Source organism: Amycolatopsis dendrobii (assembly GCF_014145675.1).
GTDB classification, from domain to species: Bacteria; Actinomycetota; Actinomycetes; order Mycobacteriales; family Pseudonocardiaceae; genus Amycolatopsis; species Amycolatopsis dendrobii.
This window is the reverse complement of sequence record NZ_JACGZW010000015.1, coordinates 57,672-173,014: the sequence shown is the minus strand read 5'-3', so window position 1 is coordinate 173,014 and position 115,343 is coordinate 57,672. Positions and strand designations below refer to the sequence as shown.

General features: G+C 70.0%; 103 protein-coding genes and 1 riboswitch (1 of these 104 only partly in view). Of the genes, 61 read left to right on the top strand and 42 right to left on the bottom strand.

Going from position 1 to position 115,343, the window contains the following annotated elements:
• Positions 1-1,615, top strand: partial view of a flavin monoamine oxidase family protein gene (locus tag H4281_RS37070; protein ID WP_182895521.1) — the 3' portion only. It extends 80 nt beyond the left edge of the window; 1,615 of the gene's 1,695 nt are visible here — the last part of the coding sequence; the start codon falls outside the window, past its left edge; the stop codon is at positions 1,613-1,615.
• A 106-nt stretch (positions 1,616-1,721) separates the two neighbouring features.
• On the top strand, positions 1,722-2,351 hold the full coding sequence (locus H4281_RS37065) for a TetR/AcrR family transcriptional regulator (protein ID WP_182895520.1): 630 nt from the start codon (positions 1,722-1,724) through the stop codon (positions 2,349-2,351).
• 204 nt (positions 2,352-2,555) lie between these two features.
• Here H4281_RS37065 and H4281_RS37060 read toward each other — a convergent pair whose 3' ends face one another.
• The gene (locus H4281_RS37060; protein WP_182895519.1) at positions 2,556-3,266 is read right to left on the bottom strand and encodes a TetR/AcrR family transcriptional regulator; all 711 of its coding nucleotides are present in this window, start codon (positions 3,264-3,266) and stop codon (positions 2,556-2,558) included.
• Positions 3,267-3,335: 69 nt separating this feature from the next.
• Here H4281_RS37060 and H4281_RS37055 point away from each other — a divergent pair, with 69 nt between their 5' ends.
• The 3 genes from H4281_RS37055 (at position 3,336) to H4281_RS37045 (ending at position 4,968) form a co-directional block, all read left to right on the top strand.
• Positions 3,336-4,202, top strand: a complete 867-nt coding sequence (locus tag H4281_RS37055) for an alpha/beta fold hydrolase (protein ID WP_182895518.1) — start codon at positions 3,336-3,338, stop codon at positions 4,200-4,202.
• Between the two features lie 92 nt (positions 4,203-4,294).
• A complete protein-coding gene (locus H4281_RS37050; protein ID WP_182895517.1) occupies positions 4,295-4,711 on the top strand; it encodes a hypothetical protein in 417 nt (138 codons plus the stop codon).
• A gap of 71 nt (positions 4,712-4,782) precedes the next feature.
• Positions 4,783-4,968: a DUF5302 domain-containing protein gene (locus H4281_RS37045; RefSeq protein ID WP_093576226.1), complete on the top strand. Its 186-nt coding sequence runs from the start codon at positions 4,783-4,785 to the stop codon at positions 4,966-4,968.
• A gap of 295 nt (positions 4,969-5,263) precedes the next feature.
• On the opposite strand, the gene H4281_RS37040 is transcribed toward H4281_RS37045, so the two are convergent.
• The 4 genes from H4281_RS37040 to H4281_RS37025 form a co-directional block, all read right to left on the bottom strand.
• Positions 5,264-6,337 carry a Glu/Leu/Phe/Val dehydrogenase dimerization domain-containing protein gene (locus H4281_RS37040; RefSeq protein ID WP_182895516.1) on the bottom strand — a complete coding sequence of 358 codons (1,074 nt, stop codon included), beginning with the start codon at positions 6,335-6,337 and terminating at the stop codon, positions 5,264-5,266.
• Positions 6,338-6,484: 147 nt separating this feature from the next.
• A complete protein-coding gene (locus H4281_RS37035) occupies positions 6,485-7,684 on the bottom strand; it encodes a kynureninase (RefSeq protein ID WP_182895515.1) in 1,200 nt (399 codons plus the stop codon).
• Positions 7,681-8,472, bottom strand: coding sequence for a tryptophan 2,3-dioxygenase (locus H4281_RS37030; RefSeq protein ID WP_182895514.1), 792 nt, complete (start codon positions 8,470-8,472; stop codon positions 7,681-7,683). Before H4281_RS37030 ends, H4281_RS37035 begins: the two co-directional genes overlap by 4 nt.
• Before the next feature lie 8 nt (positions 8,473-8,480).
• Positions 8,481-9,254: a PaaX family transcriptional regulator gene (locus tag H4281_RS37025; protein ID WP_182895555.1), complete on the bottom strand. Its 774-nt coding sequence runs from the start codon at positions 9,252-9,254 to the stop codon at positions 8,481-8,483.
• Between the two features lie 88 nt (positions 9,255-9,342).
• Here H4281_RS37025 and H4281_RS37020 point away from each other — a divergent pair, with 88 nt between their 5' ends.
• A complete protein-coding gene (locus H4281_RS37020; RefSeq protein WP_182895513.1) occupies positions 9,343-10,047 on the top strand; it encodes an SDR family NAD(P)-dependent oxidoreductase in 705 nt (234 codons plus the stop codon).
• Positions 10,044-10,871, top strand: coding sequence for an enoyl-CoA hydratase family protein (locus tag H4281_RS37015; protein ID WP_182895512.1), 828 nt, complete (start codon positions 10,044-10,046; stop codon positions 10,869-10,871). The genes H4281_RS37020 and H4281_RS37015 overlap by 4 nt, the downstream gene beginning before the upstream one ends.
• Here the strand turns inward: H4281_RS37015 and H4281_RS37010 are convergent, their stop codons facing one another.
• The 4 genes from H4281_RS37010 to H4281_RS36995 are packed head-to-tail and all read right to left on the bottom strand — an operon-like array spanning position 10,872 to position 14,099.
• Positions 10,872-11,693 (bottom strand): MerR family transcriptional regulator, encoded by an 822-nt coding sequence (locus tag H4281_RS37010; protein WP_182895511.1) that lies wholly within the window; start codon positions 11,691-11,693, stop codon positions 10,872-10,874.
• A 50-nt stretch (positions 11,694-11,743) separates the two neighbouring features.
• A complete protein-coding gene (locus H4281_RS37005) occupies positions 11,744-12,664 on the bottom strand; it encodes an SMP-30/gluconolactonase/LRE family protein (protein WP_182895510.1) in 921 nt (306 codons plus the stop codon).
• Between the two features lie 9 nt (positions 12,665-12,673).
• Complete coding sequence (locus tag H4281_RS37000) at positions 12,674-13,330, bottom strand: histidine phosphatase family protein (protein ID WP_182895509.1); 657 nt, start codon at positions 13,328-13,330, stop codon at positions 12,674-12,676.
• A 13-nt stretch (positions 13,331-13,343) separates the two neighbouring features.
• Positions 13,344-14,099 (bottom strand): SDR family oxidoreductase, encoded by a 756-nt coding sequence (locus tag H4281_RS36995; protein ID WP_182895508.1) that lies wholly within the window; start codon positions 14,097-14,099, stop codon positions 13,344-13,346.
• Positions 14,100-14,546: 447 nt separating this feature from the next.
• On the opposite strand from H4281_RS36995, the gene H4281_RS36990 reads away from it, so the two are divergent.
• Entirely contained in the window at positions 14,547-15,485 is a 939-nt protein-coding gene (locus H4281_RS36990) for a hypothetical protein (protein ID WP_182895507.1), read from the top strand.
• A 150-nt stretch (positions 15,486-15,635) separates the two neighbouring features.
• On the opposite strand, the gene H4281_RS36985 is transcribed toward H4281_RS36990, so the two are convergent.
• Entirely contained in the window at positions 15,636-17,270 is a 1,635-nt protein-coding gene (locus H4281_RS36985) for an acyl-CoA synthetase (protein WP_182895506.1), read from the bottom strand.
• Between the two features lie 252 nt (positions 17,271-17,522).
• Between H4281_RS36985 and H4281_RS36980 the strand changes: the two genes are divergently transcribed.
• Entirely contained in the window at positions 17,523-19,217 is a 1,695-nt protein-coding gene (locus tag H4281_RS36980; RefSeq protein ID WP_182895505.1) for a bifunctional 3'-5' exonuclease/DNA polymerase, read from the top strand.
• 152 nt (positions 19,218-19,369) lie between these two features.
• A complete protein-coding gene (locus tag H4281_RS36975) occupies positions 19,370-19,768 on the top strand; it encodes a hypothetical protein (RefSeq protein WP_182895504.1) in 399 nt (132 codons plus the stop codon).
• 3 nt (positions 19,769-19,771) lie between these two features.
• Here the strand turns inward: H4281_RS36975 and hrpA are convergent, their stop codons facing one another.
• The 3 genes from hrpA to H4281_RS36960 all read right to left on the bottom strand — a co-directional run bounded on the left by hrpA (position 19,772) and on the right by H4281_RS36960 (position 25,276).
• Positions 19,772-23,596, bottom strand: coding sequence for an ATP-dependent RNA helicase HrpA (gene hrpA / locus H4281_RS36970; RefSeq protein ID WP_446680397.1), 3,825 nt, complete (start codon positions 23,594-23,596; stop codon positions 19,772-19,774).
• Positions 23,597-23,723: 127 nt separating this feature from the next.
• Positions 23,724-24,917: a cation:proton antiporter gene (locus H4281_RS36965; RefSeq protein ID WP_182895502.1), complete on the bottom strand. Its 1,194-nt coding sequence runs from the start codon at positions 24,915-24,917 to the stop codon at positions 23,724-23,726.
• A gap of 41 nt (positions 24,918-24,958) precedes the next feature.
• Positions 24,959-25,276, bottom strand: a complete 318-nt coding sequence (locus tag H4281_RS36960; protein WP_182895501.1) for a hypothetical protein — start codon at positions 25,274-25,276, stop codon at positions 24,959-24,961.
• Between the two features lie 290 nt (positions 25,277-25,566).
• Here H4281_RS36960 and H4281_RS36955 point away from each other — a divergent pair, with 290 nt between their 5' ends.
• Both H4281_RS36955 and H4281_RS36950 read left to right on the top strand, forming a co-directional pair.
• Positions 25,567-26,415: a chitosanase gene (locus H4281_RS36955; RefSeq protein ID WP_182895500.1), complete on the top strand. Its 849-nt coding sequence runs from the start codon at positions 25,567-25,569 to the stop codon at positions 26,413-26,415.
• Complete coding sequence (locus tag H4281_RS36950; RefSeq protein WP_182895499.1) at positions 26,379-26,963, top strand: L,D-transpeptidase family protein; 585 nt, start codon at positions 26,379-26,381, stop codon at positions 26,961-26,963. Before H4281_RS36955 ends, H4281_RS36950 begins: the two co-directional genes overlap by 37 nt.
• On the opposite strand, the gene H4281_RS36945 is transcribed toward H4281_RS36950, so the two are convergent.
• Genes H4281_RS36945 through H4281_RS36935 form a run of 3 tightly spaced genes read right to left on the bottom strand, consistent with a single transcriptional unit; the run spans position 26,929 to position 29,092 of the window.
• Positions 26,929-27,912 (bottom strand): PHP domain-containing protein, encoded by a 984-nt coding sequence (locus H4281_RS36945; protein WP_182895498.1) that lies wholly within the window; start codon positions 27,910-27,912, stop codon positions 26,929-26,931. The genes H4281_RS36950 and H4281_RS36945 overlap by 35 nt on opposite strands.
• Before the next feature lie 18 nt (positions 27,913-27,930).
• Positions 27,931-28,434: a metallophosphoesterase family protein gene (locus H4281_RS36940; RefSeq protein WP_182895497.1), complete on the bottom strand. Its 504-nt coding sequence runs from the start codon at positions 28,432-28,434 to the stop codon at positions 27,931-27,933.
• Between the two features lie 4 nt (positions 28,435-28,438).
• Positions 28,439-29,092: a GntR family transcriptional regulator gene (locus H4281_RS36935; protein ID WP_182895496.1), complete on the bottom strand. Its 654-nt coding sequence runs from the start codon at positions 29,090-29,092 to the stop codon at positions 28,439-28,441.
• Between the two features lie 118 nt (positions 29,093-29,210).
• Between H4281_RS36935 and araD the strand changes: the two genes are divergently transcribed.
• Both araD and H4281_RS36925 read left to right on the top strand, forming a co-directional pair.
• Positions 29,211-30,929, top strand: a complete 1,719-nt coding sequence (gene araD, locus H4281_RS36930) for an L-arabinonate dehydratase (protein WP_182895495.1) — start codon at positions 29,211-29,213, stop codon at positions 30,927-30,929.
• A gap of 91 nt (positions 30,930-31,020) precedes the next feature.
• Positions 31,021-32,796, top strand: a complete 1,776-nt coding sequence (locus tag H4281_RS36925; protein ID WP_182895494.1) for a VanW family protein — start codon at positions 31,021-31,023, stop codon at positions 32,794-32,796.
• Here the strand turns inward: H4281_RS36925 and H4281_RS36920 are convergent.
• Positions 32,780-33,457 carry a TetR/AcrR family transcriptional regulator C-terminal domain-containing protein gene (locus H4281_RS36920; protein WP_182895493.1) on the bottom strand — a complete coding sequence of 226 codons (678 nt, stop codon included), beginning with the start codon at positions 33,455-33,457 and terminating at the stop codon, positions 32,780-32,782. The genes H4281_RS36925 and H4281_RS36920 overlap by 17 nt on opposite strands.
• A gap of 80 nt (positions 33,458-33,537) precedes the next feature.
• Here H4281_RS36920 and H4281_RS36915 point away from each other — a divergent pair, with 80 nt between their 5' ends.
• The 5 genes from H4281_RS36915 to H4281_RS36895 all read left to right on the top strand — a co-directional run bounded on the left by H4281_RS36915 (position 33,538) and on the right by H4281_RS36895 (position 38,102).
• Positions 33,538-34,095, top strand: coding sequence for an ester cyclase (locus H4281_RS36915; protein ID WP_182895492.1), 558 nt, complete (start codon positions 33,538-33,540; stop codon positions 34,093-34,095).
• A 42-nt stretch (positions 34,096-34,137) separates the two neighbouring features.
• The gene (locus tag H4281_RS36910; RefSeq protein ID WP_067582806.1) at positions 34,138-34,908 is read left to right on the top strand and encodes an ABC transporter ATP-binding protein; all 771 of its coding nucleotides are present in this window, start codon (positions 34,138-34,140) and stop codon (positions 34,906-34,908) included.
• Entirely contained in the window at positions 34,884-36,473 is a 1,590-nt protein-coding gene (locus tag H4281_RS36905; RefSeq protein WP_182895491.1) for a hypothetical protein, read from the top strand. The genes H4281_RS36910 and H4281_RS36905 overlap by 25 nt, the downstream gene beginning before the upstream one ends.
• Before the next feature lie 79 nt (positions 36,474-36,552).
• Complete coding sequence (locus H4281_RS36900) at positions 36,553-36,912, top strand: YciI family protein (RefSeq protein ID WP_182895490.1); 360 nt, start codon at positions 36,553-36,555, stop codon at positions 36,910-36,912.
• Positions 36,909-38,102 (top strand): RNA polymerase sigma factor, encoded by a 1,194-nt coding sequence (locus tag H4281_RS36895; RefSeq protein ID WP_182895489.1) that lies wholly within the window; start codon positions 36,909-36,911, stop codon positions 38,100-38,102. Before H4281_RS36900 ends, H4281_RS36895 begins: the two co-directional genes overlap by 4 nt.
• 624 nt (positions 38,103-38,726) lie before the next feature.
• Here the strand turns inward: H4281_RS36895 and H4281_RS36890 are convergent.
• The gene (locus H4281_RS36890; protein ID WP_182895488.1) at positions 38,727-40,079 is read right to left on the bottom strand and encodes a TrpB-like pyridoxal phosphate-dependent enzyme; all 1,353 of its coding nucleotides are present in this window, start codon (positions 40,077-40,079) and stop codon (positions 38,727-38,729) included.
• Between the two features lie 208 nt (positions 40,080-40,287).
• Here H4281_RS36890 and H4281_RS36885 point away from each other — a divergent pair, with 208 nt between their 5' ends.
• Positions 40,288-41,067 carry a PIG-L family deacetylase gene (locus tag H4281_RS36885; protein ID WP_182895487.1) on the top strand — a complete coding sequence of 260 codons (780 nt, stop codon included), beginning with the start codon at positions 40,288-40,290 and terminating at the stop codon, positions 41,065-41,067.
• Positions 41,068-41,261: 194 nt separating this feature from the next.
• Positions 41,262-41,405: a hypothetical protein gene (locus H4281_RS36880; protein ID WP_182895486.1), complete on the top strand. Its 144-nt coding sequence runs from the start codon at positions 41,262-41,264 to the stop codon at positions 41,403-41,405.
• A gap of 528 nt (positions 41,406-41,933) precedes the next feature.
• Here H4281_RS36880 and H4281_RS36875 read toward each other — a convergent pair.
• From H4281_RS36875 to pucD, 3 genes are all read right to left on the bottom strand, one after another.
• Positions 41,934-42,416, bottom strand: coding sequence for a (2Fe-2S)-binding protein (locus H4281_RS36875; RefSeq protein ID WP_182895485.1), 483 nt, complete (start codon positions 42,414-42,416; stop codon positions 41,934-41,936).
• Entirely contained in the window at positions 42,407-43,285 is an 879-nt protein-coding gene (locus tag H4281_RS36870; protein ID WP_182895484.1) for an FAD binding domain-containing protein, read from the bottom strand. Before H4281_RS36870 ends, H4281_RS36875 begins: the two co-directional genes overlap by 10 nt.
• A 172-nt stretch (positions 43,286-43,457) precedes the next feature.
• Positions 43,458-45,758, bottom strand: coding sequence for a xanthine dehydrogenase subunit D (gene pucD, locus H4281_RS36865; protein ID WP_312872250.1), 2,301 nt, complete (start codon positions 45,756-45,758; stop codon positions 43,458-43,460).
• 82 nt (positions 45,759-45,840) lie between these two features.
• On the opposite strand from pucD, the gene H4281_RS36860 reads away from it, so the two are divergent.
• The gene (locus tag H4281_RS36860; RefSeq protein ID WP_182895483.1) at positions 45,841-46,836 is read left to right on the top strand and encodes a LacI family DNA-binding transcriptional regulator; all 996 of its coding nucleotides are present in this window, start codon (positions 45,841-45,843) and stop codon (positions 46,834-46,836) included.
• A gap of 25 nt (positions 46,837-46,861) precedes the next feature.
• Here the strand turns inward: H4281_RS36860 and H4281_RS36855 are convergent, their stop codons facing one another.
• Complete coding sequence (locus H4281_RS36855) at positions 46,862-47,845, bottom strand: amidohydrolase family protein (RefSeq protein WP_009081542.1); 984 nt, start codon at positions 47,843-47,845, stop codon at positions 46,862-46,864.
• Between the two features lie 340 nt (positions 47,846-48,185).
• Here H4281_RS36855 and H4281_RS36850 point away from each other — a divergent pair, with 340 nt between their 5' ends.
• From H4281_RS36850 to H4281_RS36825, 6 genes are all read left to right on the top strand, one after another.
• On the top strand, positions 48,186-49,586 hold the full coding sequence (locus H4281_RS36850; RefSeq protein WP_182895482.1) for an amidohydrolase: 1,401 nt from the start codon (positions 48,186-48,188) through the stop codon (positions 49,584-49,586).
• Between the two features lie 34 nt (positions 49,587-49,620).
• Positions 49,621-50,982 carry a nucleobase:cation symporter-2 family protein gene (locus H4281_RS36845; RefSeq protein WP_220508393.1) on the top strand — a complete coding sequence of 454 codons (1,362 nt, stop codon included), beginning with the start codon at positions 49,621-49,623 and terminating at the stop codon, positions 50,980-50,982.
• Positions 50,983-51,221: 239 nt separating this feature from the next.
• Positions 51,222-52,553 (top strand): nucleobase:cation symporter-2 family protein, encoded by a 1,332-nt coding sequence (locus tag H4281_RS36840; RefSeq protein ID WP_182895480.1) that lies wholly within the window; start codon positions 51,222-51,224, stop codon positions 52,551-52,553.
• 9 nt (positions 52,554-52,562) lie between these two features.
• Positions 52,563-53,168 (top strand): UbiX family flavin prenyltransferase, encoded by a 606-nt coding sequence (locus tag H4281_RS36835; protein ID WP_182895479.1) that lies wholly within the window; start codon positions 52,563-52,565, stop codon positions 53,166-53,168.
• Positions 53,165-54,520, top strand: coding sequence for a UbiD family decarboxylase (locus H4281_RS36830; protein ID WP_220508392.1), 1,356 nt, complete (start codon positions 53,165-53,167; stop codon positions 54,518-54,520). The genes H4281_RS36835 and H4281_RS36830 overlap by 4 nt, the downstream gene beginning before the upstream one ends.
• Positions 54,521-54,533: 13 nt before the next feature.
• Positions 54,534-55,514 carry a CobW family GTP-binding protein gene (locus H4281_RS36825; protein WP_182895478.1) on the top strand — a complete coding sequence of 327 codons (981 nt, stop codon included), beginning with the start codon at positions 54,534-54,536 and terminating at the stop codon, positions 55,512-55,514.
• Between the two features lies 1 nt (position 55,515).
• Here the strand turns inward: H4281_RS36825 and H4281_RS36820 are convergent, their stop codons facing one another.
• Entirely contained in the window at positions 55,516-55,914 is a 399-nt protein-coding gene (locus H4281_RS36820; RefSeq protein WP_182895477.1) for a RidA family protein, read from the bottom strand.
• A 60-nt stretch (positions 55,915-55,974) separates the two neighbouring features.
• Here H4281_RS36820 and mtnA point away from each other — a divergent pair, with 60 nt between their 5' ends.
• Positions 55,975-56,940: an S-methyl-5-thioribose-1-phosphate isomerase gene (gene mtnA / locus H4281_RS36815; protein WP_182895476.1), complete on the top strand. Its 966-nt coding sequence runs from the start codon at positions 55,975-55,977 to the stop codon at positions 56,938-56,940.
• A gap of 66 nt (positions 56,941-57,006) precedes the next feature.
• Here mtnA and H4281_RS36810 read toward each other — a convergent pair whose 3' ends face one another.
• Positions 57,007-57,222: a ferredoxin gene (locus H4281_RS36810; protein ID WP_182895475.1), complete on the bottom strand. Its 216-nt coding sequence runs from the start codon at positions 57,220-57,222 to the stop codon at positions 57,007-57,009.
• 2 nt (positions 57,223-57,224) lie between these two features.
• Positions 57,225-58,415 carry a cytochrome P450 gene (locus H4281_RS36805; RefSeq protein ID WP_182895474.1) on the bottom strand — a complete coding sequence of 397 codons (1,191 nt, stop codon included), beginning with the start codon at positions 58,413-58,415 and terminating at the stop codon, positions 57,225-57,227.
• 123 nt (positions 58,416-58,538) lie between these two features.
• On the opposite strand from H4281_RS36805, the gene H4281_RS36800 reads away from it, so the two are divergent.
• Together H4281_RS36800 and H4281_RS36795 are read left to right on the top strand one after the other, a co-directional pair.
• Positions 58,539-59,243 (top strand): class I SAM-dependent methyltransferase, encoded by a 705-nt coding sequence (locus tag H4281_RS36800; protein WP_312872249.1) that lies wholly within the window; start codon positions 58,539-58,541, stop codon positions 59,241-59,243.
• A gap of 74 nt (positions 59,244-59,317) precedes the next feature.
• Positions 59,318-60,070, top strand: coding sequence for a maleylpyruvate isomerase family mycothiol-dependent enzyme (locus H4281_RS36795; RefSeq protein WP_182895473.1), 753 nt, complete (start codon positions 59,318-59,320; stop codon positions 60,068-60,070).
• On the opposite strand, the gene H4281_RS36790 is transcribed toward H4281_RS36795, so the two are convergent.
• Positions 60,067-60,465 carry a hypothetical protein gene (locus H4281_RS36790; RefSeq protein WP_182895472.1) on the bottom strand — a complete coding sequence of 133 codons (399 nt, stop codon included), beginning with the start codon at positions 60,463-60,465 and terminating at the stop codon, positions 60,067-60,069. The two genes, H4281_RS36795 and H4281_RS36790, sit on opposite strands and share 4 nt — an antisense overlap.
• Positions 60,462-60,998 carry a MarR family winged helix-turn-helix transcriptional regulator gene (locus tag H4281_RS36785; RefSeq protein ID WP_220508391.1) on the bottom strand — a complete coding sequence of 179 codons (537 nt, stop codon included), beginning with the start codon at positions 60,996-60,998 and terminating at the stop codon, positions 60,462-60,464. The genes H4281_RS36790 and H4281_RS36785 overlap by 4 nt, the downstream gene beginning before the upstream one ends.
• A gap of 67 nt (positions 60,999-61,065) precedes the next feature.
• Between H4281_RS36785 and H4281_RS36780 the strand changes: the two genes are divergently transcribed.
• The 6 genes from H4281_RS36780 (at position 61,066) to H4281_RS36755 (ending at position 67,285) form a co-directional block, all read left to right on the top strand.
• On the top strand, positions 61,066-62,490 hold the full coding sequence (locus H4281_RS36780; protein WP_220508390.1) for an FAD-dependent monooxygenase: 1,425 nt from the start codon (positions 61,066-61,068) through the stop codon (positions 62,488-62,490).
• Entirely contained in the window at positions 62,491-63,909 is a 1,419-nt protein-coding gene (locus tag H4281_RS36775) for an MFS transporter (RefSeq protein ID WP_182895470.1), read from the top strand.
• A gap of 128 nt (positions 63,910-64,037) precedes the next feature.
• Positions 64,038-65,294, top strand: a complete 1,257-nt coding sequence (locus tag H4281_RS36770) for a cytochrome P450 (protein WP_182895469.1) — start codon at positions 64,038-64,040, stop codon at positions 65,292-65,294.
• Between the two features lie 69 nt (positions 65,295-65,363).
• Positions 65,364-65,930: a TetR family transcriptional regulator gene (locus H4281_RS36765; RefSeq protein WP_182895468.1), complete on the top strand. Its 567-nt coding sequence runs from the start codon at positions 65,364-65,366 to the stop codon at positions 65,928-65,930.
• Positions 65,931-65,971: 41 nt separating this feature from the next.
• Positions 65,972-66,898 carry an aminoglycoside phosphotransferase family protein gene (locus H4281_RS36760; protein ID WP_182895467.1) on the top strand — a complete coding sequence of 309 codons (927 nt, stop codon included), beginning with the start codon at positions 65,972-65,974 and terminating at the stop codon, positions 66,896-66,898.
• A 132-nt stretch (positions 66,899-67,030) separates the two neighbouring features.
• The gene (locus tag H4281_RS36755; protein WP_182895466.1) at positions 67,031-67,285 is read left to right on the top strand and encodes a hypothetical protein; all 255 of its coding nucleotides are present in this window, start codon (positions 67,031-67,033) and stop codon (positions 67,283-67,285) included.
• 27 nt (positions 67,286-67,312) lie between these two features.
• Here the strand turns inward: H4281_RS36755 and H4281_RS36750 are convergent, their stop codons facing one another.
• On the bottom strand, positions 67,313-67,939 hold the full coding sequence (locus tag H4281_RS36750) for a YigZ family protein (RefSeq protein WP_182895465.1): 627 nt from the start codon (positions 67,937-67,939) through the stop codon (positions 67,313-67,315).
• A gap of 560 nt (positions 67,940-68,499) precedes the next feature.
• Between H4281_RS36750 and gltB the strand changes: the two genes are divergently transcribed.
• On the top strand, positions 68,500-73,032 hold the full coding sequence (gltB, locus tag H4281_RS36745) for a glutamate synthase large subunit (protein WP_182895464.1): 4,533 nt from the start codon (positions 68,500-68,502) through the stop codon (positions 73,030-73,032).
• Between the two features lie 65 nt (positions 73,033-73,097).
• A complete protein-coding gene (locus tag H4281_RS36740) occupies positions 73,098-74,549 on the top strand; it encodes a glutamate synthase subunit beta (protein ID WP_182895463.1) in 1,452 nt (483 codons plus the stop codon).
• 221 nt (positions 74,550-74,770) lie between these two features.
• On the opposite strand, the gene H4281_RS36735 is transcribed toward H4281_RS36740, so the two are convergent.
• Positions 74,771-76,417 carry an amidohydrolase gene (locus tag H4281_RS36735; protein WP_182895462.1) on the bottom strand — a complete coding sequence of 549 codons (1,647 nt, stop codon included), beginning with the start codon at positions 76,415-76,417 and terminating at the stop codon, positions 74,771-74,773.
• A 5-nt stretch (positions 76,418-76,422) separates the two neighbouring features.
• On the bottom strand, positions 76,423-77,727 hold the full coding sequence (locus tag H4281_RS36730) for an MFS transporter (RefSeq protein ID WP_182895461.1): 1,305 nt from the start codon (positions 77,725-77,727) through the stop codon (positions 76,423-76,425).
• 100 nt (positions 77,728-77,827) lie between these two features.
• On the opposite strand from H4281_RS36730, the gene H4281_RS36725 reads away from it, so the two are divergent.
• The 3 genes from H4281_RS36725 to H4281_RS36715 all read left to right on the top strand — a co-directional run bounded on the left by H4281_RS36725 (position 77,828) and on the right by H4281_RS36715 (position 80,493).
• Positions 77,828-78,703, top strand: coding sequence for a LysR family transcriptional regulator (locus tag H4281_RS36725; protein WP_220508388.1), 876 nt, complete (start codon positions 77,828-77,830; stop codon positions 78,701-78,703).
• Positions 78,704-78,765: 62 nt separating this feature from the next.
• Positions 78,766-79,200 carry a hypothetical protein gene (locus H4281_RS36720; RefSeq protein ID WP_182895459.1) on the top strand — a complete coding sequence of 145 codons (435 nt, stop codon included), beginning with the start codon at positions 78,766-78,768 and terminating at the stop codon, positions 79,198-79,200.
• A gap of 54 nt (positions 79,201-79,254) precedes the next feature.
• Positions 79,255-80,493: a hypothetical protein gene (locus tag H4281_RS36715; protein ID WP_182895458.1), complete on the top strand. Its 1,239-nt coding sequence runs from the start codon at positions 79,255-79,257 to the stop codon at positions 80,491-80,493.
• Here H4281_RS36715 and H4281_RS36710 read toward each other — a convergent pair.
• Positions 80,477-80,941, bottom strand: a complete 465-nt coding sequence (locus tag H4281_RS36710; protein WP_182895457.1) for a DUF8821 family protein — start codon at positions 80,939-80,941, stop codon at positions 80,477-80,479. The two genes, H4281_RS36715 and H4281_RS36710, sit on opposite strands and share 17 nt — an antisense overlap.
• A gap of 80 nt (positions 80,942-81,021) precedes the next feature.
• On the opposite strand from H4281_RS36710, the gene H4281_RS36705 reads away from it, so the two are divergent.
• The 3 genes from H4281_RS36705 to H4281_RS36695 are packed head-to-tail and all read left to right on the top strand — an operon-like array spanning position 81,022 to position 83,399.
• On the top strand, positions 81,022-81,609 hold the full coding sequence (locus H4281_RS36705; protein ID WP_182895456.1) for an alpha/beta fold hydrolase: 588 nt from the start codon (positions 81,022-81,024) through the stop codon (positions 81,607-81,609).
• A 60-nt stretch (positions 81,610-81,669) separates the two neighbouring features.
• Positions 81,670-82,764, top strand: coding sequence for a sensor histidine kinase (locus H4281_RS46695; protein WP_182895455.1), 1,095 nt, complete (start codon positions 81,670-81,672; stop codon positions 82,762-82,764).
• Entirely contained in the window at positions 82,758-83,399 is a 642-nt protein-coding gene (locus H4281_RS36695) for a response regulator (protein ID WP_182895454.1), read from the top strand. The genes H4281_RS46695 and H4281_RS36695 overlap by 7 nt, the downstream gene beginning before the upstream one ends.
• 9 nt (positions 83,400-83,408) lie before the next feature.
• Here the strand turns inward: H4281_RS36695 and H4281_RS36690 are convergent, their stop codons facing one another.
• Both H4281_RS36690 and H4281_RS36685 read right to left on the bottom strand, forming a co-directional pair.
• Positions 83,409-84,887 (bottom strand): cobyric acid synthase, encoded by a 1,479-nt coding sequence (locus H4281_RS36690; protein ID WP_182895453.1) that lies wholly within the window; start codon positions 84,885-84,887, stop codon positions 83,409-83,411.
• 34 nt (positions 84,888-84,921) lie between these two features.
• The gene (locus H4281_RS36685) at positions 84,922-85,860 is read right to left on the bottom strand and encodes a cobalamin biosynthesis protein (protein ID WP_182895452.1); all 939 of its coding nucleotides are present in this window, start codon (positions 85,858-85,860) and stop codon (positions 84,922-84,924) included.
• Between the two features lie 36 nt (positions 85,861-85,896).
• On the opposite strand from H4281_RS36685, the gene H4281_RS36680 reads away from it, so the two are divergent.
• The 4 genes from H4281_RS36680 to H4281_RS36665 all read left to right on the top strand — a co-directional run bounded on the left by H4281_RS36680 (position 85,897) and on the right by H4281_RS36665 (position 90,298).
• A complete protein-coding gene (locus H4281_RS36680; RefSeq protein ID WP_043839015.1) occupies positions 85,897-86,502 on the top strand; it encodes a bifunctional adenosylcobinamide kinase/adenosylcobinamide-phosphate guanylyltransferase in 606 nt (201 codons plus the stop codon).
• A 10-nt stretch (positions 86,503-86,512) separates the two neighbouring features.
• Positions 86,513-87,526: a nicotinate-nucleotide--dimethylbenzimidazole phosphoribosyltransferase gene (cobT, locus tag H4281_RS36675; protein WP_182895451.1), complete on the top strand. Its 1,014-nt coding sequence runs from the start codon at positions 86,513-86,515 to the stop codon at positions 87,524-87,526.
• Positions 87,527-88,073: 547 nt separating this feature from the next.
• A complete protein-coding gene (locus H4281_RS36670) occupies positions 88,074-88,829 on the top strand; it encodes an adenosylcobinamide-GDP ribazoletransferase (protein ID WP_182895450.1) in 756 nt (251 codons plus the stop codon).
• Between the two features lie 269 nt (positions 88,830-89,098).
• Entirely contained in the window at positions 89,099-90,298 is a 1,200-nt protein-coding gene (locus tag H4281_RS36665) for a hypothetical protein (protein ID WP_237596680.1), read from the top strand.
• Here the strand turns inward: H4281_RS36665 and cobC are convergent.
• The 4 genes from cobC to H4281_RS36645 are packed head-to-tail and all read right to left on the bottom strand — an operon-like array spanning position 90,276 to position 95,227.
• On the bottom strand, positions 90,276-91,301 hold the full coding sequence (cobC, locus tag H4281_RS36660; protein WP_182895449.1) for an Rv2231c family histidinol phosphate aminotransferase CobC: 1,026 nt from the start codon (positions 91,299-91,301) through the stop codon (positions 90,276-90,278). The two genes, H4281_RS36665 and cobC, sit on opposite strands and share 23 nt — an antisense overlap.
• Positions 91,294-92,646, bottom strand: coding sequence for a cobyrinic acid a,c-diamide synthase CobB (locus tag H4281_RS36655; RefSeq protein ID WP_182895448.1), 1,353 nt, complete (start codon positions 92,644-92,646; stop codon positions 91,294-91,296). The genes cobC and H4281_RS36655 overlap by 8 nt, the downstream gene beginning before the upstream one ends.
• A complete protein-coding gene (cobO, locus tag H4281_RS36650; protein ID WP_182895447.1) occupies positions 92,640-93,254 on the bottom strand; it encodes a cob(I)yrinic acid a,c-diamide adenosyltransferase in 615 nt (204 codons plus the stop codon). Before cobO ends, H4281_RS36655 begins: the two co-directional genes overlap by 7 nt.
• Positions 93,254-95,227: a putative cobaltochelatase gene (locus H4281_RS36645; RefSeq protein WP_182895446.1), complete on the bottom strand. Its 1,974-nt coding sequence runs from the start codon at positions 95,225-95,227 to the stop codon at positions 93,254-93,256. Before H4281_RS36645 ends, cobO begins: the two co-directional genes overlap by 1 nt.
• Before the next feature lie 70 nt (positions 95,228-95,297).
• Between H4281_RS36645 and cbiE the strand changes: the two genes are divergently transcribed.
• From cbiE to H4281_RS36615, 6 genes are read left to right on the top strand one after another with little or no spacing between them, the layout of a single operon-like run.
• Positions 95,298-96,446 (top strand): precorrin-6y C5,15-methyltransferase (decarboxylating) subunit CbiE, encoded by a 1,149-nt coding sequence (cbiE, locus tag H4281_RS36640; RefSeq protein ID WP_182895445.1) that lies wholly within the window; start codon positions 95,298-95,300, stop codon positions 96,444-96,446.
• Complete coding sequence (gene cobM, locus H4281_RS36635) at positions 96,443-97,204, top strand: precorrin-4 C(11)-methyltransferase (protein ID WP_182895444.1); 762 nt, start codon at positions 96,443-96,445, stop codon at positions 97,202-97,204. Before cbiE ends, cobM begins: the two co-directional genes overlap by 4 nt.
• The gene (locus H4281_RS36630; RefSeq protein ID WP_182895443.1) at positions 97,201-98,211 is read left to right on the top strand and encodes a Gfo/Idh/MocA family protein; all 1,011 of its coding nucleotides are present in this window, start codon (positions 97,201-97,203) and stop codon (positions 98,209-98,211) included. Before cobM ends, H4281_RS36630 begins: the two co-directional genes overlap by 4 nt.
• Positions 98,208-98,936 (top strand): cobalt-precorrin-6A reductase, encoded by a 729-nt coding sequence (locus tag H4281_RS36625; protein ID WP_182895442.1) that lies wholly within the window; start codon positions 98,208-98,210, stop codon positions 98,934-98,936. The genes H4281_RS36630 and H4281_RS36625 overlap by 4 nt, the downstream gene beginning before the upstream one ends.
• The gene (gene bluB, locus H4281_RS36620; RefSeq protein ID WP_182895441.1) at positions 98,933-99,577 is read left to right on the top strand and encodes a 5,6-dimethylbenzimidazole synthase; all 645 of its coding nucleotides are present in this window, start codon (positions 98,933-98,935) and stop codon (positions 99,575-99,577) included. The genes H4281_RS36625 and bluB overlap by 4 nt, the downstream gene beginning before the upstream one ends.
• Positions 99,578-99,609: 32 nt before the next feature.
• Positions 99,610-102,699: an arabinosyltransferase domain-containing protein gene (locus tag H4281_RS36615; protein ID WP_182895440.1), complete on the top strand. Its 3,090-nt coding sequence runs from the start codon at positions 99,610-99,612 to the stop codon at positions 102,697-102,699.
• Here H4281_RS36615 and H4281_RS36610 read toward each other — a convergent pair.
• Positions 102,696-103,865 (bottom strand): MFS transporter, encoded by a 1,170-nt coding sequence (locus H4281_RS36610; RefSeq protein WP_312872248.1) that lies wholly within the window; start codon positions 103,863-103,865, stop codon positions 102,696-102,698. The genes H4281_RS36615 and H4281_RS36610 overlap by 4 nt on opposite strands.
• Before the next feature lie 54 nt (positions 103,866-103,919).
• On the opposite strand from H4281_RS36610, the gene H4281_RS36605 reads away from it, so the two are divergent.
• On the top strand, positions 103,920-104,708 hold the full coding sequence (locus H4281_RS36605) for an AraC family transcriptional regulator (protein WP_182895439.1): 789 nt from the start codon (positions 103,920-103,922) through the stop codon (positions 104,706-104,708).
• Here the strand turns inward: H4281_RS36605 and H4281_RS36600 are convergent.
• Entirely contained in the window at positions 104,608-105,111 is a 504-nt protein-coding gene (locus H4281_RS36600; RefSeq protein ID WP_182895438.1) for a hypothetical protein, read from the bottom strand. The two genes, H4281_RS36605 and H4281_RS36600, sit on opposite strands and share 101 nt — an antisense overlap.
• Positions 105,112-105,158: 47 nt before the next feature.
• Here H4281_RS36600 and H4281_RS36595 point away from each other — a divergent pair, with 47 nt between their 5' ends.
• Positions 105,159-105,587: a MarR family winged helix-turn-helix transcriptional regulator gene (locus tag H4281_RS36595; RefSeq protein WP_182895437.1), complete on the top strand. Its 429-nt coding sequence runs from the start codon at positions 105,159-105,161 to the stop codon at positions 105,585-105,587.
• On the opposite strand, the gene H4281_RS36590 is transcribed toward H4281_RS36595, so the two are convergent.
• Genes H4281_RS36590 through H4281_RS36580 form a run of 3 tightly spaced genes read right to left on the bottom strand, consistent with a single transcriptional unit; the run spans position 105,578 to position 108,836 of the window.
• A complete protein-coding gene (locus tag H4281_RS36590; RefSeq protein WP_182895436.1) occupies positions 105,578-107,095 on the bottom strand; it encodes a precorrin-2 C(20)-methyltransferase in 1,518 nt (505 codons plus the stop codon). The genes H4281_RS36595 and H4281_RS36590 overlap by 10 nt on opposite strands.
• Positions 107,092-107,715: a precorrin-8X methylmutase gene (locus tag H4281_RS36585; protein ID WP_182895435.1), complete on the bottom strand. Its 624-nt coding sequence runs from the start codon at positions 107,713-107,715 to the stop codon at positions 107,092-107,094. Before H4281_RS36585 ends, H4281_RS36590 begins: the two co-directional genes overlap by 4 nt.
• A complete protein-coding gene (locus H4281_RS36580; protein ID WP_182895434.1) occupies positions 107,712-108,836 on the bottom strand; it encodes a ferredoxin-like domain-containing protein in 1,125 nt (374 codons plus the stop codon). Before H4281_RS36580 ends, H4281_RS36585 begins: the two co-directional genes overlap by 4 nt.
• A 96-nt stretch (positions 108,837-108,932) precedes the next feature.
• Here H4281_RS36580 and H4281_RS36575 point away from each other — a divergent pair, with 96 nt between their 5' ends.
• From H4281_RS36575 to cobN, 4 genes are all read left to right on the top strand, one after another.
• Positions 108,933-109,838 (top strand): ABC transporter ATP-binding protein, encoded by a 906-nt coding sequence (locus tag H4281_RS36575; RefSeq protein ID WP_182895433.1) that lies wholly within the window; start codon positions 108,933-108,935, stop codon positions 109,836-109,838.
• Positions 109,835-110,689, top strand: a complete 855-nt coding sequence (locus tag H4281_RS36570; RefSeq protein ID WP_182895432.1) for an ABC transporter permease — start codon at positions 109,835-109,837, stop codon at positions 110,687-110,689. Before H4281_RS36575 ends, H4281_RS36570 begins: the two co-directional genes overlap by 4 nt.
• Positions 110,690-110,695: 6 nt before the next feature.
• Positions 110,696-110,935, top strand: a complete 240-nt coding sequence (locus H4281_RS36565; protein ID WP_037354504.1) for a helix-turn-helix transcriptional regulator — start codon at positions 110,696-110,698, stop codon at positions 110,933-110,935.
• A 67-nt stretch (positions 110,936-111,002) separates the two neighbouring features.
• Positions 111,003-111,078, top strand: a riboswitch (cobalamin riboswitch).
• 52 nt (positions 111,079-111,130) lie between these two features.
• Entirely contained in the window at positions 111,131-114,736 is a 3,606-nt protein-coding gene (gene cobN, locus H4281_RS36560; protein WP_182895547.1) for a cobaltochelatase subunit CobN, read from the top strand.
• Positions 114,737-115,343 lie beyond the last annotated feature (607 nt).

Genomic DNA, 115,343 nt, shown 5'->3' with positions numbered 1-115,343 from the left:
GTTCGCCTACGACGATTACCTCGCGCATCCGGCCGGGCTCGGCAGCGTGCCGGAGCAGGTGCACGGCACCGAGGTCGCGGTGATCGGCGGCGGGCTCTCCGGCATCGTGACCGCCTACGAGCTGATGAAGCTCGGGCTGCGGCCGGTCGTGTACGAGATCGACGGCATCGGCGGGCGGCTGCGGACGCACCACTTCCCCGGTCTGCCCGGCGACGTGGTCGCCGAGATGGGCGCGATGCGGTTCCCGCCGTCGTCGACGTCGCTGTTCCACTACATCGCCAAGGCCGGGCTGGAAACCACGCCGTTCCCGAACCCGCTTTCGCCCGCCACACCGAGCACGGTCGTCGATCTCAAGGGCCGCAGCCATTACGCGCGCACGCCCGAAGATCTGCCCGACGTCTACGGCGAAGTGGCGCGGGCGTGGCAGCGCACGCTCGATGAGCACGCTTCGTTCGCCGAGATGCAGACCGCGATCCGCAATCGCGACGTCGCGACGGTCAAAAAGATCTGGAACGAACTGGTGCCCCGGCTCGACAACCAGACCTTCTACGGATTCCTGTGCGATTCCCCGGCGTTTTCCTCGTTTCGGCATCGGGAGATCTTCGGTCAGGTCGGATTCGGCACGGGCGGCTGGGACACCGACTTCCCGAACTCGATTCTCGAAATCCTCCGGGTCGTCTACACCGGCGCGGACGACGAGCACCGCAGCATCGTCGGCGGCAGCGGGCAGCTCCCGAAACGGCTGTGGGAGCACGTCCCGGAGAAGCTCGCGCACTGGCCGTCCGGCACGAATCTGGCTTCCCTGCACGAAAACGGCGTGCCGCGACCGGGGGTCACGCGGCTGCACCGCACCGCGCCGAACAACATCACCGTCACCGACGCCTCCGGCCACATCCGCACGTTCGGCGCGGCGGTGTTCACCGCGCAGAGCTGGATGCTGCTGTCGAAGATCGAATGCGACGAGGCGCTGTTCCCGATCGACCACTGGACGGCCATCGAGCGCACGCACTACATGGCCTCCTCCAAGGTGTTCGTGCCGGTCGACCGCCCGTTCTGGCTCGACGCCGACCCGGTCACCGGCCGCGACACGATGAGCATGACGCTGACCGACCGGATGCCGCGCGGCACCTACCTTCTCGGCGACGACCCGGACCGGCCCGCGGTGATCTGCCTGTCCTACACGTGGGCCGACGATTCGCTGAAGTGGCTGCCGCTTCCGGTGTCCGACCGCGTCGAGGTGATGCTGCAGTCCCTGCGCGAGATCTACCCCGGCGTCGACGTGCGGCGGCACATCGTGGGCGACCCGGTGACCGTGTCGTGGGAGGCCGAACCGCATTTCATGGGCGCGTTCAAGGCGAACCTGCCTGGGCATTACCGGTACCAGCACCGGCTTTTCACGCACTTCGTGCAGGATTCACTGCCCGAGCGCTATCGCGGTTTGTTCCTCGCGGGCGACGACATTTCATGGACGGCGGGCTGGGCCGAGGGCGCGGTGCAGACCGCGCTCAACGCGGTGTGGGGCGTGCAGCGGCACTTCGGCGGCGCGAGCGATCCGGCGAATCCCGGTCCTGGCGACCGTTTCGCGGACCTCGCGCCGATCGAGCTTCCGGACTGAGCGAGGCCGTCAACCCATACCGCGCGGTAGCAGCCGAACGTGTTTCCGCCGCGACATTCCGCCCGGTTGATCCGCCTTACTGAACCGATCATGCCAAACTGATGCCATGAGCACCGATCCGGCGCCGAAGTGGCGGCGACTCGAACCGGACGAACGCAAAGAGCAGATCTACGCCTGTGCGGCGCGGCTGTTCGGCGAACGACCGTATTCGGAAGTGTCCACTTCGGACATCGCGGCCGAGGCAGGCGTGGCCCGCGGACTGATCAATCATTATTTCGGAACAAAAAGGGAGTTGTACCTCGAAATCGTTCGGCGCGCGCTTACCGTGCCGCGGATTGCGGTGCAGATTCTGCCGGAGGGCCCGCTGGAAGTACGCGCGGACGCCGCCATCGACTGGCTGCTCGACATGGTGCGCGGGCAGGAGAAGCTGTGGCTCGCCGCGATCGCGCCGGAGGGCATCGGCCGCGATCCGGAGGTGGACCGGATCGTCGCCGAGGCCGACCGCGCGTCGGCCGACCGCGTGCTCGAAGCGGTCGGGCTGTCCCGCGACAGCGCGCACGGCGAGGAGCTGAACGCCGCGGTGCGCGCGTTCGCCGGCATGGTGAAGGCGGCGGGCCGCGAATGGCTCGTGCACCGCTCGCTGGACCGGCGCCAAGTGCACACGCTGCTGACCATGTCGCTCGTGACCGTGGTCGGCCAGGTCTTCCCCGCGATCCAGCATCCGCCCCAGCACTGACGTACCGGAAGGAGAACCCCCGGCACCACGAGGGGGGAGGAAAGTGCCGGGGGCCCCTTCCGGAGGCAAGGCCCCCGGTAGCTGTCCACGCTACGCCGGGAAGGCGTCGAATCGGTGTCGGTCGGCGCAGCGACAGCCCGACTTTTCACCACGACCACGCGGACGGCCCAGCGCGGACGCCCCGGCCGGGCAATTTCGCGAATTTCAGTCGCGCAAACGGGCCAATCGGCACGTGAGCCCGTCCAGGCAGCTGCGGATCGCGAAGTCGAACAGCTGCGGATGGTAACCGGCGGCGGCTTCGGGGTCGGCGAGCAGCTCCTGCATCACGCGGCCGTGCGCGGCCATGCCGGGCAAGTCCTCGCGGTCGTGGTAGGAGGCGTACTCCTCGGTGTTGTCCAGGCGCAGCCCGAGGCTGCAGTCCCGGTCGTCCTCCAGTGCGACGTACTGGCACGCGGTGGTGGTGAGCATCGTGTAGGCCAGCGCGCTCTCGTCGCCGAACCCCGCGTCCAGCAGCATCCGCACGCCGCGGTCCAGGGTGGGCGTCGCCGCGGCCACCGACGGGCCGAACGACGCCATCCGGCGCGCCGTGCCCGGGTGCTTGCGCAACACCTCGCGCAGCCCGGTCAGCAGTTGGACGAACCACTCCTGCCACTCCAGGTTTTCGTCGGGCAGCCGCAGCTGGCCGACCACCCGGTCGAGCACCGCGCACACGACCGCGTCGCGGTCCCCGACGTGGTGGTAGACGACCGCCGGGTACGCCCCGATCGCCGCGGCCAGCTGCCGCAGCGTCCAGTTCTCCAGGCCGCGTTCGACGGTGAGCTTCACCGCCGCGTCGACCACCTTCTTCGCGGTGACCGCGGGCAGCCCGGCGGCGGAACGGGACCGGGCGCGCTGTCCGGCACGCGGAGTCGGCATGGCGTGCACCGTAACCGGCGACCGGCCGGTTCGGCCACACGCGGTTCCACGCTGCGGCATGATCGGGGCATGCCACGCGCACAGGCCAACGGCCTCGAACTCGAGTACGACACGTTCGGCGATCCGTCCGCGCCGCCGATCGTGCTGGTGATGGGACTCGGCGCCCAGATGATCACCTGGGAGGAGGGTTTCTGCGAGCTGCTCGCGAGCCGCGGCTTCCACGTCGTGCGCTTCGACAACCGCGACGCGGGCCTGTCCACCTGGTTCGACGAGCTCGGCACGCCGGACCTCGCCGGGATCATGGCGGGCACGGCCCCGGCTCCGTACCTGCTCTCGGATCTCGCGGACGACGTCGTCGGGCTGTTCGACGCGCTCGGTTTCGCGAAGGCGCACGTCGTCGGCGCTTCGATGGGCGGAATGGTCGCGCAGCAGCTCGCGATCGACCACCCGGACCGGCTGCTGAGCCTGACGTCGATCATGTCGACGACCGGCGACCAGTCGGTCGGCCAGGTCTCGCCCGCCGCGCTCGCGACGCTCACCAAGCCGGTGCCGGAAACGCGCGAGGAGCAGATCGAGCTGAGCGTCGCGAACTACCGCGTGACGGGGTCCCCGGGCTATCCCGCCACCGAGGAGTACTTGCGGCGCAAGGCAACCCGGAACTACGACCGGGGACGGCATCCGGTCGGGATGCAGCGGCAGGCCGCGGCGGTCGTCGCGTCGGGCGATCGCACTGAACGACTGCACGACGTCCGGATCCCGACCGTCGTGCTGCACGGCGACTCCGACGTGATGATCGACGTCAGCGGCGGGAAAGCCACCGCGGCGGCGATCCCGGAGGCAGAGCTGGTCATCATTCCGGGCATGGGGCACGACCTGCCGGAGCCGCTGTGGCCGGAGATCGTGGCCGCGATCGTCCGCGCGACCGCCCGCGCCTGACGGGGTCAAGAAGCCGTCAATAACGGAGGCCGGGGCGTACGGAACTCGTCCGCGCGTCCCGCGTGACGCGCCCGCGCGGGGTGCCATGGGGCATGCGTACTGAAGGACGGCTGGTCGGCGGATTCGGCTTCCCGCTCGGTTGCGTGGCGGTGGTGGCGGCTGCGCTCGCGGCGAAGCTCGCTAGTGCGTACCCCGGTTATGCCGTGGTGGCCGTCGCGATCGCGGTCGGCGCAGTGGCAGTGATCACGACTCCCCTCGCGGCGGGCGGGGCGGCGGCGGTGGGCTGGGCGGTGCTTTCCGGCTTCGTCTACAGCCGGGCCGGGGATCTGGTTTTCACCGCGGCGACCGGCTGGGTCGCGGTGATCTTGGCTGGTGCGGCGGGGTTCGGGCTCGCCGCCGGCACCGGGTGGCGCGCGGTCCGGCGGGAGCGTCCGGCGGTCGCGGAGGCTGTCGTGCCGACGCCGCGGAAGGCGGTCGAATCGGGCCACCGCCGGGTGGCGTCACTCTGAAATGGCTCGCCAAGGTGCGGGAAGGGCGCCAGGCTGACGGGGTATCACGTCGTCACCTTCGGAGGTCAGCCATGAGTGAAGCGCAACCGGCACCCAGCGACGGGGAGGGCGACGTCAAGCGGAAGTTCCGCGAGGCGCTGGAGCGGAAGCAAGCCAAGGCGCGGGACGGGGCCGCGCACGAGAACGGCGGGCAGCAGAGCCAGCACGCGCACGGGCCTGCCGCCAACAAGCGGACTTTTCGGCGGAAGAGCGGCTGATCGCCGCTCCTCGGCTCGGGCACCCCGAAGCCCGATTGTGACTACGGTTTTGGCTTCGTATCGGGGTGCGGGGGTGGTGTGGGCGCCTCGATCGTTGGGTGCACCGGCTGCGGTGTCGTAGGCGGCGGGGCTAGCGCCCCAATGTGGCATTGGGTGCATGTCACGCACCCAATGTGGCGTTCGGTGCGTAGGACGCACCCAATGCCACATTGGGGCGGCACCCGGAGCGGCGGCCGAGCGGGTCGTGAGGGGAACCCTGAAGGAATCAGAGTTCCCCTCACGGACGTTCGCGGAGCTACACCGTGAGGATCGAGCGCAGGCGGCCGACGTCGGTCATCCGGCGTTCAGCGAGGCGGTCGGCAGCGGCGGCGGGAGGTACGCCGTCGGCCTTCGCCAACTCGTACACCGCCTTCGTGGTGTCGAAGATGGCCGCTGTTTTGCGCTGAGCGCGGGCGAAGTCGAAGCCGTGGCGTTCGTCGTCCACCTGGATTACGCCGCCCGCGTTCACCAGGTAGTCGGGGGCGAACAGGATGCCGCGGTCGTCAAGGAGCTTGTCGACGCCGGGGTGCGCGAGCTGGTTGTTCGCCGCGCCGCAGACGATTCGGGCGCGCAATGCGGCTACCGTCTCGTCGGTGAGCACGCCGCCCATCGCGCAGGGGGCGAAGACGTCCAGTTCGGTCCCGATCATGGTGTCCACATCGGACACCACCTCGACCTCCGGGTACGCCGCGCGGGTGCGTTCCACCGCGCCGGGCGCGACATCGGTGATCACCACGTGCGCGCCTGCCTCGACGAGATGGCCGACGAGGATGTGGCCGACCTTGCCGACACCGGCGACGCCGACGCGGCGGCCGGTCAGTTCGGGCACGCCCCACACCTGGTCCGCCGACGCGCGCATTCCCTGGTACACACCGAAAGCAGTGAGCACCGACGAGTCGCCCGCGCCACCGTCCTCGGGGGAACGTCCGGTGACGTGCCGGGTCTCGCGGGCGACCACGTCCATGTCGCGCACGTACGTGCCCATGTCGCAGGCGGTGATGTAACGGCCGCCGAGTGATTCCACGAAGCGGCCGTACGCGCGCAGAAGCGCTTCGGACTTCAACGTGTTCGGGTCGCCGATGATGACGGCCTTGCCGCCGCCGAGATCGAGGCCGGCGAGTGCGTTCTTGTACGCCATTCCTTTGGAGAGCGCGAGAACGTCGTCGAGGGCGGCGTCCTCAGTGGCGTAGGGGTAGAACCGGGTGCCGCCGAGGGCCGGGCCCAGAGCGGTGGAGTAGATGCCGATGATGGCTTTCAGCCCGCTGGCCTCGTCGTGGCAGAACACGACTTGTTCATGGCCGCTGTGCCGGCCGAACACGCCTTCGGTCACGGTGGTGACTCCTTTGTCTCCCACGCGGCTCGTGGCCGCGCAAATGTGTGAACGGTGCGCACCGGGAGACGAGGGTTGCCCGTCCCGCAGTGCACACCGCCAACCTACTTCGCCGTTCTCCAGGCCACCACCCGCGTCCCGGGAGCTTCACCCCAGATCCGCGACAGCTTCCCGAAGTGTGGAAATCGCGGTCTCGAGTTGTTCATCCGACAGGTACGGCGCGGGCCCGAACCGAAGGTATTGGCCCCGGCTGTCGGTCCGCACGCCGCGCGCGGCCAGGCGTTCGCACAGTTGCCCGGCGACGGGGCTGCGCAGCGAGAGGAAGCCGCCGATGCCGTCGAGCGGCGTCTCGCGGTCGCGGGTGACGACGTCGTCCGGGAGGCCGAGACTGTCGAAGCAGCTGGCCAGCAAGCCGACTTGGTGCTGCGAAACCTCGCGCAGGAACTCGGCGGTGAGCCCTTGCTCGGCGAAGAATTGCTGCACTCGCACGCCGCGGTAGTGGCTCGACGGGTCGTAAGTGGCTCCGGCGAACCGGTCGCCGCCGGGTGCGTACGCGACTTCGTCCGGCCGGCGTTCGTCGGCGAGTGCGCCGAATTCCGCGTACCAGCCGGTAATCACCGGGCGCAGTTCCTGGGCGTGCGCGGGCAGGCGCAGGAAGCAGTTGCCCTCGCCGAGCTGCAGGTACTTGTAGCCGCCGCCGAGCACCCACGCGTTGGTGAGGCCGAAGTCGTGCAACGGGAACGGGACCGCGCCGACCGCGTGGTAGGCGTCGACGACCAGTTCGACCGAGCGGCTCCGGCAGGTTTCGGCCAGATGCGCGAGGCCCGGCACGATCCACGACGTCTCGAACAGCACCGCCGACGTGAGCACCGCGGCAGTGCGGTCGTCGACCTGCTCGGCGAGCCGTTCGGCCAACGTCGCGACCGGCGCGGCGGGCACGCGGACGACCTCGACGCCCTCCTCGGCCAACCGGGTGAGCTGGCGGCGCAGAGTGTGGAATTCCCCGTCCGTGGTCACCAGCCGCGGCCGCTTCCGCAGCTCGATCGCGGACAGGAACCGCAAGACGAGTTCGTGCGTGTTCTGGCCGAGCGCGTAGTCGCCGTGCGGATCGGACAGCCACTGCCGGAACCCGTTCCGCAGTTCGCCGGCCTTCGCGAACGCCCGGCCCCACTTCTCGTCCACCTCCTCCGCGGCGTCGGCGAACGCTTCGCGCAGCCCCTCTTCGGCGACGTCCGGCCAGGCCTGGTGCGAATGCGCGGACAGCAGCAGCCGGTCGGCGACGCGGAACCGCGAGTAGTGCGGGGCGAGCGCGTTTTCCTTGGCGCGCAGGGATTCCACAGTGGTCACAGCCGGCTCCGGACGGCCCACAGGTCCGGGAACATCGGGTTGAACAGCGTGGTGCGCAGGTAGGTCGCGCCGGACGAACCGCCGGTGCCGGTCTTGTCGCCGATCGTGCGTTCGACCATCTTCACGTGCCGGTAGCGCCATTCCTGAAGGCCCTCGTCGAGGTCGACCAGCGCCTCGGCGAGCACCGACGGGCCGCCGTCGTCGTGGTAGACCTTCAGCAGCACTTCCTGCAGTTCCGGCGACGGCTCCAGCGGACGGCTCACGTCGCGGTCGGTGGCGACCGGGTAGCCCTTTCCGGACAGATAGGCCAGGAACGAATCGAACACCGACGGGCGGCGCATCGCGTCGGCGATCCGCGTGCGCTGCTCGCCGCCGTCCGGGTAGTGCGCGAAGACGCGCTCGTCGCGGCGGCCGAGCACCGCCTCCAGTTCGCGGAACTGGCCGGACTGGAAGCCGCTCGAAGCGTCGAGGCGGGCGCGGAAGCTGGTGAACTGGCTGGGCGTCATCGTCTCCAGCACGTCGATCTGCGCGACCACCACCTTCAGCACGGTCAGGATGCGGCGCAGCGTGCGGATCGAATGCGCGGTGTTGCCCGCCTCCAGGTTCTCTTGCAGGAACGCGGCCTCGTGCAGGATCTGCTTGAACCACAGTTCGTAGACCTGGTGGATCACGATGAACAGCAGTTCGTCGTGTTCGTCCGAGCGCGGGCGCTGCGCGGCCAGCACCTCGTCGAGCGCCAGATAGGACGTGTAGCTGAGCGCGGCTTGCGTGTCGTCGGTTCCGGTCATCGGGTTCCTCATCTCGTGGACAGGGTTCGGTCGAAGTGGCGCTGAGCGGGTGGCGCGAGCGCCGAGTACAGGTCGTGGAACAACGCGACCGCCGCCGCCCGGATCTCGGGCTCGGGGATCAGTTCAGACGGTAGCTCCGGGTCCAGCGAAGGGAATTCCCGGTAGGTGTGCACCAGTCTGGTCCGCACGGCAAACGCTCGCGCGTCGCCGAGGTCGCGCGGGCAGTCCCCGAATTCGGCCACGAACGCGGCGTACCGGGCGGACAGTCCGTCGAGGTCCCAGGCCCGTCCGGCGAGCCGGCGCACGTCCAGCGCGGCGGACGGGGTGCCGAGCATCAACCCGGCGTGTTCGGCGACCTCGAGTTCGGTGAGCAGGGCGAGCACCTCGGCCTCGCGGTCGTGCGGGGCGAGCCAGGTGCCGTCCTGGACCGGGCCGAACCCGAGGAAGCGCAGCCGCCGCACCAATCGTTCGCGGGACTTGCGCCGGGTTTCCGGAATGTTCTGCCACAGCACGGTCCAGGTCCCGGCCGGTTCGTCCCGGCGGCCGAGGCCGAAGATCCGCCGGTCGCCGTCGTCGAGCAGGGCGACCGTGCGCGCGGTCAGCGAATAGTGCACCAGCCTGCCCTCGCGGTGCCGGGACAGCAGGCCGCGGCGCACCAGCCGGGTCAGCGCGATCCGGGCCGCTCCGTCGGAGAAGCCCAGCTCGTGCAGCAGCGCGACGAGCCCGCCGGACCACACACGCCTGCTCTCGCGCGGGCGCACGTAGCTCCCCAGCAGCGTCATCACGAGCTCCTGGGGCGTGCGGGCGGGTTCGGTGTCGGGCACGAGGCAACTCTATACACCTCAGCCCGCTGCGGTGTAGCTTTCGGGAGTGAGCAGTTTTTCCGACCGAGTCGTCGTGGTCACCGGCGGCACTCGCGGCATCGGCGCGGCCGTCGCCGAGCGGTTCCGCAGTGCGGGTGCGACCGTGCACTCCCCCGGCCGAGCCGAATGCGATGTGACCGACGAGGCCGCCGTCCGTGCGTACTTCGCCCAGCTCGGACCGGTCGACGTGCTGGTCAACAACGCGGGAGTGTCCTCGAGCGCGCCGCTGGCGAAGACGGGCCTCGACGACTGGCGCGGCCAGTTCGAGGTGAACGCGACCGGCGCGTTCCTGTGCACGCGGGGGGTGCTGGCGGGGATGCGCGAACGCGACTTCGGGCGGATCGTCACGGTCGCGTCGACCGCGGGCCTGGCCGGCGCGCGCTACACCTCGGGCTACACCGCGTCGAAGCACGCGGCGGTCGGTTTGATGCGCGCGGTGGCGGCGGAGGTGGCTGGCACCGGCGTCACGTCGAACGCGGTGTGCCCGTCGTTCGTGCGCACCGACATGACCGCGGCTTCGGTCGCCCGGATCCGCGAACGGACCGGCCGCGACGAGGCCGGCGCGGAAGCCGCGCTCGCCGCTGCCTCCCCGCTCGGACGGCTGCTCGAACCCGGCGAAATCGCGTACGCCGTGGAGTTTTTCGCCGCCCCGGAGGCGGCCGCGATCAACGGACAGACCCTCGTACTCGACGGTGGAGGAATCCAGAAATGAGCCCGTTCCGCGCCAGTGTCCCGCTCACGAAATCGTGGGAGCACTTCGAGTTCACGGTGGACGACGGGGTCGCGACGGTGACCTTCGACCGTCCGGAAAAGCTCAACGCGCTCACTTTCGACGTCTACGCCGATCTCCGCGACCTCGTCGCCGAATTGCCGCACCGGGGCGACGTGCGGGTGCTGGTGCTCACCGGAAAGGGCCGCGGTTTCTGCTCGGGCGGCGACGTCGAGGAAATCATCGGCGAACTCCAGAAAATGGACACCGCGGAACTGCTCGAATTCACCCGGATGACCGGCGCGGTGGTGAAAGCCATGCGCGAAACGCCGATCCCGATCATCGCGGCGGTCAACGGCGTCGCGGCCGGCGCCGGTTCGGTCCTCGCGCTGGCGAGCGATTTCCGGCTGCTGGCCGAATCGGCGAAGTTCGCGTTCCTGTTCACGAAGGTCGGCTTGGCCGGCGCGGACATGGGTTCGGCGTACCTGCTGCCGCGCCTGGTCGGCCTCGGGCGCGCGACGGAATTGCTGATGCTGGGCGACAAACTCCCCGCCGCGCGCGCCGAAGCCATCGGACTGGCGAACCGCGTGGTGCCGGACGCCGAACTGGCCGGCGAGGCCGCCGCGCTGGCGCGACGGCTCGCGGACGGTCCGGCGTTGGCGTACTCCACCACGAAGGTGCTGCTGACCCGCGAACTCGACAGCGACCTCGGCAGTTCGATCGAACTGGAAGCCATCACGCAGGCGCTGCTGATGACGGCCAAGGACCACAAGGAGTTCTACGCCGCCTGGGCCGCGGGCCGCAGTCCGCAGTGGACTGGTCGCTGATCAGGCCCTGGTCACCGAGACCTGGAGTTCCGTCACCCAGTCGTCGCGGTTCTCCGGGCACTCCAGGTTGACCTCGCGGGGGTAGCCGGTCGACCGGTAGCCGTTGGCGTCGATCCAGCGGGCCAAGGCCTGGGCCGCCGGGTCGACGGTCTCCATGGAACCGCGGTGCACGACGGCCGCCGCCTGATCCAGCGGCGGCAGGTCGAGGACCCGGACGTCGCCGTCCCGCAGCGGTGCGGAAACCTCGACGGCGGCGTGGACGACGACCTTGCCGTCGCCCTCCGGGACGTCCTCGTAATAGGCCACTCCGGGTCCGGTGCACGCGATTCCCGCCGCCTCCAGCCGCCGGGAAAGCTCGGCGTAGAGCGGTCCGATGACGGGACCGATGTCCTCGGGCTCGAAGCTCGCGGCGATCGCGGTCAGCTCCGCCACTCGCACGGCGGGGACGCTCTTGACGACGACGTCGTTCTCGGGCATGTGCCCCTCGCTTTCGATCGCTCGGAGCCTCGCCTCGACCCGGACCAGCCGGGCCGCCGCGGCCGCCATCGCCGTCTCCAGATCGGCCCGCCGCAGCCGCAGCATCGCACCCAGCTGCTCAGTGGTGACCTTCTCGTCGAGGATCGCCTGGACCTGCTGGAGGGTGAAGCCGAGATCCTTGAGCGCGATGACGCGGTTGAGGCGCGCCAGCTGGGCGGCGGCGTAATAACGGTAGCCGGTGGCGGGGTCGACGTGGGCGGGGCGCAGCAGTCCGGTCGCGTCGTAGTGCCGCAGCATGCGGACCGAGACGCGGCCGTGCCGGGCGAAGTCTCCGATAGTGAACATGACGTCTTAAAGCTGACCGCCTGACACGGTGTGAGAGTCAAGCACCCTGATCAGAGATCCGTGTAAGCGATCGCGTTCTCCTCCAGCGAGCCGAACCACAACCGCCCGTGATACTCCCGGATCCCCACCAGCAGGTGGAATCCCGGGATCTCGCCGCGCAGTTCCCGCGCCACCGCGCCCTCCGGGGTGACCGCGACCGCGCCCACCCGGCGTTTCGGAGCGGGCTGCAGGGAATCCGGCAACGCGCGCACCGCCGTCCGGACCGGCGCGGGCAGGCGGCGCACGACGTCGAGGGCACGGATGCGCGGGCTCGCCTCGGTGATCCAGATCAGCCCGTCCGAACCGGTCGCGATGTTGTCCGGGAAGCCCGGCAGGTCGTCGATCAGGACGTCGCGGTCGCCCGCGCGCGGTCCGGTCAGCCAGACCCGGCTGACCCGGCACGCACCGGTTTCGGCGACCGCCACATAGGACTCGTCCGGCGGCAGCGCGACGCCGTTCGCGAACTGGAGACCGTCGGCGAGCAGGTCGATGTGCCCGTCCGGCGTGCGGCGCAGCAGCCGTCCGCCCGCGGTCTGTTCGATGAGGTCGTCGCGCCAGTTGTCGATGCCGAAGCGGCGCGAGGAATCGGTGAAGTAGACCGTTCCGTCGGCGGCCACCGCGGCGTTGTTGCAGAACACGAAGTCCAGCCCGGCTCCGGACGTCGCGAGGGTCGTGGTCTCGCCGCCGGCCAGCGGCATGGTCAGCAAGCCCGCGCGGGCGTCGCAGATCAGCAGTTCGTCGTCGCCGTACAGCTCCAGCCCGAGCGGGCGGCCGCCGGTGTCGCCGATCAGGTCGATCCGCCGTCCGTCGGGCGAAACGCGCAGGATCCGGCCGTCGTCGACGCCGGTGTAGACCCGGCCCTCGGCGTCCACGACCACGTCCTCCGGACCGTGCCCGTTCACCGGCACGATCGCGACCTCACCGAACTGCACGCCGGCCTCCTACCGGTAGCTGAGCAGCCGCGCGTTCTCGCCTTCGAGATGCGGATGCTCGTTGAAGGACAACAGGTTCACGCCGCCGCGGCCGGACGTCAGCTTCGTGATGCCGGTGTTCACGGTGACGCGGTTCAGCTTCAGCAGCCCCGGTCCTGGCGTGCCCAGCAACGAGCCCGCGACCGCGCCCAGCACGCCGCCGGAGGTGAACACGAGCCCGTTCTCGCCCTTGCCGAGCGAGCCGGCGAGCTCGGCCAGCGCCGCCGTGCAGCGGCCGAGGAAAACCGGCCAGCTTTCCGTGCACGGGCCGCTGTCGCCGGAGTCGACCCACGCGGTCAGCGCGGCGTCCAGCAACCGCTGGTACTCGCGCGAATCCTGTTGCGGCGCACCGCCCGCGTGGTGCCGCGCGATGTCGACGTGGTCGTATTCGTTCCAGCGTTCGTCCTCGACCACCGGCACGTCGCAGCCGAGGGCCTTCAACGCCGTCGCCGCGGTGTCCCGCTGGCGGGCCAGCGTTCCCGAGCGCACCTGCGCGAACTCGACGCCGCGCCGTTTCAGCTCCGCGCCGACCACTGTGGACTGTTCGAAACCCAGCGGCGACAACGCGTCGTAATCCGCCGCGCCGAACGACGCCTGGCCGTGCCGGATCAGGTAGATCGCACCCATTTATGCCGTCCCGTCAGGCAAACATCCGTAGCAACCGGCCAGGAGCCAAGCGTACCGCGAGACTCAGCGGCACCCAGGGCCACGAAGGCACGTACGCGCGCTTCGGCTCCGCTTCGATCGCCTTGACCAGCGCGTGCGCTCCGGCTTCGGCCGACACCATCAGCGGATTGCGTTTGGTCGAGCGGGCGGTCATCTCGGAACTGATGTAGCCGGGCCGCACGTCGGTGACCGTGATGCCGTGGCCGCTCAGCTCCAGCCTCGCCCCCTCGGCGAACGCGGAGATCCCGGCCTTCGACGCGGAGTACGCGGTGAGGTTCCGGGGAAAACCGCGCAGCGCCATGAACGACGAGATCACCGCGAGATGCCCGTCGCGCTGCTCGCGGAAGATGCCCGCCGCCGCCTCGATCTGGGCCACCGCGCCGACAAGGTTGGTCTCGAGGGTCTGCCGGTTGGCGTCGAACCGTCCCGCGCCGACCGGCTGTCCCTTGCCCAGCCCGGCGTTGACGACGACGCGGTCGAGCCTGCCGAGTTCCGCCCGGAATTCCTCGAACACCTGGAAGACGCGGTCGTGCTCGGTGACGTCGAGCGCGCGCGTGACGACAGTGATCCCCGGGTACGCGGCACGCAGCTCCGCCGCCAGATCGTCGAGCCGTTCGGTGCGCCGGGCGCAGAGCGCGAGATTGCGGCCGCGAGCGGCGAACTGCCGGGCCATTCCCTCGCCGAGACCGGAGCTGGCTCCGGTGATCAGGATGTTCTGCCGCAAGACCATGCCCGGAGCCTACCCGCTGGTAACCATTCGGGCGGTCCGGTGTGACAGCGTCGCCGGCGCGGTTCCCGGCGGCCGGGACTGTCCAGTCGGCACAGCGGAAGCCGAAGGAATTTCGCCATTCCCGCGGCTGGAGGTATGCGGATCCGGCGCGGATGACCGGTGGCCCGGCCTCTGGGGGCATGCCGGGCCACCGGTTCCGGGCGCGGCCGCCGGCCGGGCGCGGGGCGCGGTCCGCGCTGCCGGGGCCGAGGCTCCGGACGCGCCGGGGGCGGCGCGTTCCGTCCTGGCCATGGAAGCGCGACCGCGCAGGTCACGGCAATGGTTGCCAGTTGCCAGTACTAGCCCGTTCGTCCGAATGGCACGGCGGTACAACCTGGTGGGGCGGCTGCTACCGTGCCTGTGTCGGGCTCGGCACGGTCGGTTACCAGCGGGGGCGGGCGGCGGGACATGACGCAGCGGCATGCGGACCACGCCGGTCCGGACACCGACGGAGGTGCCCGGACCGCGTTCGCGAGCGCGCTGCGCGCCGCGATCGGAGCGAGCGGGCTTTCTCTGGACCGGATCCAGGCAAGGCTGCGCGCGCGAGGCGCGACGGTCAGCGTCACCGCGCTCAGCTACTGGCAGTCGGGCAAACGCCAGCCGGAACGAGCCGGGTCGCTCTCCGCGGTGCGGGTGCTGGAGGAAATCCTCGACGTCCCCGACGGCGCGCTGCTCGGCTTGCTGCCGCCGCCCCGTCCGCGCGGCGCGAGCAAGCGGGACCGGGCGGGCGAGGAACCGGTCACCTTCACCCGCGAGATCCTGCAGCCGCTGCTGGAACGCGTCGGCGCGCCCGACGCGCTGGACCAGCAGCACCAGCTGAAGCTGATCGGCCTGCACGACCGCTGCGACATCGCGGCCGACGGCGGGCAGCTCTCGGTCACCTCGCGCGCGGTCTTCCAGTCCGGTGCGGACGGTCAGGACCGCTGGCTGCTGGTGTACGCACAGGGCGACGCGACGGCGGTGCCCGACTTGCAGCCGGTGCGCAACTGCCGCGTCGGACGCGCCGAAGTGGACGACGACCACGGCATCCTGGTAGCCGAACTGCTCTTCGACCGCGCGCTGGAACGCGGCGAAACGCACCTCATCGAGTACACCCTGCGCAACTCCGGGCCGCCGTATCCGCAATGCCGGGCCACGCACTACCGGGAATTCCGCCGCCCGGTCCGCGAGTACCTGCTGGAGATCCGCTTCGACCCGACCGCGGTGCCCGCCCGGTGCTGGCAGTACGCGAACGCCACCGACGAAGCCCCCGCCCGGCGCCGGCTGCGGCTCGACAGCGGCAATGGCGTGCACGCGATCGCGCTGGACTTCGGGCCGGGGATCTTCGGCATCGGCTGGGGTTCGTGAGCCGACCGTCGTGTCGGCACGAGGCATCCCGGCGGCCTCGCTGTCCGAACTGGACCAGCTCGTCGCGGCCGGACCGGCACCGCCGGGTCCCGACCGAAATCCGCGCCCTCCTCGGATCCCCGCGTGCAGAGCTTCTTCCCCTGACCGCGCTCAGCTCAGCTTGGTCCGCAGCACCTTCCCAGTCGCGTTGCGCGGCAGTTCGTCCAGGAATTCCACATCCCGCGGCACCTTGTAGCGCGCCAGGTTCGCCTTCACGTACTCGCGCACGCCGTCCTCGTCGAGCGTCGATCCCTCGGCCCGCACCACGAACGCCTTGAGCCGCTCGCCGAAGTCCGGGTCCTCGACGCCGATCACCGCCGCCTCGAGAACGTCTTCACGCTCCACCAAGAGGTTCTCCACCTCGATCGGGAACACGTTCTCCCCGCCGGAGACGATCATTTCGTCGTCGCGGCCGTCGATGAACAGCAGGCCGTCTTCGTCGAAGTGGCCGACGTCGCCGCTGGAGAGCAGGCCGTCGATGATTTCCTTGTTGCGGCCGTCTGTATAGCCGCCGAAGCTGAGCCCGCTGCCGACGAACACCCGCCCGGTCACGTGCGGCTCGGTGATCTTGTTGCCGCGTTCGTCGTACAGCGCGACGCGACAGCCGACCGGCGCGCGGCCGACCGTGCCCGGCGCGCGCTTCCAGTCCTCCGGCGTCGCGACCGTCGCCACCGCGACTTCCGTGGAGCCGTACAGGTTGTGCACGACGTCGCCGAATTCCTCGTTCGCCCGGTTGCCGAGATCCGGCGACAGCGCGGACCCGGCGACGAAGATGATCCGCAGGCACGAGGTGTCGTACCGGTCGCGGACCTCCTTCGGCAGGTCGACGATCCGCTGCAACATGGTCGGCACCAGGACGAGCGCGGTGCACCGATGCGCGGCGACGCCCTTCAGCGTGGCCTCCGGGTCGAACTTCCGGCGCATCACCACCGTGCAGCCGAGCGCGAAGCTGAGGATGAACTGCGACAGCCCGGTGCCGTGGAACAGCGGCGCGCCCATGAACGTCGCTTCGCCGGAGCGCAGCGGGATGCGGTCGAGGAACTGCGCCGACGCCAGCGCGGACGTGTGCGGTCGCGGCGCGCCCTTGGGAGTGCCAGTGGTGCCGCTGGTGAGCAGCACGAAACCGCCGGGTTTGGCGGGCGCGGGCAGCGGGCGGTCGTCGGTGCTGGCGATGATCTCGGCGAGCACCGGGATCTCGTGCCCGCCCGGTTCGTCCACCCAGGCCAGGTAGCGGTCGACCGTGCCGGCGCTGTCGTCGATCGCGTCGAGCAGGCCGGTGAACTCCTGGTCGTAGACGAGCGCGGTGACGCCCTCGCGCTTGGCGACGTCGGCGAACTGCGGTTTGGCGAAGCCGGTGTTCATCAGCAGCAGCCGCGCGCCGAGCTTGCCCGAGGCGGCCATCGTGAGCACGAGCCCGCGGTGGTCGCGGCACAGCGCGGCGATCACCGAACCGGGGCCGAGCCCGCGCTGCGACCAGGCTCGGGCGAGCGCGTTGGACTGGTCGTCGAGCTGTTTGAAGGTGAGCGGGCCGAGGTCGTCGACGATCCCGACGGCCGTCGAATCGCGCCGGGCCGCGATGTGGTTCGCGCCGGCGAACGGGCCGTACTTGCGGATCGCGACGAGAGAGCGCAGGCCCTCGTCGAGCCGGGGGAACGGCACCAGCCCGGCGCGGCGCATCACCTCGACGCTGCGCACGGTCTCGGTCAGCTTGCCTGCCACCTGGCCGGCCAGCTCGGCCACACTCATCCGGGCACCTCCATTGCTGCTGCGGGAGCGCCCACGCCGACGGACTCCGTACCGCCGGTATGGGAGTTACTCGACAGTAAAGCAAGGCCCGCCCGCGCACCAGTGCCCGGCCGGGGAGGAAATCTCCGGTACCGGTCACGGACGGTCTGTGAAGGGCCCCTCGCGGGAATCCGAGTCCGTCGAGGGGCCCTTCACAGACCGCTGAGCGTCCGGTGCGCGGAAATTGTCGGTGCCGGTCCGCACAATGTGACGGTGCAGGTGATCACCGGCCGGGAGGAGGACTCCGGCTACACGATCGAGGGCCCCGCGGGGACCCTCCGCGGGCTTTCGCGCGCCGACTGGGCCGACGAGGTGCGCCGGCTCGAGGCAGCCGAGAGCCCGCGCTGGGTGCTGCCCTCGGCCGAGGAGATCTATCCCACGCTGATCAAGGCCGGGGTGCGGCTGGGCCGGTGCTACGACCTGTCGCTCGCCGAAGGGCTGCTGCTCGCCTACGAGGGCCGGGAGGGCGAATCGCGCAGCCTGCGGGCGGCGTGGGCGCGGGCGAACGGGGAGGAACCGCCCGACGACGGCCCGGCCTTCGGCGAGGACGTGCAGCCCACGCTGTTCTCCCCGCGCGGCCCTGGCCTGCCGCCGGGCGTCACCGTCGTCGCCGCGGCCCGGCGCGTGCTGGCCGAACAAGAGAAACGCGTCGCCGCCACCGAGGCCCCCGCTCGGATGCGGCTGCTGCTCGCGGCCGAATCGGCCAGCGCCCTGGCCGCCGCGGAAATCTCCGCCGCCGGGCTCCCCTGGCGCGCCGATCGGCACCTGCAGTTGCTGGAAGAACGCCTGGGCCCGCGCGTACCCGCTGGTCAACGTCCGAAAGCCCTCGTCGACCTCGCCGCGAAGATCTCCGCGGCGCTGGGCGGGCGGCCGGTCAATCCCGACTCGTCAGCCAGCGTCGTCCGCGCACTGGCCAGGGAGGGCATCGAAATCCCGGCGGCGCGGAAGTACCTGCTGCAAGACATCGATCATCCCGCGGTCGCACCGCTGCTGGAGTACAAGGAACTGTCGCGGCTCCACTCGGCCAACGGCTGGGCGTGGCTGGACGAATGGGTCGCCGACGGACGCTTCCGCCCGCACTACGTGGTCGGCGGCGTGGTGTCCGGCCGCTGGGCCACCCGGGGCGGCGGGGCGCTGCAGATCCCGCGCGCGCTGCGTTCGTGTGCGTCCGCGGACCCCGGCTGGAAACTCGTGGTCGCCGACGGGGCGCAACTGGAGCCGCGTGTCCTCACCGCCTTGTCCGGCGACCGCCGCCTTGCCGAAGTCGCCGCGGCCACCGATCTGTACGCCCGTTTGGCGGAGGCGCTGTTCTCCGGCACCCGCTACGTCCCGCTCCGCCCTGGGGATACCCGAGACGACCGTTCCCGCGCGAAGATCGCGATGCTGTCCGCGATGTACGGCGGCACCTCCGGCGAGGCCGGGCCGCTGCTCGCGTTGCTGCGTCAGCGTTTCCCGGACGCAGTGTCCTATGTGGAACACGCCGCCGCGGCGGGCGAACGGGGCGAACGAGTCCGGTCTCGGCTGGGCCGTACTTCTCCTGCTCCGTCTGCTGCTTGGCGCGCCCTGACCGGCGGGCTCACCGAGGACGAGGCGACGGAAACCCGGGCGCGGCGGGCGTCGCGCAGTTGGGGCCGGTTCACGCGGAACTTCGTGGTGCAGGCGAGTGCGGCCGACCTGACGGCGGTCCTGCTGGCCACTTTGCGCGGCCGGCTTCCTGAACCGGCGCATCTGGTGTTCTTCCTGCACGACGAGGTGATCGTGCACGCACCCGCCGAACTGGCGGACGAAGTCGCGGAGATCGTGGAGACCGCGATTCAAGAAGCGGCTCGGCTGGTCTTCGGGGAGGCGTGCCCGGTGCGATTTCCCATGGACGCGAAATCGGTGGACAATTATGCGGAGGCGAAGTGATCAGCTGACTCATCTTCCCCACCCACCACATGGGCGAGGCCGAGAAATCCTTTTGGCGGAGCACAGTGTTGCCGTCGGTGGCGCTCACCGCGGCGCGTTCCACCGCAAAGGCGCTATCCACCAGGCGACACTGATCAGTACCTTCGTGCTCCATGGCGGGGAGAAAAGGAAAAAAGAAAACCGGCAGCCTCTGGAGCTTTCTGGCTTTTATCGCGGTCATCGCCCTCTGGGCGGTCCCGGCGATCGGGCCGGGCGTCATCGCGGTCCTGTCGGCCTTCGTAGTGCTGTACGGCCTCTTTCAAGCACCGACCTGGTGTTGCGCGCCCACCCGGAAAAACGAGTTCTGCCGCAACAACGCCAGTGGAATCCTCCTCGGGTGCCATATCCGGCAGCACAAATGGCAGAAGCTCAAGATGGCGTTCAAGGAGCAAGCACCGGCGAAAGCGCTCCGGAGAATGCTCGGCAACGTGAACGGAGTGGCGGCCTCGCTGTCCGCCGTCGCGGGCACGGTGTCAGCCAGCGCCGCCACCGTCACGCTCCTGGCGAAGTGATCGCTAGGCCAGCGCCACGTCCAGCGCCTTGGTGATCCGCTTCAACGACACCGGATGCGCCGTCCCCAAGGTCTGCGCGAAGAAGCTCACCCGAAGCTCCTCGATCATCCACCGCACCTCCGCCAGCGCGGGCGACGACGTCCCCGGCGGCAAAGCGGCCACCGCGTCTTCGTACTCCTTCGTGATCCACGCGACGTCCGCCATCCGCTGCAGGTCACGCGTCTGTTCCAGCGGCAGCTTCTCCAGCCGCCGCTCGATGCCGCGCAGATACCGGACCACGTTCGGCAGCCGGGCCGCACCCGTTTCCGTCACGAAGCCCTTGTGCACCAAGCCGTCCAGCTGCCGGCGGATGTCCGCCAGCGACTCGGCCGGGCCGCGGGTGTCCGACAGGCGCGTTTCGACGTCGATGGCCGCGCGCAGGATCCGCTCGACCTCCGTCAGCACCTCCAGCACCTTCGGGTTCAACCCGGCCCGCACCTTCTCCAGCAGCGCCGCGAAACCCGCCTCGTCCCAGACCGGGCCGCCCGCCGAGGCCATCAGCGCGTCGACCGCGCAGTCGACGCAATCCTCCAGCAGGCCCGCGACGCTGCCGTGCGGATTGCGGTTCAGCACGAGCTTCGAGGAGTTCGACAGCGACCGCGTAATGAACTTCATCGGCGAGTTCAGGTTCAGCCGCAGCATCCGCCGCGTGCCGGACCACATCGCGTGCTGCTGTTCGGCGGGCGTGTCGAGCAGCCGCACGGCCACCGACGCGCCCTCGTCGACCAGCGCCGGATACGCCTTCACGTCGTGTCCGCGCCGGGTCGACGCGAACACCTTCGGCAGCTCGCCGAACGACGGCTGCACCAGGCCGGCCTTCTCGATGCTGTTGGCAGCCTTGGAAATCGTCTCTCGCACGCGCGGCGCGAGACGGCGCTTCAGCTCGTCCAGATCCTTGCCCTCGGCCACCCGCTTGCCGCGCTCGTCCACCACGCGGAAGGTGATCCGGAGGTGGTCCGGCACCGTCGAGAGGTCCCACGCCGAATGCGGGATGTCGATGCCGCGCATGGCGTGCAGCTCGTCGCCGAGGATGTCGAGCAGCGGACCGTCCGAAGGGGACATTCGCGTCAACGCGTCGGCAGCCGTGTCCGGAGCCGGGACGAAGTTGCGCCGCAACGCTTTCGGCAGCGATTTGATCAGCTGCGTCGCCAGTTCGCCGCGCAGGCCGGGCACCTGCCAGTCGAAACCGTCCGGCGTCACCTGGTTCAGCACCGGCAGCGGGATGTGCACGGTGACGCCGTCGGCGTCCGCGCCCGGTTCGAACTGGTAGGTCAGCTTGAAGACGTGCGTGCCCTGCGTCCACGAGTCCGGGTAGTCCGATTCGCGGACCGCGCCCGCGACCTCGTTGATGAGCATGGACTTTTCGAACGACAGCAGATCCGGCTCGGTCCGCCGCGCCTTCTTCCACCAGCTGTCGAAATGCCGCACGGACACGATGTCCTCGGGCACTCGCGCGTCGTAGAACTCGTACAGCGTCTGGTCGTCCACCAGGATGTCGCGCCGCCGGGCGCGGTTCTCCAGGTCCTCGACCTCGTCCAGCAGCGCGCGGTTCTCGGCGAAGAACCGGTGGTTCGTATGCCAGTCGCCCTCGACCAGCGCGTGCCGGATGAACATCGCGCGCGAGATCTCCGGGTCGATCCGGCCGTAGTTCACCCGCCGGTCGGCGACCAGCGGCACGCCGTACAGCGTCACCTTCTCGGTCGCCATCACCGCGCCCTGTTTGCGCTCCCAGTGCGGCTCCGAATACGAACGCTTCACGACGTGCTGCGCGAGCGGTTCGACCCAGTCCGGCTCGACCCGCGCGTTGACCCGGCCCCACAGCCGCGATGTCTCGACCAGTTCCGCCGACATCACCCAGCGCGGCTGCTTCTTGAACAGCGCCGAACCGGGGAACACCGAGAACCGGGCCCCGCGCGCGCCGAGGTAGTCGCCCTTCGCCGGGTCCTTGAGCCCGATGTGCGACAGCAGCCCGGAAATCAGCGCCGTGTGCACGTGCTGCGGTTCGGCGGGCGTGGTGCTGAGCGTGATGCCGAGCGGTTTGGCGAGCTGGCGCAGCTGGCCGAAGATGTCCTGCCACTCGCGGATCCGCAGGTAGTTCAGGTACTCGGTGCGGCACATCCGGCGGAACTGGTTGCCGGTCAGCGTCTTCTGCTGTTCGCTGACGTACTCCCACAGCTTGAGGTAGGAGAGGAAATCCGACGTCGGATCAGCGAATCGCGCGTGCTGCGCGTCGGCGGCCTGCTGTTTCTCCGCCGGCCGCTCGCGCGGGTCCTGAATGGACAGTGCCGCGGCGATGATCATCACCTCGCGCACGCAGCCGTTCCGCGCGGCCTCCAGCACCATCCGGCCCATCCGCGGGTCCACCGGCAGCAGCGCGAGCTTGCGGCCGACCTCGGTGAGTTTCGAGGAATCGCCGGTCTCGAACGCGCCGAGTTCCTGCAGCAGCTGCACGCCGTCGGTGACCTGGCGGCGGTCCGGCGGTTCCACGAACGGGAACGCGTTCATGTCGCCGAGGCCGAGCGACGTCATCTGCAGGATGACCGACGCCAGGTTCGTCCGCAGGATCTCCGGATCGGTGAACTCCGGCCGCGATTCGAAGTCCTCCTCGGAGTACAGCCGGATGCAGATGCCGTCCGAGGTACGCCCGCACCGGCCCTTGCGCTGGTTCGCCGACGCCTGCGAAACCGCCTCGATCGGCAGCCGCTGCACCTTCGTGCGATGGCTGTAGCGCGAGATGCGCGCGGTGCCCGGGTCGATCACGTACTTGATGCCCGGCACGGTCAGCGACGTCTCGGCGACGTTCGTGGCCAGCACGATCCGCCGTCCGGTGTGCCGCTGGAACACGCGGTGCTGATCGGCCGCGGACAGCCGCGCGTACAGCGGCAGCACCTCGGTGTTCCGCAGGTCCAGCCGGTTCAGCACGTCCGCCGTGTCCCGGATTTCGCGTTCGCCGGAGAGGAACACGAGGATGTCGCCCGGCGCCTCGCCGGACAGCTCCTGGACCGCCTCGGAGATCGCCTGCGTCTGGTCGCGGTCCGGGTCGTCCTCGGGATCGTCCGGGTCCACGAGAGGCCGGTAGCGCACCTCGACCGGATAGGTCCGGCCGGAGACCTCGACGATCGGCGCGTCGTCGAAATGCCGCGAGAACCGCTCCGGGTCGATGGTCGCCGAGGTGATGATCACCTTCAGGTCCGGACGGCGCGGCAGCAGCTGCTTGAGGTAGCCGAGGATGAAGTCGATGTTGAGGCTGCGCTCGTGCGCCTCGTCGATGATCAGCGTGTCGTACTGGCGCAGCATCCGGTCGGTCTGGATCTCGGCCAGCAGGATGCCGTCCGTCATCAGCTTGACCAGGGTGTCCTGGCCGGACTGGTCGGTGAACCGGACCTTGTAGCCGACCGTGTCGCCCAGTTCGGTCTTCAGCTCGCTGGCGATCCGGTCGGCGACCGTGCGCGCGGCGAGCCTGCGCGGCTGAGTGTGCCCGATCTGCCCGCGCACGCCGCGGCCCAGCTCGAGGCAGATCTTCGGCAGCTGCGTGGTCTTGCCCGACCCGGTCTCCCCCGCGACGATCACCACCTGGTGGTCGCGGATCGCGTCGCCGATCTCGCCGGAGAGCCTGCTGACCGGCAGCTCGGCGGGGTACTCGATCTTCGGCACGCTTTCGCGGCGCTGCTGCACGCGCAGCAGCGCCGTTTCGACGTCGGCGGCGATGCGCTCGGCCGTCTGCTGCTTGTCGCGAGACCGGCGCGCGCCGTCGAGACGACGGCGGAGCCGGTGCTCGTCGCGCAGCATCAATTCGGGCAGCTGGGCGCGCAGCTCTGCGTAGGGAGATGGAGTGGACATACTTGGGACGAGGATAGCCGTGCGTGACCGTCGTGGCTTCCGAATATGCCGCGAGCGACAGCCCGGGCTCCCCGGCTCACGGCGCCGGGACCGGACGCGGCCGGACGAGCTTGGCCGGAAGCAGCCAGGTCAGCCGGTCCGAGCGGAGCACGGCGAGCGGTCCGATCACGGCCAGGAGCAGCACGTACCCGGCGACGAACGGGGCCACTCGCGAGTCCAGCCCGGCCGCGGTCGCCATCGTCGCCAGGACGAGCGAGAACTCGCCCCGGGTGAGCACGATCAGGCCGATGTTCACGCCTTCCTGCCGGTCGAAGCCGTGCAGCCGGGCGGCGAACGCGCCGGCGGCGAGGTTCAGCACCAGGGTCAGCACGACCGCGGCGAGCACCGGGAGGACGACCGTGCCGACCGCGCCCGGGTCGATCGACAGCCCGAAGATGAAGAAGAACAACGCGCCGAACGCGTCCCGCAGCGGCAGCACCAGCTTGTGCACCCGCGGCGCGACCTGGGAATTGCCGAGCATCATGCCGACCATGAACGCGCCGATCGCGTCGGACACGCCCACCTCCTCCGCCACCGCGGCGCCGAGCACGGCCACGCCGACGAAGCAGACGGTGAGCAGTTCGTCGTCCGCCGAACCGAAGAGCCGCGACACGACCCGGCCGCCCCACCGGGCCAGCGCGGCGAGCACAAGCAGGAAGCCGAACGCCTTGCCGAAGTCGGCGAGCGCCGCGCCGAAGCCGTCCGCGCCGCTGAGCACCGGTTGCAGCAGCGCCAGGTACAGCGCGAGGAAGAGGTCCTCCAGCACGACGATGCCCATGATGAGGCGGGATTCCCGGTTGTTCATCCGCCGGGTTTCGAGCAGCAGTTTGGTGACGATGGCCGAGGACGAGATGCCGATCGCGCCGGCGATCACCAGCGCCTCGCGCGTGCCCCAGCCGAGCGCGAAGCCGAACGCGAGCCCGCCGCCGATGTTCAGCACGAGGTACGCGAGCCCCGCGCCGGCGAGTCTGGCTCCGCCGCGGGCGAGGTCGTCGAGCGAGAACTCCAGGCCGAGATAGAAGAGCAGGAACACGAGACCGAGCCCGGCGAGGACGCCGAACTCGGCCGGGTCGTCCACAAGGGACAGTCCGGGGGTGTGCGGGCCGAAGACGAAACCGGCCAGCATGAACAGGGGGATCGTGGGCAGCCCGATCCGGGCGCCGAGGCGGGCGAGGGCGCCGGCGGCGAGAAACGCGCCGCCGACGGCCAGCAAAGCATGACCGTTGCTCATGAAATCCTCTTGAGAGCCGGGTACAGACGGGAAACGAGTACTCAGCGATCAGGAGGAGCCCGCGCGGCGGCGGGCACGGGCGCGCGGTCCAGTTCGACCGGAGGCGCGGCGGAAAACGGGACGGTGCACCAGTCGGGGCGGGCGAGGCGGATCTCGCCCGGCGCGTCGGCGAGCGGCAGCGGGTGCGCGGCGACGAGATGCGGGCCCTGTTCCTGCACCAGGGCGGGTTCGGGATCGTGCGGACGCGGGCCTGCCGGTCCCGGGCCGGGGACAGCCACGCCGAGCAGGAGCAGCGCGGCGAGTGCCACGACGAGGATGGACCGGTGCCGCGGCGCGGAAGCGGCGGCAGCAGTCGTCATCTCGAGCCGAGTTTACCATGTCTTTAATGTTCTTCGGCAGCTCTCCTTGAAGTCCACAGTGGACATACCGACAGGAACCATCGCTGTCCCGGCGGATTTCCGGGGGCCTTCAGGCAGTCTTCATCGTCCACAGTGGACCTCTCGTGTTCACATCTGTGAAAAATTTTCGCTTCCCTTGCTTCACCGCTTCACGCTCGGTTATCGTGGCGCTACGCCGCAGCAGTACCCGGAGCCGGTCCATTCGCCGGTCCGGCCGCCTTGCCCACGTACCGCGGAAAGGGATTCCCGTCATGCGCAAGACGATGCGGCCCACGCTGGTCGCCGGTCTCACGGCTGCCTCGGCCCTCGCTCTCGTCCTCAGCACCCCCGCTCTCTCGGCCGCCGCCGTGCCCGCCCCGCTCGCCGCCGCGGCGTCTGTGCTGGGTTCCGGCGGCGACCTCGCGTCTCCGGAGAAGAAGGAGATCGCGATGCAGCTGGTGTCGAGCGCGGAAAACTCGTCGCTCGACTGGAAGAAGCAGTACTCCTACATCGAGGACATCGGCGACGGACGCGGCTACACCGCGGGCATCATCGGATTCTGCTCCGGCACCGGCGACATGCTCGAACTCGTGCAGGCCTACACCAAGTCCGTGCCGGACAACCCGCTGGCGAAGTTCCTGCCCGCGCTGGAGAAGGTCAACGGCTCCGATTCGCACGAAGGTCTCGGCTCTGCCTTCGAAAGCGCGTGGAAGCAAGCCGCGGGCACTGAGGAATTCCAGGCCGCGCAGAACAGCGAGCGCGACCGTGTGTACTTCGATCCGGCAGTGAACCAAGGCAAATCCGACGGTCTCGGCGCGCTCGGCCAGTTCATCTACTACGACGCCATCGTGATGCACGGTCCCGGCACGAGCACCGACAGCTTCGGCGGCATCCGCGACGCCGCGCTGTCGCAGGCGAAGCCGCCGTCCCAGGGCGGCGACGAAACCGCCTACCTCAAGGCGTTCCTCGACGCGCGCAAGGTGGTCATGAAGAAGGAGGAAGCGCATGCGGACACTTCCCGCGTCGACACCGAGCAGCTGGTGTTCCTCAACGACGGCAACCTCGATCTGCACACGCCGCTGAAGTGGAAGGTCTACGGCGACCCGTACGAGATCAACTGAGCCCGCAGCAAATTCTCTCGGTCACCGCGCACACCGCGTCCGCGTGGGACCACGACGGCGAACGCTGGGTACGGGCGCTCGGTCCGTACCCAGCGGAAGTCGGCGCGCAAGGAATCGGCGTTGCGCGCGAAGGACTTTCCCGTACTCCGGCCGGAACCTGGCCGCTCACCGAAGCGTTCGGCATCGCGCCGAACCCCGGCACCCGGCTCCCCTATCGGCAAGTGACCACTGCGGACTGGTGGGTGTCCGATGTGCACTCGCCGCTCTACAACACGTATTACCCAGGCATATCAGGCCCGTTCGACGAAGCGGCGGGCGAGAATCTCGGTGCGGCGGGCCCGGCGTACGCGCACGCAGTGGTGATCGACTACAACCGCTCGCCAGTCGTGCCCGGGGCCGGTTCGGCGTTCTTCCTGCACGTGGCCACCGGCGGACCGACTGCGGGCTGCGTCGCGCTGGCCTCCGACGACCTCGTCGCCGTCCTGCGCTGGCTCGATCCCGCGCGGAACCCCGTCATCGCAATAACTGATCGGCCGTCCGCGTGTTGATCACCCGGTCCGGCCCGATGCCCGCCTTTTCCGCGCGCTCGCAGCCGTAAGCCTGCCAGTCGAGCTGGCCGGGCGCGTGTGCGTCGCTGTCGATCGCGAACTCGCAGCCCAGCTCGACCGCCTGGCGCAGCAACCGCATCGGCGGGTCGAGCCGGTCCGGCCGCGAGTTGATCTCCACCGCCACGCCGTTCTCGCGGCAAGCGGTGAACACCTTCTCCGAATCGAACTGCGACTCCGGCCTGCTCCGTCCGCCGACCAGCCGTCCGGTGCAGTGCCCCAGGACGCGGACGTGCGGGTTCTCGACAGCGGCCAGCATCCGCGGCGTCATCTCCCGCGCGGGCATCCGCAGCTTCGAGTGCACGCTCGCCACCACGAAGTCCAGCCGGTCCAGCAGTTGCTCGGTCTGGTCGAGCGCGCCGTCGTCGAGGATGTCGACCTCGATGCCGTGCAGCAGGCGAAACGGCGCCAGCTGCTCGTTCACCCGCGCGACCTCGTCCATCTGCGCCCGCAGCCGCTCCGGGGACAGACCGCGCGCGACGGTGAGCCGCGGCGAATGGTCGGTGAGCACGATCCACTCGTGCCCCAGCTCGCGTGCCGTCTCAGCCATTTCGAGGATCGGGCTGCCGCCGTCGGACCAGTCGGAGTGCGTGTGACAGTCGCCGCGAAGGGCTGTACGCAGCGCACCGCCATCCGGCAGCTTGCTTTCGGGCAGCTTCGCCGCGTACGCGGGCGTACGGTCGTGCCATGCGTCCTCGATGACGCCGGCAGTGGCTTTGCCGATCCCCTTCAACGCCTGAAGCGTCTTCGCACCGACGCGCGACGCCAGTTCGTCTTCGGAGAGCCGGTCGACCACTGCGGCCGCCTGACGGAACGCGCGCACGCGGTAAGTCGGTTCACCGGCGCGCTCGAGCTGGAAGGCGATGTCGCGCAGCGCGCGGGCCGGGTCCATGACTCCTGTTTTACCCGCTCAGCCGCGCCGAGGCAGCTCGTGCAGCTCGACGCTGTCGAGACGGCCGTTCTTGAGCTCCACGGTCTGGTAGGTGCAGAACGGCTGCCGCCGCCGGTCCGTGGGCGAACCGGGGTTGAGCAGCCGCAGCCCGCCAGGCGTCACCGAGTCCCACGGGATGTGGCTGTGGCCGAAGATCAGCACGTCGACGTCCGGATACAACGCGTCGCAACGGGCCGCACGCCCCTTCGCGTCGCCGGTTTCGTGGACGACCGCCAGCCGGACATCTTCCAGCGTCTCGCGAGCCACCTCCGGCAGGCGTTTCCGCAGCTCCGGACCGTCGTTGTTGCCGTACACGCCGATCAGCCGCGCGCTGCGGGCTTCAAGCGCGTCGAGAGTCTCGACGTCGACCCAGTCGCCCGCGTGCACCACGACGTCGGCCTGCGCGACCTCGTCCCAGACCTGCGCAGGCAGTTCCTTCGCCCGCTTCGGCAGGTGAGTGTCCGCGACGAGCAGCAACCGCACGCCGTCACTCCTCCCCGATCGCCTCGAGCACATGGTCGAGGAACGCCGCGATGTGCGCGCGCAGCAGCTCGGCCGCGCCGTCCTCGTCGCCCTTCTTCGCGGCGGCGAGCACCGCCTTGTGCTCGTTCCATTCCTTGCGCCAGCTGGGATTCGCGTCCCAGCCGACCACCGTGATCAGCGCCGCGCGGTCGCGCAGGTCATCCAGCATCGACACCATCAGCGGATTGCCGCAGCCCGCGTACAACGCGCGGTGGAACCGCCGGTTCAGCAGGCTCAACGCGGTCTGGTCGGCGTCCGCGGCCGACGCTTCCTTGAGGACCTGCGCGGCCTCGTCGAAAGACGCGCGATCCGTCGCCCGCACCGTACGGCGCAGCGCTTCCGGTTCCAGCACCATGCGCACGTCGTAGACCGACCGCGCCAGCTCCGCGTCGACCACGCACACCGACGCGCCCTTGTACGGGCTGAACGTGACCAGCCCGGTGTTGGACAGCACCTTGAGCGCTTCGCGCACCGGCGTCTTCGACACCCCGAGCCGCGCCGCCAGCTCCGCCTCCACCAGCTGCTGACCGGGCACCAGCTCGCGGGCGAGGATGCCACGCCGGATCTCCTCCAGCACCACCTCGGTGCGGGAGGCGGGGAGGCTGAACGTGGACGGCATGCCGACCCTCCTGGCTTTCGCGCTCGTCCCCGCACATTCAACCAGGCGGACGTCTCCGAGCGTCGACACGTACGATCATATATCAGATGCCATCCGCCGTCGAAGGGACCAGAGCACGATGAAGGCACCCGAGCAACTGCGCAGCCATCGCTGGTTCGGCGGCGACGACCTGCGGAATTTCAGCCATCGCAGCCGCGCCCGGCAGCTCGGGTACGAACCGGAGGAGCACCTCGGCAAACCGGTGATCGGCATCCTCAACACCTGGAGCGACATCAACCCGTGCCACCAGCACCTGCGCGAACGCGCGGAACAGGTCAAGCGCGGCGTGTGGCAGGCGGGCGGGTTCCCGCTGGAGTTTCCGGTGGCGACGCTGTCGGAGACGTATCAGAAGCCGACGCCGATGCTGTACCGGAATCTGCTGGCGATGGAAACCGAGGAACTGCTGCGCTCGTATCCGGTCGACGGCGCGGTGCTGATGGGCGGTTGCGACAAGACCACTCCGGCGCTGCTGATGGGCGCGGCGAGCGCCGGGCTGCCGTCGATTTTCGTGCCCGCCGGTCCGATGCTGCGCGGAAACTGGCGCGGCGAGGTGCTCGGCAGCGGCACCGACATGTGGAAGTACTGGGACGAACGGCGCGCGGGCACGATCGGCGACCGCGAACTGGCCGAACTGGAACGCGGTCTTGCCCGCTCCCCGGGCCACTGCATGACCATGGGCACCGCGTCGACCATGACGTCCGCCGCCGAAGTACTGGGGCTGACCCTGCCCGGCGCGGCCTCGATTCCGGCGGTCGATTCCGCGCACCACCGCATGGCCGCAGCGAGCGGAGCGCGAATCGTGGACATGGTGTGGGAAGACCTCACGATCGCGAAGGTCCTCGACGAGCGCGCGTACGCCGACGCGATCACGACCGTGCTGGCACTCGGCGGCTCGACCAATGCGGTGATCCACCTGATCGCCATGGCCGGGCGCAGCGGGATTTCCTTGTCGCTGCGGGATTTCGACGCGATCGCCCGCCGCGTGCCGGTGCTGGCGAACATCCGGCCGGGCGGCGATTGGCTCATGGAGGACTTCTACTACGCAGGCGGTCTGCCCGGGTTGCTGTCCCGCCTGACCGACCTGCTGCACCTCGACCGGATCACCGTCACCGGACGTCCGCTCGCCGATTCTCTCGCCGAGGCCCGCGTGCACAACGACGACGTGATCCGCCCGCGCGACAATCCGGTCGCCAGCGAAGGCGGCGTGGCCGTGCTGCACGGCAACCTCGCTCCCGGCGGCGCGGTGATCAAGCACATCGCCGCCGACCCCGCTCTGCTCACGCACACTGGTCCGGCAGTGGTTTTCGACAACTACCAAGACCTGAAGAAGCGCATCGACGATCCGGCGCTGGGCATCACCGCAGATTCCGTGTTGGTGCTGCGCGGATCCGGTCCGCTTGGCGGTCCCGGGATGCCCGAATACGGCATGCTGCCGATCCCGGCGCGCCTGCTGGAACAAGGCGTGCGGGACATGGTGCGGATCTCCGACGCCCGGATGAGCGGCACCAGTTACGGCGCGTGCGTGCTGCACGTGGCACCGGAATCGCACGTCGGCGGGCCGCTCGCGCTGGTCCGCGACGGCGACCTGATCACCCTGGACGTGCCCGCCCGCACGTTGCAGTTGCAGGTGGGCGACGCCGAACTGGAGCGTCGTCTCGCGTCGTGGGCCGCCCCTGCGCCGCGGTTCGAGCGGGGTTACGGTGCGCTGTACGCGGAGCACATCACGCAAGCCGACGAGGGCTGCGACTTCGACTTCCTCGCCCGCACTGGCGCCAATCCGGAACCGGACGCAGGGTGACCGGTTTGTTCCGCTGGGGGCAGTAGTCCGGCATGTCCGGCTCGGCCCGTACGCTGTGCCCCTGACCGCAGCGAATCGAAGGGGTCGTGAGGTGCAGTACGAACCGCGCTGGCCGGAAACCGACAGCGACCAGACCGAGGTCCTGCCGGTCGTACCACCGGAGGAACCTCCGTCCCCGCCGCGAAGGCGCGGCTTGCGCAAAGCGGGCTGGATCAGCGGCGGCGTGCTCGGCGTCCTGGTCGTGGCGTACCTCATCGACCTGCTGACCAGCCAGGGCCGGGTGCCGCGCGGCGTCGTCGTGGCCGGCGTGGACGTCGGCGGGCTGGAGCGGCCGGTCGCCGAACGCGAACTGCGCGGCAAGATCGAGCCCCGGCTCACCCAGCCGCTCACCGTCACCGCGGGCAACGCGCACACCAAGCTGTCGCCGACCGAGGCCGGGCTGGGGCTCGACTGGAGCGGCACCCTCGACCAGGCGGGCGACCAGCCGATCAACCCCTTCACCCGGCTCGCGTCGTTCTTCAGCACGCGCGAACTGGGCGTCGTGTCGCACGTCGAGGCCGCGAAGCTCGACCCGGCGCTCGAGGACCTGCGCGGCCGCGTCGACCGGGCGCCCGCCGAGGGCACGATCCGGTTCGACGGCACCACGCCGGTCGCGGTCCCGCCGCAGGTCGGGCAGAAACTGGACGTCGCGGCGGCGCGCGCGAAGGTGCTGAGCGGCTGGGCTTCGGGCAGCGAACTGACGCTTCCGGTCGCGCCGACGCCGGTGCGCACCACCGCCGAAGGCGTTCAGCGCGCGCTCGCCGAGTTCGCCAAGCCCGCGGTGTCCGCGCCGGTCGTCGTCAAGGGCGAAGGCGCGGACGCGACGCTGACGCCGGAGCAGATCGCCGGCGCGCTCACGTTCGTGCCCGGCGACGGCGGCGGCCTCGCGCCGCAGATCGACCCGAAGAAGGTCACCGACGCGCTCGCGCCGCAACTGAAGTCCACCGAGCAGGAGGGCAAGGACGCGGCCATCGCGTTCTCCGGCGGGAAGCCAGTCGTCGAGCCGTCCGCGGACGGCAACACGGTCGACTGGGAGCAGAGCCTCAAGCCGCTGCCGAACACGCTGAAGCAGACCGACACCCGCGAACTGAAAGCGATCTACAAGAAGACGCCCGCGAAGGTCACCACCGAGCAGGCGGACAAGCTGGGCGTCAAGGAAGTCATCGGCGAGTTCACCACCGGCGGGTTCGCCGCCGACTCCGGCACGAACATCCGCGTGGTCGCCGAGAAGGTGAACGGCGCGATCGTCAAGCCGGGAGAAACGTTCAGCCTCAACGGATTCACCGGACCGCGCGGACGTCCGCAGGGCTACGTCGAGGCGGGCGTGATCGAGAACGGCGCGCCTGCCCGCGAGGTCGGCGGCGGCATTTCGCAGTTCGCCACCACGCTGTACAACGCGGCGTACTTCTCCGGGATGAAGGATGCCGGGCACAAGGAGCACAGCTACTACATCAGCCGCTACCCGGCCGCGCGCGAGGCGACGGTGTTCCAGAACCCCAATGGCGCCAGCGTGATCGACCTGAAGTTCACCAACGACTCGGACACCGGGGTCGCGATCCAGACCGTCTGGACGCCGTCGTCGATCACCGTGAAGCTGTGGGGCACCAAGCGGTACACCGTCGAATCGGTCCCCGGCGAACGCACGAACCCGACGCCGCCGCCGACGAAACCGGGTCCGGCGGAGAACTGCCACGCCTCCAACGGCGCGCCCGGTTTCACCGCGAGCGACACCCGGATCCTGCGCGACGCCTCGTCGGGCCGGGAGGTTTCGCGGCACACGCGGTCGGTCCGCTACAACCCGCAGCCGAAGATCACCTGCGGGGAGTAGCGAGTCGCTGCATCGTGGCGGCTACCGCGAGGTCGACAGCGAAGGCGAACTCCGCTTCGTGATCGCATCGCGCCAGCTGCGGCGCGGACTCGACCACGGCGGGAAGCTCGGTCTGCTCCAATTCGGCGCGGCGGTGGGCGATTCCGGCTTCGTCGGTGACGCCGAACGCCGGGCCCGCACCGGCCTCGCGCAGGAGCGAGCCGACGACGACGGCCAGGAGCGAGCGCAGCAGGTGCACTGCCTCTTCGGGTGACGCGCCTGCCTTGCGCAGCACGGAAAGCACCGCCTCGACCGGGGCGAGCGCGGCGATCGACGGCAACTGCCTGGTGAGGACCAGCGCGGCGGCCTGCGGGTGCGCTCGCGTTGCCGTCCGGAACGACTGGGCGATCGCGCGGAGGTCCGCTTCGGGCTGCCCGGTCGGTTCCGGCAGGTCGATCCCGCCCAGGACGTGTCCGGCGACGGCGTCGAGCAAGGCTTCTTTGCCGTCGATGTGGTGGTAGAGGCTCTTCGCGTCCACGCCGAGCCGCTGCGCGACGGTCCGCATGCTCACCGCTGCCGCTCCGTCGGCGTCGACTACTTCCAGCGCGGCCGTCAGGATCGCCTCCCGCGACAGCCTGGCGTCTCCCTTGCGCGGGCGTCCCCGGCGGGTCGTGGTGTTCACGGCTCCATCATGGCGCACTTGCGGTTAACCCACACCGTGGATTAAATTGCGGTTCCGCTCTCCTTGACTTGGAGGACCCCGTGGACCCGTCGGCGATTCCCGCGCCCGAAGTGCTGCGTGCCCGGCAAAAGCTCGTCCTCGACCACTTCCGCGACGAGGTGCGCCAGGACTGGGACGACGTCCTGGCGACGTTCCCGCACCCGCGCTACGAGATCGTGCCGACGATGACCGTGCACGACGGCGATTCCGCGGTGCGCGGCTACTACGACGAAACGCGCCGCGCTTTTCCCGATCAAGACCACGAAATCATCGCCCTGCGGCACAGTGCGGACGCGGTAATCGTCGAGTTCTGGCTTCTCGGCACGCATCGCGGGCCGCTCGGGAAGATTCCGCCGACCGGACAGCGGTTCCGGGTCCGGATGACGGCGTACTTCCTCTTCGACGCCGGCGAACAGCTGGTGTGCGAACGCATTTACTTCGACACGCTCACCATGCTCCGCCAACTGCTGCGCGCGTACGACGTCCGGAAGCCCACGTCCTGGCCCAAGCTCGTGCGCGCGGTGCGCGGGCTGCTGGCGATGTCCGGGACTCCGGATCCGCGGCTTTCCGACACCACTCCGCCCGCTTTTTGTCGGTGACCCCGCGTACAGTCGTGCGCACACCACGGGAAGGGGGAACCGGTGTCCGACGACGCGGCCATGGGGCTTTACGGACTCACCAAACGGTTCGGGACCACGCTGGCAGTTGACGATGTGCGGCTGGAAGTGCCGCGGGGGTCGTTCTTCGGCCTCGTCGGCCCCAACGGAGCCGGGAAAACGACGTCGCTGTCGATGGCGGTCGGCCTGCTCCGGCCGGACGCAGGCGAAGCGCGCGTGTTCGGCGTGGACGTGTGGCGGGAACCGGAACGGGCGAAAAGCCTGATCGGCGTTCTGCCGGACGGATTGTCCATTCCGGAGCGGCTCACCGGGCGGGAACTGCTGACGTACATGGGCCTGCTGCGCGGGCTCGCGCCGGACACGGTCGCCGAACGCGCGCAGGAATTGCTGGGCGTGCTGGAGCTGACGGACGCCGAGCGCACCCTCGTCATCGACTATTCCGCGGGGATGCGCAAGAAGATCGGCCTCGCGACCGCGTTGCTGCACGGCCCTCGGCTGCTCGTATTGGACGAGCCGTTCGAGGCGGTCGACCCGGTTTCGGCGTCGACGATCCGCACGATCCTGCAGCGGTTCGTCGCCTCTGGCGGCGCGGTCGTGCTCTCGAGCCACGTGATGGCGTTGGTGGAACAGCTGTGCAGCCACGTCGCGGTGATCACGCGCGGCCGCGTCGTCGCCGCGGGCGCGGTGGCGGACGTGCGGGGCGAAGGCACGCTGGAAGACGCGTTCGTGCACATTGTCGGCGGGCGGACCGGCGGAGCGGAGGGGCTGGCGTGGTTGGCGTCCTCGTCCGACTGAAACTGCGGGTCCTGCGCAATTCCCTGCGCGGGCGGCAGATCGCCGGAATGATCGTCGGCGGCATCTTCGGCCTGCTGGCGGCTCTGTTCACCATCGGCATCGCGGTGTTCCCCGTTCCGGAAGCGCGGATCACCGTCGACCTGCTCACCTCGGTCTACGCGGTCTGGATGGCGGGCTGGGTGCTCGCGCCGATCGCGACCGGCGGCGGAGACGACACCCTGCGGCCGGAACACTTCGCGCTGCTGCCGATCCCCCGGCGCAAGCTGGCGATCGGCCTGCTCGCGGCGAGCTTCGTGGGCGTCACGGCGGTAGTGAGCTTGCTGGCGTTCCTCGGCTTGGTGTTCTACGGCCTGCGGTTCGGTGCCGGAGCGGCGTTGGTCGGGCTCGTGTTCACCGTGCTGCAGCTGGCGTTCGTGGTGCTGCTGTACCGCGTGGTGATGGCCGCGCTCGGAGCGCTGCTGACGTCGCGCAAGGGCAAGGAACTGGGCATCATCCTGGTGGCGCTCACCGGGTTGTCCGGCGTCGCGGTGAACTACGTGATGCGAAGCGTCGGCCCGGCGATCGTCAGCGGCCAGATGCCCGGCTTCACGAGTGTCATGCACGCCCTTCCCTCCGGCTGGGGCACGCTCGCGGTACACGCGGCCGGAACCGGCGAGTGGGGCATCGTCGGCGGCCTCTTCGCCGCGCTGCTCGGCGTCGTGGCGGTTCTCATCGTGGTCTGGGGTGCGCTGCTGGCCCGCCAGGTCACCACCCCGTCGTTCCGCGGAGCCTCCCGCACCCGCGCGAAGAGCACCCGCACGCGACGCAGCCTGCTCCCGGCCACTCCGGTCGGCGCCGTGGCACGCAAGGAGCTTTACACCTGGTGGCGAGACGCCCGCCGACGTGTCGCCCTGCTGTCGACGCTGCTGATCGGCTTCGTCATCACCGTCGTGCCAGCCCTGTCCGGCGGTGGCGGCGGACAGTCGGTGATGCTGCCGTATTTCGGTGTCGCGGTGGTGATTTTCGCGTCCATGCAGTCCGGCAACCTGTACGGAATGGACGGCAGTGCCCTGTGGCACACGCTCGTGGTCCCCGGCGCCGAACGCGCCGACATCCGCGGCCGTCAGCTGGCGTGGGCCCTGATCGTCGCGCCCGTGGCCTTGGTGCTGGCCCTGGTCCTGCCCGGCGTCACCGGCGTACCGGGCGCGTACCCATGGGTCCTGGGTCTAGTCCCGGCAACGCTGGGCGCCGGTGCCGGTGTCCTGATGCTCCAATCCGTCTTCCTCGCCTTCCCGCTGCCAGATCAACGCCGCAGCGGCAGCCCTTGGTCGTCCGGCGGGCGGCCCGGGTGCGCCCGAGCCGCCCTGATGCTGGCGTCCACGCTGCTGATCGTGCTCGGCGCGGTGCCGGTCGTGGCGCTGTGCGTCGCCGGGAAGCTGGCTGATCTGCCGGTGCTGCAGTGGCTGGGAATCCCGGCCGGGATCGCGACCGGCATCGCGCTGGCCTGGTGGTGGGGTTCGCTAGCCCAGCAACGACTGGTGACGCGGGGCCCGGAGCTGCTGGCGACCGTCTCCAAAGAACGGTGAAAGTTTTTGCCGAGGTGTCGAATGGCGTCGTGTGCGTTCGTAGCCAAGGCAAGAGACCCCGTCGGGTGAGGAGTTCGCCATGAAGCAGTACCTGCTGGCCGTCCAGGCAGACGAAACGACGCTGGAGACCGGCGACGAGCTGTCCGCCCAGATGGCCCGCACCACCAAGGTCACCGACGACATGAAAGCCGCAGGCGCCTGGGTGTTCGTCGGCGGTTTGCGCCCTTCGCACGCCACCACCGTCGTCCGCCCCGCAAACGGCACCAGCACGATGACCGACGGCCCGTTCGCCGAAACGAAGGAGCAGCTAGGCGGCTTCTGGGTAATCCAATGCGCGGACCTGGACGAAGCCCTGTCCTGGGCGGATAAATGCGCCCAAGCCTGCGGCCGCCCCATCGAAGTACGCCCGTTCGCCGAGGGCCCAGAGGACGTTGCGTGACGCTCGACGCGGTCTATCGAGCCGAGTACGGCCGCTGCGTCGCCACCTTGACCCGCCTCCTCGGCGACATCGGCCTAGCCGAGGAGGCGGTGCAAGACGCCTTCGCCGCCGCCGTCACCGCCTGGGCTGAGTCGCTGCCGGCCAACCCTGGCGCCTGGATCGTGACCACCGCCCGAAACCGCGCGATCGACCGCCTGCGCCGGGAATCCACGCGGGAGGCCCGGCACGCACAGGCCTTGCTCCTGCACCAGCCCGACGAACCAGCCGAGATGGGCCCCGTGCGCGACGACCAGTTGCGGATGATCTTCACCTGCTGTCACCCTGCCCTGTCCCCTCTCGCGCAAACCGCCCTGACCCTGCGCCTGCTGGGCGGTTTGGAAACCGCCGAGATCGCCCGCGCGTACCTGGTCCCGGAACCGACGATCGCCCAACGCATCGTCCGCGCAAAGAAGAAGATCCGCGACGCCGGCATCCCGTACCGAGTCCCCGACGAGGCCGCCCTACCGGACCGGCTGGCCTCCGTCCTCACCGTCCTGTACCTGGTCTTCAACGAGGGTTACACCTCGACATCCGGCCCCTTGGTCCGGACAGACCTGTGCCTGGAAGCCGTCCGCCTGACCCGCGCCCTGGCCGACCTGATGCCCGACGAACCGGAGGTCCAAGGCCTGCTGGCCCTGCTCCTCCTGACCGAAGCCCGCCGCCCAGCCCGCGTCAACGCCTCAGGCGACCTGGTAGTCCTCACCGAACAGGACCGCTCGCTCTGGAACCAAGCCCTGATCGCCGAAGGCCACGCCCTAGTACGGCAATGCCTGCGCCGCGGACAGCCCGGCCCGTACCAGTTGCAAGCCGCGATCAACGCCGTCCATACCGACGGCACCACGACGGATTGGCCACAGGTACTCGCTCTGTACGACCAGCTCCTGGCCCACACCCCGACCGCCGTCGTCGCCCTGAACCGCGCCGTCGCAGTAGCCGAAGTCCACGGCCCGGAACTGGCCCTGGCGCTGGTCGACGAACTGGACCTGCCGGGTTACCACCTGCTGCCCGCCACCCGCGCGGATCTCCTGTCCCGCCTGGGCCGCACCACCGAAGCCGACGCCGCTTATGCCGAGGCGATCGCGTTGGCCACCAACGAGACCGAGCGAACCTTCCTGGAGCGTCGCCGGTCCGGCCTCGCCGGGGATGGCTGAATCTCGCCTCGATTCGCCTCGCCTGGGGTGCCTCGCCGTGCCGCGCCCCGCCTGGGGTGCCGTGCCGTGCCCGCCTGCCACACCTCCCCGGGCACACCTCGCCTGACGCGCCGTGCCGTGCCCCGCCTGGCCGTGCCGTGCCGCGCCCGGTGCGCCTCGCCCCGGCTGGCGCGCCGCGCCCCGCCTGCCACACCTCCCCGGCCACGCCTCGCCCTGCCGTGCCCCGCTCGATGCGCCTCGCCCCGGCTGGCGCGCCGCGCCCCGCCTGCCACACCTCCCCGGCCACGCCTCGCCCTGCCGTGCCCCGCTCGATGCGCCTCGCCCCGACTGGCGCGCCTCACCCGGTGCGCCGCGCCCGCTGCGCCAGCGCCAGTCCGCACCGCCGGATGCGACCCGGCCAGGTTCTCCTGGCCGACCCGCTTGGCCGATCCACCTGGCCTTCCACCGCCGATCCGCTCGTCGAACCCGCCCAGTCCACCGCTCCTCTCCGCCGCCGCCTTCGCTCGACGTGCCCAGCCGAGCCTTTCCAGCCGCCGCCTCTCATCGCACCTTCGCCTGCCAACCAGCGCTCGCCTGCCCGCTGGTCCCCTCGACCTGCTTCCCGCGACCCGCCAGCCACACCCCTCAGGGCAGCGCCGTCAACGATTCCTCCAGTGCCGCGTCCGGAAGTTCGTTGTCCACCATGTCGCCAGCCAGGTACGCGCCGTACGCGGGCAGGTCGAGGTGCGCGTGTCCGCAGAGCGCCGTCAGGATCACCTTTTCTTCGCCAGCCTCCTTGCAGCGCAACGCTTCTTGGATGCACGCGGCCAACGCGTGCGTCGGCTCGGGCGCGGGGATGATGCCTTCCGTGCGGGCGAACTGCACCCCTGCGGCGAAGCATTCCTGCTGGCCGATCGCGAGCGCCTCGATGAGACCCAGTTCGTAGATGTGCGAGATCAGCGGCGACATCCCGTGGTAGCGCAGGCCGCCGGCGTGGATCGGGTCCGGGATGAAGCCGTGGCCGAGCGTGTGCATTTTCAGCAGGGGCGTGAGGCCGGCGGTGTCGCCGAAGTCGTAGGCGTAGCGGCCGCGGGTGAGGGTCGGGCAGGCCGCCGGTTCGACCGCGCGGATCACCGGGTTCATCCGGCCTGCCAGTTTTTCCCGCAGGAACGGGAAAGCGAGCCCGCCGAAGTTGGAACCGCCGCCGGTGCAGCCGACGAGCACGTCCGGGGTGTCGCCGGCCATTTCGAACTGCCGGAGGGCTTCCTCGCCGATCACCGTCTGGTGCAGCAGCACATGGTTGAGCACGCTGCCCAGCGCGTACCGCGCACCCGGATCCGCCGCGGCCTGCTCGACGGCTTCGCTGATCGCGATCCCGAGACTGCCCGTCGACCGCGGGTCCTCCGCCAGGATCGCCCGGCCCGCGGCGGTGCGGTCGGACGGACTCGGGTACACCTGCGCGCCGAAGGTCTCCATCATCAGCTTGCGATAGGGCTTCTGGTCGTACGACGCGCGCACCTGCCAGACCTCGCAGGACAGCCCGAACGTCGCGCACGCGAATGCCAGCGCGCTCCCCCACTGCCCGGCGCCGGTCTCGGTGGTGAGCCGCGTGACGCCCTCGGCCGCGTTGTAGAACGCCTGTGGCACAGCGGTGTTCGGCTTGTGCGAGCCGACCGGGCTGACGCCCTCGTACTTGTAGTAGATCCGGGCCGGGGTCCCGAGCGCCTTCTCCAGCCTGCGGGCGCGGTACAGCGGAGACGGACGCCAGAGCCGGTAGACGTCCCGGACTTCCTCGGGAATGTCGAGGTAGCGCTCGGTGGTGACTTCCTGCTCGATGAGCGCTTGCGGGAACAGCGGAGCCAGGTCCGCCGGCCCGACGGGCTCGCGGGTTCCCGGGTGCAGCGGCGGAGGCGGCGGCTCGGGAAGGTCCGGCACCACGTTGTACCACTGCGCCGGGAGATCGGCCTCGTCCAGAATGTATTTCGTCCGTTCTGCCATGACGCCTCCTCGGTCGGCGGACCCCAACGTAAGCCGGGCGGCGGGCGAAGCCAAGCGCCGGAGAGCGCGAGGGGACCCCTCGCGCCGATAAAGCAGCAGGTCCACCCGTGTGGGCGACCTGTCCACAATGGAGGGTGTGGCTGATTCCCCGGAGGCTGTTTCCGGCGGGCGCCGGTTTTTGTCGGCGGGTGCCGGTAGGTTCGTTGGCATGGCGACATTGGTGACGTTCCACGCCCACCCGGACGACGAGGCGATCATGACCGGCGGCGTGATGCGCAAGGCGGCCGACGAAGGGCACCGGGTGGTGCTCGTGGTGGCCACGCGCGGAGAAAAAGGCGAGATCCCCGAGGGCCTGCTCGACGACGGCGAGCAGCTCGCGGACCGCCGCGTGCAGGAGACGCGGGCGGCGGCCGAGGTGCTGGGCGTCTCGCGAGTGGAGTTCTTGGGATACCAGGACTCCGGGATGATGGGCGACCCTTCCAACGACGGCCCGGACACGTTCTGGAGCGCGCCGGTCGAGGAAGCAGCGAAGCGGCTGGCGGCGATCCTGCGCGAGGAGTCGGCCGACGTGCTCACGGTCTACGACGACTTCGGCGTCTACGGCCACCCGGACCACATCCAGGTCCACCGAGTCGGCATGCGCGCTGCCGAACTCGCGGGCACGCCGCGGGTCTACCAGGGCTCGGCGAACCGCGACCAGATTCGCCGAGCCGCCGAAGCCGCGCGAGCAGCGGGCGAGGAAGGCGGCCCGGACGAGGAGATGATCGTCGGCAAGCCGGAAGCCGAGCTGACCGCCGAGGTGGACGTGACGGCATACCTGAAGACGAAGCGGGCGGCGATGCGCGCGCATCGGAGCCAGATCAGCGAGGAGTCGTTCTTCCTGGCGCTGCCGGACGACAAGTTCGGCGAGGCGTTCGGGACGGAATGGTTCATCCGGGAAGGACAGGGGCCGGGGGTGACGGAAACGGATCTGATGAAAGGCCTCTGACCGGGCCGGGTGAGCCTTAGGGCGGAGGGGTTCCGACGCGGGCTCGGGATCGGTTCGGGCAACCGCCGAGCGCGGGTTGCCGCCGCGACCGGCGGGCTCGCGACCGGCTCGGCGCAGCGCCGGATGCAGGTTGCCGCCGCGAACCGCGAGCCCAAGACACGCACGGGCCGAGCCTGCGAGCGCGGATCACCGGCATGAACGCAAGATCGGTCCGGGCAACCGCCGAGCGCGGGGTCGCCGCCGCGACCGGCGGGCTCGCGACCGGCTCGGCGCAGCGCCGGATGCAGGTTGCCGCCGCGAACCGTGAGCTGGAGCAGGCGAGTTGCGGGGGCGGATAACCGGCACCAGCCCGAGAGCGGTACGAGCAAGCCATCGGACGCGGGTCGCCGCCACGAGCTGCGCGCCTGAGACAAGCGCGAGCCAAGCCTGCGGGCACGGGATACCGGGCGGGGCCCAGGGTCGGCTCGGGCGAGCCGTCCGACGCGGGTTGCCGCTGCGAACCGCGGACCCGAGGCAAGCGCGGGGTCGAGCCGCGGGCGCGGGTTACCGTCGCGAGCCCAAGAGCGGCTCGGGCGCACCCATGTATCGAGCCGCTTTGGCTGAGGCGGGAGCTGCCGAGACGTCGGGCAACGCGGTTCGGAGGTTCAGAATGGACCGTCGTGGTCGGTGCCGTAAGCGGTGAGCGTCCGCTGGCTGGGCGGAAGTGGCCGCCCAGCCTGAGCGGCGATCCACGGGTGCCGCCGAACTGGGCTTCCGGGCACAGCCAGGTGCACGGAGGCTGTGGGTCCTAGCGGAGTTGACTCGGCCGCCCCGGCGTATTCCACGGTCCTCCGCAGAACCGGCGAGCGACGAGGCGCCCGCAAGTATCAGGCGGGACCCGCGGCCTCCCCTGCCCGGGCCGAGGCCAAGCGGACCGCGTCGAGGATTTTCTCGTAGCCTGTGCAGCGGCAGAGGTTCCCCGCCAATGCCTCGCGGATCTCCGGATCCGAGGGGGCATCCACCCGGTGCACCAGGTCGTGCGCGGCGACGATCAACCCTGGTGTGCAGAAGCCGCACTGGACGGCACCGGCGTCTACGAAGGCTTGTTGTACTGCGTCCAGCTGCTCGCCGGACGCGAGGCCTTCTACTGTGCGGACGTTTCTGCCTTCGGCTTGACCTGCGGCGACCAGGCACGAACACACTGGGGTACCGTCTAAATACACTGTGCACGAACCGCATTCGCCTTGTTCGCAGGCGTTTTTCGAGCCCGGCAAACCCAGCTGGTCACGCAGCACGAACAGGAGGCTCTGCCCCTCCCACACCTCGTCGACGGTGCGCGGTTCGTCATTGACCGTGAGGTTCAGGCGCATTTCGGCTGCCCGCCTTTCCGATAGTCTTCCCAGGCCCAGCTCAACGTCCGGCGGGCCAGTACGGCGATCGCGTGGATGCGGTAGTCGGCGCTGCCCCGGACGTCGTCGATGGGGGACGCGGCGCTCGCCGCCAGTTCGCCGAAGCGGTATACGACTGAGGCTGGCAATGCGGTACGGGATGTCCATGCCTCGGAGAGGGCGTCGCGGAGGAAGTCTTCGGCGGCGGTCGCTCGGCGAGGGGTCGGGGCGGCCGAACCGACAGCGGCGCCTATCCAGCCGGTTTCCGGGGCCAGGCCCAGGGCGAATGAGCACACTGCGATGACCATCGCGTTGCGGGTGCCGACCTTCGCGAACTGTTGCGGGCCGGTCGCCACCGGGAGGTGGATGGCGGCGATCAGCTCGTCGGGGGCCAGTGCGTTGCGTTTGACGCCTTGGTAGAAGTCCGTCGCCGGGATCAGCCGGGTGCCGCGGACCGAAGCGACCTCGATCGTCGCGTCGCAGGCCAGGAGCATGGGGTGGGTGTCGCCAGCGGGCGAGGCCGCGCCCAGGTTTCCGCCGACGGTGCCTCGGTTGCGGATTTGCGGGGAGCCGACCGTGCGGCTCGCCATCGCCAGGCCGGGGAGGCGGGTGCCTAGTTCGGTGATGACGCGCGTGTACGACACGCCTGCGCCCAGGCGGATCCGGCCGTCATTCTCGGTCCATTCGGCCAGGTCCTCGATGCGGGTGAGGTCCAGCAGGGCGGCCGGGCGGCGGTGGTCGAAGTTGAGTTCGACCAGGACGTCGGTGCCGCCTGCCAGGGGGACGGCGTCCGGGCGCTCGGACTTGACGGCCAGGGCTTCGGCCCAGGTCGCGGGGGTCAGGAAATCCACGGGGCACCTCCGGGAGGCGGCTGCCGGTCAGGGACGGATAGGAGAGGCAGAGGGGCGCGGGCGAGCGGATCTGGCGAGAAGCGGGAGGAAGGCTGGCGCAAGCAGTACCGGGGAAAGACCCGGCGGACCGTTGCCTGCGAGGTGGCCGGCCAGCGCGCAAGAGCCGGCGCGCTCACGAAGCAGCACGTCCCCGGGCCAGCGCGATGTCGTCCGGGCGGAGGGGAGCGTTCGGCAGGGGCAGGCCGGTCGCGGAGCGGAGGGCGTTCAGGATCGCGGGGGTCGACGACAGGGTCGGCGGCTCCCCCACGCCGTTCAAACCGTAGGGCGAGTCCGGGTGCGGGAATTCGAACAGGCTGATCGGCATCGGCGGGACGTCCAGCACGGTCGGGATCAGGTAGTCCGTGAAGGACGGGTTCCGCACCCGGCCCTCGCGGTCGACCAGGATTTCCTCCATCAAAGCCAAACCAAGGCCTTGCACGCTGCCGCCCTCGATTTGGCCTTCGACGGCCAGCGGGTTCATCGCCTTGCCGACGTCTTGCGCGGTCGCCAGTTCGACCACCTTCACCAAACCGAGTTCGACATCCACGTCGACGACGGCTCGGTGGGCGGCGAAGGCGAACGCGATGTGGGCGTTGCCCTGGCCGGTTTCCGGGTCGATGCCTTGGGTCGGGCGGTGGTGGTATTCGAAAGTGTGCGTAAGCGTGTCCGAACCCACCAGGTCGGCGATGGAGCACAGCGGACGTCCGGCGCTGTCCAGGACCTGGTCGTTGCCCAAGGAAAAGCCAGAACCGCGGCGCAGGAGTTCCCGGGCGATCTGGCGGCAGGCGCCTTGCACCGCGCCGGTCGACATCCACGTCATGCGGGAAGCGGACGCGGAACCCGCGTCGCCGATGTGAGTATCGGCGGGGAGGACGACTACCCGCGAGACGCCCAGTTCTGTGCTCGCCACCTGTGCCTGCACCGTGGTGACGCCTTGTCCGCATTCCGCGGCCGCGGTGTGCACCGAGACCACCGGGGCGCCGTTCACCACGGCCAAGGTGACTCGGGCCGTCGAAATGTCGTCGACGCCTCCTGAGTAGCCGATCGCTTTCACCCCGACCGCGTAGCCGACTCCGCGACGCACCCCCTCGCCGTGCGTCGTGTTGGCGGCTCCGCCGGGCAGGGAAAGCAAATCAGCAGCGCCGGCCGGCGGCAGCGGACGATCGCGGAGGGCTTGCAGCAGTTCCGCGACGGGGGCCGGGCCGTCGACGGCTTGTCCGGTGGGCAGGACGGTGCCCGTGGTCATGGCGTTGCGGAGGCGCAACTCCATCGGGTCCATGCCTAGTTCGTGCGCGAGTTTGTCCATATTGGACTCACAGCCGTAGGCCGATTGGACGGCGCCGAAACCGCGCATCGCTCCGCAGGGCGGGTTGTTGGTGAATACCGCCAGTCCGTCGATTTCGGCGTTGGGGACGTCGTATGCGCCGGTGACGAAATAGCAGGCGTTGGCGATGACGACCGGTGAAGTCGACGTGTAAGCGCCGCCGTCCAGAACCAGGCGGGCTTTGACGTAGACCAGGCGGCCGTCCTTGGTGGCTCCGTGTTCGTAGCGCATCTTGGCCGGGTGGCGGTGCACATGGCCGAAGAAGGATTCGTAGCGGTTGTAGGACATTTTGACCGGACGGCCGAGTCGCAAGGCAAGCATGCACGCGTGCACGTGGACGGAGAGGTCTTCCCGTCCGCCGAACGCGCCGCCGACGCCCGCCAGGGTCAGCCGCACTTTTTCTGGCGGCAGGCCTAGGCACGGGGCGAGTTGTTCCAGGTCCTTGTGCAGCCATTGCGAGGAAACGCAGAGCTCGACGCCGCCGTCCTCGGAAGGAATCGCCAGTCCGGATTCCGGGCCGAGGAAAGCCTGGTCTTGCATGCCGACCTCGTACTCGCCGGTGACCACGACGTCCGCTTCGCCGCGGGCGCGCGCCATGTCGCCGTGGCGGATTTTCACGTGCCGGACCAGGTTTCCGTCCGGATGAACGGGACGGACGCCCTCGTCCAGGACCGTCATCGGGTCGGTGACCGGGTCGAGCGGTTCGTAGTCGACGATGATCAGTTTCGCCGCCTGCCGGGCGGTCTCCGGATCGTCGGCGGCGACCAGCGCCACCGGTTCGCCGTGGTAGCGGACCTCGTCGACGGCGAGGACCGGCTGGTCGGCGGATTTCATCCCGTACGTTTTCGCGCCGGGCACGTCCTCGTGGGTGAGCACGGCGTGCACGCCTGGCTGGGCGAGCGCCTTGCTCGTGTCGATGGACCGGATCCGCGCGGCCGCGTAGGGGCTGCGCAGCGTGGTCGCCCAGACCATGCCCGCGAGCCACAGATCCGACGAATAGGCGAACCTGCCGGTCACCTTGGCGACGCCGTCCGGACGGAGGGCGCTTTCGCCTACCCCGGCGGCTTTCCCGGTTTCCGCGGCGTGTACCAGCGAGTCCACATTGACCACCAGCTTTCCTGCGTTGCCGACCGCACGGATTCAACACGTGTAGATCGGGACTGTCAACGGCTCTTCGGGTATCGTCTGGCGCATGCAGCGGGTCACCCGGGACGATGTCGCACGGCTGGCGGGCACCTCGCCTGCCGTGGTCAGTTACGTGCTCAACAACGGCCCGCGTCCGGTCGCGCCCGCCACACGAGCACGGGTCGAGCAGGCGATCGCCGAGCTCGGATACCGGCCGAATCTCGTCGCGCGGGCGTTGCGGTCCACGCGCAGCAACGTGCTCGGGCTGGTCGTGCCGGACAGCAGCGAGGGCTACTTCACCCAGCTCACCCATGCGGTCGAGCGGGCCGCGTTCGCTCGCGGATCCCTTGTGCTCTTGGGGAATTCGGCGTTCTCCCGGGAGCAGGAGCTGCGGTACGCCGAATCGCTGGCGAACATGCGCGTGGACGGCCTGCTGCTGGTCCGCGCCGAGATCGCCGGCGCGGCGGCGACCCACTCCGCCTTGGACGTTCCGGTCGTCTACCTGCATCACCACGCCCCGGCCGGTACCGTCGCGCCGTCCGTCGTGCTGGACAACAAGGCGGGCGGGCGGCTGACCACCGAACACCTGCTCGGGCACGGCTACCGGGAGATCGGCTGCCTCACCGGAACCGCGCGGTCCGGGCCGGTGGCCGATCGGGCCCGAGGCTGGACCGAGGCGATGCGGGCCGCCAAGCGGAGTGCGGGCAACGTCGTCCGCACCGGTCTCGATCGGCATGCCGCGCGGGCGGATATCCGGCGGTGGTTGCGGTCGCCGGAGCGGCCGCGCGCGATCATGGCGACAGCGGACGGGCTGGCGCTCGACACGCTCACCGTGGCAGCAGAACTCGGCTTGCGGGTGCCGAAAGACCTTGCGGTGATCGGCTTCGGCGGTACCGACGCCGCCGTGCACAGCTGGCCCGCGCTGTCCACCGCCGGGCATTCCTTCGACGATTTCGCCGATGCCGCGGTGTCCACTCTGGACCAGCTCCGAGCGGACACTCAGCCGGAAGACCGCGTCCTCGACGTCCGCCTGACCGCGCGCGCCAGCTGCGGGTGCGACTGAACCCGCAGCCGGCGCGGCAACGCAATCAGGAGTTAGCGGCCTCTGCCCACGCCGAAGGCGTGTAGCCGAGATAATGCGACGCGTGCGTGTTCGCCGCGGAAGCCTGCGGAATGTCGCCGCGCAAATACGCCTCGGCTTCCGCCTTGTCCTTCGGCGGCGGCGTCGGCGCGAGGCCGAGCAGCTTGGCCATGTTGTTGCCGAGGTAGCCCTCCAGGTCGTCCTCGGACAGGTTCAGGCCCTGCGGCGGCTGATGGCACAGCACTTCCAGCTCCCGCGCCCACATGCCGGGCTCGTTCGGCGGCGAATCGGTGCCGAAGACCAGGTCGCTCTTCTTCATCTCCTTGGCGAATTCGACGATCCGCGACTGCAGCAGCCAGCCCGATTCGCCGATCACGTTCGGCGAGTCCTGGATCATCCAGAACGCCTCGAAACAGTAGACGCCGCCGGTCTGGATGCCGAAATGGCCGAGAATGAACGTGACGTTCGGGAACTCGCGGATGATCGGGTAGAACTGGGTCGGGATCGAGTAGGGCCCGTCCCCGGTGTGGATCAGCACGATCACGCCGAGTTCGTCGCACACCCGCATCACCGGCCGCAGCCAGTCCAGCGCCCGGTCCGGGCGGTAGGAATGCATGTTGGCGTGCAGCTTCAGCATCTTGTAGCCGTATTCCTTCACGTGGAAGGCCAGCTCCGCCGCGCCGTTCTCCGGGCCGAAGCGCGGGTTGTACATGAAGTTGCCGACGAACCGGTCCGGATACTGCTGCACCAATGAGGTCACGTACGCCTGGTATTCGCGAATCCCCTCGCGGCCGGTTTTGTTGCCCTCGCGCCAGGTCGTGTTCCCCGGCGGCGGCATGATGCAGCTGACGTCCACGCGCCGCGGCTTGCCGTTGATCCAGAATGGACCGTCCATCATCTCCAGCGTGCGCTCGCCGGTGAACGGGGTTCCGGTGTGCCGCCAGGCTTCGTCGACGAGATTTGTCGGATGGACATGGGTATCGATAATCACCGGATGTCTCCTTACGCAAGACTTGAGTAAAGGACTCCCCGGCCGCGCTTCACCGCACCTACGGGACCCGGAAGCGCGATCCGCGCTCCGGCGCAACCGAGTGCAGCACCTTCGCCGCCCGGTGTCAACACATGATCGCCGAATGCCTTGCGCGGCAAGACTTTTCCGGAGAGCGCTCTTGACACCGGCCGCCGGAGGGCTTTGCATTGAACGACCCGGCGGCGCTGCCGGGCGCCGGTGACCTCCCGTTTCGGGCCAACCGTTCGGCCAACTGCCTCCAGCCGCGCGCTGGAGACGACCGCCGGGCCGGGTCCGACCCCGCCCGGGGAAGGACGGCCCGATGTCGGCTGCGCAACCCTGCGACCTCCTCCTGACCGGCGGCACCGTGGTGACCGTCGACGATCGGCGCAGTGTCCATCAAAACGGCCACGTCGCGATCATCGGCGACCGGATCGCCGGTGTCGGCGAAGGCCCGGGCACCGAGCGCTGGCTCGCCGGCGAGGTCGTCGACTGCCGCGGCAAAGCCGTGCTGCCCGGCCTGGTCGACGGGCACAACCACCTCTACCAAGCACTCGCTCGCGGACTCGGCGAAGGCATGTCGATCGTGCCGTGGCTGTGCGAATTCATGTGGCCGTATTCGATCGCGATCACCGGGCCCGAAGCGGTGGCCGGGGCACGGCTCGGTGCGGTCGAGGCGTTGCGCGCCGGCATCACGACGGTGATCGACAACCATTACGCGCCAAGCGATCTTGAAACGACGCTCGCCGTCGCCGACGTCATCGAGGAGGCCGGTCTTCGCGGCGCGGTCGCCCGCGGCATGCTGGGCGAGCGGACCGAGATCGCCGACCGCCGCGGCCAGCCGATCGAATTGTTCCGTTACTCGAGCGAAGACGAATTCGCGATCACGCGCGAAGCGATGCAGCACCGGCCGCCGAGTTCGAAGGTCGCCGTCTGGCCCGCCGCGCTCAACCTCTGTTACGTAGAGCAAAAGCTCGTCCGGCAGACGGTCGAACTGGCCCGGGAATTCGGCACTCGCTGGCACACCCATTGCTGCGAGAGCACAACAGACCCGGTCAGCTACCTCGAAACCCACGGGGTCCGGCCGGTCGAATGGCTCGCGAAAGAAGGCCTGCTCGACGAACGGGCCACGCTCGCGCACGCGATCTGGCTCGACGAAGCCGAAATCGAGCAGGTCGCGGCGGCGGGCGCGGGAGTTTCGCACAACCCGGCTTCCAACGGCTACCTCGCTTCCGGCACCGCGCGGATCGCGAGCATGCGAAGGCAAGGCATCCCGGTCGCGCTGGGCACCGACGGTCCCAGCTGCGGCCATCGGCAAGATCTTTTCGAGGCAATGAAACTCAGCGTCTTCGGCCAGCGATCGGCCACTTTGGACCCGACGGCGGTGCGGGCGGAGGACGCGCTGGAAATGGCCACCCGCGAGGGAGCCCGGTACGCCGGGATCGACGCGGGCGTGCTGAGCGAGGGCAAACTCGCCGACGTCATCGTGACCGCGCTCGACCGTCCGCACGTGCGCCCGGTGCACCGGGCCGTCGCCGCCCTCGTCTACTCCGCCCGCGGGTCCGATGTGGAGCTGACGATCGTGGGCGGCGAGATCGTCTACCGCGCCGGACAATGCGTCCGCGTCGACGAAGCGGCCGCCGCCGACGAGGCGGAACGGCACGCGGCCCGGCTGCTGGAACGCAGCGGCATGGGCGGCCTGCTCACTCCCTGGGCGCGGTGATCCGCGCTCCCCCTTCCCCGCTGTGGAGGAAACCATGCGATTCCGTCCGCGCACCACCCGAGCCGAAGCCAAGACCCGCGACGCGGTCGACGCTGTCCCCAGGTTCCGGCAACTGCTCCCGCTCGGCATCCAGCATCTGCTGGTCGCCTACTCCGGAATGGTCACCGTCCCGCTGCTGATCGGGCTCGGCGTCGGCCTGTCCACCGCGCAGATCGCCACGCTCATCACGGCGAACGTGCTGGTCAGCGGCATCGCGACGCTCTTGCAGACGCTCGGGATCGGCAACGTCGGCGTCCGGCTGCCGATCGTGATGGGCTCGACCTTCACCGGCATCACCCCGGCCATCATCGTCGGCAAGGAGGCCGGGCTGCCCGCGGTCTTCGGCGCGACGATCGTCGCCGGGCTGCTGACCTGGCTGGTCGCGCCGTGGTTCAGCAAGCTGATCCGGTTCTTCCCGCCGATCGTGACCGGGACGATCATCGCGATCATCGGGTTCTCGCTGCTGCCCTCCACCGCGACGCTGATCGCCGGGTCCAATCCGGGCGCGGCCGACCACGGTTCCGCCGGACGGCTGATCCTCGGGCTGGGCACCATCGTGCTGACTGTCTGCCTGGAACGGTTCGCCCCGCCCGCGGTCCGCCGGTTCGCGATCCTGATCGCACTGGCGGTCGGCACCCTCGTGGCGATTCCGCTCGGCATGGCGGACTTCAGCTCGGTCGGGCAAGCGGACTGGGTCGGCGTGGTGCGGCCGTTCGAGTTCGGCATGCCGACATTCGCGTTGTCCGCGTTGCTGCCGATGATCATCGTGCAGCTGGTGAACATGGTGGAATCGACCGGCGACACGCTCGCCATCGGGCAGATCGTCGGCCGCGACGTCGGACCGCGCGAGATTTCCCGGGCACTGCGCGCGGACGGGATCGGCACCGCGTTCGCGGGCGTGTTCGGTTCGTTCACCGTCGTCACCTTCGGCGAGAACGTCGGCCTGGTCAGCATCACCAAGGTGATGAGCCGGTTCGTGGTCGCCACCGCGGGCGCGGTGCTGGTGCTCATGAGCCTGGTGCCGAAACTCGGCGCGGCCGTCGCGTCGCTGCCCGGACCGGTGCTCGGCGGCGTCGGCGTGGTCATGTTCGGCACCGTCGGAGCCGTCGGCCTGCGCATCATGAGCCAGGCGGATCTGAGCAACGGCCGCAATATCCTGATCGTCGCCATCTCGTTCGGCTTCGGTCTCCTGCCGGTCGGCGCGCCGGAGTTTTACCAACATCTGCCCGTTGTGGTGCAGACGGTACTGACGAGCGGCATCGCGGCCGGCGGCATCGCGGCCTTCCTGCTGAACCTCGTGCTCAACCGCCGCGAACGGGCCCCGCGCACCGGGCCGGAAGCCGCGCCCGGGTATTGACCCTCGGCGGAACACGATGCACCATAGTCGAAACTCCTTGCAGGGAAGGAAAAATCTTCGGACATCCCATAACCCCGTAGGTGCGGCGGCAGGATTCGCGCGCGGCCGGGGGTCATCGACGCCGGCAGCCCGTCCGGCTCCGGCGACGCCCCGCGATCCGCCCGGCCCGGCCGTTCCCGGCCCCGCCGGCCCAACGAGGTGAGGGAATCATGGCCAGTCACCCGTCTCCCCTGTCCCCGGTGGACGAACGTCCCCGATTCGGTCCGCTGGTGCTGCTGGGTTTGCAGCACGTGCTCGTGATGTACGCCGGTGTCGTCGTGGTGCCGATCGTGGTCGGCGCCGGGCTCGGGCTTCCGCAGTCGCAGATCGCCGATCTCGTCAGCGTCGACCTGGTGCTCGCCGGGATCGGCACGATGCTGCAGGCGTTCGGCGTCTGGAAATTCGGCATCCGGATGCCGCTCGTCGTCGGAGCCGCGTCCAACGGAATCGTCCCGATGGTGCTGATCGGCAGCACGCAGGGGCTGTCCACTGTGTATGGCTCGCTGCTCGTGGTCGGCGTGCTCTGGGTATTGATCGCGCCGCTGTTCAGCAAATTGCTCAGACTGTTCCCGGAGGTCGTCACCGGCACGGTCATCACGCTGATCGGGCTGACGCTGATTCCGGTCGGGCTGAAGCTCATCGCCGGTTCCAATCCGTCCGCGCACAACTACGGTGCGCCGGCGAACCTCGCGCTCGCCGGGTTCACGCTCGCGCTGATCGCGGTGTTCTACCGGGTGTTCCGCGGTCTGCTCGGCCAGCTCGCGATGCTGATCGCGCTGACCGTCGGGGCGATCGCCGGCTGGCTGACCGGGCTGGGCAGCCTCGCCGGAGTCGCCGACGGTCCCGTTTTCGGCTTGCTGAAACCACTGCACTACGGAGCGTTGCATTTCGACATCCCGTCGATCTTGTTGTTCCTGGTGATCGTTTTCGTGCTGATGGTCGAAGCTTCCGGACAGGGGCTCGCGGTCGGGCAGGTCGTCGGCAAGAAGGTCGGGCCGCGCGACATCGCGAACCTGCTGCGGGTGGACGGGCTGCTCACCGCGCTCAGCGGCGTGTTCAACGGATTCGCCTACACCACCTTCGGCCAGAACATCGGGCTCGTCGCGCTGACCAAGGTGCGCAGCCGGTATCCGGTCGCGGTCGGCGGCCTGATCCTCATCGTTTTCGGGGTGGTGCAGCCGGTCGGCCGGGTGATCGCGGCGATCCCGCAACCGGTGATCGGCGCGGCCGCGGTGGCCACGTTCGCGGCGCTGACCGTGTCCGGCATTCAGCTGCTGTCCCGAGTGGACTTCAACCAGACCGGCAATCTGGTGATCGTCATGCTGTCGCTCGGCGTCGGGCTGATCCCGGCCGGGGCGCCGGACTTCTACAAGCAATTCCCCTTTGCCGCACAGGTTTTCCTCAAGAGCGGCGTGGCTACCGGAACTGTCCTGGCGGTCCTGCTGAATCTGCTCTTCTTCGCTCGGCGCAAGTGGAAGCCGGAAGAGCCGCTCGTGCAGCGAGAACCCGCCGCGAAGCTTTCCCAGTCCTGAAAGGACGTCATGGGCACCGAACCGCAGCGGCCCCGGCTGATCGTCGGCATCACCGGGGCCAGCGGCCCGCACTTGGCTGTCCACCTGCTGACCGCGCTGCGCAAGCTCGGCACGGTGGAAACGCATCTGGTCATGTCGCGAGCCGCGCACCGCACCATCGAACTGGAAACCGGAATGCCGCCCGCCGAGGTCGCCGAGCTGGCGGATGTCCGCCACTCGCGCGGGGACATCGCCGCGTCGATCGCGTCCGGTTCCTTCCGCACGATGGGCATGGTCGTCGTGCCGTGCTCGATGAAAACCGTCGCCGGGATCGCGCACGGCTACAGCGACGACCTGCTCGTCCGCGCCGCCGACGTCACGCTGAAAGAACGCCGTCCGCTCGTGCTCGTCGCCAGGGAGACCCCGTTGAGCCTCGTGCACCTGCGCAATCTGGTGGCGGTGACCGAGGCGGGCGCGACCGTGCTGCCGCCGGTGCCCGCCTTCTACCACCAGCCCGAGTCCGTTGAGGACATCCTCGCCCATCTGACCGGCAAGGTGCTCGACCAGTTCGGCATCGAGAACGAACTGTTCGCGCGCTGGCAGGGACCGCCCGCCTCGCAAGGAGTTTCGCGGTGAACCAGGATCCGCACGTTTTCGTCGACCAGTACCGCCACGACTTTCCGGAAGACGTACTCGTCCTCGACGATCCAGTCCCGGCCGACGAGGGCGTCACCGGCGTGATCTACGAACTCGCCGCGGCCGGACGGCGCGAGATGGTGCTGTTCCGGAAGGTGACCGGACTCGACGTGCCGGTGGTCAGCAACATGTTCGCTTCCCGGGAGCGCATCGCGCGCATGCTCGAAACCGGACCGTCCGGTTTGCACAGTGCCTACCAGCAGCGTGCGCTCCGCGCGGTGCCGCCGCGGGTAGTCGGCAGCGGACCAGTACTGGACGACGTGACTTCCGAAGTCGACTTGGCGACCATCCCGATGCTCCGGCACTTCGCCAGCGACCGCTCCCCTTACGTCACCAGCGGGATCATCGTCGCGGAGGATCCGGACACCGGCGTCGGCAACCTCAGCTACCACCGGGCGATGCCGCATTCCCGCACCGAGTTGGCGACCAGTCTCCATTCTCGCGGGGATCTGTGGCGGATGCTGCAGAAGTACGCCGAACGCGGTGAGCCGATGCCGGTCGCGATGGTGCTCGGCGGGCATCCGCTGTTCATGCTGGCCGCGTCCGCGCGGGTCGGCTACGACGTGGACGAACGCGCGGTAGCAGGCGGGCTTCTCGGCGAGCCCCTGGAAGTCGTGCGTACGCCGCGGCACGGCATTGGCGTCCCGGCTTGGTCGGACTTCGTGCTTGAGGGCGCGATCGACGCCTCCGAGCACGCGGACGAAGGACCGTTCGGCGAATTCTCCGGCTATTCCTCGAATCGCTCGACCAACAACGTCCTCCGCGTGCAAACCGTCCTGCGCCGCTCCGACGCCATGCTCGTCGACGTCGTCGGCGGCAACACTGACGAGCACCTGAACCTCGCGCGGGTGCCGCGGGAATCGGAAATGGCGGAGAAACTCAAAGCCCGTTTCCCGGACGTCACCGCAGTGCACTATCCGACGTCCGGCACGCACTTCCATTGCTACGTCGCGCTTCGCCAGCGACGGCCCGGTCAAGCCCGGCAGGTCATGCTCGGCCTGCTCGGCTGGGACCCGTACGTGAAGACCGTGGTCGCGGTGGACGAGGACGTCGACGTCACCAGCGACAGCGACGTCCTCTGGGCACTCGCCACGCATTTCCAGCCGCACCAGGACTTGTTCACTGTGGACGGTCTGCCCGGCTCGCCGCTCGACCCGTCCTCGGGCTCCGACGGCACGACATCCCGGATGGGCCTGGACGCGACCCGCGGCCTGCAGTTCGACGGCAACCGCATCGTCGTCTCCGAAGAAGCACGTCAGCACGCTCGCCAGATTCTCGGCGGGAACGTTTAAGGAGGGAATCATCATGGCCAAAATTCCGGTGACCGTACTGACCGGCTTTCTCGGCTCCGGCAAGACCACGCTCGTCAACCACATCCTCACCGCGGACCACGGGCACCGGATCGCGGTGATCGAGAACGAGTTCGGCGAAATCCCGATCGACAACGCGCTCGTGCTCGGCGGCGACGAGAAGATCATCGAAATGAGCAACGGCTGCTGCCTGTGCTGCACCGCGCGCACCGATCTGATCGAAATCCTGCAGTCGCTGCTTCGCCGCCGCGAACGGTTCGACCGGATCCTCATCGAGACCAGCGGCATGGCCGATCCGAACCCGGTCGCGCAGACGTTTTTCGTGGACGACGAGGTGTCTTCGGCGTTCGCGCTGGACGCGATCGTGACACTGGTCGACGCGCGGCACGTCGGCAGTCATCTCGAGGAGGGCGAGCACGACGGCGTCGGCGGACAGGTGAGCAACCAGATCGCGTTCGCCGACCGGATCGTGCTCAACAAGATCGACCTGGTCACCGAGCCGGAAATCGAGGAACTGCGCACGCAACTCCGTTCGGTCAACGCGACCGCGGACATCCTCACGTCCAGCTACGGCAGCGTCGACCTGGACGACATCCTCGGCATCAACGCCTTCGACCTGAACCGCACCGTCGCCGCCGACCCGGACTGGCTCGAAGACGAATCGCACCACCACGACCCGACGCTGGAATCGGTGTCCATCGAACTCGACTTCCCCCTGGACCGCGCCGCGTTCGAGCAGTGGCTCACCGCCCTGCTGGCCGAACGCGGCGACGACCTGTACCGGTTCAAGGGAATCCTCGCCTTCGACCGCCGCACCGTGCTGCAAGGCGTGCATCGGATCTACGAGCTGACGGACGCCGGCGAATGGGGCGCGACGCCACCGGTCAGCAAACTCGTCCTCATCGGCCGGAATCTCGACCGCGCGGAACTGACCGACACGGTGTCCCGCTGCAGCCTGGCCGCGGCTGGGCGGTGATTCAGGCGAGCGCCGCGGTCACGTCCAACTCGACCAGCTGTCCCGCGAAGCCCAGGCATGTCACGCCGACCAGCGTGCTCGCCGTGGTGAACGCCGCCGCGATCGAGGACGTCGTGAACCGCTGCCACACCGCGGAGAGAGCCGGCTGCTCGGCGGTGGCCACGTAGATCACTGTGCGCACGACGTCCTCGGGGGTCGCGCCGGCGTGGGCGAGCGCGACCTCGGTGTTGGCGACGACCTGGTCCACCTGCGCGAGGACATCGCCGGAAACGACCTCGCCGTCGGGCGTCAGCGGGCACTGGCCGGCGAGGTGCACGGTGCGGCGCGCGTCGACGGTGGTCACGTGGTGATAGCCGGGAGTCGGATGCAGGGCAGGCGGGTTCTGCCGTTCAATGGTCACGAGGCGGATCGTCGCTCACCGCGGCGGCGGTCCGCCACGGGATTTCCGGACGGAGGGCGTATGCGCAGGACCATCGACTGGGCCGACGGGGCGATCGTGATCGTGGACCAGGTAGCGCTTCCTGGCGAGTACCGCACGCGCACGCTGCGCACGGTGACCGAACTGGTCGACGCGATCCAACGGCTGGCGGTTCGCGGGGCGCCGGCGCTGGGAGCGGCGGGCGCGCTGGGGGTCGCGCTGGCCGCTCGCCAGGGCGGGGAGGTTCGAGCGGAGGCGGACCGGATCGCGCACGCGCGGCCGACGGCGGTCAACCTGGCTTGGGGCGTTTCCCGGGCGCTGGAGCGGCTGCCGGACGGAGCCGATGCGGTGCTGGCCGAGGCACAGGCGATGCTCGACGAGGACGAGCATCGCAACCGCACGGCGTCGGCGCACGCGGCGGAGGTCGTGCTGGACGCGTGCCCGCGCAGGCCGTTGCGATTGCTCAGCCACTGCAATACCGGGCACCTCGCGACCGTCGCGTGGGGCACCGCACTCGGCGTCGTCTGGCACCTGCACGCCCGCGGACTGGTCGAATCGGTGCTGGTGGACGAGACCCGGCCGTTGTTGCAGGGATCCCGGCTCACTGCTTGGGAACTCGCGCAGGCCGGAGTGCCGTACCGCGTGCAGCCGGACGGCGCGGCGGCCGCGGCGATGGCGCGCGGACTGGTGGACTGCGTGCTGGTCGGCGCGGACCGGATCGCGGCGAACGGGGACGTGGCCAACAAGATCGGGACCTATGGGCTGGCCATTTCCGCCGCACACCACGGTGTTCCGTTCGTGGTGGTCGCGCCTACGTCCACAGTGGACAAGAGAATCGCTGCCGGGTCGGACATCGACATCGAGGAACGCGCGGCGTTCGAGCTCACGGAATTCGGCGGAGCACAGATCGCCCCGGCGGGGTCGGCGGTGTTCAATCCGGCCTTCGACGTCACTCCCGCGGCGCTCATCACTGCGGTGGTGACCGAGGACGGTGTGTTCCGGCCGTGAGACCGGCGATGCCAGGAACCGAGCCGCGAGGTCCGTGCGGATCCGGGCGGAGTTCGCGATGCGGGACTAGGGGCGCGGGCCGACGACCTCGGCCCCGTCCCGCACCGTGATCGCCATTGCCGGACACGAATCTGCCGCGTCCAGCACTGTTTCGTCCGGCTCAACCGCCTCGGTGACCGCACGCGCCGTGGCCCCGTCCAGCTCGAACGTCTCCGGCAGCAAGGCCGCACACATCCCGCTGCCGATGCACACGCCTCCGTCGACCTCGATCGACCAGGTCATCGTCACCACCCCACCGGCATCGACCGCGGTCCGCGGACCAGCATCTGCGTCTTCCACTCGATATTCCCGGCCAGCCGCAGTCCCGGCAACTCCCGGGTCAGCGCCCGCAGCGCCTCCTGCAGTTCCAGCCGCGCGAGCGGAGCGCCGAGGCAGTGGTGCACCCCGTGCCCGAAGCCGAGATGGTGGTTGTCCCCGCGGTCGAGGACGAGCTGGTCCGCGGCGCCGAACTGCAGGCGGTCGCGGTTGGCCGCACCGATCGCCACCAGCACCGGTTCTCCTTGGCGCACCAGGACATCGCCGACCTCGACGTCCTCCGTCGCGTACCGGGCGAACCCCGCGCCGGCGCCGAGCGGCACGAAGCGAAGCAGTTCCTCCACCGCGGTCGGGATGAGCGACGGGTCCGCGCACAGCCGTTCCCAGTGCTCGTGCTGGTCCAGCAGGGCATACACGAAGTTCGGAATCTGGCTGGCAGTCGTCTCGTGGCCGGCGACCAGGATCCCGACGCACAGGTCGACCAGCTCCAGCTCGGTGAGCCGGTCCCGCACATCGCGCGCCTCGATGAGCGCGGTCATCAGATCGTCCTGCGGCTGCGCACGATGCTCGGCGATCAACCCGGCCATGTACGCCCGCAGCTCCTCGCGGCTGCGCTCCGCCTCCTCCGGCGTCAGCCGCGTGGTCGACAACGCCGCGTCGCTCCACTCGCGGAACTGCGGCCGGTCCGCCACCGGCACGCCGAGCAGCTCGCAGATCACCGCGACCGGGATCGGCAGCGCGTACAGATCGACCAGGTCAGCGGGTTGCCCGTGTTCCCGCAGCTCCTTGATCAGGTCGTCGGCCAGCCGCGCGACCCGCGGGCGCAGTTCCTCGACCCGCCGCGCGGTGAACGCCTTCGCGACGAGAGTGCGCAACCGCGTGTGATCCGGCGGGTCCATCGACAGGATGCCGCCCGGACGCCGATACTCCGACATCCGCGGTTCGTCGCTTTCCTGCGCCAGCGCACGGGAAAACCGCCGGTCGCCGAGCACGAGACGGGCGTCGGCGTAGCGGGTGGCGAGCCAGGCGGCCTCGCCACGGGGCATCTGGACGCGGATCATCCCGGCGTTCTCGCGAGCGGCGGTGTAGGCCTCGTTGAGCGCGAGACCCGCCTCCTCGTTGAACGGGTAGGCGAGCGGTTCGGTGTGCGTGGTGGTCATGCCAGCGACTCCCCGGATCCCTTTGTAAGCAGGTGCTTACATGCCTACACCCGACGCCGTCCGCACGTCAATCCGCCAGGAGCATCCGGAAAATCGCGAGACGTCCGCCCTAGGTTCGATCCGGTGACATGGACGAACGAAGCCGCCATCCGGCAATGGGACTCCGGGAGCACCCGGGCATCGATGGAAGCGACCGCCGAGCACGGGGACTTCGCCAAACAGCACCTGGTCAACCCGGTCCTCCTGCGGCTGCTCGGCGACGTGCGCGGCCGCCGGGTGCTGGACGCGGGCTGCGGCAACGGATACTTCAGCCGGATGCTTGCCGCGCGAGGGGCCGAGGTGACCGGGGTCGAACCGGCCGAAAGCGTGATTTCGTTCGCGCGGGAGAAGGCGGGAGCGGGCGTTTCCTACGTGCAGGCGGAACTCGCCCGGCTGCCGGCACTGGAGCCGTTCGACGCGGTCGTGTGCAGCATGGTGCTGATGGCGATTCCCGACTGGAAGCCCGCGATGCGCGCCTGCGTCGAGGCGGTGCGACCGGGCGGGCTGTTCGTGTTCGCCATCGTGCATCCGGCGTTCGAGGAGTTGTTCGGCACCTGGCGGAAGTACGGCGAATACCGCCGGAAGGAGTATCTGGCGGAATACGAGATCGCCGGACGCGACGCGTCCGACTTCCACCGGCCGATTTCCGCCTACCTCAATGAGCTGGCCGCGCTCGGCTGCCGGCTGCGGGAGGTGGTCGAGCCGGGGCTGGATCCCGCGGTGGCGGAAGGGATCGAGAGTTACGTGCGCATGCCGAACTTTCTGCTCGTTTCCGCCGAAGCCGGCTGACCCGATTGCCCGATCGGCCCCCGTCCGATGACCGAAAGCACTAAGGGCCGCCGTGATGCGGATAGCGTGGTCGCATGCTGGACTACGGCCTGGATTTGTCCGAAATAACTCGTGAAGCCGCCTTGCCGGATTTGCTCGCGGAAGGCGACGACCTCGACGCGGCAGTGTCCGCGGAAGCCGACTGGTCGAGACCGACCCCCGCCGAGGGGTGGACGATCGGCCACCAGATCGCGCATCTCGCGGCGGCCGACGCGAACGTCCTCCTCGCCATCCGGACGCCGGAGAAGTTCGCCGCGGTGCTGGACGAAGACCCCGACGCGGTCGCGGCCGAGGGAGCCGCGCGACCGCGCGCGGAGTTGCTGGAGCGCTGGCGCGCCGGACGGGCCGAAGCAGCCGCAGCGCTCGGAGAAATCCCGCTGGACCAGGCCTTTCCGTGGTACGGCTCGCAGTCGACCGCGAGGCTCGCAGTGACGCTTCGGCTGATGGAAACGTGGGCGCACGGGCAGGACATCTTCGACACGGTGGGCGTCGAGCACCGTCCGACGGACCGGCTCAAGCACATTGCCGCATTGGGCGTGGCCGGGCGCGGGCTGTCGTTCTACGCCGCTCAACTGCCGCTGCCGACCGAGCCGATCCGGGTCGAACTGACCAGTCCCGACGGGGTCGTCTGGGGGTGGGGCGCGGACGACGCGGCACAGCGGATCCGGGGCAGCGCAAGGGATTTCTGCCTTCGCATCACCCAGCGCCGCGCCCTCGACGAAACCGGCCTGGCCGCGATCGGCAAGGACGCGAAGGCGTGGATGGAGAACGCCCGGGTGTTTCTCTAACGCCGCCGCGGCCGCAGCAACGCGATTCCCGCCGACAACGCGCTCGTCGACGCCACGTGAATCGCCAGCGCCTTCCGATTCGGCGCCCACACCCCGGTCGCCGGGCCACCCGACCACATCGCCGCCACGAAACCGCCCGCGGCACAAGCCATAGCCCGCCACAGCGCGGGCGAGCGATCGCGTCCGGCCGCCAAACCGGTGCCCACCGCACCGAAAGCGCCCGCGGTGATCAGGGCTTCGCGTGCCATGTGGTACTGCACGTGACCTTCGCCGTGGCGGACCTCCGGCGCACGGTAGCTCGGATCGGTGATGTGCGTGACCGTCTGCCACACCGAGGGCGCGGCGGCGGCCAGGCCCGCGACGATGGCCGCCGCGCCAAGGGTTTCGCGTTTCATTGCTCGTCCTTTCCTTTGAGGTGGTGCGAGACCCGCCGGAGCGCGTCGTTCACCACGTCGATGGTTTCCGGGTCGAGAGCCTTCGCGATTTCGCGTTCGATCTCCGTCTTGAGCTCGAACGACGCGAGCGCCTGGCGTTTGCCTTCCTCGGTGAGGGACACGAGCACCGAACGCCGGTCGCCAGGGTCCTTGTCGCGGCGGACCCAGCCGCGCGCCTCCAGCCGGGTGATCCGGTGCGTGACCGAACCCGAGGTCAGCTCGACCGCGGCCATCACCTGTCCTGGAGTCAGCCGGTGCCCGGGCGCGCGCTTGAGCGCGGCGAGCATCTCCAGTTCCCACAGCTCGATCCCGTGCGCGGACAGTTCGCGGCGCATGGCCAGTTCCAGCTGGTGCGCGACCCGCCGCAGCCGGTAGGACAGCGACTTCGCGCCCAGCACGCTCTCGTCACCGCCCCCGCGCCGCACGGCGTCCACCAGGTCGTCGACCGCGTCCCGAGGCGAGGTGTTCACCGGCACGGCCCTTTCTCTCGACATCAAGACAGTGGAAGAATACCTTGACGTCAAGACAGTTCGCGAGGCGAGCACCGACATAGGGGGAAAAATGGACACAGAGGTCGCGATAATCGGCGCCGGGCCGGTGGGAATGGCCGCGGCCGCGTTCCTGCACCGAGCCGGCATCGCGGTCCGGGTCTTCGAGGCCAACCCGGACCGCGCGGGGCAATCGAGGGCGACCACGATCCACCCGCGCACCCTCGAGCTTTTCGACTCGATCCCGGACGAGCGGGGTTCGCTGGCCGCGCGCATGGTCGCCGCCGGAAATCCCGTGCCCGCCACGCATTTCGCGGCCCTGCCGAACCGGCTGGACTACCGCGGGCTCGACACCTCGTTCCCGTTCGTCCTCCTGCTGCCGCAGCCGGAAACCGAGCGGTTGCTCGCCGAGTATCTCGCCGGGCAGGGCGTCGTGGTCGAGCCCAGGTGGAAACTCGCCGGCCTGACGCAGGACGAGCAAGGCGTCACCATCGTCTCGGAAACCGGCGACACCCGGCGGGCCGGTTACGTCATCGGCGCGGACGGCGCGCACAGCGCGACCCGGCACGCGCTCGGCCTCGGCTTCCCCGGAACTCCCGCGTCCACCATGGGATTTCTCGCCGACGTGAAGCTGGAACGCCCGCCTGCCCAGCCGCACAACTGGGATTGCGAACGCGGCTCGTACAGCGCGCTTCCGCTGCCCGGCGGCATCTACCGCATCTTCGGCCACGAACCCGGCGACACCGGCCTCACCCCGGAGGAGGCCGCGCGCCGCCAGGCCCAGATTCCCGACGAAGCTGAACTGCGCGCGACGCTCAACCGGCTCGCCGACGATGATTTCGGCCTCACCGAGGTCATCTGGGCTTCGCGCACCGGCGACGCGACGCGCCACGCCGAGCAGTACCGCGTCGGCCGGGTGTTCCTCGCCGGCGACGCCGCGCACGTCCACCTTCCGGCAGGCGGGCAAGGGCTCAACGTCGGCGTGCAGGACGCGGCGAACCTCGCGTGGAAACTCGCCGCGGAGGTGCGGGGACGCGCGCCTCGGCGGATCATCGACGGCCCGCAGTCCTACGACGCCGAACGCCGCCCCATCGCGGCCCGGCTCGCGGCGAACACCCTCGCCCAGGCCGCGCTCATGGTCACCTTCACTCCGGGCGGAAAAGCGTTGCGGGACTTGATGTCCGACCTCATCGGCCGCAACGGCGACACCGCGGACGAACTGCGCGGCTGGCTGTCCGGGCTCGACGTTTCCTACGCCGAAGACGGCAGTCTCGCCGGCCGTCGAGTACCCAACCTGCCGCTCGCCGACGGCCGCACCCTCCATCGTGCGCTTCGCCCGGACAGGTGCACGCTCGTAGTCTTCGGCACCACGGTTGCGGAAGGGGAGAATGTCGTGCGCTCAACCCGCGACTGGCACGATTTGGCCGCCGTCCTCGTCCGCCCGGACGGATACGCCGCCGAAGTGTGGACCCCGGGCGAAGAAATCAAGGCGCGCTGAATGGGAGTCGACACCGCGCGCGGCCGTTTCGGCGTTCTCGCGATCCTCTGCTCCAGCATCCTCGTGGTCGCGATGGACAACACCATCGTCAACGTCGCGCTCCCGGTCATCCGCACCGACCTCGACGCGTCCATCAACGGTCTGCAATGGACAATCGACTCCTACACGCTCGTGATCGCCTGCTTCCTCATGCTCGCCGGCGCCACCGGAGACCGGTTGGGGCGCAAGCGGACCTTCCTGGCCGGGTTGGTCCTTTTCGGACTCGGCTCGCTGCTGTGCAGCGTCGCCCCGTCGATCGGCTGGCTGGTCGCCGCGCGCATCGTGCAGGCGCTCGGCGGCGCGATGCTGAACCCGGTCGCGATGTCGATCATCACGAACGTCTTCACCGACCCCGGCGAGCGCGCGCGGGCGATCGGGGTGTGGGGGTCGATCGTCGGGATCTCGCTGGGCGTCGGCCCGGTGCTCGGCGGCGTGCTGACCGAAAGCATCGGGTGGCGGGCGATCTTCTGGGTCAACGTGCCGGTGGTCGTCGCGGCGATCGCGCTGACCGTGCGCTACGTGCCGGAATCGCGGGCGCCGCACCCGCGCCGCCCGGATCCGGTGGGACAGGTGCTGGTCGTGCTGCTGCTCGGTTCGGCGGTGACCGCGGCGATCGAAGGCCAGCGGCTCGGCTGGGGTTCGCCGGCGATCCTCGGGCTGACCGGACTCGGCGTGCTCGCCTTGACCGCGTTGATCCGCTGGGAACTCCGCCGCCGGGAACCGCTGGTCGAACTGCGCTTCTTCCGGAGCGCGCCGTTCTCGTCGGCCACGATCAGCGCGGTGTGCGGGCTCGCCGCGTTCGGCACGTTCCTGTTCCTGTCGCCGCTGTATCTCCAGGACGTGCGCGGGCTGTCGGCGTTGCAATCCGGGCTGATGCTGCTCCCGGCCGCTGTGGCCGTCACGATCGCCGCTCCGCTGTCCGGCCGTCTCGTCGCCAACCGCGGCGCGCGGATTCCGCTGCTGACCGCGGGGATCTCGATGACTGTCGTCGCCGTGCTGCTCACCACCGCGTCCGCCGCCACGCCGCTGTGGGTGCTCGCGATCGCGTACGGGGTGTTCGGGCTGGGGTTCGGGCTGCTGAATCCGCCGATCACCAATGCCGCGGTCAGCGGTATGCCCCGCTCCCAGGCCGGAGTCGCCGCCGCGGTCGCGTCCACCTCCCGGCAGGTCGGGCAAACGCTCGGCGTCGCGATCGCGGGCACCATCCTCGCCGCGGCGACCACCCCGCTGGCCGGGTACGCCACGGCGTGGTGGGCGGTCGCGGGCGGGACCACGTTGATCATCGCGCTCGCCGTCCTCGCCACCACGGCCTGGGCGCGCGCGGGCGCGGAACGGGTAGCCCGCCGTTTCGCCGACGAGCCGATCACCGAACCGGTCTAACCAGGGCAGGGTGAATCGGGCAGAGGTGTGGTCCTTCCGTCGCCTATCCCGGCCGAACGCCCCGCCGCGGTGCGGGCGTCTCCAGAGTGGAAGATGCCCGCACCCGTCGGAGGAAAGGCGCCATCCGCATGCCCACCTCGCCCGAGACCCCGGCCCTCCCGACCACCCGCCCACCGGCCTTCCCGACCACCCGCCCACCGGCCCTCCCGACCACTCGCCCGCCCGGCTGCCCGTTCGATCCGCCCGCCGGGTACGCCGCGCTGCGGGAGACTTCGCCGGTGTCGCGGATCCGCTGCCCGGCCGGGTTCGAGACCTGGCTGGTCACCCGCTACGACGACGTCCGCGCCGTGCTCGCCGACCCGGCGCTGAGTTCGCGCGGGGCCTCGTCAGCGCACGTCAAAGCCGATCTGGACCCGTACGAGGAGGCCGACCCCGGTTCGATCATCCAGCTCGACGGCGCGGAGCACGCCCGGCTGCGCAAGATGGTCGTCGCCGAGTTCACCGTGCGGCGGGTGGAACGGCTGCGCGAGTACGTCCGCGAGCAGGTCGAACGGCACCTCGACGCCATGCTCGCCAAACCCGGCCGCGCTGACCTGGTCCAGGACTTCGCGCTGCCGATCCCCTCGCTGGCGATCTGCGAACTGCTCGGCGTCCCGTACGCCGACCGCGAGCTGTTCCAGCGCCAGAGCAGCCTGCTGGTCAGCACCGACCAGGAAGCGGGCACCACGGACCAGGCGTTCCACGAACTGGCCGGCTACCTGGGCAAGCTGTTCGCCGGCAAGCAACAGGACCCGCGGGACGACCTGTTCAGCAAGCTGATCGTCCGCGCCGAGGCCGCCGGGGAATCGCTCGACCTGGACGAGCTGATCATGCTCGGCCTCAGCCTCCTCGTCGCGGGACACGAAACCACCGCCAACATGATCGCGCTCAGCACGCTTGTGCTGCTGGAACACCCGGAGCAGCGCGCGCAAGCCCTCGCCGATCCGCCGCGCGCGGTCGAGGAATTGCTGCGGTATCTGTCGGTCGTGCAGTTCGGTGTGCTGCGGTACGCCACTGAGGAGGTCGAGGTCGGCGGCCAGACGATCGCCGCGGGTGACTGGCTGATCGCCGCGCTGAACTCCGCCAACCGTGACGAGGACCGTTATCCGCACGCCGACCAGCTGGACTTCGCCCGCGAATCGCCGCGCACGCACGTCGCCTTCGGGTTCGGCGCGCACCAGTGCGTCGGCCAGCAGCTGGCGCGGGTCGAAATGCAGGAGGCGCTGACCGCGTTGTTCCGCCGCGTGCCCGGTCTGCGACTCGCGGTGCCGAAGGAATCTTTGGCGTACAAGCACAACACGCTCGTCTACGGCCCCGAGGAGCTGCCGGTCGCCTGGTCCGCGTAGTTCGCCCGGCCGATCCGCGAGCTGTCGGGTTAACCTCGTCGCGCACACCAGCGCACACCAGGGGGACCGATGGCCGCGGACCAGCCTTCGCGCAAACGCGACGCGACGGCGACCAAGACCGCGCTGCTGGACGCCGCGGCCGAACTGTTCGCCGACCGCGGCTTCGATCGCACGACAGTGCGCGACATCGCGAACCGCGCGGGCGTCAACCAGGCGCTGCTGTTCCGGTACTTCGGCAGCAAGGACGCGTTGTTCGAGCACGTGATGGCGCGCGGCGGCCTGGCCCAGGTCGAGACGACCCCGCCCGAGCGGCTGTTCTCCGCGGCGCTGCGGAGCCTCCTCGAACGCGACGACTCGGCGTCCCGCTCGATCGAGACCTACCTGCGGTCATCCGGCACCGATCGCGCCGACGAGGCGCTGCGCGCGCGACTCGACGCCGAGTACACGCGCGCGCTCTCCGGGCTCACCGACGCGCCGGACGCCGAACTCCGCGCCGACCTCGCGATGGCCTGGCTGCTCGGCATCGGGCTGGTCCGCTCGATCACCCGCAAGGACCCGCTCGCCACCGCGCCCGCCGACGAGATCGAGCGGCTCATCGGCCCGGCCGTGCGCACCCTGCTCGAACGCAGCAAGTAATTCGCTACGCCCGCGCCGGGACCCGCGGATACCGTCGCCGCATGTTCCCGCCCGCCGCCACTGCGGCCGAGTTCGACCAGCTGGCCCGCGAAGACCTGCTGCCCGCGGTACGAGACCTTCTCCGGACGCTCGGCGAGCACGGCGAACCCGTGCCGTTCGCCGACGGTTCGCTGCCTGTGTACGCCGTGGGCGAGCAGCTCGTCCTGAAGCTCTATCCGCCGGTGTACCTCGACGAGCTGACTACCGAGCGCACCATGCTGGAAGTCCTGCACGGCAAGCTCCCGATCCCGACCCCGGGCGTCGTGCACGCCGGGACCCGCGACGGCTGGGGTTACGTCGTGATGGAACGGCTGCGCGGACACTCGCTCAGCCAGGTCTGGCCCGACCTGTCCGCAGCGGGCAGACTCGCGCTCGCCCCGCAGATCGGCGAGGCGCTGTCCGCCTTGCATGCCGTGCGCGACCCGGCGTTGTCCGTGCTCGCGCCGCAGGACTGGACCGCGTTCCTTGCCGCCCAACGGGAAAAGCTGGTCGACCACCATCGCAAGACCACATTGGACGAACACTGGCTCGCCCAGCTTCCGGAGTTCGTCGACTCGGTCGAGCTGGGGACGCCGGAAACCGTGCCGCTGCACACCGAAGTCATGCGCGATCATCTGATGGTCACCCGGGAAGGGGACGGCTGGCGGCTGTCCGGCCTGTTCGATTTCGAACCGGCGATGCGCGGCGCGGCGGAATACGAGTTCGCGGCGGTCGGCTTGTTCGTTTCGAGCGGCGACCCGGCATTTCTGCGGAGTCTTCTGCTCGCTTACGGTTACCGTCCCGACGACCTCGGCCCGGACTTCTCCCGCCGGTGCCTCGCGTACACGCTTCTGCACGTGTACAGCAACTTCCGCTGGTACCTGGACGTGCTCCCGGCCCCGGAAAAACCTACTTTCGTATCCCTGGCGGACGCATGGTGGGGCGTATGAGGGGTACCCCGAGACTACCCCGCGACATACCCCCGTAAAAAGGAGTGAAATACGCGACAACCCGGCAATCGCGACGGACACTGGAACCGTTCCCGGGGTACACCAGGGGCCGGGACAGAAGGAGGAACCGCCGTGACTGCCGAGTTGAACCATCGGGAGCGGGCAACCCTGCGTGCCGTCGCCGAGGGGCACGCGGAGATCAGCTGCAGCTGTGAACCGGACCTGTTCGTCGACGGGCTGAGCTGTTGCGACCAAGGCACCGTCCGCGACCTCGTCCGCAAGGGTCTGATCGAGCCCGCCGAGGCCGGAGCGTGCGGCGCGCGGGTGCGCGCGGTGCTCACCGAGGCCGGGGTGCGCGCGCTGGACGGAAAGCCGGTCGCGGCTTGATCTTCCGGGCTTGAGCCAGAGCGCGGGCTACCCGCGCACCCACTCCTCCCCCAGTTCGACCGCGACCGCCTCGCCGCCGGTGAGGTCGGCCAGCCAGCCGCTGAATCGTTCTTCCTCGCCGGGCGAGAGCCCCACCTCGAAGTGCGCCGCCGCCTCGAACCGCGTCTCGTGCAGCACGTACGGCGAGGCGCGGAGATCGTTCTCGAAGCGGCCCGCCCGGGTGTAGTCCATCGTTACGTCGAACAGCCGCAATCGCCGGTACTCCACCAGGCCTACCGCGTCGAGCGCGTCCGACACCGCTTGCCCGTACGCGCGGATCAACCCGCCCGCGCCGAGCAGCACGCCGCCGAAATGCCGCGACACCACCGCGACCGTGTCGGTGACTTCGCGGCGACGCAACACCTCCAGCATCGGCACCCCGGCCGTCCCGGCGGGCTCGCCGTCGTCGCTCGAACGCTGGGTGCGGCCGTCCGGGCCGAGAACGAACGCGTGACAGTGATGCCGCGCCGCGGGTTCGGCCCGCCGGCGGGCCGAAATGATCTCCCGCGCGGCCGCTTCGTCGCCCACCGGAGCCAGCGCGCACAGGAACCGTGAACGCCGTATTTCGATCTCGTGCAGCCCGGCCACTGCCACGGACAGATAACGATCAGTCATCGGCGTTCCCCCTCACGCCCCCCAGTCAACCAGCAGCGAGCGCGGGGTTGACACCGGGCAGGCAGACAGGTTTGCGCAGGTCAGCGACTTCGCTGACCGCGTGGCGGGAGAGACGGCCCGACATATGGGAGTACCCCGGAGGGCGTCAACGTATGCGTGGCTTATCCCACGAGAGCGCGATGACGTATGTCGATCACAGCGAATTCACACTATCGTCATAAGACCCGGCGAACCCGGGAGTCACCACCACGCGCCCCGGCTGGCCCCCACCACACAGGCTGACCGACCCCGGCGCGTGCGCCTGTACAGCGACGTGCAGAACTTTTTCCGCCGCCCATCGCCGTGCGGTGACAAACCATCCGGCACCCGGCCCGGTCGTCGACCGGCCGCGGTCAGCCACGCATCGCGACGCAGTGCCGCGCCTCGCGACAGCGGAGGCACCGGATGGTTTCCCTTCTCGACTGACCATCGCGGTTTCGGACCACTTCGTTAACCGGTTCAGTGCTGAACCCCTCTTCGGAGCAACGAAACCGCGCCAACGCCTTGGGAGGCGGCCAGCCGTGACCCACCGTTCGAGCACCCCGGCCACTGACGGCCTCTACGACCCCGCTTACGAGCACGATGCCTGCGGGGTGGCGTTCGTCGCGGACCTGACCGGTCGCCGAGACCATCAGATCGTGGCGAAAGCCCTCGTCGCGCTGAAAAATCTGGAACATCGCGGGGCACGCGGGGCGGAACCGGACACCGGGGACGGCGCGGGCCTGCTCATCCAGGTGCCCGACGCGTTCTACCGCGAGGTCGCCGGGTTCGAGCTGCCTCCGGAAGGCAGCTACGCCGTCGGCACCGCGTTCCTGCCGCAGGACGAAAAGCGCCGCGGCCGCGCCATGACCACCATCGAGCGGATCGCCGCCGAGGAGGACATGCGCGTGGTGGGCTGGCGCGAGCTGCCGGTCGACACCGCGCACTGCGGCCCGACCGCCGCGCAGACCATGCCGCACTTCACCCAGCTGTTCCTGGCCGGGCACAAGAACAACATCGACGGCCTCGCCCTCGAGCGCGCCGCCTTCTGCGTGCGCAAGCGCGCCGAGCACGAGCTGGTCGAGGACGACGTGTACTTCCCGTCGCTGTCCTCGCGCACGATCGTCTACAAGGGAATGCTGACCGAGCCGCAGGTCGAGAAGTTCTTCCTCGACCTCACCGACGAGCGCGTGACGAGCGCCATCGGCCTGGTGCACTCCCGCTTCTCCACCAACACTTTCCCGTCGTGGCCGCTCGCGCATCCGTACCGCTACGTGGCGCACAACGGCGAGATCAACACGCTCAAGGGCAACCGCAACTGGATGGACGCCCGCGAGGCGCTGCTGGAAACGGACCTCATCCCGGGCGACCTCAAGCGCATCTACCCGGTCATCACGCGCGGCGCGAGCGACTCGGCGTCCTTCGACGAGGTGCTGGAGCTGCTCCACCTCGGCGGCCGGTCGCTGCCGCATGCGGTGCTGATGATGATCCCGGAGGCCTGGGAGAACCATCAGGAAATGGACCCCGCGCGCCGCGCCTTCTACGAATTCCACTCCACGCTCATGGAGCCGTGGGACGGCCCGGCGCTGGTGGCGTTCACCGACGGCGCGCAGATCGGCGCGGTGCTGGACCGCAACGGCCTGCGCCCGGGCCGCTACTGGGTCACCGACGACGGCCTCGTCGTGCTCGCCAGCGAGGTCGGCGTGCTGGAGCTGGACCAGGCGAAGATCGTCCGCAAGGGACGGCTGGAGCCGGGCCGGATGTTCCTCGTGGACACCGTCGCGGGCCGGATCGTCGAGGACGAGGAGATCAAGGGCCGGCTCGCTTCCGAGCACCCGTACGACGAATGGGTCGACGCCGGGCTGCTCCGCCTGGAGGAGCTGCCCGAGCGCGACCGCGAGGTCCCGCTGCACGCCGCTCTCGTGCGCCGGCAGCAGGCGTTCGGCTACACCGAGGAAGAGCTGGAGACCATCCTCGAGCCGATGGCCCGCACCGGAGCGGAGCCGATCGGGTCGATGGGCAACGATTCGCCCCTAGCGTCCCTTTCGTCGGGTTCGCGCCCGTTGTTCGACTACTTCATCCAGCTGTTCGCCCAGGTGACCAACCCGCCGCTGGACGCGATCCGCGAGGAGCTGGTGACCGCGCTCGGCACGCAGATCGGCGCGGAGCCGAACCTGCTGGCCGCGGACGCGTCGTCGTGCCGCCGGATCGTGCTGCCGTTCCCGGTGCTGGACAACGACCAGCTCGCGAAACTCGTGCACGTCAACGACGACGGCGACCTGCCGGAGTTCCAGGCGGTCACCGTCATGGGCCGGTACAACGTGCACGGCGGCGGCGAGGCGCTGCTCAAGCGGCTCGACGAAATCCGCGCCGAGGTGTCCGAGGCGATCGAGGACGGCGCGCGGCTGATCGTGCTGTCCGACCGCGGGGTGGACGCCGACCACGCGCCGATCCCGTCGCTGCTGCTCACCGGCGCGGTGCACCACCACCTGGTGCGGGAGAAGACGCGCACGCAGGTCGGCCTCATCGTCGAGGCGGGCGACGCGCGCGAAGTGCACCACATCGCGCTGCTGGTCGGCTACGGCGTGGCCGCGGTGAACCCGTACCTGGCGATGGCGACGGTCGAGGAGATGGCGCACCGGGGCCTCATCCCGGGCGTGACTCCCAAGCAGGCCACCACGAACCTGATCAAGGCGCTCGGCAAGGGTGTCCGCAAGACCATGTCCAAGATGGGCGTGTCCACTGTGGCCTCGTACACCGGCGCGCAGATCTTCGAGGCGGTCGGCCTCGGCTCCGAAGTGATCGACACCTGTTTCACCGGAACCACTTCGCGGCTCGGCGGCGTCGGCTTCGACACGCTCGCCGAAGAGGTTTCGCAGCGGCACGTGCGCGCTTTCCCGGTCGACGGCGTCCGGGCGAGCCACCGCGAGCTGGAAACCGGCGCGGACTACCAGTGGCGGCGCGAAGGCGAACCGCACCTGTTCAACCCGCAGACGGTGTTCAAGCTGCAGCACTCCACGCGGTCGGGGAAGTACGACATCTTCAAGGAGTACACGAAGGCGGTCAACGACCAGGCCGAGAAGCTGCTGACGCTGCGCGGGCTGTTCGACTTCAAGTTCGGCGACCGCACGCCGGTGCCGATCGAGGAGGTCGAGCCGGTTTCGGAGATCGTGAAGCGGTTCGCCACCGGGGCCATCTCGTACGGCTCGATCTCGATGGAAATGCACCAGACGCTGGCGATCGCGATGAACCGCCTCGGCGGCAAGTCGAACACCGGCGAGGGCGGCGAGGACCCGGAGCGGCTGTACGACCCGGAGCGCCGGTCCGCGGTCAAGCAGGTCGCGAGCGGCCGGTTCGGCGTCACCAGCGAGTACCTGGTGAACTCCGACGACATCCAGATCAAGATGGCCCAAGGCGCGAAGCCCGGCGAGGGCGGGCAGCTGCCCGGCGGCAAGGTGTACCCGTGGATCGCGAAGACGCGGCACTCCACGCCGGGCGTCGGGCTGATTTCGCCGCCGCCGCACCACGACATCTACTCCATCGAGGACCTGGCTCAGCTGATCCACGACCTCAAGAACGCCAACCCGGACGCGCGCATCCACGTGAAGCTGGTGTCCGAGGTCGGCGTCGGCACGGTCGCCGCGGGCGTGTCCAAGGCGCACGCGGACGTCGTGCTGATCTCCGGCCACGACGGCGGGACCGGCGCCTCGCCGCTGTCCTCCATCAAGCACGCGGGCGGACCGTGGGAGCTTGGCCTGGCCGAAACGCAGCAGACGCTGCTGGCCAACCGGCTGCGCGACCGGATCGTGGTGCAGACCGACGGCCAGCTCAAGACCGGCCGCGACGTCATGATCGCGATGCTGCTCGGCGCCGAGGAGTTCGGTTTCGCGACCGCGCCGCTGGTGGTGTCGGGCTGCATCATGATGCGCGTCTGTCACCTCGACACCTGTCCGGTCGGCGTCGCGACGCAGAACCCGAAGCTGCGCGAGAAGTTCAGCGGCAAGGCCGAGTACGTGGTGAACTTCTTCGAGTTCATCGCGCAGGAGGTCCGGGAATACCTGGCGGAGCTGGGGTTCCGGTCCGTCGAGGAGGCCGTCGGCCACGCCGAGCTGCTCGACAAGCGCAAGGCGGTCGACCACTGGAAGGCCGCCGGGCTCGACCTGTCGCCGATCTTCCACGTGCCCGAACTGCCGCCGCGCGCGGTGCGGCACCAGACCGTCAAGCAGGACCACGGCCTGGACAAGGCGCTCGACAACACGCTGATCCAGCTCGCCGAGGGCGCGCTGGCGGCGGGCGACAAGGTGCGGCTGGAACTGCCGGTGCGCAACGTGAACCGCACCGTCGGCACCATGCTCGGGTCGGAGCTGACGAAGAAGTGGGGCGGCGAAGGGCTGCCCGACGACACCATCGACGTCACCTTCACCGGCACCGCGGGCCAGTCGTTCGGCGCGTTCGTGCCGAAGGGCATCACGCTGCGGCTCTACGGCGACGGCAACGACTACGTCGGCAAGGGCCTCTCCGGCGGGCGGATCGTCGTGCGGCCGCCGAAGGAATCGCCGATCGTCGCGGAGAACCACATCATCGCGGGCAACGTGATCGCTTACGGGGCCACGAGCGGCGAGATCTTCATCCGCGGCCAGGTCGGCGAACGGTTCTGCGTGCGCAACTCGGGCGCGCTGGCGGTCGTCGAGGGCGTGGGCGACCACGGCGGCGAGTACATGACCGGCGGCCGGATGGTCGTGCTGGGCGGGATCGGCCGCAACTTCGCGGCGGGCATGTCCGGCGGCGTCGCGTACGTGCTGGACCTGCCGGCGCACCGGGTCAACCCGGAGATGGTCGACATCGACCCGCTCGACACCGCGGACGTCGACTTCCTGCGCGAAACCATCGAAAAGCATTACAACGAAACGGAATCCGCCGTCGCGCGGGCCTTGCTGGCGGACTGGGACAGTGCGGTCGACCGGTTCGGCAAGGTCATGCCCAAGGACTACAAGCGCGTGCTCGCCGCCCAGGTGGCGGCCGAGCGGGACGGCCGGGACGTGAACGAGGCGATCATGGAGGCAGCTCATGGCTGATAATCGCGAAGCCAGTCATGAGTGCCGACTGGGTGCGGGTATCCCGCAGAACATGGAGGCCGCACATGGCTGACCCCAAGGGCTTTCTGACCACCACGCGCGAGGAACCGAAGCGGCGTCCGGTGGACCTGCGGCTGATGGACTGGCGCGAGGTCTACGAGGACTTCGCGACGACCAAGCTGGAGAAGCAGGCCGGGCGCTGCATGGACTGCGGGATCCCGTTCTGCCACCAGGGCTGTCCGCTCGGGAACCTGATCCCGGAGTGGAACACGCTGGTGTGGCGGGAGGACTGGCAGCAGGCCGCGGACCGGCTGCACGCCACGAACAACTTCCCGGAGTTCACCGGCACGCTGTGCCCGGCGCCGTGCGAGACCGCGTGCGTGCTCGGCATCAACGACGACCCGGTGTCGATCAAGCGGGTCGAGATCTCGATCATCGACCGCGCCTTCGAGGAAGGCTGGGTCACGCCGCAGGTCCCGGTCACGAAGACGGGCAAGAAGGTCGCCGTCGTCGGGTCCGGTCCGTCCGGGCTGGCCGCGGCGCAGCAGCTGACCCGCGCGGGCCACACCGTCGTGGTCTACGAGCGGGCGGACAAGATCGGCGGGCTGCTGCGCTACGGCATTCCCGAGTTCAAGATGGAGAAGTTCCGCCTCGACCGCCGCCTCGACCAGATGCGGGCCGAGGGCACGGAATTCCGGACGTCGGTGAACGTCGGCGTGGACGTCACCGTCGAGCAGCTTAAGTCGGACCACGACGCGGTGGTGCTGGCCGGCGGCGCGACGGCGTGGCGCGACCTGCCGATCGAGGGCCGTTCGGCCGAGGGCATCTACCAGGCGATGGAGTTCCTGCCGCCGGCCAACCGGGTCGCGGCGGGCGAGCTCGAGGAGTCGCCGTATTCGGCCAAGGGCCTCGACGTCGTGGTCATCGGCGGCGGCGACACCGGCGCGGACTGCGTCGGCACGTCGCACCGCCAAGGCGCGAAGTCGGTGACCCAGCTGGAGATCATGCCGAAGCCGCCGGAGTCGCGTTCGGACGCGCACCCGTGGCCGACGTACCCGATGATCTACCGCGTCACCTCCGCCCACGAGGAGGGCGGCGAGCGGCTGTACTCGGTCAACACCCAGGAGTTCCTGACCGATTCCGACGGTCGGGTGCGCGCGCTGAAGCTGGTGGAGGTGCGCAACGAGGGCGGCAAGTTCGTCCCGGTCGAGGGCACCGAGACCGAGCTGCCCGCGCAGCTGGTGCTGCTGGCGATGGGTTTCCTCGGCCCGCAGCGCGAAGGCCTGCTGACCGACCTTGGCGTGGAACTGGACCAGCGCGGCAACGTCGTGCGGGACAAGAACTTCCAGACCACTGTGGACAATGTGTTCGTGGCGGGCGACATGGGCCGCGGGCAGTCGCTGATCGTGTGGGCGATCGCGGAGGGCCGCTCGTGCGCGGCCGGCGTGGACGCCTTCCTGACCGGCCGGGGCGTGCTCCCGGCCCCGATCGCGCCGACGGACCGGCCGATCTCCTGAGGACTCGGAGCAGGCGCGTCACCGTCGCCGCGCCTGCTTCGTTCAAGTCTCGGGGCCAAGCGCGCCAACGTCGTCGCGCTTCGCTCCGTTCAAGTCTCGGGGCCAAGCGCGCCAACGTCGTCGCGCTTCGCTCCGTTCAAGTTTCGGGGTTGACGCGTCACTGCCGCCGCGCTAGTCCCGGCTGTCGGGCGGGTGCGACAACGGCGTCGCACCCGCCCTTTTTAGTGCGCGGCACCGGCGTTGTAGGCGACCTCGCCGCCTACCACGGTCGCGCCGACGCTGATTTCGCCGATCTTCGCCGGGTCGACCGTCAGCAGGTCGTCGCTCAGCACCGTGAAGTCGGCCAGCTTTCCCCTGCTCAGCGTGCCTTTGCTGGTTTCCTCGTGCACCGCGTACGCCGAGCCGGCCGTGTACGCGCGCAGCGCCTCCAGCGGAGTCACCGCCTCGTCCGGTGCGATCGGGTGCCCTGACGCGGTCCGGCGGTTGACCATGTCGTGGATGCTGAGCAACGGCGACGCCGCGACCACCGGAGCGTCCGTGCTGCCGGGCAGAACGACTCCGGCGTCGAGGAAACTCCGCATCCGATACGCCAGACGACTACGTTCCGGGCCGAGCGCGGCGAGCAGTCCGTCGCCGATTTCGGACAGGAACCGGCCCTGCGGCACCGGAATCACGCCCAGCTCGGCGATCCGGGCCACCGCGGCATCGTCGGCGACCGCGCAGTGTTCGATGCGATGCCGGACGTCCTCGCGCGGGTATTTCCGCTGAGCTTCCTCGTAGGCGTCGAGCACGGCGCCGAGGGCCGCGTCGCCGATCGCGTGCGTGGCGATCTGCCAGTGGCACCGGTGCGCTTCGAGGATGTAGCGGCGCAGTTCGTCCGGCTCGAACAGCATCAGCCCCTGGTTGCCGGGCGAGTCCTCGTAGTCGCAGCACATCGCGGCGGACCGGCCGATCAGCGAGCCGTCGGAGAGGATCTTGACCGGGCCGATGCGCAGCCGGTCGTCGCCGACGCCGGTGCGCACACCGAGGTCGAGCCCGAACCATTCGCCACCTGGCTCGAACGGGCCGCAGTCGCGCAGCGCGGTGATGTAGGGCATCACCGTCATCCGCACGCCCAGCTGCCCGCGTTCGCGGGTGCGCTGGAAGGAATCGAGGTCGGCGCGGCCGTGGCCGATGCCGTCGACGGTGCCGATGCCGGGCTCGGTGACGCTGGTCAGGCCGTCTTCGAGCGCGGCGTGCGCACCGGCGGCGATGTTGGCGATGACTTCTTCGGTCGCCTCGGGGCGCAGCAGGCGGTCCACGAGGACGGTCGCGCGTTCCTGCAGCAATCCGGTGGCGCGGCCGTCTTCGTCGCGCGCCACGGTGCCGCCGGGAACGTCCGGCACGCCCAGCCGGTCCGGATATCCGGCCAGGGCGAAGGCTTCGGTGCTCGCGACGGACATGTGCCGCGAAGTGTGCGTGAGCCAGACCGGCCGTCCGCCGGCCGCGCGGTGCAGGGCTTCGGCGGTGGGGTGCGCGCCGATCTTGTTCTGGTCGTAGCCGGCGCCGATGACCCAGGCGCCGGCGGGCAGGGTCGCGGCCCGTTCCGCCACCGCACGGTAAAGCGCGTCGAGGGTCGCCGCGGCCTCGGCGGAGACGTCCAGTTCCCGAATCAGCTTGCCGCGCATGCTCAAGTGGTGGTGCGCGTCGTTGAGGCCGGGGACGACCGGCGCGCCGCCGAGGTCGACCACCGTGTCTGCGGAGAGGCCGCGGACCTCGTCGTCGAATCCGGCGATCCGGCCGCCGATCACGCCGAGCGCGGTCGCTTGTGGACGGTCGCGGTCCAGCGTGGTGAATCGTCCATTGTGGAACAAAGCATCGAGACGCACTTGGCTCATCCTTGTCGGGTCAGGGTTTTTTCGGAGTCGGCGACGGCCGCGGTGCGACGGGCAAGCGCCAGGACGCAGGTGAGGGTCAGCGTGAGCAGCACGACGTGGTAGATGACGACCGGCCAGATCGCACCGTGCGTCGCGTTGAGCAACGCCTGCGCGATGAACGGCGTAGTGCCGCCGAAGATCGTGCTGCACAGCTGGTAGGACAGAGAGATTCCGGTGTAGCGCAGGTGGATCGGGAATCCGCGGGTGAGGAATCCGGCGAGCACCGCGTAGTAGCCGGAACCGCACACGGTCGCGACCGCGATGCCGACGAAGGCCAGCCCCGGGTTGCCGGACGCGATCAGCAGGTACATCGGGACGGTCACCACGATGTTGCACCCCAGCGAGACCGCCATGAACCGCGTTTCGCCGACGCGTTCGGCCAGCCGCGCCGCGACCGGCTGCCAGCAGAACTGCACCACGGATACGCCGAGCAGCACGTAAAGCATGGTCTGGCGGCCGATGCCGAGTTCGTTCGTGGACCAGGCGAGGACGAACGTGTTGCTGAAGTACGCGGCGGCGATGCCCATGATGCTCGCGCCGATGCCGAGCAGCACGGTCCGCCAAGCGGTCCGCAGCACCTCGGCCAGCGGCACCTTCGCGACGGCGGCTTTCGCCTTGGCGCGCACGAACTCCGCCGGTTCCTCGACTTTCAGCCGGATCAGCAAGCCCAGCGCGACCAGCACGCCGGACAGCAGGAACGGCACTCGCCAGCCCCAGGTCAGGAACTGTTCGTCCGGCAGCGCGCTCACCGCGAGAAAGACCACTGTGGACAGAATCGACCCGGCGGGCGAGCCTTGCTGGGCGAACATGGCGAAGTACGACCCGCGTCCGGCTGGCGCGTTCTCCGCGGCGAGCACGACCGCGCCGCCCCACTCCCCGCCGACCGCGACGCCCTGCACCGCGCGAAGCGCGACGAGCAGCAACGGCGCGGCGAGGCCGATCTTGGCGTACGTCGGCAGCAGCCCGACCGCGAAGGTCGCGAACCCCATCAGCAGCAGCGTGACGACCAGCGTGTTCTTGCGCCCGACCCGGTCGCCGAGGTGCCCGAACACGATCCCGCCCAGCGGCCGGGCGAGAAAGCCGACCCAGAACGTGCCGAACGCGGCGAGCACGCCGGTCGCCGGGTTCAGTTCGGGGAAGAACAGCTTGCCGAAGACCAGCGCGGACGCGGTCCCGTACAGGTAAAAGTCGTACCACTCGATCGCCGTCCCGGCGAAGGAGGCGAGCGCGGCCCGGCGGCCGGTGGCGGTTTCGTGGTTCACGGGCTACTCCCTGGCGGCGGTGTTCCCCAGAGTCTTCGTCCCGGGACCTATGCTGTCCAATACCTGTCCGGACCCATTCCGATACCTCGGAGGCATAGGCGTGGAACTGCGCGTGGTGCGTTATTTCCTGGCCGTCGCACGAGAAGGCTCGGTCACCGCTGCGGCGCGCACGGTGCGGGTCGCGCAACCGTCGCTGTCGCGGCAGCTCCGCGCGCTGGAAACCGAACTCGGAGTGGCGTTGTTCTCGCGATCGCCGGGCTCGCTGACCCTCAGCGCGGCAGGCACCCGGTTCGTGCCGATCGCCCAGGACCTGGTGCGCCGCGCCGAAGAGGCGGGCGCGGTGATGGCCGCGATCGGCCGCACCGAGGACACCCCGCTGACGCTCGTCGCGCCGCCGAGCACAGTGGACAGTCTCTTGGCGCCGTTCATGGCCACCGGCAAGGCCGGACCGGTGCTGCGGGACGCCTTCCCGGTCCCGCCGGACCAGGTTTTCGACCGGCTCCTGCACAGCAGCGCCGATCTCGGCATCTCGACGTCCCCGCCGCCCGCACAGCTGGAAACCGCCGCACTGGGCCGGGTCCTGGTCAGCGCGCAGGTCCGGCCCGGCCACCGCTGGTACGAGGCGGAGACGATCCCGCTGGCCGAACTGGCCACCGAACCGCTGCTGGTGATGAACCGCAGCAACGCCGCGCGCCTGGTCGTCGACGAGGCGTTCCACCGCGCCGGACTCGTCCCGTCCGAACTGAACGAGACCGGCTCCCCCAGCGTCGCCCAAGCCCGCGCCGCCGGCCGCGGCGAGGTGTGTCTGGTGACGGACCTGGTCCGGTTCGGACTGCGCTCCATCCCGATCGAAACCCCCGACGGGCCGCTGACCGTGCCGCTGTACGCGGGCTGGCGGCTGGACCACTACGCCCGGCCGTCGATTCTGGCGTTGATCGAGGGGTTACGGGAGTTTCGTGGCGCGTTGGGCGAATGAGCCGCACTCGGTGGGAAGTTTTCGTTGCGGCACAACGGGTTTACCCGGGATATGCTCGGCCGGTGCTTTATGACTACTTCGTCGCGGTGGACGACACCATGGCCGCGCTTGCGTTCGATGACCCGGACAATGCCCGTTGCGCGGGCTATGCCGAACTCGTCGTGAAGGGCGCCGATCCGATCACGGACTTGCTGCCCGCCGAGACGTCCCTTACCCGCAGGACCACCGCGGAGGTCGAAGCTGACCCCGGCCGCGGCCGGGAGGTCGCGCTCCTCGACGAAGGCGAAGCTGCGGTGCTGTCGCTGGCCGATTCTTTCCGCGACGCACTGGCCACCGCCGACGACACCGCTCTCCAAGCCGCTGCCGCCGCCTTCGCCGAAGAGCAGGTGGAAGACGTCGAGGCCGAGCACCTCGTCCCGTTCCTCAAGGAACTCGCCGCACTCGCCGGAGGCGCCGCCGAGGAGGGCCACCACCTCTACTGCGCGATCTCGCTGTAACTCTTCACCCGACTCGGTGACCCGGCGCCCTGATCCGTGCTAAACAGTGCGGCGATGGGAAAACTGACCCGCCGGGCCCGGGCCACGGCCGACTATCTCTTCTTCGTCGGAGCCGGGGAATGGCCGGTCGCCGTGTCCGCGCTCGGGGTCGTGCTCGGCGCGGTCACGATCCTGCCGAGCGCGTTCGGCGTCGTGGTCTCGATCGTCGCGCTCCTGCTCGGGCTGCTGACCCTCGTGCGGGACATCCGCTTGCTGCGGAAACGGTGGGCCGGCTACGAATTCACCGCGATCGTCGCGCCGTTCCCGATAGCCGGCACCCCGCCGCCGCATGCCTACCCGGACGCGCAGTACCTGGCGGTTCCCTCCCGCGGCACCGCGTTGGTCAGCGACGCCATCGACGCGGCGCTCACCGGAACGACCTTCAGCATCACTGTCGCAGAGGATCCCTACCGGCTGCCCGCGAAGCTGAAGGCGACCGCGCCGCACGTGCTGCCGTTGCGCGCTCGCGGCCGGTTGCTGTTCAACGGGCCGATCGTCGGCATGCGCGGCGAACCGCTGCCGGTCGCCGGAGCGCGGCCCGCGCCGATCGTCCTGCATCGCGCCCGGTTCTTCGACGCGGTGTGCAGCAACGAACTGGCGTCCCTGCGCATCACGAACTCCGCCGACGGCCACGAGTACGACCTGCGCAACGAGGAACTGACCGACTCCTCCGGCGCGCTGAGAACCCTCGCCGCGAGCACGCTCGCCGATCTCGTCGGCGTGTCCACGATCGCGTTCACCTCCGACGGCCTGCTCGTCGTGGTCCGCCAGTCGGCCCGCAACTCGGCCAGCGGGCTGCTGCTCGCCCCGTCCGGAAGCGGCAGCCTGGAACCGCGGGATCTCCTTACCCCGCAGGGAGGAACGCGCCGGACCCTGCACACCGCGGTGTGCGCCGGAATGGAACGCGAACTGTGCGAAGAGGCGGCCGTCCGGCCCCATGAAGTCTCCGAGACGCGGCTGACCGGCTTCGCCCGCTGGCTCGAACGCGGCGCGAAACCGGAGTTCTTCGGCGTGACCCAGCTGTCGGTCGACAGCACCGAACTGACCAGCCGCCGCACCAAGGGCGCGGAACGGCTCTACAGCGCCGGAGTCACCGTCCTGGAAATCGACCTGGCCGCGCTGGGCCAAGAACTGGCCGACGGAGTGCCGCTGGCCGAAGCGAACGCGCTGCCGCCCCGGCTGCGCGACGACAGCTCGCTGCCGCTGCTGCTGTGCCTGCGCAGCGCCGCGCTGCGGGTCAGTACGCGTTCTTGACGACGAAGTAGGACCCGCGGATCGTCCCGGCGAGCTTCGACTTCTGGCGCGCGAACTTGAACTTGTCGGCGAGTTCTTCCGGGACGTCCATCCCGTCGGAAAGCTTGAACCCGACGGCCCGCTTGCCGCCCTCCTCGAGGGTGTACATGACGTTGACCGACAGGCCGCTCTCGTAGAACACGTACGACATCCGGATGCCGTCGACCTCGAACTCGGTCGCCTCCAGCGGCCGCGAGGAAATGACGAGATCGCGTTCTTCCTTGAGGATCCGGTGCACCCGGTCGACGATCTCCGGGACCTCGGCCGCGGGCTCGACGGTGAACACGTGGTCGTACTTGTTCTTGAAGTAGCGCGCCTCGTTCGCCCGCAGCCCGGCGAGCGCGTCCGCGACCGGGGAAGACTCCAGGCCGACAGTCGACACGGCGGTGAAATCGACGGCGTAGGACATGATCCGCACTCCCGGGCTGGGTTTGATCGCGACGCTCGGCAGAATACCCCGGGAAAACCCTTCGGCAACTGGAGTGCGCCATGCCGAGCACGCTTCTCCTGGTCCACGGCGGGCTGGCGGACGACATGGACGCCGACCGTTTCTGGACGCGTCCCGGCATCACCGGCGGCCTCCGCCGGGACGGCCGCACGGTGCTGGTCCCCGACCGTCTCCGCGAGCCGCCGGACTGGTCCGCCGAAGCCGCGCATCTCGCGTCCTTCCTGCCCGGTCAGCCGGTCGTGGTCGTGGCCGGTTCGAACGGGTGCTCCGCGGCCGTCCGGCTCGCGCTGGACTATCCGCGGCAGGTCGACCGGCTGCTGCTGGCTTGGCCCGCCACCGCCGGAGACGCCGCGGTGGACGCCCGCGCTGCCTCGGTCCCGCGTGCCCTGCTGCGCGGCGAGACCTTGCGCGGCGTCGCCGACGCCGACCTGGCCACGCTCGCCCTGCCGGTCGGCGTGCTCCCGTCCGTCCCGGACAATCCGTTCCACCAGCGCCGCACCGTCGACGCCCTGCTGCGGCTCGTGCCCGGGTGCACCGAACTGCCCGGCTGCCCGGAGCCGCCCCGGCCCGGCTTTGAGTCCCATGTGGACGATCTGCTCGCCTCGATCGCCAGGTTCGCCGGCCGCTGACGCCCCTTTCCCTCCCGAACGCCCGGTGGGGGAATTTCGTGCAGGGCCTACGGTGGCTGAGTGCGCAACCACCTGATCGACCTGGCCGCGGCGCTCGCCGTGCTCGGACTGACGCTGGCCGGCGACCTGCCGGACGCGGACCATCCGTGGTTCTGGCCGGTCGCCGTCGCGGTGATGTTCCTGGCGGTGTTGCTGCGCCGCCGGTTCCCGCTGCCCGCGATGCTGGTCTCGGTCGGCGTCGCGCTGGCCACGCCGCCGTTGTGGGGCACCACCGTCACCCTCTACACGGTCGCTTCGCTGCGCGGGCTCCGCTGGCCGACCGCGGTCGCGGTGCTCGCGGAAATCGGGCTCGTGGTGTCGTTCATCCGGCCGTCGAATCCGCCGGACTGGAAGACGTTCGGGCTCGCCCTCGTCATGCAGGTCGTCGTGCCGGTGCTGGCCGGGCTGTGGATGCACCAGCGCGCAGCGTTGCTCGTGGCCCTGCGCGACCGCGCGGAGCAGGCCGAACGCGAGCGGGACCTGCTCGGCGAGCGGGCCGTGACGGCCGAGCGGCGGCGGATCGCGCGCGAGATGCACGACGTGGTCGCGCACCGGGTCAGCATCGTCGCGCTGCAGGCGGGCGCGCTGTCGGTGTGCGCCAAGGACGACGAGACGGCGCAGCTCGCCGAGGTGATCCGCGAATCGAGTTCCGCCGCGCTCAACGAATTGCGCGACATCCTGAAGGTGCTCCGCGACGACGGCCCGGAACCGCGTTCGCTGCCGGATCCGACGCTGGGCGGGATCCGCCAGCTCGCCGACGACCTCGCCGCCGCCGGTGCGCAGGTGCGCACCAGCCTGCCGGAACCGATGCCGGACGTGCCCGATCCGATCGGGCGCGCGGCGTACCGGATCGTGCAGGAAGCGCTCACCAACGCGGCGAAACACGCGCCGGGAACGGCGATCGACGTGCGACTGTCCGCTTCCGGCGCCGACCTGGTGGTCGAAGTGGCCAATCCGCTCGCCGAGTCGTCCGGGCTGCCCGGCGCGGGCTACGGAGTGATCGGCATGCGCGAACGCGTCACGCTGACCGGCGGGACGCTCCGCGCCGGCCCGGACGGCGCGGGCAGCTACCGGGTGCGGGCCGCGTTCCCGTTGCGAGCGGAGGAATCGTGCTGAAAATCCTGCTGATCGACGACGAGGTGCTCGTGCGCAGCGGCATCCGGATGATCCTGGAGTCCGACCCGGGGATCGAGGTGGTCGCGGAAGCCGGCGACGGCCGCGAAGCGCTCGCCCTCGTCCGCGAGCACCGCCCCGACCTGGTGCTCACCGACGTGCAGATGCCCGAGGTCGACGGCCTGGAGGTGACCCGTCTGGTGACCGCCGAACCGGACGCGCCCGCGGTGGTCGTGCTGACGACGTTCGACCTGGACGAGTACGTCCACGAGGCGCTTCGCCACGGTGCCACGGGATTCCTGCTGAAAGACACGCCGCCGCGCGAGCTGGTCAAAGCGATGCACGTGGTGGGCAGCGGCGAGGCGATGCTGTCGCCGTCCATCACGCGGCGGCTGCTGACGCACTTCGCCGGCGCCGCCACGCCGACGCCCGCCCGCGCCCGGCTCGAACCGCTGACGCCGCGCGAACGCGAGGTCGCGGTGGCCGTCGGACAGGGTTCGAGCAACGCCGAGATCGCCCGCGGGCTCGGCCTCAGCGAGGCGACCGTGAAGGTCCACTTGGGACGGATCATGGCCAAGACCGAGGCCGCGAACCGCACGCAGGTCGCGATTCTGGTGCACGACGCCGGGCTCGCCTGAACCGTCCGGTCAGGGCGCGCCCGGCGGCACGAACGGCAATCCTCCCGGCGCGCCCGCCTCCGCGAGCGCCATCAGCATCCCGGTGTCCACTTCGGACTGGATCGCGTCGGCCAGCCGGTCCAGCATGTCCTCGCGCAGGTCCGCGAACCCCGGCGCACCCTCGGCCGCCCGCCATTCGATGCCCGCCTGCGCCGCTGCTTCGGCGAGCCAAGCGCGCCGGAACCCGTCGTTTTCCAAGGCGCCGTGCCACGTCGTGCCCCAGACCGAACCGACCCGGTAACCGTCCAAAAACGACTCCGCGTCCGCCGGGTCGGCGCTGCCGTGGTGGATCTCGTACGCCTCCACCCGATGGCCGCGCCATTCGCCGACCGGACGGCCGAGCATCTTCTCCTCGGCGAACTTCACGCGGGTCGGCAAGAGCCCCAATCCTTCGACGAACCCGGCCCCGGATTCGACATCGTCCTCAATGGACTCCGCGAGCATCTGGTACCCGCCGCAGATCCCCAGCACCGGACGTCCCGCTGCGGCTCGCGCGGTCACCGCGTCCGCCAAACCCCTGCCGCGCAACCACTTCAGATCGTCCACAGTGGCCCTCGAACCCGGCAGCACGACGAGATCCGCCGCGGCGACGGTATCCGGATCAGCGGTCAGGCTCACCGTCACACCCGGCTCCGCCGCGAGCGCGTCGACATCGGTGGCGTTGGACGCCCGCGGGAACCGCACGACCGCGACGCGCAACCCGCGTTGCGCGGCTTCGTGCCGCCATCCGGCAGCGGCGAGGGCGTCCTCGGAGTCGATCCACACCCGGTCCAGCCACGGCAGGACGCCGAGCACCGGCCGTCCGGTGACCTTCTCCAGGCTGTTCAGACCAGGCCGCAGCAATCCGACGTCACCGCGGAACTTGTTCACCAGCCAGCCCGCGACCAGCGCCTGGTCCTCGGCCGACAGCAACGCGAGCGTCCCGAACATCGCCGCCAGCACCCCACCGCGGTCGATGTCGCCGACCACCAGCACCGGCAGGGAAAACCGCCGTGCCAGGCCCATGTTGACGTAGTCGCCGGAACGCAGGTTGATCTCCGCCGGACTGCCCGCGCCCTCGCAGACAACGACGTCAAACCGTTGCTGCAGTTCGGCAAACGCTCCGAAGGCGATGTCGGCGAGCCCTGCCCGGCCGGTGGCGTATTCGCCTGCTTCGAGGGTGCCGTACGGCTTGCCGAGCGCGATGACGTGACTGCGCCGGTCGCTGCCCGGCTTGAGCAGCACAGGATTCATCGCCGCTTCCGGCTCCGCCCGCGCGGCCCGCGCCTGCAGCCACTGCGCGCGGCCGATCTCCGCGCCGTCCGCGCAGACCATCGAGTTGTTCGACATGTTCTGCGCCTTGAACGGCGCGACCCGCACGCCGCGCCGCGCGAACCAGCGGCAGATTCCGGCGGTGACCAGGCTTTTCCCGGCGTCGGAGGTGGTCCCGGCGATCAGCAGCCCGCTCATCCCGCCACCGTAATGCCCGCGCTCGGCAGCCTGCTCACCGAGCCACCGCGATTCCCGCCGCGACCGCCAGCGCCGCCGCCCCGACCAGCCGCGACAACCGCACCGCCCGGCGCAGATCGCTCGCCCCCGGCGGACGTCCGTCGCCGAGGGTGCTCCGGCGCTCGACCTCGCCGTGATACGTATTCGTGCCGCCGAGCCGGATGTCCAGCGCCCCGGCGAAAGCCGCTTCGACCTGTCCCGCGTTCGGGCTCGGATGCGCGCGGCCATCGCGTCGCCAAGCCCGCCAAGCCGACCGGGCGTGCCCGCCGGCGAGCGGCGCGGTCACCGTCGTCAGCACCGCGCCGACGCGCGCCGGCACCAGGTTTGCCCAGTCGTCGGTGCGCGCGGCGAACCAGCCGAAGTTCCGGTGCCGCGGCGAGCGGTAGCCGACCATCGCGTCAAGGGTGTTCACCGCGCGGTATCCGAGCAGCCCCGGCACACCCGCGACCGCGCCCCACAGCAGCGGCGCGACGACCGCGTCGGAGGTGTTCTCGGCGATCGATTCGGTGGCCGCGCGGGTCAGCTCGGCCGCGCCGAGACCGGTGGCGTCGCGCGCGCAGAGGTGACTGAGCCGCTTCCGGGCGGCGGGCAATTCACCCGATTCGAGTAATCGCGCCATTTCACGCCCCTCCGCGGCGAGTCCTCGCCCGCCCAGTACGGCCCACGTCGCCGCGGCGGTCAGGACAAATCGGACACCCGGCCGGTTCCGGACCGCCCTTTCCGCGAGGATCCCGAGCCCGGCGGCAGAGCCCGCGCAGACCGCCGCGTACGCCGCCCCGCGCGGCTTGGAATCGGCCCACCACCAGCGTTCCAGCTGGCCAGCGGCGGTGCCGAAGGCCGCGACCGGATGCCCCCGGCGCGGGTCGCCGAACCAGGCGTCGGCGGCGTATCCGGCGATCAGCCCGGCCGCGGTGACGGCTTGTCGGAGTGGCACGTGGCGAACCGTAGCGCGCGGGAGAGAATGCCGGGTATGACCAAGCTGACGCACCGGCTCGCCGGGTCTCTCGAAACCCTGGCGCAGGCCCTCCGCCGGTACGGACGCGACGACGGCAAGGTGCTCGTTCTCGGCGGGGTTCGCTCGGGCAAGTCGAGGCACGCGGAGCGGCTCGTCGCGCACCACCCCCACCTCGTGTACGTCGCTCCCGGGCTGCCCCCGTCGGCCGAGGACCCGGAATGGGCCGCCCGCGTCGAGGCGCACCGGGCCCGCCGCCCGCGCCACTGGACCACGGTCGAGACCACCGACCTGGCGACCGTGCTGCGCAACGCGACGAGCCCGTTGCTGATCGACTGCCTCGGCACCTGGCTGTCGCGGGTCCTCGACGAGGTCGGCGCGTGGTCGGGCAAATCGGGCTGGGAGCGCAGACTGGACGACCGGCTCGAGGATTTCCTCGCCGCGTGGAGCCAGGCGCGGGTGCCGATCGTCGCGGTCAGCAACGAGGTCGGCAGCGGTGTGGTGCCCGCAACGGTGTCCGGGCGGCTGTTCCGTGATGTGCTGGGCGCACTCAACAACCGGGTGTCCGCCGACAGCGACCGGGTTTCGCTCATCGTCGCCGGGCGGGCGCTCGACCTTCCGTGAGGAGCAAGCCGTGCCGAGTTTCGCCATCCCCGTCCCGGACGCCGCCGCCCGCGCCGCCGCCTTGGAGCGCCTGGACGGCCTGGTCAAACCGGTCGGCTCGCTCGGCCGGCTGGAGGAACTCGCGGCCTGGCTGAGCGCCGCGCACGGAGTGGTTCCGCCGCGCCCGCTGGACGACGTCCGCGTGGTCGTCTTCGCCGGCGACCACGGGGTGTCGGCGCAGTCGGCGTACCCCCGCGAGGTCACGGCCGCGATGGTGCGCGTATTCCTCGCCGGGCGCAGCGGGGTAACAGTCCTCGCAGCACAGGTCGGGGCTTCTGTGCGGGTCGCCGACATCGCGGTCGACTGGGACGCCGCGGACGTTCCCGGCGAAGTCACCGCCCACAAGATCCGCCGCGGTTCGGGTGCCATCGACGTCGAGGACGCTTTGGCCCCGGGCGAGGCGCTTGCCGCTTTCGAAGCCGGTCGTGCCATCGCTGCCTCGGAGTCCACTGCGGACGTTCTCATTCCCGGCGACATGGGCATCGGCAACACGACCGTCTGCGCCGCGGTCGTGGCTTCGGCCCTGGGCCTTCCCGCAGCTGAGGTAGTGGGCGCCGGCACCGGGGTCTCCGGCGAGGCTTTGGAACGCAAGACCGCTGTAGTCGCCGCTGCTTTGGCGCGACGCCCCGTGACCGATCCGTTCGACCGCCTGACGGCCCTCGGCAGCGCCTGCCTCGCCGCGACGGCCGGATTCCTGGTGGAAGCTGCCGTCCGGGGAATCCCGGTGCTGCTGGACGGCATCTTCTCCGCGACGGCCGCGCTGGTGGCCCGGGACATCGCGCCGGGTGCCGAGCAGTGGTGGCTGGCGGGGCATCGGTCGACGGAACCCGCGCAAGCGTTTGCTTTGAAGGCGCTGGGGTTGACGCCGATCCTGGACCTGGGCTTGCGGCTCGGCGAGGGCAGCGGCGCGGTGCAGGCCGTGCCGACCCTGCGGGCGGCTCGTGCGGTGATCGCGGAGATGGGTTTGCTGGCGGACCTCGGGTGAACGGGGTGCATAGAGGGCAGGCTTGGCCCGGGGGCGGGTTCGCGGTTCGGGCCAGGGCTTTGGCCGGGGTTCGGTTCGCGGGTTCGGCTGAGGTTCGAGCCAGCGCTTTGGCCGGGATTCGATTCGCGGGTTCGGCTGGGGTTCGAGCCAGCGCTTTGGCCGGGGTTCAGTTCGCGGGTTCGGCTGGGGTTCGAGCCAGCGCTTTGGCCGGGGTTCAGTTCGCGGGTTCGGCTGGGGTTCGAGCCAGCGCTTTGGCCGGGGTTCGATTCGCGGGTTCGGCTGAGGTTCGAGCCAGCGCTTTGGCCGGGATTCGATTCGCGGGTTCGGCTAGGGTTCGAGCCAGCGCTTTGGCCGGGATTCGGCCCGGGACCCCCGCTGAGGTTGAGTCCGGCGTCCAGCGCGGGACTCGGTTAGCGGCCCGGTCCGCGGATGGGCGCGGCATCCGTTTCGCTGAGGATCGCCCCAATGTGGCGTTGGGTGCGCTAGACGCACCCAATGTGGCATTCGGTGCGTCCCACGCACCCAATGCCACATTGGGGCGCACCCCGTGAGCCGGCTCAGCGACGGCATCCGCCTCGCCGTAGGCACCTTGACAACCGTCCCGGTCCCCGCCCCGCGCACGATCGACCGTCGGGTCGCGGGCGTGGCGATGGCGCTCGGCCCGCTCGCCGCGCTCCCCCTCGCCGCGGTGGCCGGGCTCATCGTGGCGGGCGGGGTCGCGATCGGACTCCCCGCGCTGGCCGTAGCCGCACTCGCGCTGGGGGCAGCAGCCCTGGGCAGCCGCGGATTGCACCTCGACGGCCTGGCCGACACCGCCGACGGACTCGGTGCCTCCTACGACCGCGCGAAAGCCCTCGACGTCATGCGCCGCGGCGACTCCGGACCCACCGGTGTCGCGACGCTGCTTTTCGTCCTGCTCGTCCAGGTCGGCGCGCTGACCGGCGCGATCGCGCACGGACACGGGGTCGCCGCCGCGGTCCTGTCCATCCTCTGTGGACGGTGTGTCCTCTCGCTGTGCTGCGCACGAGGGGTCCCCTCGGCCCGCCCGGAGGGTCTGGGCGCGACGGTCGCCGGATCAGTCCCCGTCCTGGTGTCCGCGGCGGTGTTCGCACTCGCGGCGGGATGTGCCGCGCTGACGCCGGGTTTGCCGTGGTGGCGCGGGGTTCTCGCGGTGACACTCGGCTACGCGGCGGCAGCGGTCTTGCTGGCCCGGTGCGTCCAACGCATCGGCGGAGTGACCGGCGACGTCTTGGGCGGTTGCGTCGAGGTGGCGGCGGCTGCGGCGTTACTGGCGAGCGCCTGAATCAGGAAAAGAAATCGCCGGCATCCGCGACCAAGGCGCGCCGGGGAAACACGGCACTTGAATCACCGTCCGGAACGGCATCGGGCACCGTGAGATCGACGCTCACCGAATCAAGAGCCCAGCCGAGGGCTTCCGCCCCGTCGGCTGGCAAGGGCGCACGGCAACCGATTTTCCTGGTACTTCTGGGCAGGCCACCAGTCCCGGGCTGCGACGCGCGCACTACTCGTGTTACCAAGGGAGGGTCCGCGACGCATGACCGAGGGGACCTCGTGGCACCCAGCTCGCCCGAATCCGCGCGCCTTACCCGGCGTCGGCTCTTCCAGTTGTCCGCCGGTTTTTCGGTTCTCGCCACGGCGGCCTGCAGTTCGACGCCGGACAGTCCCGCTCCGAACACCGCCGCGCCCAAGGCGGACGGAGCGCTCGGGGCGAATTTCAACGCCGATCCGGACACGATGGGCTGGGACGAGCTCCAGCGGTCCGCCGCGAAGTGGGTGCGCGGGTTCACCGCGATGCCCGATCTGGACAAGCACGACGCCACCGAAAATCCGACGATCAAGACATTGCGGCAAGCGGCCGACCGCCAGTACGGCACCGTGCTGTCGCTCAAGTTTCCGTACTTTCCCGACTCCCACAAGCAGATCCCGCGGCCCGGGACCCCGGCGATGCAGGCCGATCTCGCGCGGGTCGACAAAGTGCTTCCGGCGGTCATGGACAAGGTCGACATCCTGGTGATCGGCAACGAGCCGTTCATCGAATGCCCGCAGTCCGACTGGAACAACGGCGCGCTCAACGAATTCTACGAGACCGTCGCAGCCCATGTGATCAAGCAGCGCAAGGGAAAGACCGTCCTGTACATGGGCGCGCTCAACAATCTCGAGAATCCCAAGTGGACTGGCGCGGGCACGGAACGCTGGATGAAGTACGTCCGCGAGACGCCGGAGATCGAGGGCACCGACCTGCATCCGCACGTCGGGGCGCCGGACCAGGTTCAGGCATTTCTCGATTACACCCTGCCCAAGCTGGGCGGCAAGAAGTTTCTCGTCACCGAGTTTTCGCTGGTCCAGCTGTGGAAGAAGCATCTCGCCGACCGGATCTCGGCCGAGTACGCGGACAAGTACCACGTGCCCAAGGACACGTTGGTCTGGCAGGTCATCCGCAACGCGCTGCACCAGCCGTTCCCCAAGGCGCGGTGGGACGATTTCCTCCGCACCAGCCCGTGGTTCGAGAACAACAAGAACTTCCTCACCGACCAGATGACGAAGTTCCGCGCGACCGGCAAGCTCGCCGTCGCCGCGTACGGGATCGATCAGGGCATTGCCGCGCTCAAGGGCGGGGACTTCGGGCCGGATACTCCGCCGTGGCTCCTCAACAGCGTGTTCGCGCGGGCGACCGTCCAGAAGAATCCCGACGGCACGGCAGCGCCGAATTACGCTTGGCTCGAGGAATTCACCGCGCTCCAGAAGCATTAGCCAACGCGGCGAGGAAAGCGTCCGTCGTCGCGCGGTCGCGGACCGCGATGCGCAGGTGATCTGGGCCGAGGCCGGGGAAAGTGTCGCCGCGGCGGACGGCGTAGCCTGCTTCGCGCAGTCGCAGCCGGACGTCCGCGCCGCCGGGGACTCGGACCAGCACGAACGGGCCGCGCGCGGTGCCGAGTACGGGGATTCCCCGTGCGGCCAAGCCGGATTCCAGATAGTCGCGGTCGGCTTCCGCGGCAGCGGCCAGTTTTTCGGCCTCTTCCAGGGCGGCGGGGCGGCAGCAGGCGACCGTCGCTACGGCGGCCAAAGTGGACACTGACCAGGGCGGCTGCACCGCGCGCAGGCGGGCGATCAGCGATGGTTCGCCGAGGACGTATCCGGCGCGCAGGCCCGCCAAGCCCCAAGTTTTGGTGAGGCTGCGCAACACCACGACGCCGGGGATTCGTTCTCCGGCAAGGCTTTCGACTTCTCCGGGGACGGCATCGAGGAAAGCTTCGTCCACCACGAGCACCCGCCCGGGGCGTGCCAGGGCTCGCAGCGAAGCGGCTGGGTGCAGGACCGAGGTCGGGTTGGTCGGATTGCCGATGAAGACCAGGTCAGCCGAATCGGGGACCGCGGCGGGATCCAGACGGTAACCGTCCGCTTCGGACAGTAGGACTCGGTCGACCGGGTGTCCGGCGGCGCGCAGGGCGGCTTCCGGTTCGGTGAATTGCGGGTGGACCACTACCGCGTGCTCAGCCGGAAGCGAAGCCAGCAGCGTGAACGCTTCCGCGGCGCCGGCGGTCACGAGGACGTCGCCGAAATCCCGGCCGTGTCGGGTGGCGACGGCTTCCGCGGCGCGAGTCGGGTCCGGGTAGGCGGCCAGGTCGTCCAGGGCGGCGGCGAGTTCGGCACGCAGCCACGAAGGCGGGGCCGGGAGCCGGACGTTCACGGCCAGGTCGACGAGCCCATCGCCAACCTCGCGATCGCCGTGGTGGTGGAGGTCGTAATCAGCCATGGACTGCTGCCAGGGAACGGGCGCGCACCTGCGAGGCGAAACGGTCCGCCAGTTCGGGATGTCCGGCCCAGTGGACATGCAAGTAAGACGCGTGCAGGGAGGCTGAAGCAAATCCGTCCAGGCTGCGATCCCAGCCCCACGCGGCGGTTTCCCCATGGGCGGGCGCGATTTCGGTGCGGTGGAACTCGTGTCCGGTGACCCGCTGTCCGGCCGCTGCGAGCACGTTGTCGGCGACCGCGACAGCCCGGCGGTAGCCGAGCTTCCCCCGCGAAGTCATGGTCGCGTCCGCGGCCACGGCGCCGACCATCGGCAATCCGTCCAGCGAACGGCACAGGTACAGCAAGCCCGCGCATTCCGCGCTCACCGGCATCCCGGCGTCAATCGCCGCGCCGACGGCCGTCCGGAGTTCCGCATTGGCCGACAACTCGGCAGCGTGCACTTCCGGGAACCCGCCGCCGAAGTACAAACCGGCACACCCGGCAGGCAAGGCCTTGTCCCGCAAGGGGTCGATGTCCACGACGTCGATTCCGCGAGCGGCCAGCAGTTCGATGTTCTCGGCGTAGCGGAAGGTGAACGCCGGACCGCCGGCGGCGGCGAGCGTCGCACGTGGACCGTCCCACTCCGGACCGGCGTTCCACAACGGACCAGTCAGCGCGGGAGCACTTCGGGCCACCCGCACAATGGCTCCGAGATCGACCCCGGCGGCGACCCATTCCGCCAGTTCCGGCAGCAACCGCTGCGACTCCGCGGCACGTTCGGCGGCGGGAACCAGGCCGAGGTGCCGGCTCGGCGCATGCACGTTTTCGTTGCGCCGCAAGGCACCCAGCAACGGGACGCCGGTCGCTTCCAAAGCGGTGACGATCTCGTCCTCGTGCCGTTGCGAGCCCAGCTTGTTCAGGATCACCCCGGCGAGCCGGACGCGCGTGTCGTATTGCGCGAACCCCAGCACGGTCGCCGCGACGCTGCGGGAGGCCGCCGAAGCGTCGACCACCAGCACGACTGGTGCGTCGAGCAATCGCGCGACGTGGGCGGTCGACGCGTAACCTTCGGTGCCCAAGGCGCCGTCGAAAAGGCCCATCACGCCTTCGATCACGGCGATGTCCGCACCCGCGGAACCGTGGCGCAGCAACGGAGCCAGCGTGTCCTCGCCTTGCAGGAAGGGGTCCAGGTTCCGCGCGGGACGGCCGGTGGCGAGCGAATGGTAACTGGGGTCGATGAAGTCCGGGCCGACCTTGTGCCCGGACACCGCGTGCCCGGCCGTGCGCAACGCGGCCATGAGCCCGGCCGCGATGGTGGTTTTGCCGTGCCCGGAACCGGGTGCGGCGATGACGACCCGTGCTACCACTCGATCCCCCGCTGGCCCTTCTGCCCGGCGTCCATCGGGTGCTTCACCTTCGTCATTTCCGCGACCAGGTCCGCGGCCTCGATCAATTCCGGCGGCGCGTACCGGCCGGTGATCACGACGTGCTGGTGCCCGGGCCGGGAGGCCAAAGCGGACACGACGTCGTCCGCCTCGAGCCAGCCCCATTTGAGCAGGTAGCTGAATTCGTCCAGGACGTAGAAATCGTGCGTTTCGGCAGCGAGCCGTCGTTTGATTTCCGCCCAGCCTTCCTGGGCGTTCGCGGCATGGTCCTCTTCGGACCCCTGCTTGCGCGACCAGCTCCAGCCCTCGCCCATTTTGTGCCACTCGACCGGACCGCCCTGCCCGGTGTCGTCGTGCAGCTTCCCGAGCGCCTTGAACGCGGCTTCCTCGCCGACGCGCCATTTCGCCGACTTCACGAACTGGAACACGCCGATCGACCAGCCCTGGTTCCACGCGCGCAACGCCATTCCGAACGCCGCGGTCGATTTCCCTTTCATCTCGCCGGTGTGCACGGCGAGCAGCGGACGGTTGCGGCGCTGCCGCGTGGTGAGCCCGTCCTTCGGCACGACAGCCGGTTTCCCTTGCGGCATCAGGCAGCCCTCCCCGTCCGTTCGCGCACGGCCGAAGCCAGCGATTCAGCGGCCACATCGGACAGTGGCACGTGCTCGGCTCCCAAGTGCCCGGCCAGTTCCGCGGCCAGGCCGAGGCGCATCCGGCCGGTCTCGCAGTCCATCACGATCGTCGTCACGTCGGTCAGCAGACCCGCGGCGGCCTTGGCCCGGGCGACCGCGTCGGAGCCGCTCGTAGCGCGGCCGTCGGTGACGAGCACCAGCAACGGACGACGGCGCGGGTCACGGATCGCCTCGACCCGCAGCACCCGTGCGGCTTCCAGCAGTCCTTCGGCGAGCGGCGTGCGTCCGCCGGTCGGCAGGCCTTCCAGCCGGGCCGCGGCTGCTTCGACGCTGATCGTCGGCGGGAGCGCCAGCTCGGCATCCGTGCCGCGGAACGTGACCAGACCGACCTTGTCCCGCCGTTGGTAGGCATCCAACAGCAGGGAAAGCACGGCGGTCTTCACTTCCCGCATCCGTGCCCGCGCGCCCATCGACCCCGACGCGTCCACGCAGAACAGCACCAGATTGCCTTCGCGGCCTTCGCGCAGCGCGAACCGCAGGTCCGCCGAACGCACTTCGAGACCCGCCCCGGACCGGCCCCGCGCCTGCTGATGCGGTGCGGCAGCACGGATCGTCGCGACCAGATGCGGCCGTCCGTCCCGCACGCTGGGCGGCTGCACGCCGATCGTCCGGCCGGTGTCCGTGATGGCGCGCGACCGACGGCCGCGCTCGCCCTCGCCGGTGCCTTTCACCCGGAACACCCGCGCGCGAAAGGTGTCCCCGGCGCCGACCGTCTTTTGCGGCGAAGACCCATTGCCCGTCGGCTCGGAAGGCCCGGAAGACGGAGTCCCCTCGGCCGGACCGCCATCCGGAACCGGCCCGCTGTCATCCGGTCCAGGCCCGCCGCCGGACGGGCCATCGTCGTCCGGCCCCTCGGGCGGCGGCTGCGAATCCTCCAGCGCCTGTTCCAGCTGCTCCTCGGAAATCCCCGGCGCGTCAAACGGATTCCGCCGCCGCCGGTGCGGCAGCGCGAGCCGCGCCGCGACCCGGATGTCCTCGGTGGTGACCTCGGCGCGCCCGGCCCACGCCGCGTGCGCGACCGCCGTCCGCGCCGTCACGATGTCCGCGCGCATGCCGTCGACCTCGAACGACGCGCACACCTCGGCGATCTGCCGCAGCGCCTCGTCCGGCAGCTTCACCGACGGCAAAAGCCGTTGCGCCGCCTCGATCTCCGCCGCCAGCGCCGCGTCCGCCTCGGCGTAGCCGTCGGCGAACCCGTCCGGATCCGCTTCGTAGGCAAGCCGTCGCCGGACGACCTCGACGCGCTGCTCCGGATCCCGGCTCGACGCGACCTCGACGGTCAGCCCGAACCGGTCGAGCAGCTGCGGCCGCAGTTCGCCTTCCTCCGGGTTCATCGTCCCGATCAGCACGAACCGCGCGGCGTGCGAGACGGAAACGCCCTCGCGCTCGACCGTCGCCCGGCCCATCGCCGCCGCGTCGAGCAGCGTGTCCACCAGATGGTCGTGCAGCAGGTTGACCTCGTCGACGTACAGCAGCCCGCGGTGCGCTGCGGCCAGCAGCCCGGGCTGGTAGTCGGTGACGCCTTCGGACAGCGCCTTCTCCAGGTTCAGCGAGCCGACGACCCGGTCCTCGGCCGCGCCGACCGGCAGTTCCACCAGCCGCGCCGGCCGCCGGTGCGCGGGGACGCCCGCCTCGTGCGGGCCGTCCGGGCACACCGGGTCCGGGCTGACCGGGTCGCAGGAAAACCGGCAGCTGTCCACCACGTCGACACCCGGCAGCAGCCCGGCGAGCGCGCGCACCATGGTCGACTTCGCGGTGCCCTTCTCGCCCCGCACCAGCACCCCGCCGACCGCGGGCGAGATCGAGGACAGGACGAGCGCCAGACGCAGGTCCGGCATCCCGACGACAGCGGTGAACGGATAGGGCTTCAAGAGCACTCCCTTGTGGGTCGGCGTCCGGCCGATCATCGCACAGCGAAGCTCTCGCTTAGGGTGGGAAATCGTGCGCGAAGAATCACGCCTGACGGTGGTCGGGATCGGGGCCGACGGGTGGGCCGGGCTCACCCCGGCGGCCCGTGCCGCCGTGCGGCGGGCGGACGTCGTGCTCGGCTCGGAACGGCAGCTGAAGTCCCTGCCGGAAGACCTCCGCACCCGCCCCTGGCCGAGCCCGCTGCTGCCCGCGCTCGACGAGTTCCTGGCCGAGCAGAGCGGCCGCGTGTGCGTGCTGGCCAGCGGCGATCCGTACCTGTCCGGCATCGCCACCACCCTGCGTGACCGCGGGTACGCGCTCGACGTCCACCCCGCGATCTCCTCGGCGACGCTGGCCCGCGCGCGGCTCGGCTGGTCGTTCGAGGAAACCGAGGTCGTGACGGTCGTCGGCCGCGCCGTCCATCGCGTCGCGCGCGCCCTGGCACCGAACCGAAAGCTGCTGGTCCTGGGCGGTTCCGCGACCGAACTGCGCGAGCTGCTCAAAGCCCGCGGGTACGGCGATTCCGCCCTTACCGCCTTGGAAAACCTCGGCGCGGAGGACGAGCGGATCACCGACGGCTGGACCCGCGACCCCGGCCCGCTCACCGTGTTCGCCGTGCGCTGCACCGGCCCCGGCCTCCCGCTCGTCGGCCTCCCCGACGACGCCTTCGAGCACGACGGCCAGCTCACCAAACGCGACCTCCGCGCGTCCGCCCTCGCCCGCCTGGCACCGGCTCCGGGCGAACTCCTCTGGGACGTCGGCGCGGGCGCGGGCAGCATCGGCATCGAATGGTCCCGCGCACATCCGCTGAACCGCGCCATCGCGATCGAACGCGACCCCGCGCGCGCCGGACGCGTCCAGCGCAACGCCAATACCCTTGGCGTGCCGGAATTACAGGTGGTCACCGGTCCGGCACCCGAGGCGCTCGCCGGCCTCCCCCGCCCCGACGCGATCTTCGTCGGCGGCGGCCTGACCGTGCCCGGAGTCCTCGATCAGTGTGTCGAAACCGACGCCCGGATCGTCGCGCACGGTGTCACCCTCGAAGCCGAGCAGATCCTGGCCGCCGCCTACGCCCGGCACGGCGGGGAACTGCAACGGATCTCCGTGGAGCAGGCGAAACCGCTCGGCGGGTTCACCGGATGGACGCCGTCCCGGGCAGTCACGCAGTGGAGCTGGAAATGACCGTTTACTTCATCGGCGCCGGGCCGGGCGCGGCCGACCTGATCACCGTGCGCGGCCGCGACCTGCTCGCGCGCTGCCCGGTGTGCCTGTACCCGGGCAGCATGACGCCGACCGACCTGCTCGCCTACTGCGCGCCGGACGCCGAACGCGTCGACACCGCGAACCTCAGCCTGGAGGAGATCACCGCGAAACTGGTCGAAGCGCATCGAGCCGGCCACGACGTCGCGCGGCTGTGTTCCGGAGATCCGTCGCTGTACAGCGCGGTCGCCGAGCAGGTGCGGCGGCTGGAACCGGAAGGCGTGCCCTACGAGATGGTGCCCGGCGTTCCCGCGTTCGCCGCGTCCGCTGCCGTGCTCGGCCGCGAACTGACCGTCCCGGGCATCGGGCAGAGTCTCGTGATCACGCGCGCGCAGGCGAGGTCCACCGCGATGCCGGACGCCGAAACGCTGGAGAATTTCGCCCGCACCGGCACGACTCTCGCGCTGCACCTGGCGATCAATCACATCGAGCGCGTCACCGGAGAACTCGCCGGGCACTACGGCGAGGACTGTCCCGCCGCCGTCGTCGCGCTGGCCAGCCAGCCCGGCGAAACGGTGGTGCGCGGCACCCTCGCCGACATCGCCGGTCAAGCGCGGGCCGCCGGAATGACCCGCGCGGCCACGATTTTCGTCGGCCGGGTCCTCGCCGCGGGCGGATTCCCGGACAGTTTCCTGTATTCGAGCACCCGGGACCGGGCGAGCCAACCGGAGTCATTGTGACGGATCTGCGCTGGGGCCTGCTGGCCACCGGGACCATCGCCGCCGAATTCGCCGCGGGCGTCGAGCAAAGCCGCCACGGCGTGCTCGCCGCGGCGGCCTCGCGCACGGCCGAGCGGGCACGTGATTTCGCGACCAGGTACGAAATCCCGAAGGCGTACGGCAGCTACGAAGAACTCCTCGCCGACCCGGACGTCGACGCGGTCTACGTCGCCACTCCGCACGCACAGCACGAGGAATGGGCGATCCGGGCCGCCGAAGCGGGCAAGCACGTGCTGTGCGAAAAACCGCTCACGCTCACCGCGGCCGACGCGGAGAAGGTCATCGATGCCGCACGGCGCAACGACGTTTTCCTCATGGAAGCGTTCATGTACCGGCTGCATCCGCAGACGCGACGGCTGGTCGAACTGATCGAATCCGGGGCGATCGGCGAGGTCCGCGCCGTCGACGTCACGTTCAGCTTCGACTCCGACGAGAACGACGCGGCCCGCCTCGGCGATCCCGCGCTCGGCGGGGGCGGAATCCTCGACGTCGGCTGCTACTGCACCTCGCTCGCCCGGCTGGTTTCGCAGGCCGCGACCGGAACTCCGGCGGTCGAGCCGACGCGCCTCACCGGCATGGCGCGGCTCGCCGAAAGCGGCGTCGACGAGTTCGCGATGGGCCTGCTGCGACTGCCCGGCGACATCATCGCGCAGCTGTCCTGCGGTTACCTGCTCACGCAGGACGACCACATCCGGATCTACGGCACCGCCGGCCAGTTGTACGTGCCGAAACCCGCGTGGATCCACGAACTCCGCACTCCGGGCGTGTCGACGATCGTGCTGACCCCGTCGGACGGCGAGCCGGAGATCATCGAAATCGAAGCCACCCAAGGGGTTTACGCGCGGGAAGCGGATTACGTCGCCGCCCATGTCGCGAACCGGCAAGGACCGGAACTGACCTGGGCCGAAACGCTCGCCAACATGCGCACCCTCGACCGGTGGCGCGCGGCCGTCGGGTACGGGCGATGACCGTCCTGATCCTGGGCGGCACCGCGGAAGCCCGCGACCTCGCCGCCCAGCTGCACGAACGCGGCGTCGACGTGGTCTCCTCGCTCGCCGGACGCGTCACGCGACCGCGCCTGCCGGTCGGAGAAGTACGGGTCGGCGGATTCGGCGGCGTCGAAGGCCTTACGGCTTGGCTGCGCGAAAACGGTGTACAGGCAGTGGTCGACGCCACGCATCCGTTCGCGGAACGCATCGCCGCCAACGCTTTCCACGCCACCCAAGCCGCGGGCATTCCGCTCCTGCGCCTCGCCCGCCCCGGCTGGCAGCCGACCGAGGACGACCGCTGGCATTGGGCCGACGACCTCGAAGAAGCCGCCGCGCTCCTGCCCGGCCTCGGCAGCCGCGTCTTCCTCACCAGCGGCCGCCAGGGCCTGGCCGCGTTCGCCGACCTCGACCCGCTGTGGTTCCTGATCCGCTGCGTCGACCCGCCCGGCCAGCCGCTGCCGCGCCGCCACGAGGTGGTGCTCGACCGCGGCCCGTACCGCCTCGACGGCGAACGCGCGCTGATGACCGAACACGACATCGACGTGCTGGTCACCAAGGACAGCGGCGGCGCGATGACGGCCGCGAAGCTGACCGCAGCGCGGGAACTCGGCCTCCCGGTGGTCATCGTGCGCCGCCCGCCCCGACCGTCCGCTCCGGAAACCGCGGACGCAGCCGCCGCAGCCGAATGGGTGCTCAACCAATGAATCAACTGTTCTACGACGTCCTGCACCGCCGCCGCGACGTCCGCGCCGAGTTCACCGGCGAACCGATCGACGACGCCGTCCTCACCCGGGTGCTCGAGGCCGCGCACGCCGCGCCGAGCGTCGGGATGAGCCAGCCGTGGGACTTCGTGCTGGTCCGCGACCCCGCGACGCGCGAGGAATTCGCCCGCCACGTGCACGAGGAGCGCGAAGTCTTCGCCGCGTCCCTGGACGGCGAGCGGGCGGAGACGTTCGCCAAGATCAAGGTCGAAGGCATCCGCGAATCGAGCCTCGGCATCGTCGTCACCTACGACGAGCAGCGCGGCGCCCCGGCCGTGCTCGGACGGCACGCGATCGCCGACGCCGGGCTGTACTCGGTGTGCCTGGCGATCCAGAACCTGTGGCTCGCCGCGACCGCGGAGGGCCTCGGCGTCGGGTGGGTGAGTTTCTACCGCGAACCCGCGCTCGCGGACCTGCTCGGCATTCCCGCCGGGATCCGCCCGGTGGCCTGGCTTTGTGTAGGACCGGTAACGAATCTGGCCGAGGTCCCCGACCTCGAACGGCACGGCTGGCGCAGCCGCGCGCCGCTGGCCAGCGCGTTACACCACGAGCGGTTCACCCCGCGCGACGAGGGGTCAGCGTAAACCTGTCGGGGTGACCCAATAGATTTCCTCTAATGCGTCCGATTGCCGTAGTGCTGGGGTTGCTTTCGGCGCTGTGCGCCCTGGCCTATCCCTTCCTGCCCGTAGTGCAGGACACCGCGGAAGTCGTCTGGCCCGTCGCCTCCGACACGCGTGCCGTCAACGCGCCCTTGACCGGGTACTGGGCACAGGACCTGAAGGCCGAGCTGCCCTGCGAGACGATCCGCTCGCTCGACGCGCGCACGAACGGCCCCGCGCTGCTGTTCTCCACCGTCCCGGACGGGCGCACCGGCAAGCACGCGGCCAACGGCGTCGGCATGCAGCTGCGCGTCGACAACGGCGTGCTGCTCGCGTCCAGCCAGGGCCAGCAGATCTCGCAGCAGCCGCTCCCGGAGACCGGCTGCTCGGTGACGCTCGACGCCGACGCGACCCAGATGACGCTCTCGGTCGGCAAGACCCCGATCTTCCACACCACCGGCGACGTCCGGCCGCGCGTGCTCGGCATCTACTCCTCGATCACCTCCGCGCGCGACCCGATCGCCGGGCTGCACGTGTCGGTCGTCCCGGACACCCGCTACCAGACCTCGCCGACCACGCTGAAGATCGTCGTCGGCATCCTGGCCGCGCTGTCGTTCCTCGGCTGCCTGATCGCGGTGTGGCGGATGGACTCCGGGTTCGCCCGCCGCGCGCCGCGCTGGGCCCCGGTCGGCTGGTGGCGGCTCACCGGCCGCGACGCGACGGTGTTCGGCGTGCTCGGCGCGTGGGTCTTCATCGGGCCGGTGACCTCGGACGACGGCTACATCCTCACCATGGCCCGGGTCACCGAGGCCACCGGATACCTCACGAACTACCACCGCTGGTTCGGCGTCGCGGAGGCCCCGTTCGGCTGGTTCTACCACCTGTACGAGCTGATGACGCACGTCAGCACGGTGCCGCCGTGGATCCGGCTGCCCTCGTACCTGCTCGGCGTGATCAGCTGGCTGCTGATCAGCCGCGAGGTGATGCCGCGGCTGGGCACCCAGGTCCGCCGCAGCCGCGCCGCGGGCTGGGCCGCCGCGGCGGTGTTCCTGGTCTGGTGGATGCCCTACAACAACGGCGTCCGGCCGGAACCGGTCGCCGCGCTCGGGTCGCTGCTGGCGATCTGCGCGGTCGAACGCGCGCTGGTCACCCGCCGGCTGCTGCCGCTGTGCCTCGGGCTCACCGCCGCCGCGTTCACCCTCGCCGCGACGCCGACCGGGCTGATCGCCGTGGCTCCGTTCCTGGTCGCCGGGAGACCGCTGTTCAAGCTGGTCCGGCAGCGATCGTCGAGCGGCTGGCTGCCGATGCTCGCGCCGATCCTCGCGTCCGGCTTCCTGGTGCTCGTGGTGATGTTCGCCGACCAGACGTTCGCGACGGTCCAGGAGGCCACCCGCATCCGCACCGCGGTCGGCCCGAACCTGTCGTGGTTCCAGGAACTCGCGCGGTACCAATTGCTGTTCGAGAACCTGCCGGACGGCTCCGCGCCGCGCCGGTTCCCGGTGCTGCTCGTGCTGCTCTGCACGATGACCTGCCTGGTGGTGCTGCTGCGCCGCGGCCGGATTCCCGGCGCCGCGCTCGGGCCGAGCCGCAGGCTGATCGGCACCACCGCGCTGTTCTTCCTGCTGCTCGCGCTGACGCCGACGAAATGGACGCACCACTTCGGCGCGTTCGCCGCGGTCGGCGCGTCCATGGCGGCGCTCACCGCGCTCGCGACCAGTTCCACCGTGCTCCGTTCCAACCGCAACCGTGCGGCGTTCCTCGCGGTATTGCTGGTGGTCGGGGCGCTCGCCGCGACCGGGCCGAACGCGTACTGGTTCGTCTCGAAGATCGGGGTGCCGTGGACGACCGGCGCACCGTCGATCGGCGGCGTCCCGCTGTCGACGATCCTGCTCGGGGCCGCCGCGGTCGCCGGGATCTACGCGTTCGTGGAGAACGTCCGGGCGCACCGGCCGGGACCGGCGCCGCAGGAAGGCCGGAGCCGGTCGCTGCGGCTCGGTTCGCTGTCGCTGGTCGTGGTGTGCGGCCTGGTCGCGGCGGGCGAGATCTACACGATGGGCGCGGCGATCTACTTCCAGCGCGACAGCTACAGCCTCGGCGCGGCCAACATCGGGCATCTGTTCGGCAAGAGCTGCAACCTGTCCGACCACGTGATGGTCGAGCGCGACGCGGCGAAGAGCATCCTGCACCCGCAGCCCGAACAGCGGACCGTGCCGGAGAAACCGGTGACGCAGAACCCGCCGAACCCGCTGCCGAACCCGGACCAGGACAACGGCCGGGTCCAGACCGGCTTCCACACCAGCCCGGTCGACGACAAGGACCCGCTGGCCGAACCGCCGCACGGGTTCAAGCAGGACCAGGTGCCGATGTGGAGCAGCTACCTCGACACCCAGACGCGCGCCGGACGGCTGCGCAGCGACTGGTACGCGCTCACCGACCGGACCGAGAACGGCCAGATCGTGGTCGCCACCGCGAGCCAGCCCCGGCGGCCGACGTCGGTGAGCCTGGAGTACGGCGTCAACACCCCGGAGGGCGTGCGGGTGCTGCGCGGCCAGTTCGCGCTCCCGCCCGGCGCGGGCACCGGCGGCTGGAACGACACCCGGATCAACCTGCGCGACCTGCCGCCGGAAACCACGTCGGTGCGGATCGTGATGGTGGACAACGACCTGACCGAGGACGGCTGGATCGCCGCGTCCGCGCCGCGCGTGCCGACCTTCACCACGCTCACCGACAAGCTCGCGGGCAAATCGGTGTACATCGACTGGCCCGCGTCGTTCGTGTACCCGTGCGCGAACCCGGTCACCTCGCACGACGGCATCTCCGCGATGCCGGACTACCGGATCACCCCCGGCCAGCTCGCCGACGAGGCGAAATGGGCGTCCAGCACCAACGGCGGCCCGAACGGCTGGCTCGAGGAGATCGCGGACGAGCCCGAGGTGCCGAGCTACCTGAACGGGCAGCCCTACCAGTCGTGGGGACAGCTGCTGCAGATCGAGCCCTACACGACCGGGGTCGAGCCGACGGTGCGGCACGGCGAGAAGACCGTCTGGGGCTGGTGGTCGCCTGGGCCCGGTCCTTCGCAGCCGAACGGCAAGGACCCGACGCGCTAATCCCGCGGCTCGCGCTGTGGTTCTCGTAGCCGCCGCGCGGCGAACACCGACACCGCGGGCAGCACCGCGAGCGCCAGCAACGCCCACTGCAACCCGGCCGCGTTGGCGAGTGCCCCCACCACAGGCGCGACCACTCCGCCGACGCTGACGGCCAGCCCGAGCGTCACCCCGCTGGCGGTGCCCAGCCGGTTCGGCAAGTAGTCCTGCCCCAGCGTCACATGCAGCGAGAACGGCACATACAACGCCACCGCCGCGAGCGCGACCGGCGGAAACACGCCGTACCCCGGCATGAGCGCGATCCCGGCGACCGCGGGCACCGCCGCCGCGTACGAAACGCGGACCGTCCGGATCCGGCCCCAGCGTCCGGCCAGCACCCCGCCGAGCAGCGTGCCCAGCGCACCGACGCCGAACAGCACCACCAACGCCACTTCCCCGGCGAACACGCTGCCGGTTCGCTGCGTGACCCAGATGGCGAGGAAGGTGTTGAGCGAGAAGGCCGCGATGGAGCGTCCGACGACCACGACGGTCAGCCAGCCGAACTGCCGCCAGTCGTCGCGCCCGGCGGGTGCCCTCCGATGCGCCCCGGAATGCAGGTCGCTCATCCGCCGGAACAACGCGGCGATGACCACCCCGGCGACGAGCGCGGGCAGCACCAGATACGGCGTCGCGCCGAGCCCGCCCGCTTGCAGCACCGGGGTGACGACGATCGGCCCGAACGCGAACCCGACGTTGCCGCCCAAGGAGAACCAGCTCATCCCGACGTGCCCGTCGCCGGCGATCCGGCGGGCGATCCGCGCCGACTCCGGGTGATAGGCGGCGACGCCGAGGCCGGACAGCGCGATCGCGAGCCAGGTCAGCGCGTAGGAATCGGCGAGCCCGGACAGCCCGATCCCGGCCCCCGCGACCGTCATCCCGACCGGCACGAGCCACGGCATCGGCCGCCGGTCGGTCAGCACGCCGAAGAGCGGCTGGACCACCGAAGACAGCAACGTCGCGGCCACCGTGATCCCGGCCGCGGCGAGATAACCGTAATGCCGCTCGGCGACGAGGAACGGGACGAGCGCGGGGACCGCGCCCTGGTAGAGGTCGTCGACCGCGTGGCCGATCACCATCAGCGGCATCGGCCAGCGCGCGGCGCGGACCGGGGCGGGGAGAGTTGTCGTCACCCGATCATCGTCAGACCCGCGGCAGCCTTCGCAATTCCGTTATTATGCCGAATTGTGTCGATTTCCGGCCATCTGCCGACCGCGCCCACGAACACCCGCGACCTGGCGGCCACCGCGAGCATTGCCGAGCACTGGCACGACGAACACCAGATCGTCTATGCCAGCAGCGGTGTGCTGGCCGTGCACACAGACCAGTCGCGGTGGATCGCGCCCGCGCACCGGGCACTGTGGATTCCGGCGGGCACCGTGCATTCCCACCGCGCATACGGCGTCACGCGGCTGCATCTGTTCGGCTTTCCGCAGGAACTGAGCCCGCTTCCGGTGACCGAACCGACGGCGCTGGCGGTCACCCCGCTGCTGCGGGAACTGCTGATCGCGTACACCGAACTCGGCGAGGACCGCTCGACCCCGGCTGGCCACCGGATGCGGGCGGTGTTGTTCGACCAGCTCATCCTGGCGCCGGAACGCCCGGTGCAGGTGCCCGCCGCGCATGATCCGCGGTTGGTCGCCGTGTGCCAGTTGCTGGAGTCCGATCCGTCGGACTCGCGCAGCCTGGAAGCACTGGGCCGCGTTGCCGGTGCCAGCGGGCGGACGCTGACCCGGCTGTTCCGCGCGGACACCGGCATGACGTTTCCGCAGTGGCGTACGCAACTGCGGCTGTACCACGCCTTGCGGTTGCTGGTGGAGGGACGGTCAGTGACGTCCGTGGCGCAGCTGTGCGGGTTTGCCACGACCAGCGCGTTCATCGACGTGTTCCGGCGGTCTCTTGGCCATACGCCGGGGTTTTACCTCCATAGTGGACAGACCGATGCCGCACCACGAGACTCGCCGCGAGCCTGTTGACACCGAACGAGACCAGGATCAGCCCGGTCGCGTCGAGCAGATGCGCGCCGAGGACGCTCGCCAGCGCGAACGAGCCGATGCGGATCACGAGAAACAGCGCCCACAGCACGATTCCCGCACCGGTGAGCCGATATTGCAACCCGTCAGCCTGCCGGAACCGCGTCACGCACCCCATCGCGGTGCCGGTGCCCGCGACCAGGACGAGCTCGCCGGCCAGCAACCAGTCCGCCCGCTGGAACCCTTCGCCCAGCTCGAAGCCCAGGTACACCAGCCCCACCGCGATCACCAGGAGCGGCATCAGCAGCATCCGCCTCGGTTCGGCGGAGCGCCACTGGAACTGCCGCACGATCAGGAACCCGACCACGACCGCGATCAGCACGTCGTCGACCATCGCCAACTCCATCACTAGTGATACTTCTTCGAATGTATCACTAGTGATTGAATAGGGCCATGCGCGCCGCCGACCTGCACCTCCTCGCCCGCAACCTGCGCGAGATCGCCCTGGCCAGCACCGGGAACACCGGTGCGGAGCACGTCAACGCGGGAGAACTGGCGGTGGTCGAAGACGTCTCGCGAAACCCGGGCGCGACCATCAGCGACGTGACCCGCCGGACCGGGCTGGCGCAGAGTCTCGTCTCCCGGATCACGCACCGGATGGCGGACGCGGGCGTCATGCGCGTGCGGCCCGACGAGAAAGATCGACGCAAGTCCAGGCTGGAAATCGAACCGTCCGCCCGCGCGATGTTCCGCGCTCGCGCGGACGGTTCGATCGCCTCAGCCCTCGCCGCGCACGCACCGAAACTCAGTGCCGCGCAGCGGAAACAACTCACCCACCACCTCGCCGAGGCGGAACGGCTACTGCGCCAAGGTCAGGAATAGCTCCGCGGCGTCCACACGATCGACCGCCCGTCCGGCCCTTCCTCCACCACCGTGCGCGACGAGCCCACGATCAGCAGGCACCGCATGTCCACGGCAGCCGGATCCAGCCCGCCCAACGTGGTGACCCGGATGTCCTCCTCCGGCCCGCCGACATCCCGTGCCACCACCACCGGCGTGCCCGGGTCCCGGTGCCGCAGCAGGACTTCCCGCGCGTTCGCCAGCTGCGTCACCCGCGTCCGCGAAGCCGGGTTGTACAGCGCCAGCACCAAATCCGCCGCACCGGCCGCGTCCAGGCGACGTTCGATGATCTCCCACGGCTTCAACCGGTCCGAAAGGGACAGCACGCAATAGTCGTGTCCCAACGGCGCACCGACCCGCGACGCGGCTGCCTGCGCCGCCGTCACGCCGGGCACGATCCGTACCCGCGCACCGGCGCCATTGCCAGCCGAAACTTGTTCCAGCACCGCCGAAGCCATCGCGAACACACCCGGATCGCCGGACGACACCACGGCCACCCGCGCGCCGGTCGCGGCCAACTGCAACGCCTCGACCGCCCGGTCCGCCTCGACCCGGTTCCCCGAGGCGTGCCGCTGCTGCCCCGCTCGCTGCGGAACCCGCGCGACATACGGCCCGTAGCCGACGATGTGGTCCGCCGCCGCCAGTTCCGCCGACGCTTCCGGCGTCAGCCACTCCGGTCCGGCCGGGCCGAGCCCGACGACGACTACCTCGCCGCCTTCCGCCGGGGCCGGAGAGCTCGCCGGAACCGCCGGTTCACCGTCCACACGAGACTGGTAAGCCGGACTTGGCAGCAACGCCAAGGAGAAATACGGCACCGACTCCGGGTCGACGTCCGCGAACGGTTCCACCCGCTGCTGTCCCCAGGTCGCCCGCTCGATGTACCAAGCGTCGTCGAGCTTGCCCGACTCCGCGAGCGCTTCCCGCACCGAACCGAAGGTACGGCCCAATTTCAGCACCGCCGCCGCTTCGGTGTCCGCCAGCCGCCGCGCCAATTCGGGCGCTGGCAACGTTCCTGGCAGCACCGTGAGCACTTCGTCCCGCTGCACCAACGGACGGCCGAGCACCGAGGCCGCCGCGCTCACCGACGTCACGCCGGGCACCACCTCGGCCTCGAACCGTCCGGCGAGCCGCTCGTGCATGTACATGTAGGAGCCGTAGAAGAACGGGTCGCCCTCGCACAACAGCACCACGTCGCGTCCGGCGTCGAGGTGCTCGGCAAGCTTTTTCGCGCTCAGCTCGTAGAAATCGGCGATCGCGCCCTCGTAGCCGCCGGGATGATCGGTGGTCTCGGTGGTGACCGGGTAGACCAGCCGCTCCTCCAGCTGCCCCTCGCGCAGGTACGGCTCAGCCACCGACCGCGCGATGCTGCGCCCGTGCCGCGCGCTGTGGTAGGCGATGACGTCCGCCTCGCCGATCAGCCGCGCCGCTTTGACCGTCATCAGTTCCGGATCGCCGGGTCCGAGCCCGACGCCGTACAGCCGCCCCGTCATTCGACCGTGCTCGCAATCGCGTTCACAGCACCGACCGCCATCGCGCTTCCGCCACGACGACCGTGCACGACCAGATACGGCGCGGGCGCGCGCTTCGCGAGTTCCACTTTGGACTCGGCCGCGCCGACAAACCCCACCGGCACACCGATGATCGCGGCCGGTGCGCCGACTCCTTCGTCCAGCAGTTCCAGCAACCGGAACAACGCGGTCGGCGCGTTGCCGATCGCCACCACCGAACCGGGAAGCCGGTCGCGCCACAGCTCCAGCGCCGCGGCCGACCGCGTGGTGCCGAGCCGTTCGGCCAGACCGGGCACGCTCGGGTCGTCCAAAGTGCACACGACGTCGTTCGCCGCGGGCAAGCGTTTGCGCGTGATGCCGCTGGCGATCATCTTCGCGTCGCACAGGATCGGCGCGCCCGCCTCCAGCGCGCCGCGGCCGGCCTCGACCACGTCGAGCGAGTACCGCAGGTCGTCGACCAGGTCGACCATGCCGCAGGAGTGGATCATCCGGACCGCGACGCCCGCGACGTCGTCGGGCAGGATCGCCAGGTCCGCCTCTTCGCGGATCGTGGCGAACGAGTGCCGGTAGATCTCGGCCCCGTCCCGCAGGTAGTCGATCACGAAGGTCCCTTTCTCGCCAACGCATCCGCCAACTCGGACGCCGTGCTCCAGCGTCCGTCGACACGGTAGCCGCCGGGTTCGGCGACAACGTCGCGGTGGGCGCCGGACGGTCGTCCGCACCGCCGTGCACAGCCCGAGACGTGCACCCGCTCCCCGTCCGCGACCAGTGTCGCCGCGTCCGCCCGGACGTCGGCGAGAGACTTCGCACACCCCGGCGCGCCGACGCAGGCGCTAAGCTCCGCCGTCGCCGGATCCGTCGAGAGCCCCGCCGCGTGCAGGCGTTCGACGTCCGCGCCGCCGGGCAGCAGGACCGAACGCCACGGCGTGACCACGGCGTCGCCGAAGTCAGCCAGCGCGCGCAACTGGGCGGCCGTCAACTGGCCGAATCGAGGTGCGACCCCGACCGCGTCGCCGCCGTCGTCGCGCCGGATCCTGCCGACCGTCGGGTCGATCCGCGTCGGCCGCGCTTGGGGCGCTTCCCGGTGACCGTCCGGGAGCAGCGCCGAAGGATCGGCCAGTTCCCCGATCCGCCACGCCGACCCGCGCGTGCGCGCAAACGCTTCCGCCACCGTGAGCAGCGCGGACACCGCCTCGTCCCGCGGCACCAGCCAGCCGGAATCAGCGCCCGCCAGCAGTACCGCTCCGGTCGTCGAACCGATCGCGCGCCAGCACACGTCCGTGCCCACGACGTCGCCGCGCCCGTCGTCGAACCCGAACAGAAACCGTCCCGGCAACTCCGCGAGTTCCGGCCGCGCGCACAACGCACGATCCAGCGTCGCGGAAAGGCCGCGGACGTCGGCGAGCCCGCCGCGCACCCCGCTCAACGGCGAGGCCAGCACGTTCCGCACGCGTTCGTGACTCGGCGACGGCAACAGCCCGGCTTCCGTCAGCCGTCCGGCCAAGCCCGGCCGGTGCACGCCGCGCAACTGGACGTTCGCGCGCGAGGTCAGGTGGACGTCGCCGTCGCCGAGGTCTTCCGCACAAGAAGCCAACGCCCGCAACCGATCCGCGCTCACCACGCCGCCGGGAAGCCGGACCCTGGCGAGCGGCCCGTCCGCCGCGTCGTGCGTCGCGAAGACTCCAGGGCAGGCGTCGGCGCGCACGCGGGCAGGGCTGGACATGGCGCTCACTGTAACCCGCGGCAGTTTTAACAGGCTTGCGATCGTATGTAGTACATCTGCTACATTCCATCGTACAGGCAGGATGGGGGTCATCCAATGAGAGATCAAGCGGACACCGTGCTCCGCGTCGAAGGCTTACGCATGCGCTACGGCGCGAACGACGTGCTGCACGGCACGTCGTTCACCGCGCACCGCGGCGAGGTGCTGTGCCTGCTCGGCCCGAACGGGGCGGGCAAGACCACGACGATCGAAATCCTCGAGGGGTTCCGCATGCGGTCCGCGGGCGAGGTGTCCGTGCTGGGCACCGACCCGGCGCGCGGCGGCGAGGACTGGCGGGCGCGGCTGGGGGTCGTCCTGCAATCCTGGCGCGACCACGGCAAATGGCGCGTGCGCGAGCTGCTCGACCTGCTCGGGTCGTACTACGCGCCGTACTCCACCGATCGGATCCGCCGCCCGTGGGACACCGACGAGCTGATCGAGGCGGTCGGGCTCAGCGAGCACGCGGGCAAGAAGATCCGGATGCTGTCCGGCGGGCAGCGGCGCAGGCTGGACGTGGCGATCGGCATCGTCGGCCGTCCCGAGCTGCTGTTCCTCGACGAGCCGACCGCCGGATTCGATCCGCAGGCGAGACGCGATTTCCACGAGCTCGTGCACCGGCTCGCCGACGACGCCACCACGATCCTGCTCACCACCCACGACCTCGACGAGGCCGAGAAGCTCGCCGACCGGATCCTGATCCTGAGCGGTGGCCACATCGTCGCCGACGGGTCTCCGGACCAGCTGAGCAGGCAGATCGCCGGCGAGGCCGAGGTGCGCTGGAGCATCGACGGGCAGCGATTCGTGCACTCGACCACGGAGGCGACGAAGTACGTGTACGAGTTGTTCAAGCAGCACGGCGAAGCAGTCGCCGACCTGGAGGTCCGGCGCGCGTCGCTGGAGGAGACCTACCTGACCCTCGTGCAGCGCGCGGAGTCCGGGCTCGCCGAGGCAGGTGCGCGGTGACGGCGTCGGCACAGCGGACCGCGGCACGGGCGGGACTCCGCCGCGGGTTCATCGAATTCCGCCAGCAGTGGACGAACCGAGACGACCTGCTCGGCCAGCTCGTGTGGCTGGCGATGATCTTCGGCGCGCTCTTCTTCATGCGCGGCGCGCAGCTGCCGGGCACCTCGTTCTCGCTGGGCACCGCGACCGTGCCGAGCGTGATCGGCGCGGGCATCGTGTTCAACGGCCTGTCCGCTGTCGCGGGCGCGCTGATCGTCGATCGCGAAGACGGCACGCTGCTGCGCGCCAAGGCGACGCCGAACGGAATGCTCGGCTACCTCATCGGCAAGATCACGACGTTCTCGATGGTGCAGGTCGCGGGCATCGTCGTGATGCTGGTGCCGTCGCTGTTCCTGTTCCCCGGACTCGCCCCGGACGGGTTCTTCTCGATCCTGAACCTGCTGTGGGTGCTCGCCGCCGGCCTGGTCGCGACCATGCCGATCGGCGCGGCGATCGGCTCGCTGATCCAGAGCCCGCGGATGATGGCCCTGGTCGTGCTGCCGATGTTCGGGCTCGGCGCGATCTCCGGGATCTTCTACCCGATCACCGCGCTGCCGGGCTGGCTGCAGGACGTCGCGCAGGTGTTCCCGATGTACTGGCTCGGGCTCGGCATGCGCTCGGCTCTGCTGCCCGGCCAGGCGGTCGTCGTCGAAATCGGGCAGTCCTGGCGGCCGTGGGCGACCCTGGGGGTGCTGCTCGCGTGGGCCGTGATCGGATTGGCGCTGGCCCCGATCCTGCTGAAGCGGATGGCCCGGCGCGAATCGGGGTCGTCGGTGGCGGCGCGAAGGGAAAGGGCACTTCAGCGTGTGTGAGGCGCGGTGAGCGAAAACGTCTACAACCGCATCGCGGTGCTGCGCGCCGAACGCGGCATCTCGCGGCGGCAGCTCGCGGACGCGCTCGGCGTGCACTACCAGACCATCGGGTACCTGGAGCGCGGCGAGTACAGCCCGAGCCTGTACCTGGCGTTGCGGATCGCGGAGTTCTTCGAGGTCGCGGTGGAGGTGCTCTTCTCCACCGCGCCCTTCCCTCGGATCGGGGACGAAAGCAAGCCCGCGTGAGGGTCTGCTCACCTTGACGACGCGGGTGCGCCCCGCGAGAGTAAGAGCGCACACGCGTCGGCACGCGGAGGAACCCGGTGGAAATCCGGGGCGGTCCCGCCACTGTGACCGGCGGCCCCGCGGCCGCCGGCAGCCAGGAACTCCCGCCGGCGTGCCCGACGACCCGGGGCGCGGACACCCCGAGTGAGGAACGCCGTGATCCTGCTGCTGTCCACTTCGGACACCGACCTGCTCAGCGCCCGGGCCAGCGGCGCGGACTACCGGCTCGGCAACCCGTCCCGGCTCCCGCTGCAGGACCTGCCCGGACTGCTGGAGGGCGCGTCGATCGTCGTCGTCCGGATCCTGGGCACGCCGCGGACCTGGCAGGAAGGCCTCGACACGCTGCGCGCGTCCGGTGCGCACGTGATCGTGCTCGGCGGCGAGCAGACGCCGGACGCGGAGCTGATGAAGCTCTCCACCACGCCCGCCGGGATCGCCGCGCAAGCGCATCTGTACCTCGCGCAGGGCGGCCCGGAAAACCTCACGCAACTGCACCGGTTCCTGTCCGACACCCTGCTGCTCACCGGCGAGGGCTTCGAACCGCCCGCCGAACTGCCGTCGTGGGGCGTGCTTTCGCGGCCGGATTCGGCTGGTGACGGTCCGGTCATCGGGATCCTCTACTACCGCGCGCACCACCTGTCCGGGAACACCGGTTTCGTGCACGCCCTGGCCGACGCGGTCGAGTCCGCGGGCGGCCGCGCGTTGCCGATCCACACCGCGTCCCTGCGCACCCGCGCGCCGGAGATGATGGCCGAACTGGGCAAGGTCGACGCCCTGCTGGTCACCGTGCTGGCCGCGGGCGGCACCCGTCCGTCGGAAGCCGGAGCAGGCGGGGACGACGAATCGTGGGACGTCGCGGAAATGGCCGCGCTGGACGTGCCGGTGCTGCAAGCGTTGTGCCTGACCAGCGACCGCGAAACCTGGTCCGCCAGCGACGACGGCCTGTCCCCGCTCGACGCGGGCAACCAGATGGCGGTGCCCGAATTCGACGGCCGGATCATCACCGTCCCGTTCTCCTTCAAGGAATTCGACGACGACGGCCTCCCTCGCTACATCGCCGACGCCGAACGCGCCTCCCGCGTCGCGCGCATCGCCCTCGCGCACGCGCGGCTCCGCCACACCCCGCCGGAGTCTCGCCGGATCGCCCTGATGCTGTCCGCGTACCCGACGAAGCACTCGCGCGTCGGCAACGCAGTCGGCCTCGACACCCCCGCTTCGGCGATCAAACTCCTGCGCCTCATGCGCGACCGCGGCTACGACCTCGGCGCTGAGGCCTTCCCCGGCGTCGACCCGACCGGCACCGACCAGCCGGACGGCGACGCGTTGATCCACGCCCTGATCGCCGCGGGCGGCCAGGATCCCGAATGGCTCACCGAAGAACAGCTGTCCGGCAACCCGATCCGCGTTCCCGCCGCCCGCTACCGCTCGTGGTTCGCCGCGCTGCCAGCGGAATTGCGGGAGGCGATGGAAGAACACTGGGGCCCCGCACCGGGTTCGCTGTATGTCGACACGTCGGCGAACCCCGAGGGCGACATCGTCCTGGCGTCGCTGCAGTCCGGCAACGTCATCCTGATGATCCAGCCGCCGCGCGGATTCGGCGAAAACCCGGTCGCGATCTACCACAACCCGGACCTGCCGCCGAGCCACCACTACCTCGCCGCCTACCGCTGGCTGGAAGAGGAATTCGGCGCGCACGCCGTGGTCCACCTCGGCAAACACGGTTCGCTGGAATGGCTGCCCGGCAAGACCGCGGGCCTCTCCGCCGCCTGCGCGCCCGACGCCGTGCTGGGCAACCTGCCGTTGGTGTACCCGTTCCTGATCAACGACCCCGGCGAAGGCGCGCAAGCGAAACGCCGCGCGCACGCGACCATCGTGGACCACCTGGTCCCGCCGATGGCCCGCGCGGAATCGTACGGCGACCTGGCCCGCCTGGAGCAGTTGCTGGACGAGCACGCCAACATCGCCGCGATGGACCCGGCGAAACTCCCGGCGATCCGCGCCCAGATCTGGACCCTCATCCAGGCCGCGAAACTCGACCACGACCTCGGCGTAGAGGAACGCCCGCACGACGCCGAGTTCGACGACTTCCTGCTGCACATCGACGGCTGGCTGTGCGAGGTCAAGGACGCCCAGATCCGCGACGGCCTGCACATCCTGGGCGAGGCCCCCGTCGGCGAGGCCCGCGTCAACCTGGTCCTGGCGATGCTCCGAGCCCAGCAAATGTGGGGCGGCAAGCAAGGCGCGGTCCCCGGCCTGCGTTCTGCCTTGGGCCTGAAGGAAAACTCGGACGCCCCGCTGTCCGAAGTAGACGCCATCGAGTCGACCGCGCACACGCTGGTTTCTCGGATGGAGACCCACGAGTGGTCCCCTTCTTCGGTTTCTTCAGTGGTTACTGAGGTCCTTGGCGCTTTCGACGCCGAAGTCGCCCGCGTCCTGACCTTCGCCGCCACCGAAATCGTCCCCCGCCTGGCCGGCACTTCGTCCGAAACAGACGCGGTCCTGCACGCGCTGGACGGCGGCTACATTCCCGCCGGCCCCAGCGGTTCCCCGTTGCGCGGCTTGGTCAACGTCCTGCCGACCGGCCGCAACTTCTACACCGTGGACCCGAAGGCCATCCCCAGCCGCCTGGCGTGGGAAACCGGCCAGGCCCTGGCAGACTCCCTGCTCCGCCGCTACCGCGAAGACACCGGCGACTGGCCGCGGTCCGTCGGCTTGTCGGTCTGGGGCACCTCCGCCATGCGCACCTCCGGCGACGACGCCGCGGAAGTCCTCGCGCTGCTGGGCATCCAGCCGGTCTGGGACGAAGCCTCCCGCCGCGTGACCGGCATCGAACCCATCCCGCTCTCCGAACTCGGCCGCCCCAGGATCGACGTGACAGTCCGCATCAGCGGCTTCTTCCGCGACGCATTCCCGCACGTCATCACCCTGCTGGACGACGCCGTCCGCCTAGCCGCCTCCCTGGACGAGCCGGAGTCCGCCAACTACGTCCGCGCCCACGTCAACGCGGACCTGGCCGCCCATGGCGACAACCGCCGCGCCACCACCCGCATCTTCGGCTCGAAACCAGGTGCCTACGGCGCAGGACTGCTCCCCCTGATGGACTCCGGAAACTGGCGCGACGACAAGGATTTAGCCGAAGTCTACGCAGTCTGGGGAGGCTTCGCGTACGGCAGGGATTTGGACGGCCGCCCCGCTCGCGAAGACATGGAATCGTCGTACAAACGCATTGTGGTAGCCGCGAAGAACACCGACACCCGCGAACACGACATCGCCGACTCGGACGACTATTTCCAGTACCACGGCGGAATGATCGCCACCGTCCGCGCCCTGACCGGCTCCGCACCCGCTTCGTACGTCGGCGATTCCACCACCCCGGACGCCGTCCGCACCCGAACCCTGGGAGAGGAAACGGCGCGCGTCTTCCGCGCCCGGGTCGTAAACCCGCGCTGGCTGTCGGCAATGCGCCGCCACGGTTACAAGGGAGCTTTCGAACTCGCGGCAACCGTGGATTACCTCTTCGGCTTCGATGCCACCGCGGGCGTTGTGGGCGACTGGATGTACGAGAAGTTGTCGCAGTCGTACGTTTTGGATGAGGAAAACCAGCAGTTCCTGCGGGACGCGAACCCGTGGGCGTTGCGGGGAATCATCGAACGCCTGACGGAGGCCGCGGATCGCGGGTTGTGGGAAGAGCCGGATCCGGAGTTGATGGCCCAGATGCGTGAGGTTTACCTGACGCTGGAAGGCGATCTGGAGAACGACTGAACTGCTGCCGGCGGGTTGCCTCTGCCGGCGGAGACTCTTCCGGTCAGCTCGCCTCCCTCGCGCGGATGCCGCCCGGCAGGTTGACGGGCCTTGCCCACGCCTTCTCGCGGAACTCACTAGGGCAACCGCGGTGCCGGCATCCGCCATTCAGCCGATCTGCCGCCGACACGCCGCACCCGGCTACGCACGCTGCCCAGCCCCCGCGCACCATCCACCCCAACGACGCACGCCGCACCGTTCCAACCCATCGCATCAACCCGCGCCCCGGCCGTCGCCTCGTCGCGCGGCCCGCCCAGACAACGCACGCCGCACCATCTCAACCTGCTCGCCCCCGCAGCACCGCGCTCACTCGCTGCGCGACTCCCCCAAGCGCGCCCGCCGCCACCGCCCCAACGCCACCACACAGCGCGGCTCATCCACCGGCACCGCCCCAACCCGCCACACCGCCCTGCGCCACCACACAGCGCAACTCCTCCACCCCCCAACCCGCCACACCGCCCGCGCCCCTAGCCGTTACTCCGCCCCATGCCCTCGCCAAACCAGCCGCGCCGCCCCAGCCGCGCCGCCCCAGTCCGCCGCACCGTCCGGCAGTCCCGGCCGCAACTCC

Coding starts and splice junctions, on each gene's coding strand:
- H4281_RS36955 (WP_182895500.1), top strand. CDS start 25,567: ATGCGCAAGACGATGCGGCCCACGCTGGTCGCCGGTCTCACGGCTGCC.
- H4281_RS36810 (WP_182895475.1), bottom strand. CDS start 57,222: ATGACCTGGTCGATCGAGGTCGACGGAGGCGTGTGCATCGGCAGCGGG.
- H4281_RS36885 (WP_182895487.1), top strand. CDS start 40,288: ATGGCGACATTGGTGACGTTCCACGCCCACCCGGACGACGAGGCGATC.
- H4281_RS36785 (WP_220508391.1), bottom strand. CDS start 60,998: ATGTCGAGAGAAAGGGCCGTGCCGGTGAACACCTCGCCTCGGGACGCG.
- H4281_RS36935 (WP_182895496.1), bottom strand. CDS start 29,092: ATGCCGTCCACGTTCAGCCTCCCCGCCTCCCGCACCGAGGTGGTGCTG.
- H4281_RS36580 (WP_182895434.1), bottom strand. CDS start 108,836: ATGTCCAGCCCTGCCCGCGTGCGCGCCGACGCCTGCCCTGGAGTCTTC.
- H4281_RS36795 (WP_182895473.1), top strand. CDS start 59,318: ATGCTGGACTACGGCCTGGATTTGTCCGAAATAACTCGTGAAGCCGCC.
- mtnA (WP_182895476.1), top strand. CDS start 55,975: ATGCGCAGGACCATCGACTGGGCCGACGGGGCGATCGTGATCGTGGAC.
- H4281_RS36575 (WP_182895433.1), top strand. CDS start 108,933: ATGAGAGATCAAGCGGACACCGTGCTCCGCGTCGAAGGCTTACGCATG.
- H4281_RS36875 (WP_182895485.1), bottom strand. CDS start 42,416: ATGCGCCTGAACCTCACGGTCAATGACGAACCGCGCACCGTCGACGAG.
- H4281_RS36715 (WP_182895458.1), top strand. CDS start 79,255: ATGGGAAAACTGACCCGCCGGGCCCGGGCCACGGCCGACTATCTCTTC.
- H4281_RS36825 (WP_182895478.1), top strand. CDS start 54,534: ATGGCCAAAATTCCGGTGACCGTACTGACCGGCTTTCTCGGCTCCGGC.
- H4281_RS36775 (WP_182895470.1), top strand. CDS start 62,491: ATGGGAGTCGACACCGCGCGCGGCCGTTTCGGCGTTCTCGCGATCCTC.
- H4281_RS36835 (WP_182895479.1), top strand. CDS start 52,563: ATGGGCACCGAACCGCAGCGGCCCCGGCTGATCGTCGGCATCACCGGG.
- H4281_RS36990 (WP_182895507.1), top strand. CDS start 14,547: ATGACGCAGCGGCATGCGGACCACGCCGGTCCGGACACCGACGGAGGT.
- bluB (WP_182895441.1), top strand. CDS start 98,933: ATGAATCAACTGTTCTACGACGTCCTGCACCGCCGCCGCGACGTCCGC.
- H4281_RS36680 (WP_043839015.1), top strand. CDS start 85,897: ATGACCAAGCTGACGCACCGGCTCGCCGGGTCTCTCGAAACCCTGGCG.
- H4281_RS36760 (WP_182895467.1), top strand. CDS start 65,972: ATGTTCCCGCCCGCCGCCACTGCGGCCGAGTTCGACCAGCTGGCCCGC.
- H4281_RS36750 (WP_182895465.1), bottom strand. CDS start 67,939: ATGACTGATCGTTATCTGTCCGTGGCAGTGGCCGGGCTGCACGAGATC.
- H4281_RS36705 (WP_182895456.1), top strand. CDS start 81,022: ATGCCGAGCACGCTTCTCCTGGTCCACGGCGGGCTGGCGGACGACATG.
- H4281_RS36945 (WP_182895498.1), bottom strand. CDS start 27,912: ATGGACCCGGCCCGCGCGCTGCGCGACATCGCCTTCCAGCTCGAGCGC.
- H4281_RS36625 (WP_182895442.1), top strand. CDS start 98,208: ATGACCGTCCTGATCCTGGGCGGCACCGCGGAAGCCCGCGACCTCGCC.
- H4281_RS36965 (WP_182895502.1), bottom strand. CDS start 24,917: ATGAGCAACGGTCATGCTTTGCTGGCCGTCGGCGGCGCGTTTCTCGCC.
- H4281_RS36615 (WP_182895440.1), top strand. CDS start 99,610: ATGCGTCCGATTGCCGTAGTGCTGGGGTTGCTTTCGGCGCTGTGCGCC.
- H4281_RS36995 (WP_182895508.1), bottom strand. CDS start 14,099: ATGGTCTTGCGGCAGAACATCCTGATCACCGGAGCCAGCTCCGGTCTC.
- H4281_RS37050 (WP_182895517.1), top strand. CDS start 4,295: ATGCGTACTGAAGGACGGCTGGTCGGCGGATTCGGCTTCCCGCTCGGT.
- H4281_RS36890 (WP_182895488.1), bottom strand. CDS start 40,079: ATGGCAGAACGGACGAAATACATTCTGGACGAGGCCGATCTCCCGGCG.
- hrpA (WP_446680397.1), bottom strand. CDS start 23,596: ATGCTGCGCGACGAGCACCGGCTCCGCCGTCGTCTCGACGGCGCGCGC.
- H4281_RS36960 (WP_182895501.1), bottom strand. CDS start 25,276: ATGACGACTGCTGCCGCCGCTTCCGCGCCGCGGCACCGGTCCATCCTC.
- araD (WP_182895495.1), top strand. CDS start 29,211: ATGAAGGCACCCGAGCAACTGCGCAGCCATCGCTGGTTCGGCGGCGAC.
- H4281_RS37030 (WP_182895514.1), bottom strand. CDS start 8,472: ATGACCGGAACCGACGACACGCAAGCCGCGCTCAGCTACACGTCCTAT.
- H4281_RS36790 (WP_182895472.1), bottom strand. CDS start 60,465: ATGAAACGCGAAACCCTTGGCGCGGCGGCCATCGTCGCGGGCCTGGCC.
- H4281_RS37025 (WP_182895555.1), bottom strand. CDS start 9,254: ATGACGCTGCTGGGGAGCTACGTGCGCCCGCGCGAGAGCAGGCGTGTG.
- H4281_RS37045 (WP_093576226.1), top strand. CDS start 4,783: ATGAGTGAAGCGCAACCGGCACCCAGCGACGGGGAGGGCGACGTCAAG.
- H4281_RS37065 (WP_182895520.1), top strand. CDS start 1,722: ATGAGCACCGATCCGGCGCCGAAGTGGCGGCGACTCGAACCGGACGAA.
- H4281_RS36780 (WP_220508390.1), top strand. CDS start 61,066: ATGGACACAGAGGTCGCGATAATCGGCGCCGGGCCGGTGGGAATGGCC.
- H4281_RS37060 (WP_182895519.1), bottom strand. CDS start 3,266: ATGCCGACTCCGCGTGCCGGACAGCGCGCCCGGTCCCGTTCCGCCGCC.
- H4281_RS37055 (WP_182895518.1), top strand. CDS start 3,336: ATGCCACGCGCACAGGCCAACGGCCTCGAACTCGAGTACGACACGTTC.
- H4281_RS36765 (WP_182895468.1), top strand. CDS start 65,364: ATGGCCGCGGACCAGCCTTCGCGCAAACGCGACGCGACGGCGACCAAG.
- H4281_RS36805 (WP_182895474.1), bottom strand. CDS start 58,415: ATGACCACCACGCACACCGAACCGCTCGCCTACCCGTTCAACGAGGAG.
- H4281_RS36690 (WP_182895453.1), bottom strand. CDS start 84,887: ATGAGCGGGCTGCTGATCGCCGGGACCACCTCCGACGCCGGGAAAAGC.
- H4281_RS36740 (WP_182895463.1), top strand. CDS start 73,098: ATGGCTGACCCCAAGGGCTTTCTGACCACCACGCGCGAGGAACCGAAG.
- H4281_RS37015 (WP_182895512.1), top strand. CDS start 10,044: ATGAGCCCGTTCCGCGCCAGTGTCCCGCTCACGAAATCGTGGGAGCAC.
- H4281_RS36985 (WP_182895506.1), bottom strand. CDS start 17,270: ATGAGTGTGGCCGAGCTGGCCGGCCAGGTGGCAGGCAAGCTGACCGAG.
- H4281_RS36595 (WP_182895437.1), top strand. CDS start 105,159: ATGCGCGCCGCCGACCTGCACCTCCTCGCCCGCAACCTGCGCGAGATC.
- H4281_RS36975 (WP_182895504.1), top strand. CDS start 19,370: ATGGCGGGGAGAAAAGGAAAAAAGAAAACCGGCAGCCTCTGGAGCTTT.
- H4281_RS37000 (WP_182895509.1), bottom strand. CDS start 13,330: ATGGGTGCGATCTACCTGATCCGGCACGGCCAGGCGTCGTTCGGCGCG.
- H4281_RS36900 (WP_182895490.1), top strand. CDS start 36,553: ATGAAGCAGTACCTGCTGGCCGTCCAGGCAGACGAAACGACGCTGGAG.
- cobO (WP_182895447.1), bottom strand. CDS start 93,254: ATGCCGCAAGGGAAACCGGCTGTCGTGCCGAAGGACGGGCTCACCACG.
- H4281_RS37010 (WP_182895511.1), bottom strand. CDS start 11,693: ATGTTCACTATCGGAGACTTCGCCCGGCACGGCCGCGTCTCGGTCCGC.
- H4281_RS36850 (WP_182895482.1), top strand. CDS start 48,186: ATGTCGGCTGCGCAACCCTGCGACCTCCTCCTGACCGGCGGCACCGTG.
- H4281_RS36600 (WP_182895438.1), bottom strand. CDS start 105,111: ATGGAGTTGGCGATGGTCGACGACGTGCTGATCGCGGTCGTGGTCGGG.
- H4281_RS36770 (WP_182895469.1), top strand. CDS start 64,038: ATGCCCACCTCGCCCGAGACCCCGGCCCTCCCGACCACCCGCCCACCG.
- H4281_RS36710 (WP_182895457.1), bottom strand. CDS start 80,941: ATGTCCTACGCCGTCGATTTCACCGCCGTGTCGACTGTCGGCCTGGAG.
- cobC (WP_182895449.1), bottom strand. CDS start 91,301: ATGGCTGATTACGACCTCCACCACCACGGCGATCGCGAGGTTGGCGAT.
- cobM (WP_182895444.1), top strand. CDS start 96,443: ATGACCGTTTACTTCATCGGCGCCGGGCCGGGCGCGGCCGACCTGATC.
- H4281_RS36860 (WP_182895483.1), top strand. CDS start 45,841: ATGCAGCGGGTCACCCGGGACGATGTCGCACGGCTGGCGGGCACCTCG.
- H4281_RS36880 (WP_182895486.1), top strand. CDS start 41,262: ATGAACGCAAGATCGGTCCGGGCAACCGCCGAGCGCGGGGTCGCCGCC.
- H4281_RS36590 (WP_182895436.1), bottom strand. CDS start 107,095: ATGACGGGGCGGCTGTACGGCGTCGGGCTCGGACCCGGCGATCCGGAA.
- H4281_RS36845 (WP_220508393.1), top strand. CDS start 49,621: ATGCGATTCCGTCCGCGCACCACCCGAGCCGAAGCCAAGACCCGCGAC.